Origin of the sequence: Mesorhizobium sp. LjRoot246 (genome assembly GCF_964254115.1) — a bacterium.
GTDB lineage: Bacteria > Pseudomonadota > Alphaproteobacteria > Rhizobiales > Rhizobiaceae > Mesorhizobium.
This window is the reverse complement of sequence record NZ_CAXUSN020000001.1, coordinates 735,853-846,277: the sequence shown is the minus strand read 5'-3', so window position 1 is coordinate 846,277 and position 110,425 is coordinate 735,853. Positions and strand designations below refer to the sequence as shown.

Below are 110,425 nucleotides of genomic sequence, written 5' to 3'. Positions count from 1 at the left end.
TGCCGTAGAGGGCAGAAGGCGGCGTCGGACCCAAATTAAGTCAGGGATCGGCGCACCCGATCCACTTCCGCGATTCAACGCAACATGCGATGGTCGCCCCGCGGCCGGATGGGCCGCTGCTTCAGGGGGTTACCATGTTTCATGCCTATGCGCGCCGCACGCTGGCCGCGCTGTCTCTCGTCATGCTGTTCGTGCCGGCGGCGCATGCCGACGATGTGACCTTTTCCATCAAGAACGGCCATCCCAATGCCATGCGCGTCGAGCTCTACAGCCAGGACCGCGACTATGTCTGGCCGGGTGACGACAAGGACTACTATCTCGACGACGGCGAGACCAAGCAGCTGCCTATATCCTGCAACGCGGGTGAATCGATCTGTTACGGCGCCTGGGTCGACGGCGACGAGGGCACCTATTGGGGCGTCGGCCCCGGCAATAAGGAAAAATGCGAGGATTGTTGCTACACCTGCAGCGGCGGCGAAACCGAGGAGATCAATCTGGTCCCCTGACCGGTTTGTCAGCTTGACGATCTTCGGGCCGGAGCCATAGCCTGTGTAAATACCCAAGGCACGTCTCGTCTGCTTCTCTGGACGCGAGGTGCTTCAGGCAAAAGGAGCATGGCGATGGCCGGTATGGTCGAAGGCGACAAGATCGACGTGGGGTTTTCCGGCAGGCGCTGCATCCATTCGCGCAACTGCGTGCTCGGCGACCCGCACGTCTTCGTGCCCAACGCACCGGGCCAGTGGATCCACCCGGAAGCGGCCAGCGTCGAGAAGATCGTCGCCATCGCCGAAAGCTGCCCCTCGGGCGCCATCACTTACGTCAGGAAGGATGGCGGGCCGCAGGAGCAGCCGCCGGCGATCAACACCGTACGGCTGCGGGAAAACGGCCCGCTGGCCGTGCACGCCGAGATCGTGCTCGACGGCGAAACGTTTTATCGCGCCACGCTCTGCCGCTGCGGCGCTTCGGAGAACAAGCCGTTCTGCGACGGCAGCCACAACAAATCCGGCTTTGCCGCCACCGGCGAGCCACCGCTGAAGGACACGCCGGCGCTCGAAGCCAGGAATGGCCCGCTGACGGTGACGCCGACCACCAACGGCCCGCTCAAGCTCGAAGGCAATCTTGAGATCGTCACCGGCACCGGCCACACGGTCGACCGCACGCAGCGCGCCTTCCTCTGCCGCTGCGGCCATTCCGCCAACAAGCCGTTTTGCGATGGGACGCATAAGAAGGTTGGGTTTGTGGGGTAGTTGGCGCTGCGGCCGACACCGCCAATCTCCCCCCTCGTGGGGGAGATGTCCGGCAGGACAGAGGGGGGCGCCGTAGAGCACTGACTTCAACAGCTACCGAGCATCGCAATGCCTCATACGCCATTGCCTCCAAGACATCGCGCAAACGCCAGATCGATGCGCAAGGTCATGACATCGGCCGAATTGAAGCTCTGGAACGAACTTCGCGCGCACCGGCTGATGGGGCTGGGCTTCCGGCGGCAATTTCCGGTAGCTGGTTACATTGTCGACTTCGCTTGCCCGGAGAAGAGACTCGTCGTCGAGGTCGACGGCTCCCAGCATGCGGAAGCCGACACAAGTGACGAAGCTAGGACATTGCGCTTGGAGCAAGACGGCTGGACCGTGCTGCGGTTCTGGAACGACGACATCATTCGCGACATCGACAATGTCTGCCAGCATATTGTGATTGCAGCCGGGCTCGGCGAACCGTCTTGAATAGACCGGCTGGAGGAGCTGTAGTCGCGGCGAGGCCGGCGGGACAGCGCCCCCCTCTGTCCTGCCGGACATCTCCCCCACGAGGGGGGAGATTGGCTCTCCTCCCTTGGCCCAGCGCTCGCGGCTTTATCGACCGCCCCGTATCGGCTAAGGGCAGTGACACATAAATTCGCCAGCCGGACCGCCATCAGAAATGACCGCCAAGACCAAGCCAAAACCGTTGTTCCTCGGCATCGACACTGGCGGCACCTACACCGATGCCGTGCTGTGGTCCGAGACGGAAGGCCCGCAACAGGGGCCGAACAAGGGCAAGGTGCTGGCCAAGGCCAAGGCGCTGACCACGCGGCATGACCTCGCCGTCGGCATTTCCGGCGCCGTCGACGCGGTGCTGCAGAAGGCGGGCACCGATCCGGCCGCCATCAAACTGGTTTCGATGTCGACGACGCTTGCCACCAACGCACTGGTCGAAGGCCAGGGCGGCCGCGTCGCGCTGGTTATGATCGGCTTTTCCGAAGGCGACCTCGCCCGCGACGGGCTGAAGGCGGCGCTGGGCACCGATCCGGTGGTTTTTTGTCCGGGCGGTCACGATGTGCACGGCAATGCCGCCAAGCTCGATCTGTCCGGGCTGGAGGCTGCATTGCCGGAGCTCGGCGCCTCGGTGTCCGGCTTTGCCGTCTGCGCCTATTTCGCTACCCGCAATCCCGCGCACGAGATCGCCGCCCGCGAGCTGATCCGCGAAAAGACCGGCCTGCCGGTCACATCGAGCCACGAACTGTCGGCCAAGCTCGGCGGCCCGCGCCGGGCGCTGACGACGCTGCTCAACGCCAGGCTGATCTCGATGATCGACCGGCTGGTCGCGGCAACCGAAGGCTTTCTCGGAGAGCGCAACATTGCAGCACCGCTGATGGTGGTGCGCGGCGATGGCGCGCTGGTTTCGGCGGCGTTTGCCCGCCAGCGGCCGATCGAGACCATCCTTTCCGGCCCGGCCGCCAGCCTGGTCGGCGCCCGCCACATGACCGGGCTCGACGATGCCATGGTGTCCGATATCGGAGGCACAACCACCGACGTCGCCGTGCTCGATGGCGGCCGTCCCAGGCTCGATCCGGAAGGCGCCACCGTCGGCGGTTTCCGCACCATGGTCGAGGCGGTCGCCATGCGCACCTTCGGCCTCGGCGGCGATTCCGAAGTGACGCTGGAGGACGGCGCGCTCAACCCGAAGATCCTACTCGGGCCGCGCCGCCTGGTGCCGCTGGCGCTGGCCGGCATGGCTCATGGCAACGCCGTCACATCGGAACTCGAACGGCAATTGCGCGCGCCCAATCCCGGCCGCATGGACGGCCGCTTCGCGGTGCGCACCGGCGTGCCGGATAGGCTTGCCGCCGGCCTGACCAGCGCCGAAGCTAGGCTCTACGAACTGATTGGCGCCGTGCCGCTAGCCATCGACAGGCTTTTGGCCTCGAACGCGCAGAACGCGACGCTGAACCGGCTGGTGTCGCGCGGGCTGGTGCATATCGCCGGCTTCACCCCGTCGGACGCCGCCCATGTGCTGGGCAAGCAGGCGAACTGGGATCCCATCGCCGCGCGCCTCGGCGCCGAACTGTTCGCCCGCAAGCGCGACGGCCGTGGCCAGAACATCGCCGCCTCGCCCGAAGCGATCTCGGAACGGGTGCTGGTGACGCTGACGCGCTGGTCGGCCGAGTATATCCTCGAAACCGCCTTTGCCGAGGACGGGCTCGATGGCGCGTCGACGGTGGCGCATGCGCTGGTGCAGCGCGCCGTCGACGCGCATCCCGGCATTGCCCGCCTCAGCGTCGCGCTCGACCGCCCGGTCATAGGCCTCGGCGCCTCGGCGCCGCTGCACTATGCCGGCCTGCCGCCGCTGATCGGCAATGACTGCGTGGTCCCGGAAGATACCGATGTCGCCAACGCGCTCGGCGCCGTCGTCGGCCAGGTCAGGGTTTCGGCCGAGGCGCGGGTCAGCCAGCCCAAGGAAGGGCTGTTTCGTCTTGCCTCGGGTGAAACCGTGCGCGATTTCGTCGACGAGGCGGCGGCGATCGCCGCCGCCGAAGCCGATGTCCGCGCCATCGTCGCGGAGCGCGCCAGGGACGCCGGCACAGACAGCGCCGAAATCGAAGTCGAGACAGAATTTCGCGTCTCGACAGTCGAAGCCCAGCGCATGTTCATCGAGGCGCATGTGGTAGCGGTGGCCTCGGGAAGGCCACGGATTGCAGTGTAGGCTTCTTCCTTCTCCAGTTCACGGATTGCAGGTGACCGGCAGGCGGATGAGGGGCAGCGCTTACGTTTGCGAAAGCGTTCAGAGTCCTAACTGAGCCCGCAATTCGTCGGCGCTGTTGATCACGATCGCACCGGGCGGTCCTTCCATCGGCTTTTCCGGCCAGAAGATCGTCTTCATGCCCGCGGCCAGCCCTGCCATGGCGCCCGGCCAGCTGTCGTCGATCGCTATCGCATGCGCGGGATCGACATCGGCCAGATAGGCGGCGCGCAGGAATGGCTCGGCGTGGGGCTTGCCTTCGCGTACGTCGTTGCGGCTGATCGTCTTCATGCCGGGATGGATGAGGCCGACCATGCTCAGATTGGCGTCGACGATCATCCGGTCGGAATTCGACACCACGGCCTGCTGGACGCCTCTTGCCCGCAACTCGTTGAAGATCTCGATCGCGCCGGGACGCGGCTTCAGGCCCTCGACCAGCGGCAGATAGTGCTCGTATTTGTGAACGATCCACTCATCGAAGGGCAAGGCCAGGCCGAACTCGTCGCGCATCATCTCGTAAACCGGCCAGGCGGCGACGCCAAGCACGCGCTCATGCAGATCGTCCGGCGGGATAAGGCCGACATTGCGCATCGCAGCCACCAGGGCGGCCTCGTGCAGCGGTTCGCTGTCGACCAGCGTGCCGTCCATGTCCCAGAAAACCGCTTTCGGCGTCATGCAAGGCTCCTTTTTGCCATCCCTTAAAGGGTTTGCGCCGGGAGATAAACCTTCGGGACCGAAGAACGTGCCGCGCCTGCCGGGACCGCGACCGCGCTCCTTTACCGACACAACATCGTGAAAGAGAGAAACGCGGTCGCGCTACGCCTATGGATAGCAAGCAATTGCTCTTGAGATTGACAATTGCGCATCAGGCCATTCCCTGCGAAAGTGGGCGTAGGCCGCTCTCATGACCGGCGGTCTCGGGAGGCAGCACGTGAATACCCGGCAGGATGGCGGCAGCAACAGGCTGGACGACGCGGCGCGCGCCGGCTGGCTTTATTATGTTGCCGGCAACACCCAGGACCAGATTGCCGCCACGCTCGGCATCTCACGGCAGACGGCGCAGCGGCTGGTGTCGCTGGCGGTGTCGGAAGGTCTGATCAAGGTTCGCGTCGACCATCCGATCGCCAACTGCCTCGATCTGGCGGCACGGCTGAGATCGCGCTTCGCGCTCGATCTGGTCGAAGTGGTGCCGAGCGATCCGAATTCATCCTCCACCACCATCGGCATCGCCGAGGCGGCCGCCGCCGAGATCGAGCGGCGGCTGCGGTCGCCGACGCCGATCGTCATGGCGATCGGCACCGGCCGCACGCTGAAGGCGGCGATCGAGCAGTTGCCGCCGATGGAATGTCCGCAGCACAAGGTGGTGTCGCTGACGGGCAACATCTCGCCGGACGGCTCGGCCGCCTTCTACAACGTCATCTTCACCATGGCCGACAGGGTCAAGGCGCGCTCCTTCCCGATGCCGCTGCCGGTCATCGCCTCGTCGCCGGAGGAGCGCGAGATGCTGCTCAAGCAGCCGATGATCCAGCCGACGCTGGCGCTGGCGGCGGAAGCCGACGTCACCTTCATCGGCATTGGCGATCTCGGCCCCAAGGCCCCGCTCTACGAGGACGGTTTCATTTCGGAAAGCGAGTTGAAGGCGCTGCAGAAAGCCGGCGGCATCGCCGAGATCGTCGGCTGGGTATACGATCGCGAAGGTCGCATGATCGAAGGCATCACCAACGATCGAGTGTCGTCGGCGTCGCTGCCGTCACGCGAAAAGTCGCTGGTCATCGCACTGGCAATGGGCGAGCGAAAACTGCCGGGCATCCTGGCGGCCGCCAACCGGCGGCTGATCAACGGCCTCATCACCGATGAACGGACCGCTGCCGCCCTGCTGGCCAGTCTGTGATTGGAGAGCGTCGCGCTCGATCTGCGATAAAGTGAGCCATACTACCTGTGCCGCCCGAGAGGGTCGTTGCCATCGAGGAAACCGAGATCGCGCTGCAGATGTGGCGACAGCTCCCTGATGTCGAGATGTGCCCTCTTTCTTGTCGCGAACCAGCCAAATCCGTCCGTGAGCCACGAAATCCAGCGGTGATCCGGAGCGGGAGTGCATTTTTGCTGCGCCATGGTCATAATCGTCAACCTTCGCTATCCTGAACCCGAATGACGGGTTGATCAGGAATGTCGGTCTTGCCGGCCGCCTTTGCCAATCGAACATCTGTTATGACCCATAAGGAGGCCTTATGCCGGACCTCGGCTCGCGACAGGTTTCGCAACTCCCGCCGCTGCAGGCGATCAGGGTGTTCGACGCGGTGGCACGGCATCTTTCCTTCACCAAGGCCGCCGGCGAACTCGCCATGACGCAGGCGGCGGTCAGCTATCAGATCAAGGTGCTGGAGGAGCGTGTCGGCGCGCCGCTGTTCCTGCGCCGGCCTCGGCAGATCGTGTTGACCGAGGCCGGGCAGCGCCTGGCACCCGCGGTCAGCGAGGCCTTCGCCATTCTCGGCCAGGCCTATGCGGCAGCGCGTGGCGGGGCCGACGGGTTGCTGTGCGTCACCACGGTGCTGACATTCGCCTCGAACTGGCTGGCGCACCGGCTGGGGTCGTTCCAGATCGCCCATCCGTCGCTGGCCGTGCGGCTCGAAACGTCGAGCCGCCTGACCGACTTTGCCCGCGAGGATACCGATATCGCCATCCGCTCGGGCGGTGGCAAATGGCCGGGCCTGGAAGCGCACAAGTTGCTCGATGCCGATTTCACGCCGATGCTGAGCCCGAAGCTGGCGGCAAGTATTGGCGGCGTCAAGGAACCGGCCGACCTCTTGCGGTTGCCGATCCTGGACCCCGGCGACATCTGGTGGACGGAATGGTTTTCGGCTGCCGGCGTGCACTCGCACGATCTTGCCAGACGACCCGGCAGCAGCATGGGCGCGCAAGCCTATGAGGCCAATGCGGCAATCGCCGGCCATGGCGTTGCGATCCTGACCAGGGCGCTGTTCAAGGCGGAACTCGCCGATGGGCGCCTGATCCAGCCTTTCGATCTAGTCGGCGATGACGGCCACGCCTATTGGCTGGTCTATCCGGAGTCGCGCCGCAACGTGCCGAAGATCCGCGCCTTCCGGGACTGGCTGCTGGCCGAAATCGCCTGCTGACCGGCAAGCCACCTGGCACCGCGCCTAAAGCGTGTCGCGTCTGAACGGATTCAGGCGACCCGCTTTAGGTCTTTGTTTTTTATGCATGTCGTTCTCCCAAAACCGAGATCACTTTTGGGCGACACGCACCTAGTGCCCGCAAACCCATCCGCTATTGCCACACCGATATCCGGCGAAGGGCTTTCCTCGCCCTGAAAATCTCCACTCGTTCCCACTCCGTGGCGTCGCCCAGTGCTGCGCTGCAACATCGAATCCGGCTTGACATAATTAACGTCAAGTGAGTAATTGCCCAAAGCCAAGGCAAATGCTCATTTTGGTTCAAGGGAGGAATTTGATGAAACTTCGCACGCTCACCCTGGGCTTGTTGTCGGCCAGCGCGCTTGCGTTCGCCGCACACGCCGAATCCATCACCATCGCCACCGTCAACAATGGCGATATGGTCCGCATGCAAAAGCTGACCGAGGACTTCACCAAGGCGAACCCCGACATCCAGCTCAATTGGGTTACGCTTGAAGAGAACGTGCTGCGCGAGCGCGTCACCACCGACATCGCCACCAAGGGCGGTCAATACGACGTGATGACCATCGGCACCTATGAAGTTCCGATCTGGGCCAAGCAGAGCTGGCTGCTGCCGCTCGACAAGCTCGGCGACGACTACGACGCCAAGGACATCATCCCGGCCATTGCAGGCGGCCTTTCGGTCGACGGCAAGCTCTATGCCGCGCCCTTCTACGGCGAAAGCTCCTTCGTCATGTATCGCAAGGACCTGATGGACAAGGCCGGGCTGAAAATGCCCGACGCGCCGACCTGGGACTTCATCAAGCAGGCCGCCGACAAGATGACCGATCGCGCCAATGGCGTGAACGGTGTGTGTCTGCGCGGCAAGGCCGGCTGGGGCGAAAACATGGCCTTCCTGACCGCCATGTCGAACTCCTTCGGCGCCCGCTGGTTCGACGAGAACTGGAAGCCGCAGTTCGACCAGCCGGAATGGAAGAACACGTTGCAATTCTACGTCGACCTGATGAAGGCCGACGGCCCCGAGGGCGCGTCGTCCAACGGCTTCAACGAAAACCTGGCGCTGTTCCAGCAGGGCAAATGCGGCATGTGGATCGACGCCACCGTCGCCGCGTCCTTCGTATCCGATCCCAAGGCATCGCAGGTCGCCGATAAGGTTGGGTATGCGCTGGCACCCGACAATGGCCTGGGCAAGCGCGGCAATTGGCTTTGGGCCTGGTCGCTGGCGATCCCCGCCGGCACGCAGAAGGCCGATGCCGCCCAGAAGTTCGTCTCCTGGGCAACCAGCAAGCACTATGCCGAACTGGTCGCTTCGAAGGAAGGCTGGGCCAACGTTCCTCCGGGCACGCGCTCCTCGCTCTATGCCAATGCCGAGTACCAGAAGGCAGCTCCGTTCGCCAAGATGACGCTGGACTCGATCAACGCCGCCGATCCGACGCATCCGACCGTCAAGCCGGTGCCCTATGTCGGCGTCCAGTTCGTCGCCATCCCTGAGTTCCAGGGCCTTGGCACCACTGTCGGCCAGCTCTTCTCGGCGGCTCTTGCCGGCCAGTCGAGCGTCGACGATGCCTTGAAGCAGGCCCAGGACGCTGCCACCGCGGCAATGACCGAAGGCGGATACATCAAGTAAGGCTCCTCCCGGTGCCGACTGCCGGTCGCCTCTTTGACCGGCACCGGCCGCCCGAGTTCCCAGTTCGGGCGGCCGCTTTTGACGCCTTTTGAAAATTCAGTCTGACCATTGAAGGGTGACCGTCATGGCTACTCAGCAGACCCGTTCGCTTGCCCGTTTCATGATGGCGCCTTCCGTGGTGCTGCTGTTCGTCTGGATGATCGTGCCGCTGGTCATCACCATCTGGTTCTCCTTCCAGCAGTACAACCCGCTCAATCCGATCCGCGACGGCTTCGTCGGCTTCTCGAACTACGCGCTGTTCTATTCCAACCCGGCCTTCCTGCAGTCGATCCTCAACACGCTCACCTTGGTGGTCAGTGTGCTTCTGATCACGGTGATCGGCGGCATCCTGCTAGCGCTTCTGATCGACCAGCCGATGTGGGGCCAGGGCATAGTCCGCATTCTCGTCATTTCGCCGTTCTTCGTCATGCCGCCGGTGGCCGCGTTGGTCTGGAAGAACATGATCATGCACCCGCAATACGGGGTGTTCGCCGACATAGCGCGGTTCTTCGGAGCGCAGCCGATCGACTGGTTCGGGCAGCATCCGATGACGGCGATCATCATCATCGTCGCCTGGCAATGGCTGCCTTTCGCAACGCTGATCCTGTTGACCGCGCTGCAGTCGCTCGACGGCGAGCAGAAGGAAGCCGCGGAGATGGACGGCGCCGGCTTCATCAGCCGCTTCATCTACCTGACGCTTCCGCACATGTCCCGCGCCATCACCGTCGTCATCCTGATCCAGACGATCTTCCTGTTGTCGGTCTATGCCGAGATCCTCGTCACCACCAATGGCGGCCCGGGATACGCCTCCACCAACCTGCCTTTCCTCGTCTACCAGAAGGCCTTGCTGGAGTTCAAAATCGGCCAGGCATCCGCCGGCGGTGTGATCGCCGTCATTCTCGCCAACATCGTTGCCTTCTTCGCCATGCGCGCCGTCGGCAAGAACCTGGACAAGTAAGGGAGGCTACGATGGCACGTGCAGTCACCACCCAGCACAAGACAATCGCGACAGTTGCCGCCTGGATCGTCGCCCTGCTGATCTTCTTCCCGATCCTCTACACGATCATCACCTCGTTCAAGTCGGAGCAGGAAGCCATTCAGGGTTTCAGCATCATCCCGTCGGGAACCTTCGAGAGCTATTCCGAGGTTCAGGCGCAGAGCGGCTACTTCAAGTTCTTCTTCAACTCGGTGCTGCTCTCGGTCGGCTCGACCATCCTTGCCCTGCTGGTCGCCATACCGGCGGCATGGTCGATGGCTTTCTCGCCGACCAAGCGGACCAAGGACATCCTGATGTGGATGCTGTCCACCAAGATGATGCCGGCGGTCGCCGTGCTGTTCCCGATCTACCTGATCTTCCGCGACACAGGACTGCTCGACAGCCGCGTCGGCCTGATGGTCATGCTGATGCTGATCAACCTGCCGATCGTGGTGTGGATGCTCTACACCTACTTCCGCGAAATCCCTGGCGAGATCCTGGAAGCGGCGCGCATGGACGGCGCCTCGCTGTGGAACGAGATCGTCTATGTGCTGACGCCGATGGCGGTGCCGGGCATCGCCTCGACTATGCTGCTCAACATCATCCTGGCCTGGAACGAGGCGTTCTGGACGATCCGGCTGACGACCACGGAGGCAGCCCCCTTGACCGCCTTCATCAGCTCATTCTCCAGCCCGCAAGGCCTGTTCTGGGCCAAGCTTTCGGCCGCCTCGACGCTGGCCATCGCGCCGATCCTGATCATGGGCTGGTTCAGCCAGAAGCAGCTCGTGCGCGGCCTGACATTTGGTGCGGTGAAGTAACGGAATTTGCCCGAAGCAATCGGCAGAAATAACCCCTCGGGGAGGAAACCATGGGAAACATCACGCTCAAGAACGTCTCCAAGTCCTTCGGGTCGACGTCCATCATCCCCGGCCTCGACCTGGTGATCGAAAATGGCGAGTTCGTCGTCTTCGTCGGCCCGTCGGGTTGTGGCAAGTCAACGCTGCTGCGCCTGATCGCCGGGCTGGAGGACACCAGCGGCGGCTCCATCAACATCGACGGCCGCGACGTCACCGGCGAGGCCCCGGCCAAGCGTAAGCTCGCCATGGTGTTCCAGTCCTACGCACTCTATCCGCACATGACGGTGGCCAAGAACATCGGCTTCCCGCTGAAGATGGCCGGCGAGGACAAGGCGACCATCGACAAGAAGGTGGGAGACGCCGCGCGCGTGCTCAACCTGACCAACTATCTCGAACGCCGGCCCGGCCAGCTTTCCGGCGGCCAGCGCCAGCGCGTCGCCATCGGCCGCGCCATCGTGCGTCAGCCGACCGCCTTCCTGTTCGACGAGCCGCTGTCCAACCTCGATGCGGCCCTGCGCGGCACCATGCGGCTGGAGATCAGCGAACTGCATCACCAGCTCAAGACGACCATGATCTACGTCACCCACGACCAGGTCGAAGCCATGACCATGGCCGACAAGATCGTCGTGCTGAACGCCGGCAACATCGAGCAGGTCGGCTCGCCGATGGAGCTCTACAAGACGCCGAAGAACCTGTTCGTCGCCGGCTTCATCGGCTCGCCGAAGATGAACCTGATCGAAGGCGCGCCGGCTGCCAAAAACGGCGCCAAGACCATCGGCATCCGTCCCGAGCACCTGGAGATCTCGACCACGGCGGGCGAATGGAAGGCTACCGTCGGCGTTGCCGAACATCTCGGCTCAGACACCTTCCTGCACGTCCAGGCCGATGGCGTCGGTCCGCTGACGGTGCGTGCCGACGGCGAACTCGCCGTGCATCATGGCGACACCATCTATCTGACGCCCGACAAGGCCAAGCTGCATCGCTTCGGCGCCGACGGAAAGGCAATCTGAACATGCGACTGGCCGGCAAATCCGCGCTGATCACGGGGTCGGCCCGCGGCATCGGCAGAGCCTTCGCCGAAGCCTATGCCGGCGAAGGCGCCACCGTTGCCATCGCCGACATCAATCTCGAGGCGGCGCAGAAGACCGCCGCCGAGATTGGCGGCAAGGCCTATGCGGTCAAGCTCGACGTCACCGACCTCGCCTCCATCGAGGCGGCGGTGAAAGCCGTCGAAACGAAGACCGGTGGCCTCGATATCCTGATCAACAACGCCGCTCTGTTCGATCTGGCACCGATCGTCGAGATCACCAAGGCAAGCTACGACAAATTGTTTTCCGTCAATGTCGCCGGCACGCTGTTCATGCTGCAGGCCGCCGCCCGCTCGATGATCGCACGCGGCAAGGGCGGCAGGATCATCAACATGGCGAGCCAGGCCGGGCGGCGCGGCGAAGCACTGGTCGGCGTCTATTGCGCCACCAAGGCCGCCGTCATCTCGTTGACCCAATCGGCGGGGCTCGACCTGATCAAGCACCGTATCAATGTCAACGCGATTGCGCCGGGCGTCGTCGACGGCGAGCACTGGGACCACGTCGATGCCCTGTTCGCCAAATATGAAAACCGGCCGAAGGGCGAGAAGAAGAAACTGGTCGGCGAAGCGGTGCCGTACGGCCGTATGGGCACGGCGCAGGATCTCACCGGGATGGCGGTGTTTCTCGCCAGCAGCGACGCCGAATACATTGTCGCCCAGACCTACAATGTCGATGGCGGCCAGTGGATGAGTTGAGGGCGGGGGACGGCCTCTGCTCCTCGTACCTCCGCGAGGAGCAGGGGCCGACAGGCAGATGAGGGGTGGCACCGACCTTGCAAGGTATGCGCCGTCCCTCACCCTTACCCTCTCTCCGTGAAGGACGGGGAGAGGGGGAATGACGAAGGCCGTAGCCTGGCCAAAAAGGGTAAGAAAATGACTGTGAAACTTTCTTCCTCCAATCTCGCGAAACTGCCCCCAAAGGTCTCCGGTCCGAAATATGACCGCGCCAAGCTCAAGGCCGGCATCTTGCATTTCGGCGTCGGCAATTTCCATCGCTCGCACCAGGCCGTCTATCTCGACGATTTGTTCAATTCGGGCATCGGCCATGATTGGGCGCTGGTCGGCGCCGGAGTGTTCGAGGGCGAGAAGATCGGCCGCGCCAAGCTGGAAGAGCAGGACTGGTTGACCACGGTGGTCGAGCAGGATAGCGGCCATATGAGCGCCCGCGTCACCGGCGCCATGATCGACTTCCTGATGCCCGGCGATGCAGCCGGCATCATCGAACGGCTCGCCGACCCGGCAATCAAGATTGTGTCGCTGACCATCACCGAAGGCGGCTACTTCATCGATCCGGCCTCCGGCGTCTTCAACCCGACCCACCCCGACATCGTCGCCGATGCCCAACCAGGCGCCACGCCGAAGACGGTGTTCGGCATCATCCTCGCCGGGCTGGTGCGGCGTCGCGACGAGGGCACCGTGCCGTTCACCGTGATGTCGTGTGACAACATTCCCCACAATGGCCATGTCACCTCCGACGGCGTCATTGGCCTGGCCCGTCTGATCGACGAAGATCTGGCGAACTGGGTCAGCGAGCATGTCGCCTTTCCGAACGGCATGGTCGATCGCATCACACCGGCCACCACCGACCGCGAACGCGGCATCCTCGCCAAGGACTTTGGCCTCGAGGACAACTGGCCGGTGTTCTGCGAGCCGTTCCGGCAATGGGTGCTGGAAGACCATTTTACCGACGGCCGTCCGCCGCTGGAAAAGGTCGGCGTGCAGTTCGTCAGGGATGTTGCGCCCTATGAATTGATGAAGATCCGCATCCTGAATGGCGGCCACGCCACCATCGCCTATCCGGCAGGCCTGATGGACATCCATTTCGTCCATGAGGCGATGCAGGAGCCGCTGGTAGCCGGCTTCCTTGCAAAACTCGAACGGGAAGAAATCATTCCGACCGTGCCGCCGGTGCCGGACACGGTTCTGGAAGACTATTACCAGCTCATCGAGAGCCGCTTTTCCAACCCCAAGATCGGCGACACGGTGCGCAGGCTCTGCCTTGACGGCTCCAACCGTCAGCCGAAATTCATCATCCCGACCATCGCCGACAGGCTGAAGGCCGGAAAAGGCGTCGCCGGCCTGGCGCTGGAATCGGCATTGTGGTGCCGCTATTGCTTCGGCACGACGGACAGCGGCGCCGTCATCGAGCCCAACGACCCGAGCTGGGACCGGCTGCAGGCGACGGCAAAGGCCGCAAAGGACGCGCCGGCCGCCTGGCTCGCCATGGAGGATATCTATGGCGATGTCGGCCGTGCGACGGCGTTTGTCGAGGCGTTCGCCCATGCGCTCAACGTGCTGTGGGCGAATGGCGCGCGCGCAACGCTGACGCGCTACCTCGCCGGTAAGCTCTGAGAGCCATTCGACGCCATGACGCCTGAACTGGTCATCTTCGACTGCGATGGCGTGCTGGTCGACAGCGAGGCGCTCTCCGTCTCGGCGCTGCTCGGCATGATCAAGCTTGCCGGCGGCAGCGTCAGTGAGAATGCCGCCTACGAGCATTTCCTCGGCAAGAGCATGAAAAGCGTGCGCGAGATCCTCGGCCGAGACTTCGGGCTTGATATCACTGACCTGCACCTGACCGAGATGCGCGTCGAATTGATGCGCAAATTCCGCGAAGAGCTGAAGCCAATAGCTGGCGTCAAGGAGATACTGCCCAAGCTTGGGCTGCCGTTCTGCGTCGCCTCCTCGGGCACGCTCGACCGCATCCGTTACGCGCTCGACGTCACAGGATTGCTCGGGCTGATGGAGCCGCATCTGTTCAGCGCCGCCATGGTGGCCAGGGGAAAGCCGGCGCCCGACCTGTTCCTGCATGCCGCCGCCACCATGCGAGCTCATCCGCGCAAATGCCTCGTCGTCGAGGACAGTCCGGCCGGCATCGCCGCTGCGCGGGCAGCGGGCATGCGCGTGCTTGCTTTCACCGGCGGCTCGCATGCTGATAATCCGACATTGAAAGCGCGGCTTGCGTCGAGTGAACCGGACTTTATATTCGCTGACATGCTGCAATTGCCCGATCTGATTGCAGGCCTGGGAGCGAGAGACAGAGCATCTTGACGAAACAGTTCGTTTGCGCGGTCGATGTCGGCACCGGGAGCGCTCGCGCGGGCATTCTCGACACCAGTGGCACCTTGCTCGGCCGCGCCGAGCGGCCGATCGCCATGAACCAGCCGAGGCCCGATCACGCCGAACATGATTCGCGCGATATCTGGTCTTCTGTCTGCACCGCCGTGCGCGCCGCGCGCGAAAAAGCGGACGTTGCCGCCGAGGCTGTCGTCGGCATCTCCTTCGACGCCACCTGTTCGCTGGTCGTGCGCGACCGGCAAGGCGGCCAGCTCAGCGTCTCGACCACTGGCGACCGGCGCTGGGACACCATCGTCTGGCTCGACCACCGCGCTATTGCCGAAGCCGACGAATGCACAGCAAGCGGCCACGCCGTGCTCGACTATATCGGCGGCGTCATGTCGCCGGAAATGGCAACGCCAAAGCTGATGTGGCTGAAGCGCAATTTGCCGGAGACGTGGGCGCAGGCCGGCACTCTATTCGACCTGGCGGATTTCCTCGCATGGCAAGCGACGGGCTCGCTGGCCCGCTCGCAATGCACGCTGACCGCCAAATGGACCTATCTGGCGCATGAAGAGACCGGCTGGCGGCGCGATTTCTTCGAGCTCGTCGGCCTCGGCGATCTTTTCGAGCACGGAAACCTGCCCGAGAGGGCCAGTCCGGTCGGCACCGATATTGGTCGGCTGACCGCGCAAGCGGCGGCAGAGCTTGGCCTGAGCGAGAATTGCCGGGTCGGCGCCGGCGTCATCGATGCCTATGCCGGCGCGCTCGGCGTTCTCGGCGGCTTTGCCGGCGACGAACCGAACATCGGCCGGCATCTGGCGCTGATCGCCGGCACGTCGAGCTGCGTCATGGCGATGTCACCCGATCCGCAGCCTTTCGCCGGCGTCTGGGGTCCCTACTACGGCGCGGCGCTGCCCAAGCTGTGGCTGTCGGAAGGCGGCCAGTCGGCAACCGGCGCCCTGCTCGACCACATCATCCGCTGGCACGGCGCCGGCGGCGAGCCAGATGCCGCCATGCATGCAAAAATCGCCAGGCGTGTCGCCGAACTGCGCGCCACGGAGGGTGAGAACCTTGCCGCGAGGCTGCATGTGCTGCCGGACTTCCACGGCAATCGGTCGCCGCTCGCCGATCCGCATGCCGTCGGCGTCGTCAGCGGGCTGACGCTGGATTCCTCCTTCGACAGCCTGTGCAAGCTCTACTGGCGCACCGCCGTCGGCATCGCGCTCGGCGTGCGCCACGTGCTGGAGGCGCTGAACGAGAACGGCTATTTGATCGATACGCTGCACGTCACCGGCGGCCACACCAAGAACCCGCTGTTGATGGAGCTCTACGCCGACGCCACCGGCTGCACGGTGATCGAGCCGCTGGCCGACGAGGCGGTGCTGCTCGGCACCGGCATGATCGCGGCAACCGCGGCCGGGCTGTTTCCCGACCTCAATGCGGCCTGTCTTGCCATGCAGCAAGGCGGCAGGACGCGCGCGTCGAACCCGAAATCATCAGAGCGTTTCGACCGCGATTACAGGATCTTCCTCGAGATGCACCGCCAGCGACAGATGCTGGACGCGATAAGGTAGCGGAACGCGGTAGCCTTGCGGTCGCGATGTTCGTAGAGATACTAGATTGTTGACGCTGTCGGCCACCTGAATGGCGACGGTCATACGACAAGGCGGACTTGACGAAGAAACGTTTCTAACGCCGCGTCACTATTTGCGACCCGGCGAACTCCGGCGATCGATATTTTCCGGGACACCTGCAGACTGGTCATAGGCTTTTTGTATTCGGGCCACACTTCCAGCAACGCAGCTCTTGCAAGGGGCGGAGTTGCTGGGCGGTGGTTATGGTATCCTTCGAAATGTCGCAACAGAAACGCTTCATGGCAGGGGCGCTGCCATACAATGGAGATGTTGTAAGCAGCGGCTAAAGCCTCGACCTGTTGGCGTCTCTGAGGATCATTTTCGATTTGATCCGCATCCATCAAAACCGTCTTGAATCTAAATTCGGCTCTGCGCGTACTGCGGCGCGCTACTTCCTGATCAGCGCGCTTGATGCGTGCAAGCGGATCGCCCGCACCAGGATTGAGATTCACTACCTCTATATGAAATGGCAGGCCTGACTCTCTAACGGCGTTGTTCAAGAATTGACCGTACGCTTGTTCGGATTCCCCTTCACAGCCGAGAAAAATCGGAGTGCGAGGCGGTATGATTATTCCACGCCGCCTCATCCGATTTGTGGAACCGCGCCGTATGTGCCGCTGAGGTACTTCTTGTAGAGATTGTCGCTCCTCCTGACGGCCTGAACGTCCATCAGGCTGTAGATTCGCGATATCCCCAAGCGGTCCTTTTCGCAAAAAACGATCTCTTCCTTAGTCAGGTCATCAAGCAGGGAAACCGAATGGCATGACGTCCATAGCTGAGCTATGCTTGGGTTCCTCTCCTTGTCATAGAACCAGCGCACAATCTCGGGCAAGATCAATGGATGGATTGAAAGATCAAGTTCATCGACGATAGCAATCCCACCTTTCTGTAACGCAAGCAGCAAGAGCGGAAAAATCTTTATGAAGGAGCGAGTGCCTTGGCTCTCCAACTGCCATGGCATATTCACATGCAAGCCTTCATGCTTGAACAAGGCGGTAGGGCCAGTCGCTGTTTGCACTATCTGCATCTGCTCGACGCCGACATCAATGCGTTGAAGCTCACGATTGAGAGCGTCAACTGCAGGCGGGTTCTGAGCAAGGAACTGGATTGTTCCCAGATCTGTAAAATCGATACGATCAGTCAAAATATTCCTGAAAACGGTCTCTGCCGCCTGCAAAAGCACCTTCGAAGGCTCGTGTTCAAAGAGCGCGAGTGTGGCAACAACGCTTGCATCAGCTCTTACTTTGTCGATCACTTGGCCGAAACCTGAAAGAGCAAATGTCCGTGATCCCTGGATAGGTTTATCACCCTCGCGTTCGAATACCTTCAACCACTTTCCTTGCCCTCTCCGCTTCTGGCGAAGTACCTCTCGTGTAACGGTCCGAATTTCACCATTCTTCGGCAACAACTCAAGCTCATAGCGATACGTTCCATAGGCGCTATCATCGTGCGTAGCCGCATTTTGCGCGGCAAACGACAAATCCATCAGTCCGCCGGCCTCGATCGCTAGCCGAATTGGCTTATTGGCAGATTCCTCATCGTTAAAACGCTCGCAGGGAAGAGTGCCTTTGTTTTGAAAGCTCTCTCGCAAAAACCAGGGAATGAACGCCAGGGCTTTCAGCACGGTTGATTTGCCTGAACCATTAGCCCCGAAAAGCGCCACTACTTTGGGTGCTCTCTCATCCGCTCCTGGAAAAATTGGAGCGAACCGCTCTGGGTAGTCAGGCACGTTCTTCGGTATCCGGAGATCGAGCACCTGTAGGTCCCGCACAGAATAGAAGTTTTCGATTTCGAGACGATAAAGCATACAGTACCAAATAAGAGGTTCAAAGCCTGATTTCAACAAAAAAATGTTGAATATGCCCGCAGAGATAGCAATTTGGCTTACTACAACGGTTCCCATGTCAAGGGGCACCGATTTGGCAGCGAACGTAGGTTTGGCCGTCAGTAATGGAAGCTTCCTGCCTCTGGCTCAATCCGTTCCCGCCGGTCCTCCCTTGCCTTCATGTCGCGTTTCGTACAAAAGCTGGCGCAAACGCCGCGAAACCGAAGGTTTTGCCGTTTGACATGCGGATTCCGGCTCTTTGCCGACGCGCCGCAACTGGAAAGAGCAGGAAAATGTCTGCGATCGAAGCCGGCGCTCGCGCGCCGGAAAATCTTTGGCGTCGGGAAATCAGGGCGACGCTGGCGCTCGCCTGGCCGATGGTGCTGACCAATCTCGGCCAGACCGCGATGACTGCCACCGACGTCATGATGATGGGCCGTCTGGGGCCGGATACGCTGGCCAGCGGCGCACTTGGCGCCAACCTTTATTTCATGCCGCTGATCTTCGGGCTCGGCCTGATGCTGGCGACCTCGCCGATGATCGCCACCGAGCTTGGCCGCCGCCGCTATTCGGTGCGCGACCTGCGCCGCACCGTGCGCCAGGGCCTGTGGCTGGCGATCCTGATCTCGATCCCGATCTGGCTCGTGCTTTGGCACGGTGAAGGCATTCTGCTGGCCATGGGCCAGGACCCGGTGCTGGCGCACCAGGCCGGCATCTATCTGCGCTGGCTCGAATGGGCGGTGCTGCCCTTCTACGGCTACATCGTGCTGCGCTCGTTCATCTCGGCGCTGGAGCGGCCGGGCTGGGCGCTGGTCATCGTCTTCGTCGCCGTCGCCTGCAATGCCTTCTTCAACTGGGTGTTCATGTTCGGCAATCTCGGCATCCCGTCGATGGGCATTGCCGGCTCGGGCCTTGCCACCTCGCTGTCCAGCACGCTGATGTTCATCGGCCTGGCTGTCGTGGTGATGCTGGAGAAGAAGTTCCGGCGCTACCGTCTGTTCGGACGGTTCTGGCGATCGGACTGGCCACGCTTCAAGGGCCTGTTGCGGCTCGGCTTGCCGATTGCCGGCATCCTCGCCTTCGAGGTGACGATCTTCAATGCGGCGGCGCTGCTGATGGGCCTGATCGACGCGGATTCGCTGGCCGCGCACGCGATCGCCATCCAGATCGCCTCGATCAGCTTCATGGTGCCGCTCGGCCTCAACCAGGCGGCGACGGTGCGCGTCGGGCTCGCGCACGGCGCCGGCAATCCGGAAGGCGTTTCGCGCGCCGGCTGGACCGCCTTCGTCATCGGCGTCTCGTTCATGGCGCTGATGGGGCTGGTGATGATCCTGTGGCCGCATCTGCTGATCAGCGCCTTCATCGATCTGAGCAATCCGGCCAATGCCAGGGTGATCGCGCTTGCCGTGTCGTTCCTGGCCTTCGCGGCGCTGTTCCAGGTGTTCGACGGCGCCCAGGCGGTTGCCGCCGGCATGCTGCGCGGCCTGCACGACACCAAGGTGCCGATGATCTACGCCGCGATCGGCTATTGGGGCGTTGGCCTGCCGCTCGGCGTGCTGCTCGCCTTCCATTTCGGCTTCCACGGTGTCGGCATCTGGATCGGCCTGTCGTCGGGACTGGCCGTGGTGGCTGCACTGCTGCTGGCGCGCTGGCTGCGGCGGGACCGATTGGCGCCGCCGCTGGTGTTCGGGGGTTGAAGGCAAAGCGGCTGTTCCAAGTGCTCATTAAGACGGCGACCTTCATATCGGCCGCGAAACGTCCCTTAGCGCGATGAGCCGACGCTTAGCCCCGAGGCAATGAACGTCTCATATGGGCCGCTGAACGAACCCGCTGCGCGGGATGGCAGCGTCGCTGCGGGACTGCACAGCTGGTACGGTTAAGCCATCGGTGCCGCGCCGCGCCGCTCGAGCGCGGTCTTGCGGATGATTTCCGCGATCTCCGGGCTGCTGCTGCATAGCATCTGGAAATCCGCCGCGTGCAGCGACAGGAGTGAGACCGCCGTTGCGGCGCTGACGGTCGCCGAACGCGGTTCGCCGCTGATCAGCGCCATCTCGCCGAAGAAGGCGCCAGGGCCAAGCTCCACCGGGTTCGGCGTCGCGACGCTGACGCGCCCCTCCACGACGAAGAACATCCGATCACCGGGCTCGCCATTGCGGCAGATCACGGCGCCCGCCGGCACCGTGCGAGGTCTTAACGCGCGCACGATCTCGACCAGCACGGCCGGGCCGAGCTTCTGAAACAACGGCACGGCCGCGACCAATTGCCAATTACGGACGAATTCCCCGCGACGGATTTCTTGATAGAAGCCTGTGGCAAGAATGCCGGCCCAGAGCGCGAAGATGCCGATGCCACACATCATGACCACCCCGGCAAGGATGCGGCCGGCGAAGCTTTGCGGAATGGCATCGCCATAGCCGGTGGTGGACAGCGTGACCACCGCCCACCACATTGCCTGGGGGATGCTGCCGAACTTTTCCGGTTGAATGTCGCGCTCGATGACATAGGCCGCGAGCGCGACACCGAACAGAACGACGCCGAAGAGCGTGGTGACGCCGATCAGGTTGCGCGCTTCGTTGGCCAGCACCCTGCCCAGCACCGGGAAGAAAGTCGAGTCGCGCAGCGGTTTCAGCAGCCAGACAGCACAGTAAAGGCTCCAGTCGGGCGTGCCGACGAGCAGAAATGCGGCGAGTGGAACCATGACCGCGAGCACATCGATGGCGATTGCCGGCGTCCTGTCCCGAACGTTCCCCGCCCGGCGCTTGAGCAGCGTCCCGGCCATCTGCAGGAGATAGGCGCCCCAAATGACCGCGAGCACTGCAGCCAGAGCCAGTCTGCTTCGCCCGGACATGTCCGGTGCCGTGAGCGCAGCCACCGCCAGAAGCCCAGGCGCAGCCAGCACCGCGTTGAGCGGCGCGTAAATTCTTAAGAAAGGCAGTACCGACATTCTATGCCCACGAGCGGCTACTACCCGCCAACATAGATGCCTTCAAGGCAAGCGCAAAGGTGCTTGCTGTCGCTGCGATCTGCATCACCAACGGTGAACTCAGATTGCTTCGTGACCGAACGTGAACAGACAGGCTACAACCGACGGGAGTGGCGGCGCAGAGAAGTGGATGCCGATCAACGCAATAGCGCGGCCAGCACAAATGTTGTTGAGATCGTCGCGATGTTTTCGCAAACCAGAGATCGCTGAGGGCTCACGCGGAAGACGCGTGGATACCCCGGGTAAATTCCTCGACCAGGAAATCTAGGAAAACACGGATTTTGGGGGCAAGGTGCTGGCGGGCGGGGTAGACCGCATACAGTGTGGTTTCGACCGTCTGCCAGTCATCAAGCACCTGTTGAAGCCGACCTGACTTCAGATCGCCCTCGATATAGGAATAGGGGATCAGGCTGACGCCGAAGCCTTCCCGCAGTGCATCGCGCACGGCAAGGCTCGACGACACCGAATATCGGCCATCGATGGCGATTTTCTCGACGCGGCCGTCCTTGCGGAACTCCCATGTGTCCGGGTGGCCAGAGAGACTGAACCGGATGCAATTGTGCAGTTTCAAATCGGAAGGCGCTTCAGGCCGGCCGTGCCGCTCGAAATAGGAAGGTGCTGCGCACAGGACGTGCGGCATGACATCCAGCTTTCGCGCGACCAGGCTGGAATCCTCAAGATTGTCGCTGGCGCGAATGGCAAGATCGAAGCCCTCGCGAACGATGTCGACGCGTCTGTCATCGAGATGCAGATCGAGTTTCAAATCGGGGTAGCGTGTCAGAAACGCTGGAATTTCGATTGAAAGCCGCGTCAAGGTGACTGTCATGGGTGCGGTGACCCGCAACGTGCCAGTCGGCGCCGTCCTGGTGGGGGACAGGACCTGATCGGCCCTTGCCAAGGCATCGAGCCCTTGCGTGACATGTTGGAGATAGATCCTGCCTTCTTCGGTCAGGGCCATACGCCGGGTCGTGCGGTTGATGAGCCGCGTCCCGAGATTGGCTTCAAGTTCGGCGACATTTTTGGTGACCGCGGAAGCAGAGAGACCAAGCCGTCGCCCGGCTTCGGCAAAACTATTCACTTCCGCCACCTGTCGAAACACCCGCAAGGCGGTGAGGCGATCCATGATATTATTCTGCCTTGGTGCATAATCTCTTTCAAAGATCGCATATTATCCTCTACTGGTAAACTGACTATTTCAGTGGTCGACACACCATCTGGAATGGAATGATGCTCAATCCCTCGATTGCACTTATCGAACAGCGCGTTTCAGCCAATCTTTTCGACGCTTCGCACGCCATGACGGACGCTGAGATCGCGGAGCTGGTTGGTTTGGCAACGCGCGCGCCGAGCGCCTACAACCTTCAGAACTGGCGCTTCATCGCGGTGCGAACGCCGGAAGCAAAGGCACGATTGCGTCGTCTCGCCCATGAGCAAGCGAAGGTGGAGGCTGCGGCGGTGACCTTCATCATATGTGGCGTGCTGCCTGACCACGCTTCCCTCGCAGCAAGGCTTCATCCTTTTGTCGAAGCCGGCTTCATGCCGCCAGGCATGGCCTCGGATTGGCTTCAAGGTGCCCGCACACAATATGACGATCCACAGACAGCCCGCGATGAAGCCGTGCGCTCGGCCGCCCTTGGCGCCGCGACTCTGATTTTTGCAGCCGAAGCACTGGGCCTTGTCTCCGGTCCAATGGGTGGTTTCGATAGCGACGGCGTTTCGCGGGAGTTTGGCCTCGGCTCGGATGAGGTGCCTGTGATGCTCGTTGCGATCGGCCGCGCCTTGCCCGGAAATTGGCCGCAAAAGCCCCGCCGCCCGCTTGCCGAGGTTCTGGAACTGTCATGAAAACGAGTGCTTCCGATCTGCTGCTGACGGCAATTTCGCCGGCGATTTGGGGCAGCACCTATATCGTCACCACCCACTTCCTGCCGGGCTTTTCCCCGATGACGGTGGCCATGCTGCGCGCCTTACCTGCCGGCCTGCTGTTGCTGGCGGTCGTGCGGCAACTGCCAACGGGCATCTGGTGGTTGCGCGGCTTCGCGCTAGGGGCGCTTAACATCTCGATCTTCCTGAGCATGCTGTTCGTCGCGGCCTATCGGCTTCCGGGTGGAGTAGCCGCGACGGTGCTGTCGCTTCAGCCGTTGATAGTGGTTTTCCTCGCTTCCATCTTTCTCGGCAGCCCGGTTCGCGCCTCCTCGATCCTTGCCGCTCTCGTAGGGATTGGAGGTGTTGCGCTGTTGGTGCTGACCCCTAATGCAGCTCTGGATGGGGTCGGCGTTTTGGCTGGTCTGGCGGGAGCGGCCTCAATGGCCTTCGGGACGGTGTTGAGCCGAAAATGGCAACCGCCCGTATCACCTCTCACGCTGACAGCATGGCAGCTGACTGCCGGCGGTCTCCTCCTTGTCCCGGTGGCGCTGGCTTTTGAACCGCCTATCCCACTCCCGACCGGGACCAATCTGCTTGGGTTGGCATGGCTCGGACTGATTGGTGCGGCCTTAACTTACGTCCTTTGGTTCCGGGGCGTAGCGAGACTGGAGTCGTCGGTGGTGTCATTCCTGCTTTTCCTCAGCCCGGTAACGGCCGTATTGCTTGGATGGGTGTTCCTCGACCAAACGCTGTCCTTGCCACAAATCGTCGGCTTCGGTTTTGTCATCTGCAGCATCTGGCTGGGGCAGCGCACGACCCGCAGTTCGGCTTAAAACGTGACGCGCATACCGCACCTAAGAAGGAGACGAGCAATGTCCAGAATGATTTTTGTGAACCTGCCGGTTGCTGACCTGGCGAAGTCGAGGGCGTTCTATGAAGCCATCGGTTTCACGAACAACCCGCAGTTCAGTGATGACACGGCCGCCTGCATGGTTGTCTCGGAGAGCATCAATGTGATGCTCCTGACCCATGCAAAATGGCAGACGTTCACGAACCGACCCATTGCGCTAGCGACGTCGAGCGAAGTCATGCTGGCGCTGTCGTGTGACAGCCGCGATGCGGTAGACGCGATGAACACGGCTGCATCTGCCAATGGCGGGATAGCGGACATCAACCCCAAACAGGACCTTGGCTTCATGTACAACCGCAACTTGGCCGATCCCGATGGTCATGTCTGGGAAGCAATGTGGATGGACATGTCGGGCGCGTCTGGCGCCGTATAAACACATTTGTCGAAGGGAACCATCGGATGGCAGCACTAAACCACAATCCCAAGGTCGATGCCTACGCAGGACAGGCTGAGGAGTTCGCCAAGCCAATCCTTGCGCACCTGCGCGGCCTTATCCACACGACCTGCCCGGAAGTCGTGGAGGAGGTCAAATGGGGAATCCCCCATTTTGACTACAGGGGCGAAATGATGTGCAACTTCGCGGCCTACAAGAAACACAGCTCTTTCAGCTTCTGGAAAGACTCGCTGATGGCCGATGCGCGGCTCAGGCGGAATGCAGAACTGGCCGCCGCGAAGCGCTTCATGGGCAACCTTACGAGCCTCGCCGACCTGCCCGCCGACGCCGAGCTGATTGCCTGGATAAAGGAAGCGATGTCGCTCAATGACCGTGGCGTGAAACTCCCGCCGCGAAAGGCTGAAGGCCCCAGGGAGGTGGAAATACCTGCCGCTTTTGCTGCCGCGCTCGCTGCCAGGCCCGAGATCAAAGCGATTTTCGACAGCAAGTCGGCTTCGTTTCGCAAGGAATATAATGTCTGGGTCGGCGAAGCTAAGACAGATGCAACGCGCGTCAAGCGGATCGAGGAGTCGCTGTCGTGGATAGTCGAAGGCAAAGGGCGCTTCTGGAAATATGCCAAATCTGGATGATGCTGCGTGAGTTGGCATCAAAGGAGTTGATTGCCACGTGCGCGCGATAAGGCGATGCGGCGCAAAGCCGCTGTCGGTCAGAGCCTCAGGAAGTTCACGTGGTCAGGATCTGCCATTCGCCAATGTCTAGCAGCGACCCAAAGGAAGCATTCGAGCGCTAGTCGTAGGGACCAGTTTGCAGTCGCCGTCGATGCTCGTGCAACAAGCTCGCACCTTAGCGCGCCGGCATCCGCTTCTCCAGCCTCCGCGCGTATTGCGTCAGCGGAAAGCACATGACGAAAAAGATCAGAGCCACCAGCCCGTAGACCTTGAACGGTTCGAAGGTGGCGTTGTTGATGGCGTTGGAGGTCCGCACCAGTTCTTCGAAGCCGATGATCGAGGTCAGCGCCGTTGACTTGATCAGCTGCACCAGGAAGCCGACGGTGGGCGCACGGGTGATCGAAAACGCCTGCGGCAGGATGATCAGTCGGAGCTCCTGCAGATAATGCAGGCCAAGGCTGGCGCCGGCGTCCCATTGGCCAAGTGGCAGCGCCGCGACGCCGGAGCGCCAGATTTCGGCGAGATAGGCGCTGGCGAAGAAGGTGAGACCGAGCACCGCCGCGGTCCACGGTTCGATGCGCAGGCCGAGCATCGGCAGGCCGAAGAACATCAGGAACAGCTGCATCAAGAGCGGCGTGCCCTGGAACAAGGCGATGTAGCCGGAGGCGATGCGCCGGCTCCACTTGTTCTTGGCGATCCTGAAGAACAGCACGATCAGGCCGACGATGCCGCCGCCGATGAAGGCGGCCAGCGACAGGAGCACCGTCCAGCGGGCGGCGAGCAGCAGGTTGCGCACAATGTCCCAGAAGGTGAATTCGATCATGACACGCCAGCTCCGAGCGCGCGGCGTCCGCCTATGACAAGAAGCCGTCGCAGGGCCATCGACATCAGGAGATACACCAGCGTCACGACGAAATACGTCTCGAAGGAGCGGAAGGTGCGCGCCTGCAGCATGTCTGCCTCGTAGGTCAGCTCGCGCACCGCGATCTGCGACACCACGGCCGATTCCAGCATCATGATGACGATCTGGCTGGTGAGCGCGGGGTAGATAACCTTGAGCGCCTGCGGCAGGACGATCTTGATGAACACCAAGCGAGGCCGCAGGCCAAGCGCGAGCGCTGCTTCCGTTTGCCCGCCGGGCACGGCGTCAAGCCCGGCGCCGACGATCTCGATGGTGTAGGCCGCCATATTGAGCGTCATCGCCAGCATGGCGGCCAGGATCGGGTCGAGCCGGATGCCGAGGCTGGGCAGCCCGAAGAAGATGAAGAACAGCTGCACCAGGAACGGTGTGTTGCGCATCACCTCGACATAACAGGCGATTGCCCGCTTGAGCAGCACCGGGCCGTTTCGCCGTCCCGCCGCCCCCAGGATGCTGAGCAGCGTTCCCGCCAGCGTGGTCACGGCGATCAACAGGATCGTCGTGGCCGCGCCGTGGGCGATGTCGCCCAAGGCACCTGGGAGCCAGGCAAAGGCCACGGAAACTCAATCCTTGAGATTGTCGGTATTGAGCGGCGTCTTCAGCCAGGTTTTGGAGCTTTCGTCCAGCTTGCCGTCGGCCAGCATCTTGGCGACGGCGTCGTTGACCGCCTTTTTCAGGCTGTCTTCATTCTTGTTGAGGCCGATATGCGAAGGCGAGGTCAGAAGCTGGAACTTCTGCTCCGGCTTCAGCGCGTCCTGCTTGGCCAGCACCTGCGCGCCGACATCGTTGCCGACGACCATCAGCTGCGTCTGGCCGGAGATGAAGGCCTGGATCACCGAATTGTAGTTGTCGAAGCGCTTGATGTCGGCCGACGCTGGTGCTGCCTCGGTGAGCGAGGTGTCTTCCAGCGTGCCGCGGTTGACGGCGATCGACTTGTCGGCGAGGTCTTCCTTGCCCTTGACCGCAAGTGCTGCCGGACCGATCACGGCGATGTAGTAGGGCGCGTAGGCAACCGCGAAATCGATGACCTGCTCGCGTTCCTTCGAATAGCCGACGCTCATCAGGAGGTCGACGCGCTTGTCGTTCAGATACGGGATGCGGTTCTGGCCGGTGACGGCGACGGGATTGAGCTTCACCTTGAGCGTGTCGGCAATGTATTGCGCGACGTCCATGTCATAGCCCTTGAGGCTCATGTCGGCGCTGGCCGAGGAGAAGGGCGGAAAATCGGCGAAGACGCCGACATTGATGGCGCCGGCCTTGGTGATGTCTGCCAGCGCATCGGCGTTGGCGGCCTGACTTGAGAGGCCGAAACCGGCCGTGCCAAGCGTCAGCACGGCGGCGATGGATGTGAATGTCTTGCGGATCGTCATTGTCATTCCCCTGTCTGGACGCTTTGTTTGTTTGGGTCGGCCGCCGGCTCCAGCGCGGCGGCCGCCTTCCTACTTGGATTCGTTTGGATTTCGGTGAGGTCAGGCTCCCTTGCCTGTTATCGCCGGGCTGAACACCATCAGGCTCAGTATCTCGAACAGCACCTGTGCGGCTGCATGCGCCGTGTTGGTGGTCGCGTCGTATTGCGGCGCCACTTCGACGACGTCGCCGCCGACGATGTTGAGGCCCTTCAGGCCGCGCAGCAGCTCGAGCACTTCGCGCGTCGTCAGACCGCCGACTTCCGGCGTGCCGGTGCCGGGCGCGAAGGCCGGATCGACGCTGTCGATGTCGAAGGAGACGTAGGTCGGGCCGTCGCCGACAACCTTGCGCGCCTTCTCGATGATGGCCGGAATGCCGAGACCCGTCACCTCCTCGGCATGGACCACGGTCATGCCGGACTCGTAGGTGAATTCCCACAGATATTCGGCCGAGCCGCGAATGCCGATCTGGATGGTGCGCGTCGGGTCGAGCACGCCGTCGAGCACGGCGTTGCGGAACGGCCCGCCATGGTGGAATTTGGTCATGTCGAACAGGCCGCTGGTGTCGCAGTGGGCGTCGATGTGGATCAAGCCGACCGGCGCCTTCTTGCCGACGGCCTTCAGGATCGGATGGCTGATCGAATGGTCGCCGCCGATCGAAAGCGGAATGACGCCTGCATCGACGATCTGGTTGGTGCGGCGCTCGATATCCTCATGGCTGATTTCCAGCCGGTAGCGGCTGCGGAACGGCGTATCGCCGATGTCGGCGACCCGAAGTTCATGCGTCGGCGCGCATTCCAGCACGTGATTGTAGGGGCCGATGCGCTCGATGGCGCGCAGTGCCCTTGGCCCGAAGCGCGAGCCTGGCCGGTTGGTGACGCCGAGATCCATTGGCACGCCAATCATCGCCACCTGCAGATCGCCGAAATCTGGATTGTCGGCCGATATTTCGCGATAGGGCGCGGCAAGGAAGGTCGGGATGCCGGAATAGGGCGCCAGCCGCGTGCCGCTCTTGGAAAATATCTTGTCGGCGACCTTGCGGAATTTCGGGTCGAACATTTCGCCGCCATGGCTTTCGCCATATTTGCGACGCAACGCGTCGAGCTTGCCGCGATCGTATCCCATGCCGGTTCTCCCTGCTTGACTGGAGCAGTCCGGTCTTCGGCGATGCTTGGCTCGATCGTTTCGAACCCCGCCGCGGTTACGGCGGTCGCCTGTTGACCTGACGTCTTGATGCTGTTCCCGGGACAAAGTGTCCGGCACCGGCATTGAAAAATCAATTGATATTGTTAGGATGTTTTCTGTGAGAAAATCTCACACTTAACTCTGAGCACGATCTCATCCGAAAACCGGCCTCCACTTTTCGGGATCGTGCTTCGATGGATGCTCATGACCAAGCGCCTGCCGCCCCTCAATCCGCTGCGCGCCTTCGAGGCAACGGCCCGGCATGGCTCGCTGACCAAGGCAGCCAGCGAGCTGAATGTCACCCATGGCGCCATCAGCCACCAGATCAAAGCGCTCGAGCAGTCGCTTGGCGTCAAGCTGTTCGAGCGGGCCGGCCAGCGGATCAAACTGACGCCGCATGGCGCGGAACTCTTGCCAGCGGTGTCGACGGCTTTTGACGGCATCGCCGCCGCCACCCAGCGGCTGACAAGACCGGCGAGCAGTGGCGCACTGTCGGTATCCTGCGTGCCGGCGCTGCTGCTGTTGTGGATGACGCCGCGGCTGGGCAGCTTCACCGCGCAATATCCCGACATCAGGCTGACGCTCATCCCCTCCAACGATCCAAAGGATTTGCGGGCGCCGAATGTCGACGTCTGCGTGCATTATGGCAATGGCAGCTGGACCGATTGCTGGATGCGCAAATGGTCGGGCCTCGAACTGTTTCCAGTGGTCAGCCCGACACTGATCAACAACCGCCCGATCCGCAGCGTCAGGGACCTTGCCGACCATGTTTTCCTGCATGGCGACGACGGCCGCGAATGGCACACCTGGCTGGCCGCCGCCGATGCGCTGGACCTGGAGCGGGGCCGCCGCCATCATCTCGGCGATGCGCGCATGGCGACCGAGGCGGCGGTGCATGGCCATGGCGTGGCGTTGGGCGACTCGGTGACGGCCAGCGCGCTGCTGGCCAGGGGCATGCTGGTGGCGCCGTTCAGCCTGTCGGTGCCGGCGGTCGACGATTTCTATGTCGTGTGCCGCAACGAGATGAGAACGACGCCGATCGTGCAGGTGTTCATCGACTGGCTGTTTGCCGAGAAGGAACAGGCCGACAGCCGCGCCGACGCCCCGGTGGCGGGCCGCATCGTCAGCCGCCGCAAACGTCCAGCGCTCAGGGTCATCGGCGCCAAGACCGACACCTGATGCCAGCCTGGGCTTGCAGGGCTTTCTTTTTGTCGGGCCAGCCTGAAACCGGGCAGCGTTTTGGCCAATTCGATGCTATGAGGCCTGTCGCGGTTGTGGATGGCAGGCAGCGAAGGCAGTGTTGAAACATGGCAAAGACCGATATTGCGCGGCGGGTCTACAACCACACTTGGAAGCTCGATCCGATCGTGCGCAGCCTGCTCGATACGGATTTCTACAAGCTTTTGATGCTGCAGATGATCTGGGGCATGTATCCCAAGGTCGACACGACTTTCTCGCTGATCAACCGCACAACCTCGGTGCGGCTGGCCGACGAGATCGACGAAGGCGAACTGCGCGAGCAGCTCGACCATGCCCGCACGCTGCGCTTCTCCAAGAAGGAGATGATCTGGCTCGGCGGTAACAATTTCTACGGTCGCAAGCAGATCTTCGAACCGGAATTCCTCGCCTGGCTGGAAGGCTTCCGGCTGCCCGAATACGAGCTGTCGAAGCGCGACGGCCAGTATGAACTGACCTTCAGCGGGCCGTGGATGTACACCACGCTGTGGGAAATCCCGGCGCTCGCCATCATCAATGAACTCCGATCTCGCGCGGCCATGCGGGCGTTCGGCCCCTTCGCGCTCGATGTGCTCTATGCCCGCGCCAAGGCCAAGATGTGGGCCAAGACCGAGAGGCTGAAGGCGCTGCCCGGCATCCGCATCTCGGACTTCGGCACGCGCCGGCGCCATTCCTTCCTGTGGCAGCGCTGGTGCGTCGAAGCGTTGAAGGAAGGCATCGGCGAAGCTTTCACCGGCACCTCCAATGTGCTTCTCGCCATGGACAACGACCTCGAAGCGCTCGGCACCAACGCGCATGAACTGCCGATGGTGTTCGCCGCCCTCGCCAATTCGGAAAAAGAGCTGAAGCAGTCGCCCTACAAGGTGCTGCAGGACTGGCAGCGCTACTATGGCGGCAATCTGCTGATCGTGCTGCCCGACGCCTTCGGCACCGCTTCCTTCCTGCGCGACGCGCCGGACTGGGTGGCCGACTGGACGGGCTTTCGCCCCGACAGCGCGCCGCCGATCGAAGGCGGCGAGAAAATCCTGTCCTGGTGGCGCGACAAGGGCAAGGATCCCAAGCAGAAGCTGCTGATCTTCTCCGATGGGCTCGAGGTCGAGACGATCGAGGAGACCTACCGCCACTTCAAAGGCAAGGTGCGCATGTCGTTCGGCTGGGGCACCAACCTCACCAATGATTTCGAGGGCTGCGCGCCGACCGAAACCAACAGCCTCGACGCCATATCACTGGTCTGCAAGGTCACCGAGGCCAATGGCAGGCCAGCGGTGAAGCTTTCCGACAACCCGGCCAAGGCGACGGGGGATGAGGAAGAGATCGAGCGTTATATCAGGATTTTTGGCGAGAAGGACCGCGTGGAGCAATTGGTCAAGGTGTGAGGGGTGGCGGGGCTCCTGGATAGTTCGCGTTCTACGGCGCCCCCCTCTGTCCTGCCGGACATCTCCCCCTCAAGGGGGGAGATCGGCAGTCACTTCGGCTTTCGCCAATCTTCCACGCAGCAAAAAAGGCACCGATCAAAGAAACTGCCAATCTCCCCCCTTGAGGGGGAGATGTCCGGCAGGACAGAGGGGGGCGCCGTAGAGTGCCGTCATCTATCGTTGGCTTTGTTGCTTACGGCCGCATCGCTCATATTGCCCACTCCCGCCTTCGCCCACGCCTCCGATCGTGGCCATGTCCTGCTCTTGCCGACCGGCTACTACCTTGTCGGCGGCGCCTTCGCCGTGGCCGTCAGCTTCCTCGTGCTGGCGCTGCTGCCGGCGGATTGGCTCGAGCGTTTCTGGCGCCGACGCCTGCCGCTGTTCACCTTCGGCGAAAGCGCTCGCACCGCCTTCAGTCTGATCTCCTTTGCCGGCTTTGCAATCCTCATTGCCGCCGGCTTCCTCGGCAGCCGCGACCCGCTCTCCAACCCGTTGCCCCTCGTGATCTGGACCCTGCTGTGGGCCGGCGTCACGCTGCTGCACGGTGTCTTTGGCGACCTCTGGTCATGGCTGAATCCCTGGTATGGGCCGTGGCGCCTCGTCTCGCGCCTGTTCGGAATCGGGGATGAAGGGGCATGGCGTCTCCCGCGATGGATCGGCTGCCGGCCGGCTGTCATCTTGTTTTTCGCATTCGCGTGGTTCGAACTCATCGATCCGGCGCCGGACGATCCGGCGCGGCTGGCCTTGGCCGCCGGCCTCTACTGGCTGTTCAGTTTTCTTGCCATGCTGGCGTTCGGCTATCGCGCCTGGAGCCGCAGCGGCGAATTCCTGTCCGTTTTCTTCCGGATGGTGGCGCGTTTCGCCGTCGTCGAACGCAGCCAAAAAGGCCGGCTTGACTTGTGCTGGCCAAGCGCCAAGCTGCTCGCCGCAGAGCCGCTGCCGACCAACGGCATCGCCTTCCTGCTGCTGGCTCTATCGTCGGTATCCTTCGACGGCTTGTCGAAAACCTTCTTCTGGCTCGGCCTGTTCGGCATCAATCCCCTCGAATTTCCCGGTCGCACCGCGGTGATCGGCAGCGGCACTCTCGGGCTCGTTCTCACTTTCGTGCTGCTGGCGGCGGTGTTCCTGCTTGCCGTCTGGCTCGGCCAGCGCCTCGCCGGCAGCGATCACACGCTCGGCCAGGCGGCCGGCCTGCTGGTGTGGTCGATCGTGCCGATCGCGCTTGCCTATCATGTTGCGCATTATCTGACGGCGCTGCTCGTCGACGGCCAGTATGCGCTTGCAGCACTTTCCGATCCGTTCGCACTGGGCTGGAATCTGTTCGGCACGGCCGACATGCAGATCGAAGCCGGCATCCTTGCCGGGGCGGACTCGGCGTGGTGGCTGTGGAACGTCCAGGCCGGCGCCATCATCCTTGGCCATTTGCTCGCCGTCCTCGTCGCCCACGATTTCGCCTGGCGCCTGCACCCGCAGCCTTCCCGAGCAGCCCTCAGCCAGTTCCCGCTTACCCTGCTGATGATCGCCTACACCGTCTTCGGCCTCTGGTTGCTTGCCACGCCGACGGTCGGATGAGAAAGCGACCAGCATGCCTTCGGGGAAAGCCCGCTTGCCACGTCGGGGCTTTGGTGATTTAGTTTGTACACATGCGATTTTTTGCCTTGTTACAGCCAGTCAAAACTCAGAAAACAGGGGAACTGCCGTGACCGACAAGAATGGGTTTTTCGATCTCTCCAAATCCACGCTCACCCGCCGTACGGCACTGAAGGGTCTGGTCGCCGTCGCCGGCCTCGCCGTCGCGCCCGGCTTCGTCCGCTATTCCCAGGCGCAGAGTTCGGCGCCGATCAAGATCGGCTTCCAGTCGCATCGCACCGGCATCGGCGCCGCCTATGGCCGCTGGTATGAGAAGACGACGGCCGCCGCGGTCAAGGCGATCAACGCCGCCGGCGGCATCAATGGCCGTCAGGTCGAGGTGATCATCGAGGATGACGGCACCGATCCCGGCCGTGGCGCCGAGGTGGTGGGCAAGTTCGCCACTCAGCACAAGACCGACATCGTCTTCGGCACGCTGTTCTCGCATGTCGTCATCGGCTCAGCGCCCGCCGCCGGCGAAAACAAGATGCCCTATTTCGTCGTCAGCGAGGGCCACCACGTCGCCTCGACCAAGCTGAACCGCTATGTCTTCCAGCCTGGGATCACCGACGTGAAGAGCCAGATCCAGTCGATGGCGCCGTGGATCGCGGCCAATGCCGGCAAGAAGGTGACGCAGATCTTCCCCGATTTCGCCTTCGGCTACGACCACCGCGACTACCTGCCGCCAGCACTGAAGGCGCAAGGCGCCGAGGTCATCGCGCAGATCGCCATCCCGCCGACGGAATCGTCCTTCACCAAGTATTTTCCGCAGATCCCGCCCGAGACGGAAGTGATCTACCACGTCATGGTCGGCCCGGCGGTGCTCACCTTCGTCAAGGAACTCGGTGAGTTCTACGGTTCCAACCGGCCGCAATTGTTCGGCTTCATCGATTCGCTCGAGGCGACCGACATCAACAGCCCCGGTCTTGAATTCCTCGACGGCAGCCATTTCTGGGAAGGCTCGCCGCGCTATGCGCAGCCAGATGATTCCGAGGCGCAGAAGGCCTATCGCGCCGCCGTCGGCATCGACGATAATGGCGCTGCCGTCGGCGACCCCAAGGATGTCTCCACCGCAGCCCACATGTTCGGCTGCTGGGAAACGCTGTACGTCGTCAAGAAGGCGATGGAAGACGCCGGCTACAAGGGACCGGAAGACCGCGCCAAGCTGGTCGAGGCGACGGAAGCGCTGACCGAATTCGCCGAAGGTCCCGAGCATCCGCAGGGACCAAAGACCTTCAACGGCAAGATCCACCAGTGTTTTGGCATCCAGAACATCTCCAAGGTCGAAGGCGGCAAGCTCAAGGTCGTGCACAAGACCAAGATCGAGGACGGACTTTACGAGGCCGAGGGGGATTATACGACGCAGGCGCTGTGAGCTTGGTTCTTTAAGCACAGTGCCCTTCGGCCCACCCCCCTCTGTCCTGCCGGACATCTCCCCCTCAAGGGGGGAGATTGGCAGTTCATGCGAAGGCGGGTCCCTACCAGCCTTGGTGATTTGCGAAAGCTATCACTGCAAGCAATCTCCCCCCTTGAGGGGGAGATGTCCGGCAGGACAGAGGGGGGTGCACCTGGCGCCTGCCTTGGGCGTGTAGCATGCACTTCGGTCCGCACCTCCTCCTCGCCGCTCTCGAAGGCCTCGTCACATCAGCCGTGCTGGCGCTGACGGCGCTTGGGTTGTCGCTGGTGTTCGGCGTCATGCGGGTGGTCAACGTCGCGCATGGCGAGTTCTTCATGCTGGGCGCCGTGCTCGCCTGGGCGATCACCACGGCGATCGGCGGCCACCCGGCGCTCGGCTTCCTGGCGGCGCTGGTGATTGCGCCGCTGATCGTCGGCGCCATTGCGCTGGTCGCCGAACGGCTGGTGCTGCGCCGGCTCAATTACAATCCGGAAGCCACCATCGTCGCCACCATCGGCATGCTCTACATCATCCAGCAGTTGGCATTGACCTTCTACGGTCCGGAGGCGCGGCCCGTCGAGCCGCCGTTCAGCTACCGCATCCTTTTGCCGTGGTTCGGCTACTCCGGCTACAAACTGTCTGTCATCGCCACTTCGGCGCTGCTGCTCATCGCGACCTGGCTGGTGCTGACGCGCACCAAGATCGGCCTGGTCATGCGCGCCACGCAGTATGACAGCGAAACGGCGCAGGCTTTCGGCATTCCCGTCGGCCGTGTCTATGGTGGCGTCTTCGCGCTCGGTGCCATGCTGGCGGCGATAGCCGCGGTGCTGATCGTGCCGATCAGCCAGGCGCATTATCTGATGGGACAGGATCCGCTGCTGCTCTCCTTCATCGTCGTCATCATCGGCGGCCTCGGCTCGCTGCGCGGCACCGTTGTCGCCGCCGTGCTGATCGGCCTGTCGGACGGCATCATATCGATGTTCTTCTCGCCGACTTTGGCCAAGATCATCGCCACACTGCTGGTCGCCATGGTGCTGGTGTTCCGGCCTCAAGGCTTGTTCGGGACGGCATCGCGATGAGCGAAGCTTCGCCGGCAAAGGCCTATGCCCTGCATCTCGGCGTCATTGCGCTGCTGTTCGTGCTGAGCTTCCTACTGCCGGAGTATTATCACGGCCTGCTTGCCCGCATCATGGTGCTGGCGGTCTTTGCCATGGGCTACAACATGCTGTTCGGCTATGTCGGCCTGCTCAGCCTCGGCCATGCGATGTTCTTCGCCGCCGGGCTCTACGGCGCTGGCCTAGCGGTCATCCAGCTCGGCTGGAGCGTGCCGTTGGCCTTCCTCGGCGGAATTGCCTGCGGCGCTGCCCTGGCGCTCCTGATAGGCCTGCTGGCGCTGCGCACCACGGGTGTCGCCTTCATGATCGTCACCATGATGTTCGCGCAAGTGTTCTACCTCCTCATCCTCTATTTCGCGTCGTGGACCGGCGGCGACCAGGGCAGGGTCGTGCCGCAGCCGGCGCGGGTGCTCAGCTTCGGCGCGACATCGCTCGAACTCACCAACCCGACCGTGCGCTACATGACGACGCTGGCGCTGTTTTCCATCGTGCTGCTCGTCACACTGGCGATCGTCCGCTCCAAATATGGCCGCGTGCTGGTCGCCATCCGCGAGAACGAGGAGCGGACGAAGATGCTCGGCTACGACACGTTTTCGAACAAGCTCGCCGCCGTCGTCATCTCCGGCACCATCTGCGCGGCCTCTGGTGCCGCCTATGCGCTGCTGTTCGGCTATGTCGGCTCAAGCTTCGCTTCGGTGCAGTATTCGATCCTGCCGCTGCTGTGGGTCCTGCTGGGGGGCGCTGCCACGACGCTTGGGCCGCTGCTCGGCACGCTGTTCATGTATTATGTCATCGACATCACCAGCGGCTACACCTCCGCCTATCTGCTGATCGTCGGCGTAGCCCTCATCCTGCTGGTTCTGTTTTTCCCGAAAGGCATTCTGGGCAGCATCCGCCAGCGCTGGCTCGGGTGGCTGCCATGATGCCGCTTTTGACCACCAAGGGCCTTTCCCGCAACTTCGGTGGCCTGCGCGCCGTCGACAATGTCGATTTCGCGCTGATGCCGGGCGAAATCCGCGCCGTTATCGGCCCCAACGGCGCCGGGAAGACCACCTTCGTCAGCCTGGTCAGCGGCCGCATCCAGCCGTCTTCAGGCATGATCGTCTTCGACGGCGCCGACATCACCAGCCAGCCGGCCTATGTCCGGGTGCGCCAGGGCATCGCCTACACGTTCCAGATTACCAGCGTGTTTGCCAATCTCTCGGCCTACGACAACGTCGCGCTGCCGGTGCAGCGGACCTTGAGCGACGGCCGTTCGAAGGGTGCGGTGCGGGCAGGCGTCATGTCGGCGCTCGAACGCACCGGCCTGGCCGACCGCGCCCACATGCCGGCCGGGCAATTGTCCTACGGCCATCAGCGCCTGCTGGAAGTGGCGATGGGCCTGGCGCTGAAGCCGCGCCTGCTGATCCTCGACGAGCCGACGCAAGGGCTGGCCGACTCTGAGATCGACAATTTCATCAGCCTGGTGCGCGAGATCGCCAAAAACGCCACCGTGCTGCTTATCGAGCACAACATGCCTGTGGTCATGCAGCTTGCCGACCGCATCACCGTCTTCAATGCCGGCAAGATCCTCGCCGAAGGCACGCCCGAAGCGATCCGCGACAACGCGTCGGTGCAGGAAGCGTATCTGGGGACGGCCCCATGACCGAGATGAATAGGGCCGAGGCGACGTCTCAAGCACTCACCATTTCGGGGCTCGACTGCTTCTATGGCGAGGTCCAAGTGCTTTATGGCCTCGACTTGGTGCTGAACAAGGGCGAAGTGCTGTGCCTATTCGGCCGCAACGGCGCCGGCAAGACGACGACGCTGAAAGCCATCATGGGGCTGGTTCCCTCAAGTGCTGGCTCGATCAGGCTCGATGGCAAGGAATTGACAGAACTGCCGGCGCACGAGGTGCCCAAGGCCGGCGTCGCCTATGTGCCGCAAGGCAGGCGGCTGTTCGCCGAGATGACGGTCGCCGAAAACATCGAGATCGGCCTGATGGCGCGCGGCAAGGGCAAGGCGACGCGTGAAAACGTGCTCGACCTGTTCCCGCTGCTGCGCCAACGGCTGCGGCAGCGCTCCGGTACGCTGTCCGGCGGCGAGCAGCAGATGCTGGCGATGGCGCGTGCGCTCTGCCTCGAACCGCAGGTGCTGCTGCTGGACGAGCCGACCGAAGGGCTGATGCCGTCGATGATCGCCAAGATCCGCGAGACGGTTTCGAAGCTGCGCGACATGAGCGTCTCGACCATCCTCGTCGAACAGCGTGTCGATGCGGTGCTCTCGGTCGCCGATCGCGTTGCCTTCATCGAAAACGGCCGCAACCGCGAGACGGTCGATGTCGAGGAACTGCGCGCCGACCCGTCGGCGGTGAGGCGCTATGTCGGGGTGGGTTGATCAGCCAAAGAACAGAAAACCCGCTACCAAAAATATCGGGATCAGCACCAGGCCCGACCACGCCATATAGCCGAAAAAGCCCGGCATCTTCACGTCGCGATGTCGAGCTATGGCGTAGACCATGAAGTTCGGTGCGTTGCCGATATAGGTGTTGGCGCCCATGAACACGGCGCCGGCCGAGATCGCGGCAAGCGTCGAGGCAAATTCCGTCATCAGGTGCTGGGGGTCGCCCCCGGCAAGTTCGAAGAACACCAGGTAGGTCGGCGCATTGTCGAGGAAGGACGACAACGCCCCGGTCAGCCAGAAATAGGCGAGATCGTTGGGCTGGCCGGAGGGAGAACTGACGAGTGACACCAGCGGCGCCAGCGCCCCCTCATGGCTTGCCCTGAGGATGGCGATGACCGGCACGATGCAGATGAAGATGCCGGCAAACAATTTGGCCACCTCTGCTATCGGACCCCAGTTGAAGCCGTTCGCTTCGCGGTGGCTCTTGTAGGAAAGGGGAAGCGATAGCAGGGCCATTGCCAGGATGATGGCGTCGCGTAGCAGATTCTGCAGCTCGAGACCGACGCCGAACACGGAAAAGCTGACGCCCGGTTTCCAGGTTGCCGACAGCAGGATCGCGCCAATCACGCCGGCCAGCAGCGGAAGGTTGGCCAGGCCGCGCAGACGCACCTTCGTGTCCGGCGTCGGATCCTTGATCTTCGGCGCGCCAGCCTCGCGCCGGTGCAGGATGGTGTCGATGCCCAGGAAGACAGCCAGCACGACACCACCGACGAACAGCGTCTCGCGGTAGAGATTGGCTGTCGTCCAGAAGAAGTCGACGCCGCGCAGGAAGCCGACGAACAGCGGCGGATCGCCAAGCGGCGTCAGCGAGCCGCCGATGTTGGACACCAGGAAAATGAAGAAGATCACGACATGGGCATTGAACGGCCTGTTATCGTTGGCGCGCAGGATCGGCCGGATCAGGATCATCGAGGCGCCGGTCGTGCCGATCACCGAGGCCAGCAGCGCGCCGACCAGCAGCAGCCCGGCATTGACCAGCGGCGTGCCATGGATGTTGCCGGCAAGCAGGATGCCGCCGGAAATCGTGTAGAGCGCAAACAGCAGGATGATGAACGACATGTATTCGGTGAGCAGCGTATGCAGCACCGCTTCGGTCGCCGAGGAGATGCCGAAGGCAAGCGCCAGCGGCACGATCACCAGCGCCGCCCACAGGGTCGTGATCTTGCCATAGTGGTGTTCCCAGACATGATGGAAGAGCAGCGGACCGGTGGCGATCGACAACAGCAGCCCGGCGAAAGGCAGCGCCCACCACAAGGACATCACGGTGCCTGGCAGACCGTGTTCCTCCGCCGCCAAGGCCCGTGCCGGAAACAGCATGGCGACAGCGATAGCGACGACTGCCGCACACAGAGAGCTCAGATGTGGGAAAGGCCCCCTCATCCGGCCGCTACGCGGCCACCTTCTCCCCGTCGGGGAGAAGAGACGAGCTTCGGCGCCGGCGGCCTCCTCTCCCCTCGGGGAGAGGTCGGATTGCCCCGAATTGCCCTTCGCAATTCGGTTGGCAATCCGGGTGAGGGGGTTCTTGCCCAAAGGCGATAACCCTGCCTTCGGGCATAGTATCTCTGTCTGACGCCCCACGATCCGTTCAGTCCGACAGATGGTCTTCGAGCGTTACGCCTGCGTCGCGCATGCGCTGCAGCATTGTATCGAGCGAACCGTTGAGATCGATGCCACGGCAGGCGTCGAGCCGGACGGTGGTTTTGAAACCCTGGCTGACGGCGTCCAGCGCCGAGAAGGCAACGCAGAAATCGGTCGCCAGGCCGACCAGGGTCAGCGTGTCGATACCGCGCTCCCGGAGATAGCCGGCTAGGCCGGTCTGCGTCGTGCGGTCGTTCTCGAAGAAGGCCGAGTAGCTGTCGATATCAGGCCGAAATCCCTTGCGGATGACGAGCTCGGCCTTGGTCCAGGCAAGGCCGGAATGGAAATCCGAGCCGAGGCTGCCCTGGATGCAATGGTCCGGCCAGAGCGTCTGCTGTCCGTACGGCATTTCGATCATTGTGAAAGGCTGCGCGCCGGGGTGGCTGGAGGCAAAGCTGGAATGGCTGGCGGGATGCCAGTCCTGCGTCAGCACGACATGATCGGCGTGCCGGATCAGGTCGTTGACCAGCGGCACGATCTCGTCGCCGCCGGCAACCGCCAACGCTCCGCCCGGACAAAAATCGTTCTGCAGGTCGATGACAACAAGCGCTTCGTCGGCCATGGGCTTTCCTCTTCCGTATGCAGGCTCCAGTGGAAAATGCCGCTGACGCGACCGGACGCAGAAACTTGACCAGATGGCCGGCCGCGTCAACCACTAGCGGCGTAACAAATGCGTGGCAGGCGAGTTCTGGCAAACTCCGGCTTTGACAAATCCTGCCGTCTTGATATCATTTGCATACGAATGAGTTTTCCCGGCGCCGATGCCGGCAGAGTCTTTCGAAACACCGGTTTCTGGAAGACCTCTTTTCTGGAAGGCAAGGCGTGATCCGTTACGCGAAACCCACCTCGGTCGACGAAGCGCTCGCTTTGCTTGGCGAGGGCGCCTGGCGCATCCTTGCCGGCGGCACCGATTTTTATCCGGCACAAGGCAGCAAGCCGTTCCGCGACAATGTTCTCGACATTAACGGCCTGGCGTCGTTGCGCGGCATTGCCGAGACAGACGATTATTTCGTCATCGGCGCGCGCACGACTTGGACCGACCTCATCCGCCATCCCTTGCCGCCGGCCTTCGACGCGCTGAAGCAGGCGGCGCGCGAGGTCGGCTCGGTGCAGATCCAGAACGTCGCCTCGATCGCCGGCAATCTCTGCAACGCCTCGCCGGCCGCCGACGGCGTGCCTGCGCTGCTCGTCCTCGATGCCGAGGTCGAATTACGTTCTGTCGGGGCGGCGCGGCATTTGCCACTGCAGGACTTCATTCTCGGCAACCGCCGCACGGCTCTGCTGCCCGGCGAGATGGTCACGGCCATCCGCGTGCCGAAACCCAGCGGCACGTCGGCTTTCGTCAAGCTCGGCGCGCGACGCTACCTCGTCATTTCCATCGCCATGGTGGCGGCGCGTCTGGTCGTCGACAACGGCACCGTCCGGCAAGCGGCCGTCGCCGCCGGCTCCTGCTCGGTGGTGGCCAAGCGGCTGGCCGGCGTCGAGGCCGCCTTGCGTGGGCTGCCAGTGGACGGCGGGCTTGCCTATGCGGTCCTGTCCGCGCCGATGAGCGAACTGTCGCCGATCGCCGATGTGCGCGGCAGTGCCGAATATCGGCTCGATGCGGTGCGCGAGATCGTTGCCCGCGCCGTGCTTGCGGCTCTGGGGCGAACGACTGACGACGAGGTGGCGGCGGCATGAGCCAAATTCAGTCTGACGTGCGTGAAGTCCTGCCTAATCTGGGCAATGCCCAGCCAGTTTTTGGCGCTGCGCGCGCCGATATCGCCTTCGAGGTCAACGGGACCGCCATCTCGGTCAATGTGCCGCCACTGCGCCGGCTGTCCTCTGTGCTGCGCGACGAACTGGGGCTGACCGGCACCAAGGTCGGCTGCGATGCCGGCGACTGTGGCGCCTGTACGGTGCTGGTCGACGGCGATGCCGTTTGCGCCTGCCTGATGTCGGCTGCATCCGCTGCGGGCACGTCGGTGACGTCAGTTGAGGGCCTCGCCAATGGCCGGCTGTCGGCGCTGCAGGCCTCGTTTCTTGCCCATGGCGCGGCGCAGTGCGGCATCTGCACGCCGGCACTGCTGGTCGCGGCAACCGCATTACTGGACAAGCAGCCCAACCCGACCGAGGCCGAGGTGCAGGACGCGCTGGGCGGAATTCTGTGCCGCTGCACCGGCTACCGAAAGATCATCGCGGCGGTGATGGATGCTTCCCTGCAGGCAGCAAGCCTCGATTTCCGCTTGCCCCCGTCAGGCCATGCGATCGGCTCCTCGCCCATCCGGCTGGACGGCGTGCCGAAGGTCACCGGTGGCGAGAAATTCGGCGGCGATTCCTTCCCAGCCGATGCGCTGGCCGTGCTGGTGGTCCGCTCGCCGCATTACCATGCCAGCTTCGCCTTCGGTGACCTCGCCGGCTGGGCGAAAGAGCACCCCGGCGTCGCCGGTGTCTTCACCGCAGCCGACATTCCCGGAAAAAACTGTTTCGGCGTCATCGGCCCGTTCGCTGACCAGCCGGCGCTGGCCGAAGGGTTTGCTCGCCTTCGCGGCGAGGCGGTGGCGCTGGTTGCCGGCGAGCGCGAGGCTATCCTCGATCTCGATTTGTCGGATTTTCCGATCCGCTGGATCGAATTGCCGCATGTTCTCCAATCCCGCGAAGCCAAGGCCAGCGGCGCCAAGATGATTCACGAGAACCGCCCCGCGAACTTGCTGACCTCCGGCTTCGTCGAACGCGGCGATCCGGAAGCGGCGCTTGCCGGCGCGGCGTTCATCGTGTCCGGCGCCATCGACACCTCCTATGTCGAGCACGCCTATATCGAGCCGGAGGCCGGCTATGCCTATCTGGACGGCGACGCGCTGGTCGTCGTCGCCTGTACCCAAGCGCCCTATATGGACCGCGACGAAACGGCGAAGGTGCTTGGCCTTGCCGTTGACAAGGTGCGCATCGTACCGACCGCGACCGGCGGCGGATTTGGCTCCAAGCTCGACGTTTCGCTGCAGCCGCTGATCGGCCTTGTTGCGCTGAAGACCGGGCGGCCGGCGGCATTGGCCTACACCCGCACCGAATCGATGATTTCGACCACCAAGCGCCATCCAGCCGAGATGAAGGCCACCATCGGCGCCGATGCCGATGGCCTTGTCACCGGGATGATCTTTGAAGGTGACTTCAACACCGGCGCCTATGCAAGCTGGGGGCCGACGGTGGCCAATCGTGTGCCGGTGCATGCCTCCGGTCCCTATGCGACGCCCAACTATCGTGCCGAGGGCCGCGCCATCCACACGCACGGGCCGATCTCCGGCGCCTTCCGTGGCTTCGGTGTGCCGCAGGCGACCATCATGCAGGAGACGCTCTACGACGAGCTGGCCGGCAAGCTCGGCATGGACCGGCTCGAGTTTCGGCTGAAGAACTGTCTTCGGAACGGATCCGAAACGGTTACCGGACAGCTTCTGGACTCTGGTGTCGGCATTGCCGAGTGCCTCGAATCGCTGCGGCCGCATTGGGCGCGCGCGAAGGCTGATGCGGATGCATTCAACAGTGCCAACAGGGATAGAAAGCGCGGCGTCGGCGTTGCGTCCTGCTGGTACGGCTGCGGCAACACCTCACTGCCCAATCCGTCGACCATCCGGGTCGGCGTAGCGGCCGACGGGACCGTCATCCTGCACCAGGGCGCCGTCGATATCGGCCAGGGTTCCAACACCGTCATCACCCAGATCTGCGCCGACGCGCTCGGCCTGCCGCTGGATAAATTCAGGCTCAGGAGCGCCGATACGGCGATCAGTCCGGATGCCGGCAAGACTTCGGCCTCGCGCCAGACTTTCGTCACCGGCAAGGCCGCCGAAAAGGCCGGCCGCGCCTTGCGCGAAACGATCCTGCGTTTTGCCAATGTTTCGGAAAAGGCAGCTCTGCAACTGGACAGTTCGGCGATCGTCATCCGCGAGGGCGAAGCCACGCGCCGCATCGATCTTGCCTCGCTCGACGTGGATGCCGACGGCTTCGTCTTCCGCGCCGAGGAAACCTACGATCCGCCGACGCTGCCTCTCGATACCAAGGGCCAGGGCAAACCCTACGCCGTCTACGGCTATGGCGCGCAGCTCGCCGAACTGGAGGTCGACCTCAAACTTGGTACGGTGAAGCTGCTGAAAATCACCGCAGCGCACGATGTCGGCAAGGCGATCAACCCGCTGCTGGTCGAGGGCCAGATCGAAGGCGGCATCGCGCAAGGCATCGGCATGGCGCTGATGGAAGAGTATATCCCCGGCCGCACCGAGAATTTGCACGATTATCTCATCCCCACAATTGGCGATGTGCCGCCGATCGAGACCATTCTTATAGAAGTTCCGGACCCGGAAGGACCCTTTGGTGCCAAGGGTCTGGGCGAGCATGTGCTGATCCCGACGGCGCCGGCGATCCTCAACGCCATCCGCCACGCCACCGGCGTGCTGGTCACCAAGGTTCCGGCCACGCCGACGCGTATCCGCGCTGGCATCCGCAAAAAAGATGGCATTCGCGAAAAGGAGGCACGCCGATGAGCGAGCTTGCCGAGCGTTTCGAAACCCATGATCCCGGCGAGAAGCTGGTGGCGGAGAAGATCCGCTGCGATGCCTGCCCGGTGATGTGCTACATCGCCGATGGGCGCACCGGCGCCTGCGACCGCTACGGCAATGTCGGCGGCAGGATCGTGCGGATGGACCCGTTGACCATCCTCGACCATGCGGCTGAGACCGGCCTGGCAATAGTGCCTTTCGTCGCCGAGGGCGAGGATTGGGACGGCGAACTGGTCAACACCGGACGGCGCTTCGTCACGGCAATTGGCGCCGGCACCACCTATCCTGACTACAAGCCGGCGCCGTTCATCGTCAGCCAGGAGGTCGAGGGCGTCGATCTCGTCACCGTCGTCACCGAAGGCATCTTCTCCTACTGCGGCGTCAAGGTGAAGATCGACACCGATCGTCATATCGGACCCGAAACGGCTATTGTGCGGTCGCAAGGCGAAGCGATCGGCCATGTCACGACGGGCGAATATGGCTCGCAGATGCTGTCGCTGGGCGGTGTGCACCATCTGACCGGCGGCTCCAAGGCCGAGGGCCGCGCCACCTGCGACGCGCTGCTCAATCTGTGCAACCGCAAGCCGGTGGAGCTCGCCATCGACGGCGGCGCCACCATAACAGTCGAAGCCGGCAAAGCGCCTGTTATCGACGGCAAGCAGGAACACCGCATGCGCGTCGGCTGCGGCTCGGCCACCATCGGCATGTTCGCCACGCAATGGCGCGGCCTGGTCGACGAGGTGGTGGTGGTCGACGACCACATCACCGGCGTCGTCTCCGAGCATCAGGCGGGCAAGGTGCTGGGCTGGCAGGATACGGGTATAAAAATCGTCGGCCGCCGTTCGACGCCGGGCCGCTATTTCAAGGTCTCCGAACCTGGCCTCGGCTGGGGCGGCACCAGCATTTCCGACCCACTGTCGATCCTCGGCGAATGGAACGCCAAGAAGGGCGCGCGGCCGGGCCTGTCGCTGCTGATGGTTTCGACCACCGGCGAACAGTTCGCCTACTACGAGCTGGATGACGAGCTGAAGCCGGTGCAAAAACCGTTCCCGGAGCGGCTGCAAAAGTCGGTTGGGCTGATTGAGGACAATTGCGAGCCGGCGTTGTGCACCGTGCTGTTCATCGGCGGTGCCGGTGGCTCGCTGCGCGCCGGCGTCACCGAAAACCCGGTCAACCTCACCCGCTCGGTTCAGGGCCTGACCACCTATGTGACGGTCGGCGGCGCGCCGGTCTATGTCTGGCCAGGCGGCGGCATCACGCTGATGGTCGATGTCACCAGGGTGCCGGAGGGCGCCTTCGGCTATGTGCCGACACCGGCGCTGGTGGCACCGATCGAATTCACCCTGCGCCGCGACGACTACATCAGGCTGGGCGGCTATGAGGCCGAGATCCGCAGCGTCGAGGACATCGTTGCCAAGGGTGGCGAATACCTTAATCCGCGACGCGGCACCGGTGCGCCGGCCAGCAACCCATGGCCCCCGCTGGCGCAACTGCGCCGCGCTGCATCGAACGAGACTGGGTGATGGACGGCCCGCAAACGCATTGGCTGCAGGACGGCAAGCGGCTGCATCTCAACCATGGGCCGATCGACCTGATCATCGAGGTTTTTGGCGAGGCACACGAATGCCGCCAGGCCTATGAGCAGGCCGTAGCGCGGTTCCAGAGCGTTTTGACCGAGCTGGTCGATGAACTTCCTGAACTGCGCCGTCCCGCGTCGGGGCACCCTCGCCTGTTCTCCGGTCCGACAGCGCGGCGCATGGAGGCGGCTGTCGTGCCGCTGGCGGAAAAATTCATCACTCCGATGGCCGCCGTTGCCGGATCGGTAGCCGACGAAATACTTGGCGCACTGCTGGCCGGCAGTCGGCTCGATCGCGCCTATGTCAACAATGGCGGCGACAGCGCTATCCATCTCGGCGCCGGCCAGTCGATGACGCTTGCCATCGCCGGCACCGGACACGGTCTCGCCGACCGCATCACCATCCGCGCCGGAGATGGCGTGCGTGGCGTTGCCACCAGCGGCTGGCGGGGCCGCTCGTTTTCGCTCGGCATTGCCGACGCCGTCACCGTGCTCGCGCGGACCGGCGCCGAAGCCGATGCCGCCGCGACATTGATCGCCAACGCCGTCGACGTGGCCCACCATCCGGCCATCCGGCGTGTGCCGGCGCGCGATCTGGCGCCGGACAGCGACCTTGGCGACCGGCTGGTGACGCAAGAGGTCGGCCGGCTTTCTCCGTCAGAGATCGCCAGGGCGCTGGACGGCGGGCTTGCCGTCGCCGAAGATTTCCGCCGCGGGGGATTGATCGCCGCATCGGCGCTGTTTCTTGCCGGCCAGACCCGCATCTGTGGTTCCATGGCGCTTGCCGCGCCCAACAAAATCCTAGGGAAGGAAGTTGCCCATGCCTGAGTTTCCGATCCGCAAGATCGCGGTGCTGACCGAAGAGATCTTTCACGAGGGCGGGCCGGTGGCCCAGGTGCCGCGCCGTCGCGCCGCCGCCATGGCGCTGGTGAAAAACCCGTTCGCCGGGCGCTATGTCGAAGATCTGCAGAGCGCCATGGACGATTTGAAGCCGCTCGGCCTGCTGCTCGCCGACCGGCTGATCGCGGCGCTCGGCGGCGACGTCAAGCAGATCGACGGCTATGGCAAGGGCGCCATTGTCGGCACCGCGGGCGAACTCGAACACGGTGCGCTTTGGCATGTGCCCGGCGGCTACGCCATGCGCGAGCGGCTCGGCGACGCCAAGGCGATCGTGCCATCGGCCAAGAAGGTCGGCGCTTTCGGTTCGAAGCTCGACGTACCGCTCGGCCATATCAACGCCGCCTATGTGCGCAGCCATTTCGACGCCATGGAGGTCGGCATGTCCGACGGCCCGCGACCCGACGAGATCCTGTTCTGCCTTGCCATGACCTGCGGCCCGCGCGTGCACGACCGCATGGGCGGGCTGGCGGCCGACGACATAAAAGCCTGGGACGGATTGCGGTGAGCGCCGAGGACAATCTGCTGAAGCTGGTTGAGGCCGAAGAGCCTGACGACCAGGATTACCTCCTGCAGGAGCAGGTCGGCTTCATCCTGCGCAAGGCGCATCAGCGCCATGTCGCGATCTTTGCCGCGCATATCGGCGATCTGACGCCGCCGCAATTCGCGGCGCTGGCCAAGCTTCGTGACGTCGGCGAGACCTCGCAGAACCAGCTAGGCACGCTGATCGCCATGGACGCGGCGACGGTCAAGGGCGTCATCGACCGGCTGAAGGCGCGCGGCCTGGTCGAGCTTTCCAAGCACGAGGTCGACAAAAGGCGGCTGCTGGTCAATCTGACCGCAGAAGGCCGCGACGCCATCGAGCGCCTGATCCCGCTGGCCCGCGAGATCACAAGGGAAACGCTGGCACCGCTCTCGGCCAAGGAGATCGCCACGTTCATGAGATTGCTGGCGAAGCTGGCGTAGGTGCGGCGGCGAGGTCCTTTCCTCTCCCTCCGGAGGGGGGAGAGGTGGCGCTGCGAAGCAGCGACGGAGTGGGGGAACCACCTGGCAACCGCCGCCAACGAATATTGAAGGGGGACCAGGGCGCAAGAATCTTCCTGCACCGCGCCAAGGGTCGACCCCCACTCCGTCGAGCTGCGCTCGACACCTCTCCCCCGATCGACGGGGGAGAGGAAGGGTGCCAAGCTGTCCCTGGGACGAAGAACCTGGACCTTGGGCCGGCACTTATCCCCGGGAAAACTCAGAGACCGTTGTCCTTCAGTACCTGGGCGGCGTTTTCCTTGGTGATCTTCTCGGTCGGCAAAGTGATGGTCTTTTCGACCTTCTCGCCGTTGAGGAACTTGATCGCCTGGCGCAGGCCTTCGGCGCCGGGGGTGACGTAGGTGAAGGTCGCCGTCAGCTCGCCCTTGTTCACCATCTGCACGCCTTCGTTGGGCAGGCCGTCGATGCCGATGAACTTGATGTCCTTCTCGCGGCCGACATCCTTGGCGGCGAGATAGGCGCCATAGGCCATCGGGTCGTTGTGGCCGTAGACGAGATCGATCTTCTCGTTGCTCTTCAGCGCGTTGGCCATCAAATTGTAAGCCTGGTCCTGCTTCCAGTCGCCCGATTGCTGGTCGAGCAGATATTTGATGCCCGGTTCCTTGTCGGTGAATTCATGGAAGCCGTCATGACGGTCATGCGCCGGCTGGGTACCCATGCCGCCCCAGATCTCGACGACATTACCTGATGCTTTGCCCTTGCCGCCAAGCAGCTCGACGGCGTATTCACCCGCCGCGCGACCGATCAGCGCGTTGTCGCCGCCGACGAACTGCGTGTAGTCCTTGGTGTCGACATTGCGGTCGAGCACGAAGACCGGGATCTTGGCGTCGATCGCCTGCTGCACGACGCCGGTGAGGCCGGCGGATTCCTTCGGCGACACCAGCAGCGCGTCGACCTCCTGACGGATCAGGTTCTCGACATCGGCGACCTGCTTTTCGGTCTTGTCCTCGCCGTCGGTGATGATCAGCTCAACCTCGGGATGCTTGGCGGCTTCGGCCAGGATGTCCTTGTTGAACTGCGCGCGCCAGGGTTCGATGGTCGTCACCTGGGAGAAGCCGATCTTCCACTTCTTGTCCTGCGCGAACGCATTGCCGGTGGTCAGCAGCGCGGTGGTGGTCAGCAGTGCAGCGGTCATGGCGGCAAGCTTCAGCATGTCACGTCGTTTCATTTTTTGTTTCCTCCGAGATTGAGAGACGGTGTCTCTTGCGACGGCCGCTTTGCCGCGGCCGTTTCCTTGTGCGCCGATTGCCCGCCGGGCAGGCGCAGATAGGCCAGGAGATCACCGGCATTGCGCTCCTGCACGAGCACGGTGCCGATGATGATCATCCCCTTCAGCACGAGCTGAAGGTTCGAATTGATGTTGTGGAGCTGTAATATGTTGGAGAGCAGCCCGAAGATCAGCACACCGCAGAATGTGCCTATGAGGCTGCCGCGCCCGCCCATCAGGCTGGTGCCGCCGATGACGACGGCGGCGATGGCGTCGAGTTCCAAACCGGCGCCGGCGTCCGGTTTGCCCTGCCGGTATTGCGCGACATAGAGCACGGCGGCGATGCCGGCGAGCAGGCCGGAGATGGCATAGGTTGCGATCTTGACACGGCCGGCGGCGATGCCCGAGAGCCGCGCCGCCTCCTCATTGCCGCCGATGGCATAGACATAGCGGCCGAACGGCGTGAAGCGCAGCACCGCGCCATAGATCAGGATGGCGCCGAGGAAGAACAGGCCGGGCATCGGGATGATGCCGAACACCAGCGACCGCAGGATCTCGAAATCGGCGGTGGCGTTGGAGCCGGTATAGACTGGCAGCACCGCATTGTTCTGGCCGGCGGTCAGCCGGGCGATGCCGAGCGCCGTCACCATCATCGCCAGGGTGACGATGAAAGGCTGCAGGCGTCCGGCAACGATGATGAAGCCGTTGAGCGCACCGAACAGCAGCCCCACGCATGGCGCCACCAAGAGCACGCCGAGCACGCCGAATTTCGGCTCGATCTGCGGCAGCAGAAACCACAGCGACAGGCAGCACAAGACCACGCCGACGACAGCCGGCGTGACCAGGCCACGAATACCGTCAAGCCTGATCTCGCGGACGAGATTGGCGCTGGCGCGGGATTTTGCGAGGTTCTGGAAGATGAAGCGGGTGACGACGAAACCGAGGCAAAGCGCCACCAGGGCGACGGTCGGCACGCCCAGCACGACGCCTGGCGTCACGCCTGGAACCGTCAGCAGCATGGCACAGACCACCGAGCAGATGGCCATCAGCGAGCCGACGGAGAGGTCGATGCCGCCGGTGATGATGACCGCCGTCATACCGGTGGCGATCAGGCCGGTGGTCGAGACCTGGCGCAGCACGTCGAGCAGATTGCCGTAAGAGAGGAAGATGTTGTTGCCCTTCGAGCTCATCGGCGAGCCCAGGACGCCGATCAGGAAGATGGCGATCAGGCCCCAATAGAGCTTGGTTCGGGACAGGAGTTTCAGGGCAGTCATGCGGCTGGTCTCGATATGGTCCGGCGCGGGGCGGCGAGGCGCATGATGGCCTCCTCGCTTGCCTCATCGCGGGAAAGAATGCCTGTCTGGCGGCCATCGGCCATCACCAGGATGCGGTCGGAGAGATGCAGAAGCTCCGGCAGTTCGGAACTGATGACGGCGATGGCAAGGCCGTCGCGCGCCAGTTGGAAGATCAGGTCGTAGATCTCGCGCTTGGCGCCGACATCGATGCCACGTGTCGGCTCGTCCAGCAACAGCACCCTTGGCTTGGTCGCCAGCCACTTGCCGATGACGACCTTCTGCTGGTTGCCGCCCGACAGCGTGCCGGCGGGCTGGTCGATATCCTGGCAGCGAATGCCGAGCGCCTTGACCGCCTGCCGCGCCAGCCCCTGCTCGCCGGCCAGCGAGCGGATGCCGAAGCGCGCCAACGAACCGACAAGCGGCAGCGCGACATTGTCCGTGATCGAGGCCTGCAGATGCAGCCCTTGCGTCTTGCGGTCCTCGGTCACCAGCGCGATGCCCAGCCGCCTTGCGTCGCGGGGCGAACGGATATCCACGGGTCGGCCGTCGACCTGGATTTCGCCGCCGGTGCGGCCGTCGCTCGAGCCGAAGATCGCCTCCAGGATCTCGGTGCGGCCCGAACCCAGCAGCCCGCCAATACCAAGGATTTCTCCGGCGGCAAGATCGAAGCCGACGCCGTCGATCACCGTGCGCCAGCCATGAGCATCGGGTTTCGATAGCGACAGCTTCTCGACCGAAAGCACGATCTTGCCACTGGTGTTGCGCTCTTCCTGCGAGGAAGCGAGCAGATTGCGGCCGACCATCGCCGAAATGATCGCATCTTCGTCGAGCCTGTCCATCGGCTTGGTCAGCACATGGCGGCCGTCGCGAAACACGGTAACGCGGCTGGCCAGATGCATCACCTCGTCGATACGGTGCGAGATGTAGACGATGGCGACGCCGCTTTCGGCAAGCTGGCGGATGATGCGGAACAGCCGCTGGCATTCGGCCGGCGACAGCGCCGAGGTCGGCTCATCCATGATCAGGATGCGTGCCGACATCGACAGTGCCTTGGCGATCTCGACCAGCTGCTGCTCGCCGACGCGCAAAGCACCGACACGGGCTTCTGGATCGAGTTCGATGCCGAGCCGCTGCAACAGAGCGGCGGCGGCGCGGCTGCTCGCCTTGCGGTCGACGATCAGCCCGGCGATCAGCTTCTCACGGCCGAGGAAGATGTTGTCGGCAACGCTGAGCTCGGGCACCAGGTTGAGCTCCTGGTGGATGATGGCGATGCCGGCATCCTCGGCGTCGCGCACGCCGGCGAAGCTGACCGGCCGGCCATCGACGCTGACCGTGCCTTCGTAACCGGTGTAGACGCCGGAGAGGATTTTCATCAGCGTCGACTTGCCGGCGCCGTTCTCGCCCATCAAGGCATGGACCTCGCCGCGCCGCAGGTCGAAACCGACATCGACCAAAGCGGCGATGCCGCCGAAGCTCTTGGAAATATGCTCGGCGCTCAGAACCGTGTCTGAACGATCGGCCGCACCGTGCTCCAGGGAAAGGGAACTGCTCTCTTGCATGACAATGGCGGCCTCCCTTCCGTCGTCGTCAACTTCCCGCAAACGCTAATCTAAACGTTTCGATCATGTCAAGCCGATATAAAGGTGCCAGAAGTTTGATGCATTTCGATTCTTGCTTAAAAGGACAGGATTCCGTAGGTATTGGCGGCAAGGGGCGGCGAAACGTTTCGAAAATGACAGCGTCAGGGCGAAAAAAACACCGCAAATCCACAGCACCCACCATGCTTCACGTGGCCGAAGCGGCGCGTGTCTCGGTCGCCACCGTGTCGGCGCTGATCAACGGCACGGCGACGGTCAGCCCGGAGCTCAGCCAGCGCATCGAACAGGCGATCCGCGATATCGGCTACAAGCGCAATGCCATCGCCCGCAGCCTGAAGATGGGCACGACCCGCACCATCGGGCTGACGGTGCCGCACATCACCAACCCGTTCTTCACCGATGTCGTCTCGGTGATCCAGCAGGCCTTCGACCGGGCCGGCTATGCCGTCATGCTGTGTTGCACGGATGAGGATCTAAACACCCAGGACGACCAGATCAGGCTGCTGCTCGACCGCATGGTCGACGGGCTGATCGTGGCGCGGGTCGGCGACGGTGCGATCCTCAAGCGGATCGTCGATGACGCCAATGTGCCGGTGGTGCTGCTCGACCGTATCTGCGAAGGCGTCGATACCGATGCCGTGGTGCTGGACAACCAGCGTGCGGTGTTCGACGCCATCACCTATCTGATCAATCTCGGCCACCGGCGCATCGGCTACATCACCGGCACGTCGGACATTTCACCGATGCATGACCGCATGGCGGGGTATCGCGAGGCCCTTCACACCGCCGGCCTGCCGATCGCCGAGGAGCTGATCCGATTCGGCAACTTCCACGAGATCGACGGCTACAACGCCACCATGCAGATGCTTTCCTCGCATGACCGGCCGAGCGCGATCTTCTCGGCCAACAATCCGATGGTCATCGGCACCATGAAGGCGATCCGCGACATCGGCCTGTCCTGCCCGGAAGACATTTCGGTCGCCTGTTTCGACGATTTTCCATGGTCCGACGTGTTCCAGCCGCAGCTCACCACGGTGGCGCAGCCGGTGCAGGCAATTGGCGAGCAGGCCGCCAATCTCCTGCTTGACCGTCTCGCCGGCAACAGAGACGCACCGCCGCGCAAGCTGCTGCTCAAGGGCCGGCTGATGATCCGCAATTCATGCCGCCCGCTAGGGGCGACGGTGCAGAGTGTGAGCGCTTAGTTTTCGCGCTTCAGCGGGTCAGAGCTTGAACGCTTCCAAACAAAGCTCATGCAGTTTCGGAAAGACGCCCTTGCCGCCCGTGATGACCAGCGTTCCCTGCTGCAGCACCGTCTTCGGATCGGGCTTCACGACCACCCCGCCGGCTTCCTCGACCAGAAGCATGCCGGCCAGGCAATCCCAGGCATTCATATGCTGTTCGACATAGCCGAGCAGCCGACCGGCGGCGACGTAGGCGAGCATCAGCGCGCCCGACGCATTGCGGAAGAAAACGCCGCCATCGGCCATAAGCGCGCGGATCAGCACGGCGATATTTTCGGTATCGGCGCGGTTCGAAAATCCGGTCCCGACAGAACCATCCTCGATGCTGGCGGCCGCACTGGTCCTGATCGGCCGGCCGTTGACGAAGGCGCCGCCGCCGAGCCTGCCGTGAAACGTCTCGCCGGTCGACGGCTCATGGATAACGCCAACCACGGCCTCTCCCTCCCTGGCGCAGGCGATCACCACGCACCAGGCCGGGATGCCGCGCACGAAATTGGCGGTGCCGTCGATGGGGTCGATGACCCAGACATAGCCGGTCTGGCCGGCAACCGAGGCATGCTCCTCGCCGACGATGCCGTCTTGCGGATAGTCGACGGCGATTGCCGCGCGGATGAACAGCTCGACCTCGCGGTCCGCTTGCGAGACCAAATCCTGATGGCCCTTGCTCTCGATGGTCAGGTTTTCCAGGTCGCGGAAATATCCCAGGCCGAGTTCGCCTGCCCGCTGCGCCAGATCGATGGCAAATTGCATGCGGGCGTCATGGTCATTATTCACGGGGGGCGCTCGATCTTGTGGAAGGGTGACTTGCCTTTAGCAGAGGCGGGCAGCACCTACCAAGCCAAGAGTGTCGCGTCCTGAGAAAGTCAGGCCGCCTGCGAGAGCGATTTGTGCGCCTCGGCCAGAATCTCGAACGACCGCACCCGCGCCGCATGGTCGAATATCTGCGCGGTGACCATCAGCTCGTCAGCGCCGGTACGGCGCACGAAGGCATCGATGCCTTGCTGGACAGTTTCCGGAGAGCCGACAACAGCGCAGGACAGCGCCTGGCCAAGCATGGTCTTGGCCATCGGATCGAGATCGCGGTCATAGTCCTCGACGGGCGGCGGCAGCCGACCGGGCCGGCCGGTGCGCAGATTGACGAAAGCCTGCTGCAGCGAAGTGAACAGCAGCCTGGCCTCTGCATCGGTGGGCGCGGCAATGACGTTGAGGCCGAGCATGACATGCGGCTTGTCGAGCTGCTCCGACGGCTGGAAGCGCGAGCGGTAGATGTCCAGCGCGTGGTCCAGCTCCGCCGGCGCGAAATGCGAGGCGAAGGCGTAGGGCAGCCCGAGCATGGCGGCGAGCTGCGCGCCATAGAGGCTGGAGCCGAGGATCCAGATCGGCACATTCTGGCCTTCGCCGGGCACGGCTCGGATGCGCTGGCCTTCCTCGGCCGGCTGGAAATAACCCATCAGCTCAACGACATCCTGCGGGAAATTGTCGACGCCGGCTTCGAGGTTGCGACGCAAGGCGCGGGCCGTGCCCATGTCAGTGCCGGGCGCGCGGCCAAGGCCGAGATCGATGCGGCCCGGATGCAACGCGGCCAGCGTTCCGAACTGCTCGGCAATCACCAGCGGCGAATGGTTGGGCAGCATGATGCCGCCGGCACCGACACGAATGGTCTTCGTGCCACCGGCGACATGAGCGATGACGACAGCGGTTGCCGCGCTGGCAATCCCCGGCATGTTGTGATGTTCGGCCAGCCAGTAGCGCTTGTAGCCCAATCGCTCGGCATGGCGGGCGAGATCGAGTGAGTTGGCCAGCGACTGCGAGGCATCGCTGCCTTCGACGATCGGCGACAGGTCGAGAACGGAGAGAGCGGTCATGGGTGGGATCCTGTGTCAGGACCGCATGTAGGAAGCGCCCGGCGGCGCCGCAAATTCAAAAATATTGATCAGCCTTTGACAGCTTCAGTGTCGGCGATGTCGTCCTCCTCGACGACGGCCGCGTGCTGCGCGGCGAGAAAATTGCCGACATGGCTGAGCCCGTCGAAATGATCGCAGAACACCTTGATGACGACCAGCAGCGGCACCGCCATCAAGGCGCCGACGAAGCCCCACAGCCATGACCAGAAGGCGATGGCGATGAAGATCGCCACGGCGTTGATCTCCAGACGCCGGCCGACAACCATCGGCGTCACGAACTGGCCTTCGACGGTGTCGCACAAGATCACGAAGGCCGGCGCCAGAAGCGCGTAGAAGATGGTGTCGAAGCTGATCAGCGCGATGATCGTGACAAGCACGATGGAGATCAGCGCTCCAACGTAAGGTAGGAAGTTGAGCAGCGCGGCAGCGACTCCCCAGACCAGCGGGTTGGGCATTCCGAGCGCCCACAGACCGAGAGCGATGACCGTGCCGAGGCCGGCATTGATGATGGTGACGGTGAGCAGATAGTGCGAGATTTCGCGCTCGACATCATAGACGACGCGCAGCGCCCGCTTCTTTTCGCTGAGACTGGCGAAGGACTGAATGATCTTTTCATAAAACATCGTGCCGGATGCAAGCAGAAACAGCGACAGCACGAAAATGATGGTGAGGCTTGTTCCCGCCGACAGGATATTGCTGGCGGCCGCCGACAGAACGCCGGACTGCGCCACGGCTACCTTCTGGATGCCCGGCTCCTGCGACGTCTCGGTCAACTGTTCGATCTGGTGCGAAATCTGCATGATCCTCTCAAGCGGGCGGCGCAATTGCGCCAGCCGTTCGGTGAGCTGCTGGCCGATCGACGAGGTGTTGTTGATGAGGTCGATGATCGGGCCGCTGAGCAAATAGCCGGCGGTGGCGAACACACAGATAGACAACAGCACCAGAAGGGTTGCCGAGACCACTTCGGGGATGCCGTGCTTGCGCAGCAGCCGGACGATCGGCGTCAGCGTCAGCGCCAGCAGGAAAGCCAGGAGCACGGGCATGAAGAAGGCGCGGGCGAAGTAGAGCGCATAGATGGCCATCAACAGGAAGATGCCGATGAGCAGCGAACGCATCAGATGCGTGTCGGCGCGAGCCGCGACGCGCGAATCCGACTCTTCGGCTGCGGCTTGGCCCAAGGCAGTGGGTTCGGTTTTCATGCTCGCCCCTCGGGCCGACGCCCCTCAGCGATCGGCAATTGCCTGCATGAAACGCAGAGTTACGGGCGCAGGTTCCATGAGCCGGCTTCCGGAATGAGGCCTGATCGAACGGGCTGCGGGCGAGCCGCCCGCCGCTCAGGCGACAGGCGCTGCCAGCGCCGACGCAGCCTTGGCCGTTTCCTTGCGCACGATCGGCGCCACCCTGGTGCCGTAGAGTTCGATCGCCTTCATGATCTTGGCATGCGGCATGGTGCCGATCGCCATCTGCAGCAGGAAGCGGTCGTTGTTGAAGATCTTGTGCTGGGCGACGATTTTTTCGGCGACCTGCTCGGGACTGCCGACGAACAAGGCGCCGTTGGGGCCGCGTGACTGGTCGAAATGCGCCCGCGACGTCGGACCCCAGCCGCGCTCGCGGCCGATGCGGTTCATCACCTCCGCCTGCGGGCCGTAAAAATCGTCGGCCGCCTGCTCGGTCGTTTCGGCGATGAAGCCGTGCACGTTGATGCTGGTGGCAAGGCCCGCCGGATTGCTGCCGGCGCGCTTGGCGGCCTCACGGTAGAGATCGAACAGCGGCGCGAAGCGCGCCGGCTCGCCGCCGATGATGGCGAGCGCCAGCGGCAGGCCGAGCGCGCCGGCGCGGGCGGCAGACTGCGGCGTGCCACCAATGGCGATCCAGACCGGCAGCCTGTCCTGGAACGGCCTGGGATAGACGCCGCGATCATTGATCGATGCGCGCAGATTGCCGGACCAGGTGACTTTCACGCTATCGCGGATGGCGAGTAGCAGGTCGAGCTTTTCGGCGAAGAGCTCGTCATAGTCCTCGAGGTTGTAGCCGAACAGCGGGAAGGATTCGATGAACGAGCCGCGCCCGGCCATGATCTCGGCGCGGCCGCCCGACAGAAGGTCAAGCGTGGCGAATTGCTGGAAGACGCGCACCGGGTCGTCGGAAGACAGAACGGTGACGGCGCTTGTCAGTTTGATGCGCTTCGAGCGCTCGGCGGCGGCGGCCAGGGCCACGACCGGTGCCGAGGCGGCATAATCAGGCCGATGATGCTCGCCAAGCCCGAAGACGTCCAGGCCAACCTGGTCGGCCAGTTCGACCTCCTCGATCAGGTTGCGCAGCCGCTCATGCGGGCCGATGGCGCCGGGACCCGGCTGTGGACTGACGTCGGCGAATGTGTAGAGACCGAGTTCCATCTGATGTCATCCTGGTGTTGGGTTTTGTCGCTAGACGTAGCGATGCGTTTGTCACCCCGCCAGTGGGGCGGACGGTGAACAGTGCATGTCGGATTTCGGCCGAAAAGGCGTCTCCCGGCTGCAACAGCCGACAATTTCATGGCTGCCATGCCGTTTTGGCGCTTGAACTCTCGGTTTTCGCGCGTATGTAAGCGTCGCGAATTGACTTCAGGGAAGTGGACTTGGCTATCTACAGGGAAAAAGACGTTTTCGAGCGGCGCAACGCCGCAAACGAGGCAAAGAAGGCGCTCCTCGAGCGCTTCAAGGCAAAGCCGGCGGCGGATGATCCCGCAGTGCTGGCACGGCAGGCCGAACGCAAGGCGATCCTCGCGGCTCGCGAAATTCGTGAGGCCGAAAAGGCCCGGCTGAAGCAGGAAAAGCTGGCACGCGAAGCGGTCGAGAAGGCCGAGCGCGAGGCAGCAGCCGAGGCGGCACGTATCGCCGCGGAGGAAGCTGCGCAGGCTGAGGCCAAGATTCGGGAATCCGAAGAGAACGAGCGCATCGCTCGTTTTCTGGCCGACGAAGCCGAACGCAAGGCCAAGCGTGACGCGCGTTATGCGGCACGCAAGCAGCGCACCGGCAGGACGCCTCCGGGCTTTTCCGCCCGCTAGCCTCCAAGCTACCGAAGCAATCTGCTTCGAGATCAGGGTCGCCTCGCAGCGGCCCTGATTGTGTTTGTCCCATGCATGTCGCCCAAAAGTGGTCCCGGTTTTGGGAGGACGACATGCATAAAAACAAGAACCTAAAGCGCTATGATCAGGCGGCGAACTTCAGCCCCATGATGCCGCAGACGATGAGCGCGATGCAGACCAGCCTGATCGCGGTGGCTGGCTCGCCGAGCAGCCAGATTCCGAGCAGTGCCGTCCCGACGGTGCCGATACCGGTCCATACCGCATAGGCGGTACCGACGGGCAACGCCTTCAGCGCCAGGCCGAGCAGAGCAAGGCTGACGACCATCGAGGCAACGGTCAGCACCGTCGGCACCAGCTTCGAGAAGCCATCGGTGTATTTGAGGCCGATTGCCCAGCCGATCTCGAACAGGCCGGCAAAAAACAGAAGAATCCACGACATCGACAACGCTCCATCAGAGCATCGGACCGAAAGTGAAAATCGGAGGCCGATGCTCAATCAAACAATGGCGGGTCGTCCCGTCGGGAATTTTGGGGAAGCGCGAGGTCGTCCCCGCCACGCCAATATAGGAATTTCGGGCGCTCGATCAACAGCGGCCGGCAACAGTGTTGCCGGCCGTAATCCTATTCCGAAGTGGATGGCCGGACCTACTTGTCCTTGAGCTTCATCGCCTTGACCGGCGGCGCCTTCAGCGCGGGAGCCGGGGCGGGCTTCTTGGCATCCTTCTTCGGCTTGCGGGCCTCCTTGCCTGCCTTCATCGCACCTTTAGCCATGATTCGTTCCTCCGATTGCGGGAAGCCAAGTGAAACAAGAGAAACGCCCGACTGCAAGGGGCTAGCGACTGCCGCCGCCGCCAGCGGATCGCTTTCAACCGGTTTCTAGAGCAATTCACCGTTTCGTGGAAACAGTGAATTGCTCTAACTCTTTGTTTTGACGCAATTCCGGACGGAAAACCGCTTCACACTTTTTCTGGAATTGCTCTAATTTGCTCGTAAACCCTGGCGGTCCGTGCCATGGTCATTTTCGCACTGCAGCATCAACCCGTGCCTTCGCCGGGTGATCGTCAGGCAGGGCCGGTCAGGACGACAATGCGAATCCACATCGGCTGCGAGATGAGCTTCGATTTTCCGCAGGAAACGCCGCTCATCGCGATGCTGAATGTTCACTATTCCCGTGCCTCCGATCTCGAGCGGCCGGATTTCCTGATCTCCAACCCGCCGGTGCCGATCGAAAGCTATCGCGACAGCTTCGGCAATTGGTGCAATCGGTTCGTCGCGCCGCCCGGGCGGTTCACCTTCGGCACGGACGCCGTGATCCGCGACTCTGGCACCTTCGAGATGGGCGACCTGATGGCCTGGCAGCACGAGGTGCGCGACTTGCCGGCGGACACGCTGCTGTTCCTGCTGCCCAGCCGTTTTTGCGAGAGCGACCTTCTCGCTGATGAGGCGTGGCGGCTATTTGGGCATACACCGCTGGGCATTCCGCGCGTGCAGGCGGTGTGCGACTTCGTCCACAACCACATCGTCTTCAACTACGGCAATGCGCGGCCGACGCGGACCGCCGCGGAGGCCTACCGGGAACAGAGCGGCGTGTGCCGTGACTACGCGCATCTCGCCGTCGCCTTCTGCCGGGCGCTCAACATCCCGACGCGCTATTGCACCGGCTACATCAGCGACATCGGCATGCCTAAGCCGTGGGCAAGTATGGATTTCTGCGCCTGGATCGAGGTCTATCTCGGCGGCCGCTGGCACGCATTCGACCCGCGCAACAATGCGCCGCGCATCGGCCGCATCCTGATCGCCTCCGGCCGCGACGCGGCTGATGTGCCGCTGACCCATATTTTCGGACCGGGCACGCTTGCTGGCTTCAAGGTTTGGACCAGCGAGATGGTCGACTAGCCGCCGTCCTCTGCCCGCCGGCTTTTGACAAGCAACCTGTTTAACGACCGCCGTCTTGAACGCCCGGGCGGTTCGCGCGTTGTCATGCCCGTAGAGCCCGCTAGACTGCCTGCCTTGAAGGGAACACAGCATGGCCGGGCACGGCGGCTCAAAGAAAGTCATCTACGCGGCACTCGCCGGCAATCTAGCCATCGCGCTGACAAAATTCGCCGCCGCCTTCTTCACCGGCAGTTCGGCGATGCTGTCGGAAGGCGTGCACTCGCTGGTCGATACCGGCAATGGCGGCCTGCTGCTCTACGGCATGCGCCGTGCAGCGCGCCCTCCCGATCGGACGCATCCGCTCGGTTACGGCCGCGAACTCTATTTCTGGAGCTTCATCGTCGCACTTCTGGTCTTCGCCGTGGGCGCCGGAGTATCATTCTACGAAGGTGTGATTCACATCATGGCGCCGGAACCGGTCGCCAACGCTGAGGTGACCTACATCGTTCTGGCCCTTTCCTTCCTGTTCGAAGGCAGCTCCTGGCTGGTGGCGCTGAAGGAGTTCCGCCGTGAGAAGGGAAAGCAGGGCTGGCTGCGGGCCGTGCAATCGAGCAAGGATCCGAGTGTCTACACCGTGCTGTTCGAGGATAGTGCGGCTCTGCTCGGCCTGATCGTCGCCTTTGCCGGCATCCTGGCGTCGGAACTGCTGGAGATGCCGGAGCTCGACGGCGCAGCCTCGATCGGCATCGGGCTGATCCTTGGTGCGACGGCGGCCTTCCTGGCCCGCGAAAGCAAGGGCCTGCTGATCGGCGAGCCGGCGTCGCCCGAGGTTCAAAGACAGGTGCTGGCGATCGCCCAGCACGATCCGGCGGTGCAGCGCGCGAACGGTGTCCTGACCGTCCATATGGGGCCGACGGAAATCGTCGCCGGCCTGAGCATCGAGTTCGAGGATCATCTGACGGCGCCGGAGATCGAGGCTTGCGTCGAGCGCCTGGAGGCGAAGCTGAAAGAGGAGATGCCGGAGATCACACGGCTGTTCGTCAAGCCGCAGACGTCAGGCACCTGGGAGAAGCGGCGCAAGCTGATCGAGACCGCATCCGATCCGGCTCTGGACTAGCGCTGCGCCATTGCCCCACGGCCTTGCGGAGCTAAGATTAAGGCGACTTTGGAGGAACGAAGATGAAAATCGACGGCGGCTGCCATTGTGGCGCCATCACCTACGAGGCGGAGGTCGAGCCTGAAAAGACCTCGATCTGCCACTGCACCGACTGCCAGAAACTGACCGGCACGGCTTTTCGTGTGTCGGTGCGGGTGCCTGAGGAAAAGTACAAGATCACCAGGGGCACGCCAAAAGTCTACGTCAAGACCGGGTCCAGCGGCGCCAAGCGCGCGCAGGGCTTTTGCGGCGAGTGCGGCTCGCATCTGTACGCCACATCGGTTGACGACGGGCCGAAGGTCTATGGCATCCGGGTCGGCACGGCGCGGCAACGCGACGAGCTGGTTCCCCGGACGCAATACTGGCACCGCTCGGCGCTGCCCTGGCTGCCGGAGTTTCAGGGCATGACGACCGTGGAGGAGCAGTAGCGCTGCTGCTGCGGCTCAGTCGTCGCCTTCGACAACCCTCAGCCTGAGCTGCCCGGTTTTCGAATCGGCGGCGCGCGGGCCAGCGGGAGGCCGTGACGCGGCGTCCGCGCCGGCATCGCCATCAGGCTGCGCACCGAACTCCAGCGCCTCGATCTTCTGGCCGCGCTTGGTTACCTTCGACGTCGAAACCAGGATATCGTCGATGTCCTTGGCCGATTGGCCGAAATGGACCTGCAGCTTGCGCACCCGCTCGTCGACACGCGCGACATCCTCCATCAGCCGGATGACCTCGCCCTGGATCAGGTGTGCCTGTTCGCGCATGCGGGCGTCCTTGAGGATCGCCTGGATAACCTGGATCGACAGCATCAGCAGCGACGGCGAGACGATGACGACGCGTGCGCGATGTGCCTTGTGGACGATCGCCTCGAAATTCTCGTGGATCTCGGCGAACACCGATTCCGACGGCACGAACATGAACGCGGTGTCCTGGGTCTCGCCCTGGATCAGGTATTTTTCCGAGATATCGCGGACGTGGATCTCGATGTCGCGGCGGAAGGCCTGCGAGGCTGCCTTCTGCAGGTCGGCGCCATCGGCGGCACGGATGGCATTCCAGGCTTCCAGCGGGAATTTGGCATCGATGGCAAGTGACGGTGCGCCGTTCGGCATCTTCACCAGGCAGTCGGGCCGGCTGCCGTTCGACAGCGTCGCCTGAAATTCGTAGGCGCCGTGCGGCAGGCCGTCGGCGACGATCGCCTCCATGCGCGATTGGCCGAAGGCACCGCGCGTCTGCTTGTTGGAGAGGATCGCCTGCAGCTGCACGACCTGGCCGGCGAGCGACTGGATGTTGCCCTGAGCGACATCGATGATGGCCAGCCGCTCCTGCAATTTGGCCAGGCTTTCATGCGTGGATTTCGTCTGCTCGGTCATGGTCTGGCCGAGGCGGCCGGTCATGGCGTCGAGGCGCAGGCCGATCGACTGCGTTAGCTCGGCCTGCCGTGCGCCGAACACCTCGGCGATGGCACCCATGCGGCCCTGCATCTCGGCCTGCGATTGCAAAATGCCGGCCATCCGGGCCTCGGCATCGCGAGCATGGTCGGCGGCTTCGGCTGCGGCGACAGCGCGCGCTTTTGCCGACCGCCACAGCGCGATGACCAGCGCCCCGAACAGGCCGAGAAACAGCAAGGCACCGAAGGCCAGCGCATGGCCGAGCGTGATCGTGGTGGCGCCAAGCCGGGCGACGGGTTCGGAAAGGATAGTGCTCAGATCATTCATGTGCACAGCATAGACGATTCGCCCTGATAGCACAGATCAAAACGTGAACGAGGCTTAAGCCCACCGGTTGACGCGTTTCGCTGGAGGTCTTAGGTGGAACGCCATGTCGATCAAGCCGCTCATCATCCTTCCCGATCCCATCTTGCGCCAGGTTTCGAAGCCCGTGGAGCGTGTCGACGCGCCTTTGCGCAGATTAGCCGACGACATGCTGGCGACCATGTATGACGCGCCCGGCATCGGGCTGGCGGCAATCCAGATCGGCGAGCCGCTGCGTATGCTGGTGATCGACCTGGCCAAGGAAGACGAGGAGCCGGCGCCACATGTCTTCATCAACCCGGAAATCCTGGAGAGCGCCGATGCGCGCTCCGTCTACGAGGAAGGCTGCCTGTCGATCCCGGACTATTACGCCGAGGTCGAACGTCCGGCCGCCGTGCGGGTCAAATATCTCGACCGTGACGGCAAGTTGCAGGAACTGGAGGCCGAGGGCCTGATGGCGACCTGCCTGCAGCATGAAATCGACCACCTTAATGGCGTGCTGTTCATCGACCACATCTCGAAGCTGAAGCGCGACATGGTGGTGAAGAAATTCAAGAAACTCGCCAAAGACAAGGCGCCGGGCAAGCTGGTGGGATAGGCATTGTTCTGCCGGTGCTGCACGGCTCTCCGTCACAATAGGAATTTTTTCTTGACTTCGTGACCTTACCTAAGGTACATATTCGGCCATGGTGCTGATTTGCGCCAGCGACCCGCCGTACAGGCGGGTTTTTCGTTTGGTGCTCCATCAGCCTACGCACTGGCGAAGGCTCCGAAGGAACCCGTTAACCCGAGTTCATAGCCCTGGTTAACAAACCTCCGATTGACGATACTGGCTTATTTTGATATCAATGATATCATGCAGGAGATGCCAATGGGTGACATGCTGATCCGTGGGATCAATCCGGAATTGAAACGGCGTCTCGAGGAAAGCGCGCGGCTGAACAGGCGCAGCCTTTCCGAGGAAGCGGTCGTCTTGATACAGAAGGGTTTTGCAACGCAACGTGCCGGCCTTGAAAAGACCGGGGATCGCCTTTGTTCGCTCATTGGCGATAATAGTTTCACAGACGACGAGATTCAGGAAATAGCGAGGTCGCGAAGCGAAGCCGATCGTGGACCGCCTGATTTCCGTCGACCGGAATGATCATACTGGACACAAACGTCATATCGGACGTGCTATCGCGGCAACGAAGCCAAAACGTTCTCAACTGGTTGAATGGCCAGGAGCCTGCGACCCTTTTTCTTTCCACCATTGTTTTTGCAGAGCTCTATTTCGGAGCGTACCTCGTCCAGGATGCCATACGGCGGGATGGCCTTCTCCAAACCATATCGAGGATCCAGGGTGAATTTTCGGGTCGAATCCTGGTTTTTGGGGATCTGCCTGCAGAACACTATGGCCGCATTGCCGCCGCAAGACGACTCGCTGGCAGACCTGTCGAAACGAAGGACGCCATGATCGCCGCAATCTGCCAGGTGCACGACGCCACGCTTGCCACCCGCAATGTCCGAGACTTCGACGGACTTGACCTGAAGCTGGTAAACCCGTTTGAAGCCTGAGCTGACTTACCGGCTCAGGTAGAGAATAGGATATCGAGAGAAAAATGCCCCTTCGCGTCATCTTCATGGGCACGCCGGAGTTTTCGGTGCCGACGCTGCGCGCGATTGCCGAGGCCGGGCATGAAATAGCAGCCGTCTATACGCAGCCGCCGCGCGCCGCCGGACGGCGCGGGCTGGAGCTGACGCCGTCGCCGGTGCAGCGCGAGGCAGAGCGGCTGGGCATCGAGACACGCACGCCGACTTCGCTCAAAAGCGAGGCCGAGCAGGCCGCCTTCAGCGCCTTGCAGGCCGATGTCGCCGTGGTCGTCGCCTATGGCTTGCTGCTGCCGAAGGCGGTTCTGGAGGCGACCCGGCTCGGCTGCATCAACGGCCATGCCTCGCTTTTGCCGCGCTGGCGCGGTGCCGCGCCCATCCAGCGCGCCATCATGGCCGGTGACCTGGAAAGCGGCATGACGGTGATGCGCATGGAGGAGGGGCTGGACACCGGTCCGGTGGGACTGGTTGAAAAATGCGCCATCGAACCCGATATGACAGCCGGCGATCTGAATGATCGGTTGATGAGTGTCTGTGCTTCTCTGATGGTGGAAGCGCTGGCGCGACTGGAAAGGAACACCCTGGCATTTGCCACACAAGCTGTGGACGGGGTGACCTATGCCAAGAAAATCGATAAATCCGAGACTCGCGTGGACTGGACTCGCTCGGCGAGCGAGGTCCACAATAGAATTCGCGGCCTGTCGCCCTTTCCCGGCGCCTGGTCCGAGATAGGAATTGGCGGCCGCCCGGAGCGGCTGAAACTGCTTCGCTCGACGCTATCGCAAGGCCTGTCGCTTTGGGAAGAGTTGGGCGAGTCGGGAGGAATTCTCGATGACCGGCTGACGGTTGCCTGCGGGGCAGGTGCGATCAGGCTGGTCGAAGTTCAACGGGCGGGCGGAAGGCCTGCTGCCGCGTCGGAATTCCTGCGCGGGGCCAAGATCGAAAAAGGAATGAAATTCTCATGAGCATGATGTCGATACGCGCGGCGACGCCGCGGGATCGCGAGGCCATCCGCCTCGTCGAGGAACACGCTTTCGGCCAGCAGACAGAGGCCGGGTTGGTCGACGCGCTGGTGACCGGCGGCGATGCCGTTGCCGAACTGGTGGCGGAAGAAGACGGCCAGGTGGTCGGCCACATCCTGTTTTCGCGGCTTTTCGTCCAGAATGGCGGCAAGACCTTCGCGGCCGTGGCGCTAGCGCCGCTGGCGGTGGAGCCCTCGTTCCATGGTAGCGGCATCGGCGGCGCGCTGATCCGCGAGGCGCATATCCGCCTCAGGGATGCCGGCGAAACGCTGGCCGTGGTGCTCGGCGATCCCACCTATTACGGGCGTTTCGGCTATAGCCACACGCGTGCCCAGAACTTCGAAAGCGAGTACCAGGGCGAAGCGCTGCAGGCGCTGGCCTGGGGCGACGCACCAGAGGCAGGCAGGCTGGTCTACGCCTCTGCCTTCACCGCTCTCGCCGCCTAGGCGAGAGCGTATAGCCGCCCGGCATGCCGCGTTTTCGCCTCGACATCGAATATGACGGCAGCCTGTTTGCCGGCTGGCAGCACCAGGCGGATCAGCCTTCGGTGCAGCAGGCGATCGAGCAGGCGATCGAAAAATTCTGCGGCGAAGCGGTCAGGCTGCGCGCCGCCGGCCGCACCGATGCCGGCGTGCATGCGACTGCACAGGTGGCGCATGTCGACCTCGCCAGGGCGTGGCCGGGCGACAAGGTGCGCGATGCCGTCAACGCTCATCTGCAGGCGGCCGGCGCGCGCGTCGCTATCGTCGCGGCAACGGTTGTCGCCGACGATTTCGACGCCCGTTTCTCGGCCACCGGTCGCCACTATCTCTACCGCATACTCAACCGCCGCGCGCCGGCCGCGCTCGACAAGGGCAAGGTGTGGTGGGTACCGAAGCGGCTCGACGCCGCCGCCATGCACGAAGCGGCAAAGGTCCTGCTCGGCCGGCATGACTTCACCACCTTCCGCTCGACCCAGTGCCAGGCCAACAGCCCAATCAGGACGCTGGAGCGGCTCGATGTGAGCCGTCAGGGTGACCTCATCGAGGTCAGGGCTTCGGCGCGCTCGTTCCTGCACAACCAGGTGCGTTCGATGGTCGGCTCGCTCAAGCGCGTCGGCGACGGCGGCTGGACCACGGCCGATCTGAAAGCAGCACTCGAGGCGCAGGACCGCGCCGCCTGCGGCCAGGTGGCGCCGCCCGACGGGCTGTTTCTCACTGATGTCGATTATCCGGACGTCGACCATCCAGGATAGAGGCCGGAAGGCTCTATCCAGGATAGAGGCCGGAAGGCTCTACCCGGAGACGAGCCCGGAAAGGCTCTGAGGTCCGATATCGTCCGGCACGGTTATGCCGAGCAGCGTCTGCAGGCCGAATAACACCAGCAGCGAAGCGATGAACATGCCGACGAAAACGGCGGTGCCGACGGCTGCGCCCTTGCCGATGGTGGCATTGGTCATGCGCCAGGTCAGCACCATCGACAGGGCAAACAGAAGCAGCGACACAAGGCTCGAAACTTGGCTCGCGGACGACAGGAAAAGCCGGATCAGTGCCGAGGGCAACATCAGCCAAGCGGTGATGGCCGAAGCCCAGTTGCTGGCAACGACGTAGTGGACAAAGCGGCCGCCGATGCCGGCACGCGGCGCGATCAAAGCGAGCGCAATCAGCGGCAGCACCCAGGAGCCGATGTCGACCGTCGCCAGCCGCATCAACATGCTAAAGCGCCCCGCGAAAGCGTCGGGATCGCCGATCTCGTTGGCGATGCCGACCCAGCCTACGATTAGCGCCGGTGCGGCAACGACAATTGCGAAAAAGGAATTCCAGAACCCGTCGGCCGACAGGTCGAGCAGCCGCAGGCCGTCGGCCTTGCCGAGCATCAGCCGCCAGGCGCCTGTCAGCGAAGCTTGGGTTTCGTCCGCCGAAAGCATGCTGCTCAGCCCTGTCCGAACCAGTCTTCGATGAAGCGCTGGTAGATTTGTGTCAGCGTTTCCAGATCGGCAATGGCGACGCGCTCGTCGACCATATGCATGGTCTTGCCGACCAGCCCGAATTCGACCACCGGGCAGTAGTCCTTGATGAAGCGCGCGTCAGACGTGCCCCCGGAGGTTGACAGTGTCGGCTCCCTGCCGACCGCCGACTTGATCGAGCCGCGCAGCGTTTCGATCAGCTTTTCGTCGCGGGTCAGGAAGACATGGCTCGGCCGGTCGCGCCAGACGAGGTCGTAGTCGACCGGCGTCTTCTTGCCCTGCCGGTACTTTTTGCGCCTAGCCGCCTGGTCGAGGCGATTGTGGATTTCCGCCTGGACCGTCTCGGCCGTCCAGGTGTCGTTGAAACGGATGTTGAAGGTGGCGGTCGCCTTGGCGGGGATGACATTGGTGGCCGGGTTGCCGACATCGATGGAGGTGATTTCCAGATTGGTCGGCTGGAAATCCCTGGTTCCCTTGTCGAAGACAGGATGCAGCAAGGCGTCGACGAGGCTCATCAGCCCGCGCACCGGATTGTCGGCAAGCAAGGGATAGGCAACGTGGCCCTGGCGGCCATTGACGGTGATGGCGCCGGACATCGAGCCGCGGCGGCCGATCTTGATCATGTCGCCGAGCGCATCCGGGTTGGTTGGCTCGCCGACGATCGAGGCATCCCATTTCTCGCCCCTGGAAGCCGCCCATTCGAGCAGCTTGACCGTGCCGTTGATGGCCGGTCCTTCCTCGTCGCCGGTGATCAGCAGCGAGACCGACCCTTTCGGGCCGCCATTGGTCTCGACATGACGCGCCACGGCGGCGATGAAACAGGCGATGCCGCCTTTCATGTCGACCGCGCCACGGCCATACATCTCGCCATTGGCGATCTCGGCGGCGAAGGGCGGATGCGTCCAAGCGGCTTCGTCGCCGACCGGCACCACGTCGGTGTGGCCGGCGAACATCAGATGCGGACCGTTGCCGGACCGTCGCGCATAGAGATTTTCGATGTCGGGCGTGCCGTCTTCGGAAAACATCGGCCGATCGACGAGGAAGCCGAGCGGTTTCAGCATCGTCTCCAGCGCGGTCAGCGCGCCGCCTTCGGCGGGCGTCACCGAAGCACAACGGATAAGGGCGGCAAGGTTTTCGGCGGGATCGGTCGGCAGAGTCATGGCAAAAGCGATAGTCGAAAGCGGAGGGCCTGTCACGGCCAGACATAGGACCCAGTGATACCGCCGACATTATGGTTTTCATGTCGTATAGTTGCGAGCGGTGCGGAGCGACAGGATGGCAAACGGGGATAGAAGGATCGTCATTGCCGGCGCCGGCAGCATCGGCTGCTATGCCGGCGGCTGCCTGGCGCTCGCCGGGCGCGAGGTTATCCTGCTGGCCCGGCCGCGCATCGAGGCGGCGTTGCGGCAGGGCGGATTGCAGGTCAGCGATCTAGAAGGCCGCACTCACTCGATCAGACCGGAGGCGCTTGTCGTCACCGCCGATCCCGCCGCTGCCCTGTCGCAGGCGGACGTGATCCTGGTAACGGTCAAGAGCGGCGCGACGCAGGATATGGCGGCCCTCATCAAGGCCCATGCCCGTCCGGACGCTGTGGTGGTCAGCCTGCAGAACGGCGTCGATAATGCCGACAGGCTGCGTAACGAACTTCCCGGGCACATGGTGCTGGCCGGCATGGTGCCATTCAATGTCGTGCAGTCCCTGGACGGCGAACTGCCGCTGCGTGTGCACCGCGCCAGCGACGGCACGGTGATGGTCGAAGACGGCGACGCCGGCCTGGTCGGCCTCCTCGATGTCGAAGGGTTTGCGATCGAAGCCCATGGCGACATGAAGGCCGTGCTGTGGGGCAAGCTGCTGGTGAATTTGAACAACGCGCTGGTCGCGCTTTCCGGCCTGCCGCTGGCGACCGAATTGGCTGACCGTCGCTGGCGGCTGATCCTGGCCGATCAGATCGACGAGGCGCTCAGTGCGATGAAAGCGTCAGGCATCGAGCCGGCGCGGATCGCTGGCTTGCGGCCCGCGCTGCTGCCAAAGGTGCTCAGGCTGCCGGACTGGCTGTTCAAACTGCTGGCGCAGCGGATGCTGGCGATAGATCCGCGGGCGCGCTCATCGATGTGGGACGATCTTCAGCGCGGCCGGCCGACCGAGATCGACGACCTGCAGGGTGCTGTTTTGCGGCTGGCTGAAAAAGCCGGCACGCAGGCGCCGATGGTCAAACGGATCACCGCTTTGGTGCGCGCGGCGGAAGCGGAGCGGCTTGGCTCGCCGGGCCTGGCGCCGGAGCAGATTGTCGCGCCGGCCGGCCGTCGATCAACGTGATCTTCTGCCAGATTTTCCGCGACAGGTTGGACGCCAGGTTCTCGATGTCGTTGACGCCGTCGATGACCACTGCGTCGTTGACCGACTGCGCGAAGAGAGCGGCAATCTTGCCGGTGATCGAGAGCATTTCGGAGCAATAGTCGAGATAGCGGGCAAGGTCGGCTGCGTTGGTGATGCGGGCCGGCGAGTGCGAGGTCGGCTTGAAGCTGGCCGAGAGGACTGCCGGATCCTTGGTCAGCTGATGCATGTCGATGACATGGATCAGCGAGCGCAAGCCATGCAGCTGGCGAAAGACCCTTTTTCGCTTGATGCGCTCCTCGGTGCGGATCAGGGCAAGCAGGCCCAGCACGGCCAGTATGACGGTGTTGATCGAGGCTTCGATGCCTTGCACCGACTGCAGGGCATCGTGGGTTCCCGAGAGGCGGTCGATCGGCAGGATGGTACCGACGAACACGAACACCAGCACGCCGGCGACGAAGGCGGCGACGATGAGTCCGCGCAACCACCAGATCGGTTCCTCGAGTGCTTTTGCGGCCTTCGCCAGATCGCGCGACAGCGAGACCAGTTCGGCGGCGACGCCACGCAATCCCGCATTTGGGAAACGGTCGGCGATCCGCTCTTCCAGCCGTTCGGCGGTCTCGATGATCAGCTTCGGATCAAGCGTGCGGTAGCGCATGGCACCGATCTGGCCTCAGGGTTGTGCCGGCTCGTTGGTGCGCCGGCCATAGCGGTTGGGTCCAGGCTGCCCTGGAAAGAGGCACAACACAAGGAAGGCGACGATCGAGACCACCGGCACGAACAGGATCAGCGCGGCAATGCCCGGCTTGTCCAGATCGTGCAGCCGCTTTACCGCCAGCGCGATGTTCGACCACAGCGAGGCGATGAAGGCGACGAAGAAGATGAACGACCACATGTTGCTCTCGGCCGATCCTTCCGGCACCAGCGTGAAGCGGTAGAGCGGAAAGGCCTGGATGATGGCGACGAGCAACCCGCCAAGAAAATAGGCCGCGCGACTGACGCGGCCCGAGGTTTTGAAGAAAAGCCAGGTGAGATCTGATTTGTCAGGCAAGCGGGTCCGGTCCGTATTGGTTGGCGCCCCTGGCGCCTTCGAGAATGCCGCATTCCACCAGAAACCAGATCGGGCCGATGAACGGCACCAGCATGATCAGGCTCCACCAGCCCGACTTGCCGCGATCATGCCAGCGCTTGGCGTAGACTGCGAGTGCGAAATAGATCGAGGCCAGAGCGATGAGAATGCCGATGATGCCGATCTGGGCGCCACTGGCCGTGGTGATGCGTGTGCCGAGGATCGCATCGAGAATAAAGGCAACGATGCCAATGACGATGAAAACCCCAATCGCGGCCCAGAACTTGCCACGGTTGATGCGACCATCAAAACTTGTGAGCAGATACTTCCAGTCCATGTCACCCCTCCATATTGAACCAGCGCGACCGATTGTCGCGCCGGCGGAAGGTGCGCTCGCTTTGCGCAAAGATCAATCGCGCAGCAATTCGTTGATCGAGGTCTTGGAGCGGGTCCTGGCGTCGACGCGCTTGACGATGACGGCGCAGTAGAGGCTTGGACCAGGCTCGTTGTTGGGAAACGGCTTGCCAGGCAGCGAACCGGCGACGACGACGGAATTCGGCGGCACTTCGCCATAGAAAATCTCGCCGGTGGCGCGGTCGACGATCTTGGTCGACTGGCCGATGAAGACGCCCATGCCGAGCACCGAGCCTTCGCGCACGATGCAGCCTTCGACCACTTCCGAGCGCGCGCCGATGAAGCAATTGTCTTCGATGATGGTGGGGCCGGCCTGCATCGGCTCCAGCACGCCGCCAATGCCGACGCCGCCGGACAGATGCACGTTCTTGCCGATCTGGGCGCAGGAGCCGACCGAGGCCCAGGTGTCGACCATGGTACCTGTGTCGACATAGGCACCGACATTGACGAAGGACGGCATCAGCACGGCGCCCGGCGCGACATAGGCCGAACGGCGCACGATTGACGACGGCACGGCGCGGAAACCCGCCTTCTCGAAGTCGACGGCACTCCAGCCGTCGAACTTCGACGGCACCTTGTCCCACCACACAGCCTCTCCGGGGCCGCCCTTGATGATCTCCATCGGGTTGAGCCGGAAGGACAACAGCACGGCCTTCTTCAGCCACTGGTTGACATGCCACTTGCCGTCGGTCTGCCGCTCGGCGACACGGGCGACGCCGCGGTCGAGCAGGTCGAGCGCCGACTGGATAGCTTCGCGCGTTTCGCCGCGCGTTGCCGTCGAAATCGTGTCGCGTTCCTCGAAAGCCTTCTCAATGGTCTTTTCGAGGCTCGCCAGATCGGGCTTCGACATGAATTCGCTCCATTACCAAGCTGTTAAGGGGCTGCGCCTTAACCTGTTTTGAAAGTCGCGCGGACCCCCGGCATGCTTCGCATGCTTGGGTCTTTGCATGTAGCAGGTTCTTGTCGCAAAACCGCCGGACACTTTTGCGGAACCTGCTTATGTTAAGGCTCTATGGGGGTCAATCGCGGCTGCGCCATGGGACGGCGCAACTGAAGAATTTGGACGGGTAAGGCAGTTATGACTCCTATGGAAAAGGCGGGGTGGACCCCGCTGCCGCATTCGGACGAGGATCTGGAGCGGTCGAAAAGCGTGCCGGACACGCCGCAGACGCGTGCCGAGACCTATCGGCTCGCCTGGAACGATCCCGACTTCATGACGCGCCGCGAACTGCGCGCGGTCCGGCTGCAGCTCGAACTCTTGAAGCCGGAAATGATCCTGGCCGAACGCGGTATCCATTCGACGGTGATCCTGTTCGGCGGCGCACGCCTGCCGGAACCGGGCGGCGAGGCCTGGGCGGCCAAGAACGAGACGCAAAAGAAGAACCTCGAGAAGAACAGCAAATACTACGAGGAAGCGCGCAAATTCGCCCGCCTCTGCTCGCAGCAGTCGGCCACCTCGTACTACCGCGAATATGTCGTGGTGACCGGCGGCGGACCCGGCGTGATGGAAGCCGGAAACCGCGGCGCCGACGATGTCGGCGCGCCGTCGATCGGCCTCAACATCGTCCTGCCGCACGAGCAGGCACCGAACATCTATGTGACGCCGGAGCTCTGCTTCAACTTCCACTATTTCGCCATCCGCAAGATGCATTTCGTCATGCGCGCCAAGGCGGTCGCAGTGTTTCCCGGCGGCTTCGGCACGATGGACGAGTTCTTCGAGACGCTGACCCTGATCCAGACCGGGCGCATGGAACGCGTGCCGGTGATCCTGTTCGGCAAATCCTTCTGGAAACGGGCGATCGATCTCGATTTCCTCGCCGAGCAAGGCACGATCAGCCCCGGCGACCAGGACATCATCGACTTCGTCGACACCGCCGACGAGGCCTGGGGGATCATCAGCCGGTTCTATAAGTTAGGGGAGTAGGGAGTAGGGGAATTGAAGAACTGACGAATTGACGAATGAAATGAAGAGGGATTGCAGTCTCCGGTTCGGATCTGTTCCCCAATTCTTCAATTTCCCCCTACTCCCTCACAACTATCGCCGTCAGAAACTCCGCAAGATCGTCGGTGACGAAATCGACGTCATCCTCATTGGCAGGGTCGCGCTCCCAGATCTCGGAAAAGGTCGGTTCGAAATTGCGCGGCACGACCAGCACCGTGGTCATGCCTAGCGATTTCGGCACGGCCAGGTTGCGGGCAAGATCCTCGAACATCACCGCATTGTGGCCGGTGACGGCGTGGAGTTCGGCGAACTTCTCATAGGTCTGGCGCGCCGGTTTGGGATTGAGCCCGGCGGCGACGATGTCGAAGATACCGTCGAAGTGGTCGAGAATGCCGAGCTGGCGCGCGGTACGTTCGGCGTGTCTGCGGTCGCCGTTGGTGAAGATGAACTTGCGGCCTGGAAGCTGGCGGATGGCGGTGCCGAGCACGGGATCGGGCACCAGCCATGAATAATCGATGTCATGCACCTTCTCGAGGAAATCGTCGGGGTCGATACCGTGGCGCGCCATCAGCCCATTCAACGTGGTGCCATATTCCAGATAAAGCTCCTTCTGCAGCTTGCGCGCTTCCTCGCGCGGCAGTGCCAGCAGTTCGCCGACATAGGCGGTCATCTTGACGTCGATCTGCGAGAACAGATTCGAATGGTGCGGATAGAGCGTGTTGTCGAGATCGAACACCCAGTCGGTGACGTGGGCGAAGCGCGTGGGGTCGGGGAGCGTGGTCATGCGCTCTTATGGCATGAAACGGGCATTCCGAAAGCGACTTTATCCACAACTTCTACTCGTTGAGGTTGCGTAAATCGCCTCACGATTCAAATTTTAGGCATCCGGGAAAGGTGGCCTTCAGGGCTTGCTGGCAGAGAGACAGACCTGTGGGAGCTAGCGATGAACAGCATAATTCTGAGATCCGCCGCCGTTGCTTTCGGCTCTGTCGCGGCCTCTCTCCTGCTGACGCTGATCATCGTTCCGGCCATGGGATTTCCGGTCAACCGCACGATCTGGCTGTCCTCGACACTCTGTCCACTGGTGCTGGCATGGGCCGCCAGCGCCAGCACCTTCTGGCAAAGCGACAGACTGAAAACCGCACATCGCGAGCTTGCCCGGGCTCATGCCCAGCTCGCCGCCGCGCATCGCCGCCTGGCGGAAAAGGCGAGTCGCGACGACATGACCGGCATGCTCAACCGGGAAAGCTTCTTTGCCGCGCTCGACGGTTCGCGCCGCAAGTCCGATCGCGGTGCGCTGCTGATCGTCGACGCCGACCACTTCAAGGCGATCAACGACAGCTTTGGCCACCTCACCGGCGATGACGCGCTGCTTTTGATCGCCAGCGCGATCCAGCGCGGCGTGCGCAGCGGCGATGTGCTCGGTCGTATCGGCGGCGAGGAGTTCGGCGCCTTCCTGGTCGGCGCCACCGAGCAGGAGGCCAAGCGCGTCGCCGAGCGCATTCGCCGCGAAGTCGAGCTGATCCGCTTCCGGCCGGTCGACGAGCGGACCATTCCGCTCACGGTCAGCATCGGCGGCACCGTATGCGGCGAGGATGTCGGCGTATCGGAGCTGATGCGCGCCGCCGACCGGCGCCTCTACCAGGCCAAGCACCAGGGCCGTAACCTGACGATCATCGACACGGACATTTCGGAGGCGGCGTGATCCGGTCTGCTGCAACCGGCCCGTTAACAAAATTCTAACCCTGTTTGCACTCGGTTGTACCCGTCCACTCGGCTTTTCACTGCTTGTGGTGAAGCTTGGCACGATACTGGCTTCTGCGGCGGTGCATGTGTCGTTCCGGGAGCTGTCGTCCTGGGAAGGCTATGCGCAGTCGAGGCCCGCATCGAGAGACCGACCATGAGTTTCTTCATCGGAAAAATATCACGCCGCGCGCTCGTGCAGGCGCTGATCGCACTGCCTGCCCTGTCGCTGTTCCGCAAGCTGCCTGATGCCGATGCTTCCCACGCCGATCGATCCCTGGCCGACCCGAACGAGATCGTCGAAGTCAATGGCTGGATTCTGAAGCGGAGCGACCTGGCATGATCTTCGACAGCTACGAGGCGTATCGCGCCGCGAACTTCTCACCGAAGGTCTGCATCCTCGGCTCCGGCCCGGCTGGCACCACCATTGCCCGCAAGCTCGGCGCCGCCGGTATTCCGGTGGTGGTGCTTGAGGCCGGCTCGCGGGAATTCGGCGACGAATCGCAGGATTTCTACCGGGGCACCACGGTCGGCGATTTCTATTTCGATCTCGACATCACCCGGCTGCGGTTCATGGGTGGCAGTTCCAACCACTGGGCAGGCTGGTGCCGCGTGCTCGACAAACAGGATTTCGAACCGAAGGCCTGGGTGCCCGACACGGGTTGGCCGATCCGCCGCACAGACATCGAGCCCTATCTGCCGGAAGTGCGCGATATTCTCGAGCTTCCGGCCTTCCGCCCGGACATGCCGATTTCGGACGACATTCGCTGGGTGCAGCTGATCAAGAGCCCGGCTGTGCGCTTCGCCGAAAAATTCGGCGACGAACTCGACAAAGCCAGGAACATCGCCGTGGTGCTCAACACCTGCGCCACTGAACTTGTCGGGGACGGCAGACGCGTGACGGGCGCCAGACTGTGGTCGAATGGGCAGGACGCCGGCTCCTTCAGCGCCGACTATTTCATTGTCTGCACCGGCGGACTGGAGAATTCGCGGCTGCTTTTGTGGTCGAACCAGCGCTCAAACGGCGGCGTCGTGCCGAATGCGACGGCGCTTGGCCGCTACTGGATGGAGCATCCGACCTTCCAGGGCGGCAACGCCATCCTGGCCGACTATGGAGAGTTCGAGGTCGATGCCGTCAACGAGGCCTTTTTCTCGCCAACGGCTGCCGCCATGGAACGCCTGCAGATCATGAACTTCGGCATCAGGCTGATCGAAACGCCGTATCCCGGCGTCAAGAACCTCATCGCCGACCTCGCCTGTACGGCGCCCAACATGGCCGAGTGGATGTCCTCCAAGCTCAGCCAGAGGCTGCGCTGCGCGGCGCAGCTCTATGTTGCCTGGGAACAGGCGCCGCTGGCCTCCAACCAGATCGAGCTGTCGAAGACCGATGTCGACCGTGCCGGCGTGCCGCGCATCGAGCTGCACTGGAAGAAATCCGAGCTGGAACGCCGCACCCTGCTTGAAGGGCTCAGACTGTTCGGCACGACCCTGATCGAGAAGAATCTCGGCCGGGTGCGTATTGCCGACTGGATCAGCAACGGTCAGGACTATCCGACCAACGACGAGACGGCGGGCCATCACCACATGGGCGGCACGCGCATGGGCACGGACGTCACCAGGAGCGTCGTCGACGCCAACTGCAAGGTGCACGGCATGGACAATCTCTATGTCGGCGGTTCCTCGGTGTTCTGCACGTCGGGCCAATGCAACCCGACGACGACGATCACCGCGCTGGCCTGCCGGCTGGGCGACCATCTGAGCAAGGTGGTCACCGCCTGACGGTTCCACGGCAACGTGCTTGCTAAACCGTCGCCGGGTCGAGCGCCGGCTGGTCCTTGCGGCGGGCGACGATCGCCTCGAAATCGGCGGTCTGGAAGGCATCGCGCAGGGCGTCGAACGACGGCAGCACAAAATAGGCGCGCTGGAACTTGTCGATCTCGTAGCCGGTGCGCATCACCGTTTCCAGGTCGAAGGGCACGTGGTGGGCGTCCTTGCCTTCGACCGCGAACTGCAATTCGGTGAATGACGACATCAGGCCGGCGCCAAAGGCTTTCAGAGGCTGGCCGGCTTCCTGCATCAAGCCATATTCTGCCGTGTACCAGTAGAGTCGGGAAATCATCTCGTCGCCACCCAGCGCAATGATATCGCCGGCCTTCTCGCCATACATCTGCATGAAGTCGGCGAACACCGGTTGCGACAACGCCGGCACATGGCCGAAGAAATCATGAAACATATCGGGCTCGACGATGTAGTCGAGCTCCTGTCTCGTCCGCAGCCAGTTGGTGACCGGGAAGCGGCGATCGGCGAGATGATCGAAGAAGGGGGCTGCAGGAATGAGACCCGGCACGGCGACGATCTCCCAGCCGGTCAGTTTGCGCAGTTTGATGCTGACCTCCTCGAAGTCTGGGATGCGGTCGAGCAGGCCGAGTTTTTCGACCCCGTCGAGATAGGAATGGTGGGCCAGCTTGCGCGTCAGCTTGGTCTGGCGGTCGCACAGCGTGCGCCACACCGCCTGCTCTTCGGTGCTGTAGTCGTAACCCTGCGCCACGGTGAAATCGGCACGGCAGACCGAATAGTCGCCACGCAAGCCCTGCGCCGCGCAGTCGCGGGCGTATTCGGCAACGCTCATCGTCGTCATGGTTTTTCTCCTCGCAAATCATGAATGGCTGACGTGCCGAAAGCCTAACCGAATTTCCCGAGGCAAATCGGTTTTGATGATGGCTCAAAGGTGCAAATCTGGATAGTATTCACTTCGAAAAACTACCAAAGGAGTGAAAATGCCTCAATTTGATGATTTCGAGATCAAGATGCTCGACCTCCTGCAAAGCGACGGGCGCAAGCCGGTGTCCGAACTGGCACAAGAAATCGGGCTGTCGACGACGCCGTGCGCGCGGCGCTTCGAGGCGCTGCAGGAGGCCGGCATCATCAAGGGTTTTGCCGCGGTGATCAGCCGCCGGGCGGTCGGCCTGATGGTCGAGGTGTTTATCCAGGTGCGCCTCGTCAGCCACAGCGACGGCTCGCCGGAAAGCTTCATCGCCGCCGTGCAGCGCATGGACGAGGTGTCCTCATGCTGGACGATGACTGGCGACCACGATTTCCTGTTGCATGTCATGGTGCCTTCGGTCGACGAGCTCAACGCCTTCGTCATGCACCGGCTGATGCGGCTCGATGGCGTGCGCGACGTCCACACCCAGCTCGTGCTGCAGAACATCAAGGGACCCGGCCACGTGCCGCTCGCCCATCTCAGGAAGTGACGGTGCTCCGCATTCCCTGCGGCAAAGCTGCACGCAAACTGCTGAAATGGGCCAAGTGCCTGTCTACATCGCCGGCCAGCTTGCGCGGACCAAATCCCCAGGAGGTCCGCCGTGAAAATCGTCCTGATCAATCCACCGCATACCGCCATCGGCAGTCGCGTGCCGGACGATCACCTGCCGCCGCTCGGCCTGCTGGCGCTCGGCGGCCCGCTGATCGATGCCGGCCATGAGGTGCGGCTCGTCGATGCCGAATTCGGGCCGATGCCGCTCGACAGGTTGATACGCAACGCACTGGACGATCGCCCCGACTTCGTCCTGATCGGCCATTCCGGCTCGACCTCGGCGCACCCGACCGCCCTGCTGATCGCCAAGATGGTCAAGCAGCGCGAGCCGGCGACCATCATCATCTATGGCGGCGTCTTCCCGACCTATCACTGGCGCGATATCCTGGCCGCTACCGATGTCTTCGACTTCATCGTGCGCGGCGAAGGCGAGGCGACCGTCGTGGCGCTGGTCGAGGCGTTGGAAATGCGCCAGCCGCCGGCGAGCGTGGCCGGCATCGCCTTTCGCGACGATCTGCACCGTCCCTTCGCCACGCAGCCGGCCATGACGATTGCTGATCTCGATGCCTACCGGGTCGGCTGGGAGCTGATCGACCATACCAGTTACAGCTATTGGGGCGGCAAGCGGGCCGTGGTCATGCAGTTTTCGCGCGGCTGCCCGCATCTGTGCAACTATTGCGGCCAGCGCGGCTTCTGGACCCGCTGGCGGCATCGCAATCCCGTGAAATTCGCGCAAGAAATCGCCTGGCTGCATCGCGAGCACGGCGTCGAGCTGATCAACCTCGCCGACGAGAACCCGACGGTTTCGAAGAAGGCCTGGCGCACCTTTCTCGACGCCCTCATTGCCGAGAACGTGCCGGTGCTGATCGTCGGTTCGACTCGCGCCGACGATATCGTGCGCGATGCCGATATCCTGCACCTTTACCGCAAGGCCGGCATCATCCGCTGGCTGCTCGGCATGGAAAACACCGATGAACAGACGCTTCAATTGATCCGCAAGGGCGGCAGCACCTCATCCGACCGCGAGGCGATCAGGCTGTTGCGCCTGCACGGCATCCTGTCGATGGCGACCTGGGTCACCGGCTTCGAGGACGAAGGTTTTCGCGACCTGTGGCGCGGCTTTCGCCAGCTCATCGCCTACGATCCGGACCAGATCCAGGCGCTCTATGTGACGCCGCATCGCTGGACACCGTTCTTCCGCATCGCCCGGGACCGCAAGGTGATCCAAAAGGACGCGCGCCTGTGGGACTACAAGCACCAGGTGCTGCGGATGACGCGGCTGAAACCCTGGATGCTGTTCTTCAGCGTCAAGCTGATCGAGCTGGCGGTGCAATCGCGGCCGAAGGCGCTGGCCCGCATCCTGTTCCACAGGGATCCCGAACAGCGCCATTCGATGCGCTGGTATACGCAAATGGGCCGCCGCGTCTGGTTTCGCGAGGTCTGGGGATTTCTGGCCCGCGACATCAGGGTGAAAGACGGTCCGACGCTCGCCGAATTCTGGGGTGCGCCGCAGGACGTCGAGGAGGAATCGATGACGGTTTTACGCCCGGCGCGCAGACCGATCATTCCCATCACCGGCAATCTTCAAGATCCCGGGGCGAAAAAGTTAGCCGGCTGACAAGCCGTTACGGCACGATCAGCGTGCCGGCGCCGTGTTCGGTGAACAATTCGAGCAGCACCGAATGCGGCGTCTTGCCGTTGAGGATGACGACGCCTTCGACGCCGCGCTCGATCGCTTCGATGCAGGTTTCGACCTTGGGGATCATGCCGCCCGACACCGTGCCGTCCTTGATCAGGGCCTTGGCCTCGGCCACGGTCAATTCGTCGATCAACTTCTTGTCCTTGTCCAGCACGCCCGGCACATCGGTGAGGAACAAAAGGCGCGAGGCCTTGCAGGCGCCGGCGATGGCGCCGGCGAATGTGTCGGCGTTGATGTTGTAGGTGTGGCCGTCGCGGCCGGGCGCCACCGGTGCCAGCACCGGGATCATCTCTGAGCGGGCCAGAAGGTCGAGCAAGGTGCGATCGACCTCGACCGGCTCGCCGACGAAACCGAGATCGAGCACGCGCTCGATGTTGGAATCCGGATCGATCATGGTCTTGCGGGCCTTTTCGGCGAACACCATGTTGCCGTCCTTGCCGCACAGGCCGATCGCCCATTCGCCCTCGGCGTTGATCAACGCGACGATCTCCTTGTTGATCGAACCGGCCAGCACCATCTCAACGATCTCGACGGTTTTCTGGTCGGTGACGCGCAAGCCACCTTCGAATTTGGATTCGATACCCATCTTGGCCAACATGGCGCCGATCTGCGGCCCGCCGCCATGGACGACGATCGGGTTGACGCCGGATTGCTTGAGCAGCGCGATATCGCGCGCAAACGCCTTGCCGAGCTCGCTGTCGCCCATGGCGTGGCCGCCATATTTCACCACGACCGTCTTGTTCTCGTAGCGCTGCATGTAGGGCAGCGCCCGCGACAGCAGGGCGGCCTGCATTTCGGCGGTGGCGGTTATTTCCGTCATCGGCTTGGTTCCCTGGGGATCGGTAAGGACGGCGGCGTCTTAGCGGGAATTGGCGCCGCCCGCAAATGGCTTTGCTGTCATATTCGAGCGCCTCACGACCTCGTCATCAAGACGGCACCATCAGCGGCGCCCTCCGGCCCAGCCAACCGGAGATCTTCTCCATCTGCGCGGCGAGCGACAAAAGCGTCTCCTCGTCGCCCGGGCGGCCGGCTGCCTGGATGCCGATCGGCAGGCCGGTGTCGGTGACATGGATCGGCAGAGCGATCGACGGCTGGCCGCTGACATTCTGGATCGCCGGCCAATGGGTGAACCAAAGGCTCTTGTCCATCAGCTGGCCGAAGAATGGCTTCAGCTTCAGCAAGGGCGTCAGGTGAAGCTTATCGAGCAGGTTCTCGATGAGCTCATCGGCACCTTTCGGATCCATGGCGCTGCAGGCGAGTGGCGGGTGGGCAATGATCGGCATCAGCACGGCATCGTACCGCGCGGTCTCGGCGATCAACTGCCGCGAAGTGGCATGCAGCCGCTGCAGGTCGGCATAGGTCTCGCCGGCCGACACCATCTCGCCCAATCTGCCGAGCACGCGCGTCGCCCGCTCGATGTCACCCGTAACGGAACGGCCGACACGCAGCGCTTCCGCCCGCATCGTGCCGGCGACGGCGGAGGCAACCGTCCTGCAGAAGTCGGCGAAGAAATCGCGCCCGATAAAGGGCAGATCGATCTCCTCGACCGTATGGCCGCCCTCGCGGGCAAGCGCCACCGCCATGTCGAGCGCTTTGAGCGTCTCAGCCGAGATCGGCAGGCCAAGCGGCGATTTGCGATAAACAGCCAGGCTGAGCTTGCCGGGATCGCGCGCGGCGGCCGCCGTGAACGTGCCTTTCGGCGACGGCGCCGCATAGGGGGACAAAGGATCGGGACCGTGGGTGAGGTCGAGCAGCAACGCGCAATCGCGCACCGAACGGGTGAGCGCATGGTCTACCACCATGCCGTACCAGCTTTCGCTCACCAAGGGCGTCAGCGGGGTGCGGCCGCGCGACGTCTTAAGGCCGACAAGTCCGGTGCAGGCGGCAGGGACGCGGATCGAGCCGCCGCCATCCGAGGCATGCGCCACCGGCACGACGCCGGCGGCAACCAATGCCGCCGCACCGCCCGACGAGCCGCCGCTGGTGTGGCCGGTGTCCCAGGGATTGCGGGTGATGCCGAAGGCCTTGGATTCGGTCATCAGCCGAAGCCCGTGTTCCGGCGACGTCGAGGTGACGATCGGAATGAGCCCGGCGGCGAGAAAACGGTCGGTCAGCACCGAATTGACATCGGCCAGCCATGCCGGAATGCGGCTGCCGCCATGCGTCGGCACGCCCTTGATGGCGATGCCGAGATCCTTGATGGTGAACGGGACGCCAGCCAGCGGCAGCGAGCGGTCGACGGTCTTGGCGCGGGCGCGGGCGGCATCATAGAGCGGCTCTGCCGTAGCGTTGATGTCGGGACGGGTGGCTTCGGCGCGGGCGATGGCGGCTTCGGTCAGCTCGGTCGCGGACAGTTCGCCCTTGCGAACCAGGTCGGCGAGGCCGGTGGCGTCTTCTTCCCAAAGGATCCGTTCAACCGACATGCGTGCTCCCCCGTCACTGCAGGCAAGCTAGCCAGTGGCGATTTCATTGGCAATCGGCAGGGCTGGCGGCACGCAAAAGCTTAGGCGTGCACAAGGTTATTTCCGCCGTTGCAAATACATTGCAATCGCCTAATTTGCCTGAGATGACGCCGCAGGACATCACCAAGCTGATCGTCCGAACTTCCATGAAGGATCGGGCTGCGTTCGACCTGCTCTACCGGCAGACCAGCGCGAAACTTTTTGGCGTCTGTCTTCGTGTATTGAACGACCGGGGAGATGCGGAAGAAGCGCTACAGGAAGTCTTCGTCAAGATATGGACGAAGGCGGATCGTTTTGCCGTCTCCGATCTAAGCCCGATCTCCTGGCTGGTGGCGATAGCGCGCAACCACGCGATCGATCGCGTCAGGGCGCGACGCAAGCCTGCCGCCGATATCGACGCTGTGCTCGACGTGGCCGATCCGGCGCCAGGGCCTGAAGCGATGGTGGTGGCGGGCGACGAATCCGAACGCATCCATCATTGTCTCGACGAGTTGGAGAGGGACCGGGCGGCGGCCGTCCGGGGCGCCTATCTCAAGGGCGAAAGCTATGCCGAACTGGCGGAGCGCCACGGCGTGCCGCTGAACACGATGCGTACCTGGCTGCGCCGCAGCCTGTTGAAACTCAGAGAATGTCTGGAAAGATGACGCTGGCAGAAGACACAGGACCGGAACGTGGAGGCGACGACCTGCTCGCCGCCGAATACGTTCTCGGCGTGCTGGATGCCGACGAACGCCAGATCGCCGCCCGCCGCACCGACGTCGAGACGGATTTCGCCCGCCTTGTCGACGGCTGGGCGGTCAGTTTCTCGCCGCTGGCCGCCGCCTACCCGGAAATCGAGCCGCCGGCTTCAGTGAAGACTGCGGTCGATCGCAGGTTGTTTGCGTCCGCCGCGGCGGTGACCGCACCCACACAACCTCGCAGCCTGTGGTCCAGCCTGGCCTTCTGGCGCGGCCTTGCCGCGGCGGCGGTTGCGGCACTCGCAATCTACATCGCCGTGCCCATCCTCAATCCGCCGGTCGAGCAGCCGCAGGCACGCCTCGTCGCTTCACTGGCCGCCGAGGGCAGCGACGTCAAATATCTCGCCGTCTACGACGCCGCGCATCACGAAGTCGGCCTGTCGCACGTCTCCGGTGAGCGTGCAGCCGGCAAGGACTTCGAACTGTGGATGATCGAGGGCAAGAACCCGCCGGTCTCGATGGGCGTCATTCCGGCCGGTGCCACGGCGCATATCGTCGTCTCGCCGGCGGCCCAGCAGAAGCTCGCCCAGGGCGCGGTGCTCGCTGTTAGCCTCGAGCCCTCGGGCGGCTCGCCGACCGGCCAGCCGACCGGACCGGTGGTCGCCGCTGGCGATCTGAAGAGCATCTGATCGGCTCTTGGCGCAAAGCCAGCTCAAACAGACTACCTGAAGTCTATCCCTCGCTACTCATGCAAAAAGGCAGCATGTTGGCCGGCAAGCGGTTGCGTTGCCAAATCTCTCCAGCAGCGCAGATAAAAATAAAAAATCAAAATATTTCTGAAACTCGCACAATTTTGTCCCGTATCTGCTCGCGTTCCCAAAGGTGGGAAGAGAAAACCCGAGGAGTTTGATATCATGCGTAAATTCGCCACCCTTTTGCTCGCCGGTACAATCGCCGTTTCCGCCCTTGCCACCGCCGCCTATGCCGAAAACCCGACGGTCGGCGGCGCCGCCATGTACGCCAACAAGAACATCGTCGAGAACGCCGTCAACTCGAAGGATCACACCACGCTGGTCGCCGCGGTCAAGGCCGCCGGCCTGGTCGAGACGCTGCAGGGCGCCGGTCCGTTCACCGTGTTCGCGCCGACCAACGACGCCTTCGCGGCCCTTCCGGCCGGCACCGTCGAGACACTGCTCAAGCCCGAAAACAAGGACCAGCTCACCAAGATCCTGACCTGCCATGTCATCGGCGCCAAGGCGATGGGGGCGGACGTCGCCTCGATGGCCAAGGCTGATGGCGGCGCCCACAAGGTCAAGACGGTCGGCGGCTGCGAGCTGTCGCTCAAAGCCGACGGCGGCAAGGTCACCGTCACCGACGAGAACGGCAATGTCGCCAATGTAACGATCGCCGATGTCGAACAGTCCAACGGCGTCATCCATGTCATCGACAAGGTTCTTTTGCCGAAGATGTAACAAGGGGCTTGCTGCCGGCGAACTGGCAGCGAGGACCCTCCGTCGATTGCATGATCCCGCTCCCGTGATCCGCAATCGACCTGTGCACTCCGCGCCGCCCACGAGATGTGGGACGGCGCGGAGTGTTGGTTCGAGGGCCACCGTCACCGGCTTTTGATTTCCGCGCGGCGGTATAGTTTGGCAAAATGACAGCAGGAGGAATTGGTCATGAACCGTCGCGACTTTCTTTTGAGCGGTGCCGCGGCCATAGGCGTCGTCGGGGCTGTGGCAACGATGCTGCGCATGGGCGATCCGCAGGCTGCGCGGGCGGCCGAGACGTTCGAGATCACCAAGACCGACGCCGAATGGAAAGCCATTCTGTCGCCGGCCGCCTTCGACGTGCTGCGCAAGGAAGGCACGGAATATCCCGGCACCAGCCCGCTGCTCAACGAACACCGCAAGGGCATTTTTGCCTGTGCCGGCTGCGACCTGCCGGTCTATTCGTCCGAGACGAAATTCGATTCCGGCACCGGCTGGCCGAGCTTCTGGCAGGAGATCCCCAAGGCCATCGGCACGACCGTCGACCGGTCACTCGCCATGACCCGCACCGAGGTGCATTGTCGCCGTTGCGGCGGCCATCTCGGCCATGTCTTCGACGACGGCCCGGCGCCGACCGGCCTGCGCCATTGCATCAACGGCGTGGCGCTGACCTTCAAGCCCGCCACGGCCTGACAAGATCCAACTCCGATATGAAAAAACTCCGGGCTTATGCGGCCCGGAGTTTTTTGCGCTGTCAGAGCCTTTCGGGCGTGGACTGGAGGAGCTTCCCGAAACCGCTGCCCACGTTACACTTTTCCTGGAATTGCTCCGGTATCAGTGACCCCCACCGCCGCCACCCGCCGCGGCCGGCTTGCGGATCAGCATGGTGAACAGGCCAAGCGTCGCAAACAGCACCGTCAGCATGAAGAACACGTCCATGAAGGACAGCAACGCCGCCTGCTGCTGGACCATGCCAGACAGCTTGGAGATCGCCGCACTTGTCGCGTCCAGGCCGGGCGTCTGCTCGAAATTGCGCGTCATGTTCTGCAGCTTGGCCTGCGCCGCCTCACTGCCCCATTGCACATGTTCGGAGAGCCTTGCGTAGTGGAAGGCATTGCGGTCGATCAGCACGGTGTTGATCAGCGCGAGGCCAACCGCACCGCCGAGGTTGCGGGTGAGGTTGAACAGGCCTGACGCATTCTTCAGCCGCTCGGGCGGCAACGTGCCGAGCGCGATGTTGTTGATCGGCACCATGCACAGCATCATCGAACAGCCGCGCAATATCTGCGGGATGAGCAGCTCATAGAAATCCCAATCGGCAGTCAGATGCGTCATCCACCAGGTGCCGGTGGCGAAGCCGAAGAAGCCGACCATCATCATCAGGCGCGGGTCCATCTTGTTCGACAGGATGCCCGATATCGGCGCGGTGAAGAACATGGCTAGGCCGCTGACGAACAGCGCCTCGCCGATCATCATCGAATCGTAACCGCGGATGCGGCCGAGGAAAACCGGGTAGAGATAGGTCAGGCCGTAGAGGCCTATGCCGATGACGAAGGAGAACAGCGAGCCGAAGGCGAAGTTGATGTTGGTGAACGCCTTCAGGTCGACGATCGGCTCCTCGGCGGTGAACACGCGCCAGAAGAACAGCACCCCGCCAATGGTCATGACAATGGCGCAGATGAACACGCCCTGGTCCTGCAGCCAGTCATTGTTGGGGCCTTCCTCGAGCACATACTCCATGCAGCCCAGGAAGGCCGCCATGCCGGCGAGGCCCCACCAGTCGAACTTGCTGAACAGCTTGAGGTTGGGCTTGTCGAAGTCGATCAGCGTCCAGGCAGCCGTCGTCACCAGGATGCCGGGCACGACGTTGACCAGGAACAGCCAATGCCAGGACATGGCATGGCTGATATAGCCGCCGACGGTCGGGCCAATGGTTGGCGCAAGCGTGGCCACAAGGCCGATCATCGGCGACACGACGGCGCGGCGCGAGGGCGGGAAGATGGTGAAGGCGGCGGCAAAGACACTCGGGATCATGCCGCCGCCGATGAAGCCCTGGACGGCGCGGTAGACAATCATCTGGTCGATGTTGGTGGCGGTCGCCGCCAGCGCACTGGCCGCGGTGAAGCCCGCCGCCGAAATCGTGAACAGCACGCGCGTCGACAGCATCCGGCTGAGGAAGCCCGACAGCGGGATCATCACCACCTCTGCGATCAGATAGGCGGTCTGCACCCACGGGATCTCGTCGGAGCTGGCGCTCAGGCCGGCCTGGATCTCGGCCAGCGAGGCGGAGACGATCTGGATGTCCAGGATGGCCATGAACATGCCGAACACCATCGCCAGGAAGGCGATGACGCGCCGCGTCGAAATGGTGTCGGGCACCGCCGGCCTCGCCGGTGGCGCTCCTGCTGTCAGGGTTGCGGTTGCCATGGCATTGCTCCCCGGCCGCCGCTCAGTTCGACGCGGCCGCTGACGCCGACCCGGATGGGGCGGTGCGGCTGTCGACAGCGACGACGACGCTCAGGCCGGCACGCAGCTTGCCGCTCTTCAGAGAGTCGGCAGGCACGTCGATGCGAACGGGGACGCGCTGCACGACCTTGGTGAAGTTGCCGGTGGCGTTTTCGGGCGGCAGCAGCGAGAACACGGCGCCCGAGGCCGGTGCCAGCGACGAGACGGTTCCCTCGAAATCCTGACCGTCGGTCGCATCGACCGAGATCTTGACCTTCTCGCCAGGCACCAGCCGGGCAAGCTGCGTCTCCTTGAAGTTGGCGACGATGTAGAGCTTGTCCATCGGCACGATGACGGCGAGCTTCTGGCCGGGGCTGACGAGATCGCCCTGCTCGACCGAGCGGTTGCCGACGACGCCGTCATAAGGCGCCTTGAGCACGGTGAAGGAAAGATCGCGCAGGGCCTTGTCGTGGCTGAGCTGCAAGGACGCCAGCGTGCTCGCAGATTCCGCGCGCTGCGCCTGCAGCACGCCGATATTGGCTTGCGCGGCGGCGACCTGCGCGTCGGCGCCGACAAGGGCGGCATCGGCCTGCTGGACCGCCGTCTGGGCGTCGTCCAGCTGCGCCTGCGTGCCGACATGCGTCTTGAGCAGTTGCGAGGCGCGCGCCGCGATCTTGACCGCATTGTCGGCGGCAGCCTGGTCGGCGACCTTCTGCGCCTGCGCCTGCTGCAGCGAGGCGCGCGCTGCTTCGGTCTGGGCATCGATGCGATCGAGCGTCTTGCTCAAGGTGGCGATCTGCGCCTCGGCCTGGGCGACGGCGATCTTATAGTCACCGTCATCGACGACGAGCAGCGGATCGCCGGCCTTGACCAGCTGGTTCTCGCTTACCTTGACCTGATCGACATAGCCGGAAATCTTTGGCGAGATGAACGCCATGTCGGCCTGGACATAGGCATCGTCCGTCGAGATCATGAAGCGGCCCGTGGTCCAGTAGTCGTAGCCGTACCAGGCGCCGGCGCTCAGCAAGGCAACGCCGATGATCGGCAGCAGCAAGGAGCGTACCGAGCGCTTCTTCTTGGCCGGAGCCTCCACCGGCGGCGGCGAGACGGGCTGCACAGGCACTTCCGGTGCTTCCGTTGCGGGCGCGACCTTGGCGTTGGGGAAAGGACGGACTTCTGCTGATGTTGGCGCGTTCGAGGACATGACATCTCTCTAAAGTAATAATACTGAACCGTTCGGTTCGATCCGGCCGTTGACATAGCGCGTAAAGAGGACCATATCAAGGGTAATCGAACCGGTTGGTTCGAATTATTTTCGAGGTGTGACCTTTATGGCCGAGACTCCGCCCAACGTCGAAAACGAGTCGTGCGACGACCTGTTGGAAAGCTTGCGTCGTGGCCGCCCGGCTGCGGGGCAGGATCCGGTCAAGCGCAGCCAGATCATCGACGGCGCCCGTCGTGTCTTCATCGACAAGGGCTTCGAGGCCGCCTCGATGAACGACATCACCCGCGAGGCCGGCGTCTCCAAGGGCACGATCTATGTCTACTTCGCCAACAAGGAAGAGCTGTTCGAGGCGCTGATCGAGGAAGAGCGCGGCACCATCTTCAAGAACATGTATGATGTGCTCGACCGCGCCGACCACCTGCGCGAGACGCTGGTCAAGTTCGGCAAGGTGCTGTCCCTCAAGATCACGTCGGCCAAGGTCATCCAGGCGCAGCGCACGGTGATAGGCGCATCCGACCGGATACCCGATATGGGCGCGCGTTTTTACGAACGCGGTCCCAAACGCGGCCACGACAAGATGGTGGCCTTCCTGAACGCCGCCATCGATCGCGGCCTGCTGCGCATCGACGATGTCGACCTCGCTGCCTATCAGTTCACCGATCTTTGCCTTGCCGGTCTTTTCCGCCAGTGCATCTTTGCCTACCGCACCAAGGCCCCGAGCCAGGACGAGATCGACCACATCGTCCGATCGGGGGTCAGAATGTTCCTGTTGGCCTACGGCACCGAAAGGCTTGCCGAGGAAGAAAGCCACCAATTGATAGCAATCGAGGCGAAGCGTTAGCCAGCGCCTTCTTACCCGCCATTCGCCGCTAGCACGATCGCGGCCTGCAATTCCTGCAGGCCCTCGGCCTTCTCCGAGGACGTGGCCAGAACGAATGGGAACGCCGCCGGCCGCTTCTTGATCTTTGCCAGCGTTTCCTCGATCAGCTGCGGCACGCCGGCAGCCTTGATCTTGTCGGTCTTGGTCAGCACGATCTGGTAGGATACCGCCGCCTTGTCGAGCAGCGACAGCACTTCGTCGTCCTTGGCCTTGATGCCGTGGCGGGCGTCGATCAGCACATAGACGCGCTTCAGCGTCACGCGGCCCTTGAGATAGTCGAAGACCAGCTTGGTCCACTCGTCGACCTTCTCCTTCGGCGCGGTGGCGTAGCCGTAGCCCGGCATGTCGACCAGCGCCAAGGGCGGCAGGTCGGCGCCCTCACCCGAAAATCCGTCCGGCACGAAATAGTTGAGCTCCTGCGTGCGCCCCGGCGTGTTGGAGGTGCGGGCCAGCCCCTTCTGGTTGACCAGCGCGTTGATTAGCGACGATTTGCCGACATTCGAGCGGCCGGCAAAGGCGATTTCCGGCGGTCCTTCCGGCGGCAGGAACTTCATCGCCGGCACGCCGCGGATGAAGATCCACCCCCGCGTGAACAGTTCGGGGCCGATCGTGCTGCTGTTCAGAGCGTTCAAGCTGCTGCCTCCAGAAGAGAAATATTGGCACCCCGGATAGCATCGAGGTTGCGGCTGACCTTGTCCACCGGCCAGTCCCACCATGCCACCGCCAGCAGCCGCCGGACCGTGCGGTCGTCGAAACGCGCCTTCACCAGCTTGGCGGGGTTGCCGGCGACGATCGCATAGGGCGGCACGTCGTGCGTCACCACCGATTTCGCGGCAATGATGGCGCCGTGGCCGATTTCCACCCCGGGCAGGATCACCGCCTCCATGCCGATCCAGACGTCGTTGCCGACCACCGTGTCGCCGCGCACTTCCTTCGACCATGTCGCCGGGTCAAAACCCTTTTCCCAGCCATGGCCGAAAATATTGAACGGATAGGTCGAAAAGCCGGACATGGCATGGTTGGCGCCGTTCATGATGAAGCGCGCGCCCTCGGCGATGGCGCAGAACCGGCCGATGATCAGTTTGTCGCCGATGAATGGATAGTGGTGCAGCACGCATTTTTCGGCGAATTTGTCCGGCCCGTCCGGGTCGTCATAGTAGGTGAAGTCGCCGATCTCGATGTTCGGTGCGTTCACCAGTGCCTTGAGGAAGCCGACGCGGGTATGCATCGCAATCGGGTGCTTGATGTCTGGGTTGGGTCCGTCCATGTCGAAATCCGTCAGAGAAATGGCCGCCAGGCGTATCCGAAACCCGCATGCGCCTGCTCAAAAATAGCGTGATCCGCCCTATAGCACCAATCGGCTGACGAGCGAGCTTTCCTTGGCGGCTTTGCTCATTTGCTGCCGCGGGACCTTCCATGAGCAAGAGAACCGGGGTCCCATGGAGGCCTACAGGACCCCGGTCTGCCGTTACGGCCTCCCAAACACCGGCGCCTTTGCGCCGGAAGCCGTCTTGGCATGGGCATTTTGCCCGCGTCGCGAAAACGCGTGATCCGCAACGATACAAGATCCAGGCCTCCGCAGGGCATGCCGCGGGATGGCAACGTGCAATTACGGGGCGCGGCGAGCCAAGGTTTCGCCGAGGAGCGGAAATGGATCGAATGGGATGTCCTGCCAACGAAAAAGCCCCACGCGAGGTGGGGCTTTGACGGCTGGAGAAAGCTCAGGGCCTTCTATTCCGCCGGCGACGGCTTTTTTCGGAACAGCGCGACCAGATTGTCCCACAGCTCGATCTTGGCGCCCTGGCGCTTCATGATCACCCCCTGCTGGAGGATAGACAGCGTGTTGTTCCAGGCCCAGTAGATGACCAGGCCGGCCGGGAAACCCGCCATCATGAAGGTGAAGATGACAGGCATCCAGGTGAAGATCGCCGCCTGCGTCGGGTCCGGCGGCGTCGGGTTCATGCGCATCTGCAGGAACATGGTGACGCCCATGATCAGCGGCCAGACACCGATCATCAGCATGTGCGGCAGGGTGACCGGGATAAGGCCGAACAGATTGAACAGCGATGTCGGATCGGGTGCGGCCAGATCCTGGATCCAGCCGAAGAACGGCGCGTGCCGCATCTCGATGGTGATGTAGAGCACCTTGTAGAGCGAGAAGAAGACCGGAATCTGCAGCGCCACCGGCCAGCAGCCGGCAAGCGGGTTGATCTTCTCGGTCTTGTACAGCTCCATCATCGCCTGCTGCTGCTTCATCTTGTCGTCCGCGTATTTCTCGCGGATCTCGAGCATCTTGGGCTGCACTTTCTTCATGTTCGCCATCGACGCGTAGGACTTGTTGGCGAGCGGGAAGAAGATGGCCTTGACGATGACGGTGGTGGCAAGGATCGCCAGGCCGAAATTGCCGAAGAATTTGTAGAGCGTGTCGATCAGCCAGAACATCGGCTTGGTGATGAAGTGGAACCAGCCCCAATCGATCAGGAGATCGAACCGCTTGATGTGACGGTCTTCCGCATAGGCGTTGATCTTGGCGACTTCCTTGGCGCCCGCAAAGATTTCGCTCTCCACCGTCGCCGACTGGCCGGCATCGACGGTGATCGGGTCGGTCAGGAAGTCGGACTGGTAGCGATGGCGGCCGTCCTCGAAATAGGCGTAGCGCGGCTGGAACGGCTGCTTCTCGGTCGGCACCAGCGTCACCGCCCAGTATTTGTCGGTGATGCCGAGCCAGCCGTCGGTCGACTTGCCTGGCGTGAACTGCTTGTCCTTCTCGATGGACGCGTATTTGTGCTCCTGCAGGCCTTCGGTGCCGGTGAAGCCGATCAGGCCCTCATGCAGCACATAGGTGCTGGCGACGGCCGGCTTGTCGAAACGGGTGACGCGGCCGTAATTGGACAGCGAGACGGCGGCCGTGCCCGCATTCTGCACCGTGTCTGACACCGTGAACATGTAGTTGGTGTCGACGGAAAAGGTGCGCTTGAAGGTCAGGCCCTTGTCGTTCGAATAGGTCAGCGTGACCGGGGTTGTCGGCGTCAGCGTCGCATTGCCGTCGACGGCCCACACGGTCTCCGGACCGGGCACCGCGCCGGTCTTGTCGTTACCGACGAAGCCGATCTCGGCATAGTAGCCATTGGGCAGTGCCGCCGGGTTGAGCAGGCTGATCTCGGGCGAGTTCTTGTCGACCGTCTCGGTGTAGTGCTTGAGCTTGAGGTCGTCGAGGCGGGCGCCAGTCAGGTTGATCGAACCTTCCAGGCTTGGCGTATCGATCTTGGCGCGGGTCGTGGTGGCGAGCGCCTGTTCGCGGCCGGCCGGCGTGACGGCATCGGTGCCCGGTGCATTCGGAATGGCGCCAGGTGCGGCAGGCGTTCCGGTGTCGGTGCCGGGATTTGTGCCGGCGGCCTTCTTCTGCTCCTCGACGCGCTGCTGTTCGATGCGGGCCGCCTCGCGTTGCTGCTCGCTGCGCGGCAAGACATAAAAATATTGCCATACCGCCAGGATCAGCACCGACAGCGCGATGGTGATGAAGAAGTTCCGGTTGTTTTCCATCGAAAGCCCTTGGCCTATCGTGTTCCGCGCAGTCGGCGGGAGAGTTCGGCCTTCAACTGGCCGAACGGAATGGTCAGCACGTCTTCGCGCCCGACGATGACATAGTCATTGCCAGGCGCCATGTCACTTGCCGCATGTGTACGAACGGCTTCTCGCAGCCGCCGCCGGACGCGGTTGCGGACAACCGCATTGCCGACCTTCTTGGTGACGGTGTAGCCGACGCGCGGCGACAGGCCGTCGCCGCGGTCGAGAACTTCGACGAGAAAAAGCCGCCCGCGTCGCTTTTCACCACGACGGACGGCCAGGAATTCCGCGCGCTTCAGAAGCCGCTTGGGATTTGGTCCCACTGGCTTGCCGGTTGCGGGCAACGATCTCGTCTTCCGTTCAGGCGCTGAGCCGCTTGCGACCGCGGTTGCGGCGAGCTGCGACGACGCCGCGACCACCCTTGGTGGCCATGCGGGCACGAAAGCCGTGCCGACGTTTGCGGACGAGTTTAGACGGTTGGTAGGTACGCTTCATTTGTTTTAATACCGCGGGGTGCGGCCCTTCTTGATTCTGTCACTGTGTAACAGGAGCTTTGCCGGGCCGGCTTTGGCGCGATCGAAACCGCGCCGGGACGAATGGCCCGAGCGTGTGCGGGCTTATAGAAAGAAGGCTTTTGGAAGTCAATCCGGCGTCGTCGGGCCGAAATCCTTCGCCGTCAGGCCGGTCTATGTTTCCGACCAAAGGGTGAAATTGGCAAAAAGGCCGTAATCGCCTAATCTGCGTTGATCAAGTGATTGTGAAGACAGTAGCCGCATGAGCGAAACCATACAGGCACAGGAAGGGATCAGCACGGCGGGGTCCACCGAGGCGCCAGCCGCCGTGCGCACGGTGCCGCTGTCGCGCGGCCTGTCGACCAAGCTGCTGCTGCTCACCATCGTCTTCGTGCTTTTGGCCGAAGTGCTGATCTTCCTGCCCTGGATCGCCAGCTACCGGTTGAACTGGCTGAAGGAGCGGCTGAGCACAGCGGCGGCGGTGTCGATCGTGCTGGTGCAGGGTGAATCCACCTCTTTGTCGCGCACGGCCCAGAACGACGTGCTGATGGCGATCGGCGCCAAGGCGATCGCGGTGCGCGACGGCGGCGTCTCGCGGCTGCTGGTGGTGGCCGAAATGCCGCCGAAGGTCGACGAACACATCGATATCGCCTCGATCGGCATGATCAAGGGCATGACCGGCGCGCTCGACACGCTATTTTTCGGCGGCGACCGGATGCTGCGCGTCTTCGGCCCGGTCGGCGAGTCAGACAAGGAGTTCGAGCTGATCATGCCGGACAACAGCCTGCGCAACGCGATGCTGCGCTATTCGCGCAACGTCGCCTTCGTCTCGCTGCTGATCTCGCTGTTCACCGCAATGCTGGTCTATGCCGCGATCGACCTGATCATGATCGGGCCGATCCGAACGATGACGCGCTCGATGCTGTCCTTCTCCGAAGCGCCCGACGATCCCGGGCGCATCATCCATCCGGCCGCCCGCGCCGACGAGATCGGCGTTGCCGAGCGCGAGCTGTCGCAGATGCAGGAGCGGCTGCAAAAAATGCTCACCGAACAGAAGCACCTTGCCGATCTCGGGCTTGCGGTCTCCAAGATCAACCATGACATGCGCAATATCCTGGCCTCGGCGCAGCTGATGTCGGACCGTCTGCGCCAGGTCAAGGATCCGACCGTGCAGGCCTTCGCGCCGAAACTGCTGCGTGCGCTCGACCGTGCAGTGTCCTATTCCGAAGGCGTGCTGGCCTACGGCCGCACGCAGGAGCCGCCGCCCTCGCGCCGCCGGCTCCGGCTGCGCCAGCTGGTCGAGGACGTGCAGGGGCTGCTCGACATCGAGCAGGGCATCGAGTTCGTCAATTCCGTCGAGCCGAGCTTCGAGGTGGACGCCGATTCGGACCAGCTGTTCCGCGTGCTCACCAATCTGTGCCGGAATTCCGTGCAGGCGATGGCGGCAGACAGTGAAAGCGCCCTGGTGCGCCGGCTGGCGGTGTCGGCCGTGCGCCTGGGCAGCGTCAGCCGCATCGCAGTCAGCGACACCGGCCCCGGCCTACCACCCAAGGCGCGGGAAAACCTGTTCGCGGCGTTTCGCGGCTCGGCCCGCAGCGGCGGCACCGGCCTTGGCCTGGCGATCGCGCACGAACTGATCCGCGCGCATGGCGGCGCGGTGGAACTGGTCGAGAGCATTGGCGGGCGCACCACATTCGCGGTCACCATCCCCGACCAGCCGGTGCGGCTCGACCAGGCCCGCAACGGCCTGCGCCGCCCGGCGTGATGGTTCGTGCGCTGTTTTGCCCGGTGCTTTTCCGTTTCCAGATCGATGCTTCTTCCCTGGAGGAAACCGACCTCGGCTCGGAGCCGTTTCGAAGCGCCGGGATCCGAGCCGTTTTCGTCGGCCAAGGCACTTGAGACAAAACTTTTGCCGGATCGACTTGCTTTTCGGAAATTCAGTCGCTAGGGAACACGTCTCGTCGCGACCGGTCGTTCACGATCGGATCGCGGGGTCATGGAAAGCATGGCCTGTTGCGCGCCCGTAGCTCAGCTGGATAGAGCACCAGACTACGAATCTGGGGGTCAGGAGTTCGAATCTCTTCGGGCGCGCCATTACAAATCATTGAAATCGTTATCATTGTTCGCGATCGGCTGACTGCGGCACCGGCTGAATGTTGGGAATTCAGCCGGTTTTGGAAGAACGGACATTCCTTCGAGTGATATCGCAGCTTGGCGTATACGCGGCCGGGAGGAAGAGAAGCATGCCGTCGTGATTCCCTAGAGAGGTCGCGTTCGCATGACCGTGATGCCGAGCTCGCCCTGAATGCGTTTCAATTCTTGCTGCATCTGGTCGCGGAGCCTTCGATCGAGGGCGCCAAGCGGTTCGTCCATGAGCAGGAGGTCGGGGCCGAAGACGAGAGCGCGGGCAGGCGTTCCAGGTCGACCGACTTCACCTCGCTGCCGTCCTGTTCACGCTGGCCACGGCGCTGCGCCTGCTCGTTATCGTCCAACTCGCGCTCGATCCGGCCGGTGGCGCGGTGAACGAGATTGACGGTCGACCACAGCAGGTCGTCGAGGTCGGGCTCGAGGCGCGTGTCGCTCATGCTCACGATCAGGGCGTCGAAGATGTCGGCGATGGCGCCGGCGACGATGTTGCCTTCGGGGGGTGGTCGCGGGTCGGCTTCGTCCTGGACACGCCGCACCCGCACGTTTTGCTTCGACAAGGCCGCCATGTCGATGTGCCGCCCCCTGCGATACAACGAAAGCAAGATTGGGCAAGGCTTCGGCGATCTCGAGACTGCATCCGCGCGTCGCGCTTGTCATTAGAACACGCACCTCGGCGCGGTCGGGTTCTGGCAAGGTCGGAATTTCCTCAGGACCTGCCACGACGCGCAACAGGCCCAAGCCCTCCAGCCTCGGATAGGACATGCCTGCTAGCGCAGGTAAGGCAATGACTGGATGCATTCGTCCGGTGCCCGGCCGCGTTGTTTAGGATTGGAAGCGCACGCTATCGATCCCCCATTTCAACGGCAACCGACGACCGGGAACGGTCATAGCTTTTTGCTATATCGCCAGGCCTATAGTCGTTTACCTCTGAGGGATTCATGAGCCCATGCTAGGGACAAAGGCGAACACAGTCGACGATCGTTCCATTCGCTTTTTAGTAACTGCTAACTGAACCGAAACGACGATGCGATATTGATTCAAATTCGCGTTGTTGGGGCGTTCCATGCGTAAGCGTGCCGGCGGGGTCCGGCTGGAGTTTATCGAGCCGTCGATGCCGACCCTGGTGGAGAAGCCACCTGAGCCGGACGGATGATTCATGAGGTGAAGTTCTGCCTGCCCTTGGCACCAATGTTTAAGGAGCGCCCAACAGCCGGCCCATGAATATGCAGTCCCAATACATGCTGTCTTCCCAGGGTTTGGTTGACATTTCTCGTTCCCATGACCACTGAAATTTAGTTCGGGAGGGCTTGGCGCTCGATGGACATTCGTCCATCACCAACTTGGTAGTTTTTGTGGTATCCGCACCGGCAAGGTACTGAAAGAATGGGTTCAGAGGCTCTCGCGCCGCTAAGATAGCGCCTCCCGCTCTTACCACGTCGGCGCTGTAGCCCAGCCGCTCAAGTATGAACAGGTCGACGGCCGCAAGGTGGAGCGGATATCCCAGGTCATTCACTACGGCGGATCCGCTGGCATAGGCTGCGACTTTCCCCTCCAGCTGCGACGTCGTGAAGAAAAAGTCAGGGACGTCGAGCTTCAGCAGTTTGAGCGCGGCGCCGCACACGTCCGCGTTTGCGACAGAAAGCCTTTTTCCGGCGAGTTGAAAGGTGACGCACGTCCACGGTCTGAAGGTGCATCTGAGATCGCTCGCGTCATCCGTGCATAGTCTCGGCCACCCGTATATTCTGCAGCCTCCGAAATCGACCAGGCATGGTCTATGTTGCATGATCCAGTTTGCATATGCCGCCAGTCGGCTTGGATCGGTTTTGGCCAGCGCGTAGAGCAGGGCGCCACGACTTTGATCCGCCGAAAATGAGACATCTACCCGCCCCGAGACGTATTCCATTCCAATCCGCCGGGGTGAACGCCACCATCGCCCGTCGCCGTCCTGCGAATTGAGAACCGCGTCGCAGCCAGCCTGCTCTCCAACCGAACACAACAAGCCGTTGAAGAGAGTCATATCCCCATCGTCACAAGTCGTTGGCGGGTATCCCATCAATGACTGTTCTTTGGATGGGAAGGCCTTGCCCGATACGTCTTTGCAGACGAACGCTTCCTTGCGCCAAAATGCCATGCGCTCAACTAGCGTATCAGCCAACGTCGGACTGGTCAGGCCAAGATACAAGATCGCTCCAAGAATGGCCATCAACCTCTGCATGATCGAACCCTCCAGCGACAAAATTAGGAATTGCTAATTGAGCATAAATAAGAACTATTGTATATCAGTCCGACCAAGAATTGCTTGATCGAGGTCCCGCTCCACGGTGCGGGCTACAGGGTTTGGAGCAAAGCATGGGACCCCTTGCAAGGAATCTGAGAACTCCCTTGGTCATCCTTCTCTCGTTAGCTACAATTCTGACTTTTCTTTTGTCAGGAGAGCCGGCTTTCAGTCAGCAATTCAAGTATCCAAAGGATGACCTGATCGTTCTTGTGCGCGCAGGTGGTCTTCTTGGATTGCTGGATGAGTTGGCCGGAACGCGCTACGAGGCATTATACCATAATAATGGGACATTATGTTCCACACCGCATGTGACAGCAAGCTTACCTGATTTCTCTATTCCACGGCATACCAGATTTGATCTGAGGCGAGGCACAACGAACACGACAATCTCGATGGCCACCGGTGTTAATATTGAAGCAGCACATTGCACTTTCAAAACGATCAAAGTCGGCGCTGGTTGCGTGACGTCAGACATAAATTTGGTGGGACCCGTAGGGCAACCTATATTCTTTTTCGCCATCTGCTACTTGAATGTTGACAACTGGTTCTTCGTCGAATTCCCCGTTCCGGTCACAATTCCGCAGCTCGTGAGCGTGCCCAAAGATTTCTCTGTCAAATTGCCGAACGTCCTGACACGAGGGAACCTCAGCATCAACATATCATTCGGAGAATATGATGGGTCCAAGTGGGTAAAGTTGAAACCCCCTTACGACAAGAATAAAATATGGCCTGTTTCAGGAGACATTGGATTTACTAATTACATAACGGGTGGAAATCCGGCCAGTGGGATCGTCGACGAGACACGAGGCAGTATATTAGTCGCCAAAGCATCCGCTACTCATCCGAGATTCTTCAACACGACCGCAGATCCAAAGGAGGCGTATAGCGGAATAAGGGGACTTAACAGCATATTTTTTGACGATCCTTACGCTATCGCCGGGATCAGAATATTCGAGACATTAATAGCTCCCCCATCCATATCATCTCCCAGCGACCCGCGTTATGGTCTGATTGGGGGCCTTTTTCCTCTGATCGTGGACGGCAAGTTCAAAGTCCCTGGAGGAGACACGCTGACGTTCAACGTTGTCTTCGGCTCGTTTACCTTCTCAATTCCCGGCTCGCCCGCAAATCCCCGTGCGGCCCTTTCGATCGAGAGCTTTTCGGTCGAGGATAGCAGCGGAAAGCCATTGGCTGCGTCTTGGGCAGGAACTCCAAGCGCGTCCATAAATCTGCCAAGAGTGAAAGCAACCGGAGACGTTAGCGTCAAGCTAGGTGGCCTTAAGGCCGCACTTAATGTGAAGTTGTCGGACGGAAGCTCAGTTCGTCTTTCGCTGGGCTCGGCTCTCCGATCTGCGATCAATGTCGCTCTGCCGAAGATTGCAAATGTGGCTCCTGGCCTGACGCTGGGTTTGCCGAACTGCATGGAAATGGGCGACGACAGGTTCGAGGCACTCATGCCCTGTGCCGGCGGCAAGACCAGGGGGTTGATGGCAAAGACCGGTGGCCCAGGGCCAATCAACCTTTCAGTTGATTTCTCCAAAACCTCGATTTCCATGCCTCCCGGAGAATTCCGATTGGACTTTGAGGAAAAATGCGTTCCCACGACTAATCCACGGACGGAGTGCTAGCGGCGAGCCACCTAGCTTGCCTCGACCTTGGCGTTTTCCTTTTGCGTAATGTTGTCGGCTGCGATTAGGCATGCGCGCCAGCGACGGTGAAGGACGGATCGTAGCGTCCACACGCCACCAGCATCGGCGGCCGGTGCACACGCAGCCGGGCCTGCCAGACCGGATAGGCGGCGACATTGCTTGGATAGTCGTAGAACAGGTCCCACTGGATGCGGCCCTGTCCCGGACACGAGAGCATCGCGGCCTCGCCGGTCCAGATGTCCGGATTGTATCGTTCAGGCCTGGGGCTGCAGCCGACATGGCGTTGCCGCGCGCCCTTGATCGAGGTGAAAGTGGATATCACTTTTTCCTCGTGCGCAGCCCGGTCCAGCCAGAAGGCCTTGCGCGCCTCCCATAATGGTCCGAGGCCTTCTTCATACGACACGGCATTCTGGATGATGATCGCTAGCACGCGTTCGGGATGGCGCATAGCCAGCCGCATCCCGATCGGGCCGCCATAATCCTGCTGGAGGAGGACGTAACGCTCAAGGCCAAGCGCCTCGACGAATCCCTCGATTACCTCGGCCAGATGGTCGAAGGTGTAAGCGAAACTGTCCTGCGAGGGCGCATCGCTATGGCCAAAACCAGGATAGTCGGGCGCAACGAGGTGATAGCGGTCGGCAAGCAGCGGCAGCAGCGTATCGTACATGCGCGATGACGACGGAAAGCCGTGGAACAGCAGGATGGTCGGCGCAGCGCGCGGGCCTGCCTGTCATTTATGTCACGCATGACCAGTCGGAAGCCATGGCTATGGCGAACCGGATCGGCGTCATATCCGGGGGCCGGCTTCTTCAGGTTGCCGACCCGGAAACCATCTACGCCGCACCATCCAATCACTTCGTCGCACGTTTCATCGGAGAGTGCTCCATCCTGCGCGTCGCTGAGACGGATGGGGGCAAGGGATACGAGATCGCCGGCGCGCGACAGTCGCTGCCGTCTCGCGCGAAGGAGCCTTTCGACATCGTGGTGAGGCCCGAGAATGTCTCCATCCGTGCTGCGAGTGAAGCAGCATCAGACGGCGCTTTCGGCGTTCACGCGATAGTCCGCGATGTCACCTATCTTGGTGCCGGCTGGCGCGTGGCGCTCGAACTTTCCGACGTGCAGTCTCTGCTCGCCAGCATCATGCGTGGAGATGACGTGACCGGACGCTTAGCGCCGGGGCTTCCTGTCGTCGCGCGATGGGCGCCGGCATCCGTCGCCGTTCTTCCGACTGAAGGATCGTCCTGAAGCGGGTCTAAGGGAGAGTAAACTCATGACGTCAAATAGGTGGGTCCGGTTAACAGAGGGCGCATCCACGCGGATAACCTGGACGAAGGCAACACATCCCCTCTCGCGGGAGACGTCTGACAATTGGTTTGCACAATCTATCGGCCGCGGGCGTTGTCCGAGCGTCGCCCGGCTTATAGGTTGGGTGACAATCTATTCCCAGCGGGAATGAAATCGTACAGGTCCAGCCAAGTTCGCTGCAGTAAGATCGGCATACGCCCCGATCTTTTAGATATTGGGGATTAGAAATTCCGGTCGGCATGCCGGAACTATCACGTGTTACACACCTGCAGGCTACGCAGGCGCCTGCCGTGTCTAGAAAACCTAAAGTCAGCGTGACAGTCAGAATCAACAACGGCGCCGTTCTCATGAGAGCCTCATGGAGAATGGAACTTCCCAATTTTTAGAAGATCATTAAATTAGCAAAGTTGCAAGTAACCGTCTGGATTTCTAATCTCTGAAACTGGAGCGCTACGAACGCACTGCCGGTATCGCGTTGACGCGCAAACCTGACTGAAAGCCGGTTCTCAGTGGAAATGGCGATACAGCTTTACGGAAATGCGGCGGCGCTCACGCGCCGCCCTTCTTGCGGAAGTCGTAGGGCTTGATGCCGAGCTTGGGGTGACACCTTTCGGGGCAACATCAGGTTGCGCTGCTTCATCCCCGTTGACCTGTGAGGTATCGTTTGCATGCGCTGGCATGTCGGCAGTTTTGGGGTTGGGATGCTCACCTTTGGAAATCTGCGCGAGGTATGTCTTTGCGGTTGCACGAGCCTCGCGTGTAGACATCGTCTCCGCGTCACCAATCCGTACTGAGATCGACGCAACGCGCTTGCCATCCTTCCGCAGGTCTCCTTGAACGGCGAATGTCTTGCTTCGCCTGCCGACGATGACATGGAACCCTTTTAGCTGGGTGTCGCGAGCGCGATATTGTCCCGAACTGGGTGCCTTAAGGTCGCTGGTCGACTTATCGTTGATGAGGATACGGATGTCGGCCATAGCGCGGTTCCTACAAGTCTAGTGGATGTCGGCTAGAAAATTCAGCCGGTTTTTCAGCCGGTTTTAGACTCGCATGGGATCAAGTGGTGTGTCCACGCCAAAATACGAGGTTTCTCCAAATAACTGAAATAAAAGATAAACTTACAATCATGGCGAATAATTGGATACGGTCGGCGTGCCACAAAAATAAACTACGAATCTGGGGGTCAGGAGTTCGAATCTCTTCGGGCGCGCCATTATTTCAAGGACTTAGCAGGACTTAGCAGGACGTCGCAGACTAAGGAGAAGAATTAGTCTGCGGAAACGCGAAGCCGTTCCTTGGCATCCGAGGCATCATCACCAAACGTCGAGGCGGTCGCATTCGAATCGCCACTTGATGAACAACCGCAATGCGCCGCATGTGGGACGTTGAGACCAGCTATATCGGTTCCTGAAAGCGGGCAGCCGGTGCGAACGGCAGCCGTTTAACCTGGAAAGATCGTGAAACCGCCATCGACGCGGATGACCTGCCCGTTTATGAAGCGCGCGCGCGGACCGGCGAGAAAGGCCACCGCCTCGGCGATCTCTTCCGGCTCCGCATACCGGTTCAGCGATTTCCTGCTCGAATCCATGCGCTCCGGATCGACCACGCGGGTCGCCTGGAACCGTGCCGTCTTGGTGGCGCCGGGGCTGACCGCATTGATGCGCACGCCGTCGTCGATCAGTTCCTTGGCGAGGCAGCGCGTGTAATGCACGACCGCGGCCTTCAACGTCGAGTAGACGACCTCGGGCGAGCAGCCGAGGTGTGCCGCCGCCGACGCGATGTTGATGACGGAGCCGCTGCCGCGCTGCTTCATCGGCGGCACGAAGGCCTGGCAGACCAGCATCGTGCCGATCAGATTGTTCTCGGTGAGCACGCGGATGTCCTCGAGTTCGATGTCGAGGGCGTTGTTCGGGTTCGGCTTGCCGCCCTTGGCGCCGATATCGCCGCCGGCGCAATTGACCAGCACATGCACGTCGCCGAGATCGGCCTCGATCTTGCGCTTCATCTCGGCCACTGCCTTCTGGTCGCCAATGTTGCCGGTCACCGACGTGACCTTCGTTCCATGCCGCTTCAGGCGCTCGACCACCTCGCCGAGATTGGCGAACTCGCCGTATTTGGCCGGTGCTGTTTCGTCCATGTCATGGACCGCGACATTGGCGCCGAGTTCCGCCAGGCGCTCGGCCATCACGCGACCGAGGCCACGGCCGGAGCCGGTTACGAAGGCGGTCAATCCATCGAGTTCACGTGTCGTCATCAGGTCTTCTCCACTTTCATCAAACCAGGTTGCGCATGTTGGCGGCGCTGCGCCGGATCATGTCGAGCTCATAGGAAACCAGGGAACCGTCGTCTTCGCGCTCCCAAGGGGTGCGGTAGTCGGCATCGTCGGGTAGCCGATTGCGCTGCGCGGCCCGCAGGCAGGCGGCAAATTCGCGCGCCGTCTTCGGCGGATAGCCGTGCCACCAGTCGTCGCGCAGAAAGCGGACATGCCGCGCCTCCAATGCACCCGGTTCGAGAACGGCGGTCATGCGATCGTGGTGTTCGGCAAGCATTGCAAACAGCTCGGCAAACGGCACGGCGCCATCGCCGATGGCACAACGGATCAGCCGGTAGCCTTCGGTCGTGAACTGCACGCGGTAGTCCTTGAGATGGACATGGCGGACATGCGGTGCGATCCGCCGTGTAAAATCGAGCGGCGCTTCGCCGACCGGGAATGTGTTGCCGGTGTCGAAGGTGATGCCGACGCCTTCGCCGCCGAGTGCGCAGAAATCGACCAGTTCCTGACTGGTGAAGTCCTGGTGGTTTTCGATCGCAAGGACATAGCCTTCGGCAATCGCGCGCGGACCCCATACCTTCAATCTCTCTCGAATGATGCCGGCGAACTCCGTCCATTTCTCGCCGGCAGCGTTGCGGTCGCCACATAGAACCGGCGTCAGCGCCGTTCGGATGGTTTTGACCCTCAGCAGGCGTGCGGCCCGAAATGCCTCGTCGAGCGGTTCGCCCACCAGAAGGCCGCCGCTGACGATCGGTATGATCCCAAGGCCGGCGAGCCGTTCGCGCAGCGCGATCACCGCGTCGTCGGAAAGCTCCGTCAGCCATGGCACCCAGATCTCCAGCACCCGAGCGCCGAGTTCGGTCGCGAGCGCGATGAACCCTTCCAGGCCTGCCGGCTCGGGATTGGCACGTGGCGTGCCGCGGGCCTGGAGGCCGAGATAGTAGGTCAGACCGTAGGGGTTTAGGCCGACCTGGAGCATGGAGCGATCCTTTGATTCGGGTTTTGCGGTCATCGCAGGCCGGCATCCACGGTGAGCGACTGCTTGGTGATCATGCGGCTGTCGTCGGCGGCCAGGAACAGCACCGCGCGCGCGATCTCCGCGCCGAGCAGAACCCGGCGGATCATCTGACGCTGCACGACCTGGTCGACCGACGCCTCCGTCTTGAACCAAAGCTGCCGTTGCCGGTCGGTGATGACGGCACCTGGCTCGATGGCGTTGACGCGGATGTTGTCGGGGCCAAACGCCCGCGCCAGTGCGAATGTCAACCCGACCACTGCAGCCTTGGCCGTCGCATAGGGCGCCATCTCCGCCGCGCCGAAACGCCAGGCGATCGAGGAAAAATTGACGATCGAACCAAAGCCCAACTCCTTCATGTGCGGATGCACGGCTTGGGCAGCGAAGAAGTGGTGCCTGAGGTTCACGTCCTGGGCGTGGTCCCAGTACTCCGGCGTCACGTCGGCGACTGGGTGGCGATTGTCGTCGGCGGCGTTGTTGACCAGCACCGCGACAGGTCCGAGGCGGTCGCGCACCGTGCCGATCGCAGCCTGGAGGGCGGGAATATCGGTCACGTCGCAGCGCATGAATAGTGGCGCGTGCGGTGCCGTGGCGGCGAGCTCCCGCGCGAGCTCCTCGCCGGCCTCCTGCTGCAGATCGAGAAACGCGACACGTGCGCCATTGGCGGCGAAGGCGCGGACCGTGTCGGCGCCGATGCCCGATGCGCCGCCGGTGATCAGCACGACACGGTCGGCCAGGCTCGGATAGGTGGCAAAGGACAAAGGCGGAACTCTTTTCAGATCAGGCGTTGGGTCGTCGGGTCGAACAAGCACGCGCGCGCCATGTCGATGCCGAGCGTCACCGTCTCGCCCATCCGTGGCGTGCCGTCGGGGTCGAAACGACCGGTGATCTCCTTGGCGCCCAGGCGCAGAACGGCCATGGTCTCCGCTCCTGTCGGTTCGACCAGTTCGACCACGGCGTCGATTTGCGCGATGCTTGGCTTGCGACGTTGAAGATCGGGATCAAACCGGTAGATGTGCTCCGGCCGGATGCCGAGCACGAGCTGTCGCGGCGTATCGGACGGAAGCGTCTGGACGATCGACAGGCTGGCCGTCCTGCCGTCGGCGGTCTGCAAGGCAACAGTGGGGCGACCGCCTTCTTCGCTCAGTTCGGCCGGCAGGAAGTTCATTGCCGGCGAACCCATGAAGCCAGCGACGAACATGTTGGCCGGACGGTTGTAGATCGTGGCCGGCTCATCGAATTGCTGGACCGAGCCCTGATGCATCACGGCGATGCGCGAGGCGAGCGTCATCGCCTCGACCTGATCGTGGGTGACGTAGACCGTCGTCTTGCCGACGCGGTGATGCAGCTTCTTGATTTCGGTACGCATGTCGACGCGCAGCTTGGCGTCGAGATTGGAGAGCGGCTCGTCGAACAGGAACAGTTTCGGATCACGCACCAGCGCCCGGCCCATCGCGACACGCTGGCGCTGGCCGCCCGAAAGCTGTCCGGGCTTGCGCCCAAGCAGCGGTTCGATCTGCAGGAAAGCTGCAACCCGCTTGACGGCCTCGTCCTGCTGCGGCTTCGGGACGCGGCGGCTTTCCATGCCGAAGGTGATGTTCTCGCGCACCGTCATCGTCGGGTAAAGCGCGTAGGACTGGAACACCATAGCGATGTCGCGGTCCTTCGGCGCGACCGAATTGACCAGCCGGCCGTCGATACGGATCTCGCCGGAAGTTACGGTTTCCAGCCCGGCGATCATCGCAAGCAGGGTGGACTTGCCGCAGCCGGACGGTCCGACCAGCGCGATGAACTCGCCGTTCTGCGCCTCGAGATCGATGCCCTTCAGCACCTCGACCGCGCCGTAGTTCTTGCGTAAGGACCGGATGGTCAATGTCGACATGCGATGCCCTTCTTCCGTGACGGGGCGATCGGCGACATGAGATCGGCTCCGCTCACTTGATCGCGCCTCACTTGATCGCGCCTTGGGTCAGGCCGCGGACGAAATACTTGCCGCCGAAGAGATAGATCAGCAGCGGCGGCAGCGCGCCGATCAGCACGGCGGCGCTCATGACATCGTAGGCGCGAACATTCGTGCCGCTTGCCGTCAGCGCGACGAGCGCGGCCGTGATCGGCTGTTGCTGCCCGGAGGTGAAGACGACACCGAACAGATATTCATTCCAGATGCCGGTGAACTGCCAGATCACCGTGACGATCAGAATCGGTGAGGAGAGCGGGAGAATGATCTTGCGGAAGATGCGCCAGAAGCCTGCGCCGTCGATGCGCGCCGCTTTGATTAGATCGTCGGGGATGCTGACGTAGTAGTTGCGGCAGAACAGGGTGGTGAATGAAATGCCCTGGATGACGTGAATGACGATGAGCCCGTAAATCGAATTGCTGAGGCCCAAATTGCCGAGGATGAACGCCCAGGGCATCAACGAAATCTGACCCGGAATGAAGACACCAAGCAACATACAGGTGAACAGTGCTTCCGAACCCTTGAAGCGCCATTTCGACAAGATGTAACCGTTCATCGCCCCGACCACCGTCGAGATGATCGTCGCCGGGATCGTCATTTTCAGGGAGTTGTAGAAGTTGCGCTGCATGCCCTCGCAGGTGCCGCCGATACAATAGGTGCTCCAGGCCTGGCCCCAGGCTTCGAGGCGGAAGCTGCGTGGCAGCGAGATCAGCCCGTTGCGCGCGATCTCTTGCTGATCGCGGAATGAATTCAGCACCACGACCAGCAACGGAACCAAGTAGATCGCCGCGAAGACAACCAGCAGCCCATAGATGACGAAGCGGGTGAGGAAATGCCTGCGCGTCGCGACTGTGGTAGCGCGATGATCGTGCGACGGGTCCAGCGCTGCTTCAACCATGACCGGCTTCCTTGCGCCGGCGCCAAACCACCCAGAACGAATAGGGCACCAGCACCACGGCAAGAGCGGCAAGCATCATGATGGCCGCCGCCGCACCCTCGCCGATCTGGCCGCGTTGGAACATCAGGTCATAGACGTAGATGGCGGGGAACGTGGTCGAGATCCCTGGACCCCCTTTCGTGAGGGCCGCCACGAGGTCGAAGGTCTTGATGGCGAACTGGATCTGGATGACGGCGACCGCCAGGAATATCGGTGCAATCGTTGGCAGAAGCACTTTGCGATAGATGCGGAAGGTCGATGCGCCGTCGATCTGCGCGGCCTTGACGAGGTCCGAATCCACTGAGCGGAGACCAGCCAGGAAGAGCGCCATGGCAAAGCCCGAAGACTGCCAGACACCAGTGATGATCACCGCGTAGATCGCATAGTGCCGGTCGCTGGCGAGGGCGAAACTGAAATTCGTCCAGCCCAATCCGCGCACCATCGCCTGGATACCGTCGGTCGGGTTGTAGAGCCAACTCCAGACCGTGCCGGTGACGATGAAGGAGACGGCCAGCGGATAGAGGAAGATTGTCCGCCAGACCGCTTCGCCGCGCACGCGCTGGTCGATCAGGATCGCCAGCAGCAGTCCCACGGCCATCGAGCCGACGATGTAGAAACCGCTGAAGAAAAAGAGGTTGTTGTAGGCGATGTTCCAGCGCCGGTTCGCCCAGAGTGACGCGTAGTTGTCCAGGCCGACGAAGCCGTAGGTCGGGAGCAGCGAGGAGTTCGAGAGCGAGATGTAGAGCGTCCAGCCGGTGAACACGAAGACGTAGACGAAGCTCGCCACAAGGGAGGGGCCGAGCACCAGCAAGGGGATCGCCGAGCCCAGCCGTTCCCGCCAGGGGCGGGCGGGCACCGGGACCGATAGGATCAAGTCGTGATTTGACATCTAGAGCGCGGGACTGGGATGGAGGATGGCCGGGTGCGGATAGCCATTGCGCCCGGCCATTCCTGTCTACTTCTGTGCTTCTGCCGCGTCGGCCATCGCGTTGGCGCCGTCCTGCGGTGACATGTCGGGCGTCGCCACGAACTCGGTAATGGAGTCCATGATCGCGCCGCGCATCTTCTGCGGGATGGTCATGTTGTGCGCCATCGAGCGGACCAGCGTGCCGTCCTTGATCGAAGCCTGCAAATCCTTCTGCGAGAGCTGCTGGCACGGATTGAAGCCCTTCGACAGATCGATATCCAGGCGTGCGGGGATCGAGCCCTTGGCCTGGTTGAAGACCGTCTGGAAGTCGGGCGACAGGATCAGGCTGGCAAGCAGCTTCTGGCCGTCGATGTAATCCTGGTCCTTCTGCTTGAAGAACACGACCGAGTCCGAGTTGAGGATGAAGCCGGGTTTGCCCCAATCGGTCGGCGCCTGGGCGCAGACATAGTCTGTGCCTTCCTTGAAGCCGGCGGCGGTCAGCAGGCCGATCGTCCAGTCGCCCATGATGTGGAACGCCGCGTCGCCCTTGCCGACGAGCGCCGACATCGAATCCCAGTCGCGGCCAACCATGCCCGGATCCATGTACTTGGTCGTCATCAGGCGCATCTGCTCGAAAGCCTTGACCATCCCCGGGCTACGCATGGATTCGATATCGCCTTCGACGAAGGCCTTGCGATAGAGATCGATGTCCTGGCCGTAGAGGACGACCTCGAACACCGTCGAATCCGTCCAGTCGGCGGTCGAATGCGAGATGCAGATCTTGCCTGACGCGACGATCTTGTCGCAGGCTGCATTGAACTCGGCCCAGGTCTTTGGCATTTCCGCCACGCCAGCGGCCTGCATGACCTTCGGCGAGGCCCAGAGCCAATTGATGCGGTGGATGTTCATGGGAGCTGCGACCCATTTGCCGGTCGGCTTCATCACCGGAAGCAATTCCGGAGCCACCACTTTCTCCCATCCTTCCGAGGCCGCCAACTCGTCGAGATCGGCGGTCATGCCGGTCTCGTTCCACTCGGCGATTTCCGGGCCTTTGAGCTGCACGGCAGGCGGCGCATTGCCGGCGATAACGTCGGCACGCAGCTTGGCCAGCGTATTGGCCGTGTGACCGGCGATCGACGTCTGTTCCCATTTGCCGCCTTTGGCGGTGAACATCTCGCCGAGCTTGGCGATCGCCTGGGCGTCCGATCCAGTCGCCCATTGGTGGAGCAGGTTCGTCTTGGGCTCGGCTAAGGCTGCCCCCGCGAAAAAGGTGCATGCGGTAGCGGCCGCGAGGGCGGTCATGACGGATTTCATTGTTTCACTCCCATATGGTGTTGCACGGTTCGTATCGACCGCTTATGGCCGCGGTTTGAAGCCGCCGCCGGCGAGATGCGTTAATCTCAGTTATTTCCAAGATGACATATTGGAGCTATCAGTCAACGATGTTTATGTTGATCCATGACAAAACCTTCGCTTAGAACCTGGCTGATCGGCAGACCGTCCGCGTCGCCGGAGAGCATGATCGTGCGGTGCTTGAGTGAGCGCGGCGTACTTTCCGCGTCGCAGATCACACGCGTCACCGGTCTGGCGCGCTCGACTGTCTCAACTGCGCTCAATGGCTTGAGAAAGTCAGGGATGGTGATCGAAGCTCCGACCAGCCGCGATGGGATCAGAGGTATCGGCAGGCCAGCTGCGGCCTTGACGCTCAATCCGACAGCAGGCACCTGCGTCGGAATTCACCTGGGTCTTCAGGAGATGCGGTTCATCGTCGCCGACGTCTCGCATTCCGTCATTGCCGAACAAACTATCCCCATGCCTCTGGACTACCAGCCGCAACAGGCGGCCCAGGTGGCCAAATCGGCAATTGCCCAATCTTACGAGGAGAACGGTCTGCCGGTGGCGGGGCTCCTGGGGGTTGGAGTTTCCGTCTCCGGCCCTGTCAGCCGTGACGGAGTGGTGCTGCGCGCGAGCATCGTTCCAACATGGGCCGGCGTCAACATACGAGATGTGTTCGGACCCGTCCTGGAGCGGCCGATCTTCGCCGACAACGAGAGCAACTGCTCGGCCATTGCGGAGCTGATGTGGGGTGCGGCCATCGGCCAGGACGATTTCGTGCTGTTCAAGATCGATCTGGGTGTCGGCGGGGCCATTGTCCAGCATGGCCGGCTGGTGACGGGCATCGCCGGCGGCGCCGGCGAATTCGGGCACATCAGCATCGATCCCAGCGGCGATCTTTGCCGGTGCGGCAATCGCGGATGCCTGGAGCTCTATGCGAGTTTTGCCCGGCCACTAGAACAGATTTCACGTATCGTGCGGCGGCAAGTCACCATGGACGATGTCATAACGATGGCCGAGGAGGGCGACGTTAGGGCGTTGCGGATGATCGAGGATACCGCCGAGATCGCCGGCCGGGGTCTCGGCTTGATCGGCTCGGTGCTCAATCCGCCGCTTATCATCATCGGCGGCCACATGGCTTTGGCAGGCGACATTCTGTTGACACCGCTGATCGCGTCCTATGAACGCCACACGCTCATCAAGTCCCGCGATATCGCTCCGGCCCTGCGCACGCGGATAACTATTGGCAAGCATACCGAGAACGATGCATTGCTGGGAGCGGTCGGCCTCGTGCTGAGACATCAGACGAAGGAACTGTCGCCCGGCTGATCGTACGAGTCAGTCACTTGTGCCAGGCCCCATTTACTGCGGCGGATCTACTGCTCCCGGCCCCAAACGCGATGTCCGAGTGGTGGCTTGGGTTTCGGATGCCGGCCCAAGCGAAAGCCTCTCCTCCGGCATGGGGCCGGCGTCGGAAAGCCTCCAGGGAAGGAAACCGCGGGACATCGCTCCGGCGATGTACCGCGGTTTGGTTCTCTGGAGCATCTTGGGCGCGGAATGGAAGCGAAAGCCGCTAGCCGCTCATCCAAGGCATCTCGATCGCCCCGAACGATACAACGATCCCGAGGGCTATTAGCGCAATGCCCAAAGCACCTTCGAAGCGTTGGCCACGCTGCATCAGCTTCTCGACGAATACGACCAGCGTCAAAAGCAGCATCCAGG

At 62.6% G+C, this 110,425-nt stretch carries 111 protein-coding genes, 1 tRNA gene and 2 pseudogenes (2 of these 114 running past the window's edge); 62 read left to right on the top strand and 52 right to left on the bottom strand.

Going from position 1 to position 110,425, the window contains the following annotated elements:
- From ACSQ3L_RS03895 to ACSQ3L_RS03875, 5 genes are all read left to right on the top strand, one after another.
- Nucleotides 1–8, top strand: partial view of a hypothetical protein gene (locus ACSQ3L_RS03895; protein ID WP_436158741.1) — the end only. The gene continues 346 nt to the left of window position 1, outside the view; only the last 8 of its 354 coding nucleotides appear in the window; its start codon lies beyond the left edge, outside the window; its stop codon occupies nt 6–8.
- A 126-nt stretch (nt 9–134) separates the two neighbouring features.
- Nucleotides 135–506, top strand: a complete 372-nt coding sequence (locus ACSQ3L_RS03890) for a hypothetical protein (protein WP_436158740.1) — start codon at nt 135–137, stop codon at nt 504–506.
- 114 nt (nt 507–620) lie between these two features.
- A complete protein-coding gene (locus ACSQ3L_RS03885) occupies nt 621–1,247 on the top strand; it encodes a CDGSH iron-sulfur domain-containing protein (RefSeq protein ID WP_436158739.1) in 627 nt (208 codons plus the stop codon).
- A gap of 108 nt (nt 1,248–1,355) precedes the next feature.
- Entirely contained in the window at nt 1,356–1,721 is a 366-nt protein-coding gene (locus ACSQ3L_RS03880; RefSeq protein ID WP_436158738.1) for an endonuclease domain-containing protein, read from the top strand.
- A 193-nt stretch (nt 1,722–1,914) separates the two neighbouring features.
- Nucleotides 1,915–3,957 (top strand): hydantoinase/oxoprolinase N-terminal domain-containing protein, encoded by a 2,043-nt coding sequence (locus tag ACSQ3L_RS03875; RefSeq protein WP_436158737.1) that lies wholly within the window; start codon nt 1,915–1,917, stop codon nt 3,955–3,957.
- A 78-nt stretch (nt 3,958–4,035) separates the two neighbouring features.
- On the opposite strand, the gene ACSQ3L_RS03870 is transcribed toward ACSQ3L_RS03875, so the two are convergent.
- Nucleotides 4,036–4,668 (bottom strand): HAD family hydrolase, encoded by a 633-nt coding sequence (locus ACSQ3L_RS03870; RefSeq protein WP_436158736.1) that lies wholly within the window; start codon nt 4,666–4,668, stop codon nt 4,036–4,038.
- 256 nt (nt 4,669–4,924) lie between these two features.
- On the opposite strand from ACSQ3L_RS03870, the gene ACSQ3L_RS03865 reads away from it, so the two are divergent.
- Nucleotides 4,925–5,884, top strand: coding sequence for a sugar-binding transcriptional regulator (locus tag ACSQ3L_RS03865; protein WP_436158735.1), 960 nt, complete (start codon nt 4,925–4,927; stop codon nt 5,882–5,884).
- A 41-nt stretch (nt 5,885–5,925) separates the two neighbouring features.
- Here ACSQ3L_RS03865 and ACSQ3L_RS03860 read toward each other — a convergent pair whose 3' ends face one another.
- Nucleotides 5,926–6,111, bottom strand: coding sequence for a hypothetical protein (locus ACSQ3L_RS03860; protein ID WP_436163377.1), 186 nt, complete (start codon nt 6,109–6,111; stop codon nt 5,926–5,928).
- Between the two features lie 110 nt (nt 6,112–6,221).
- On the opposite strand from ACSQ3L_RS03860, the gene gcvA (ACSQ3L_RS03855) reads away from it, so the two are divergent.
- The 9 genes from gcvA (ACSQ3L_RS03855) (at nt 6,222) to ACSQ3L_RS03815 (ending at nt 16,365) form a co-directional block, all read left to right on the top strand.
- On the top strand, nt 6,222–7,127 hold the full coding sequence (gene gcvA, locus ACSQ3L_RS03855; protein ID WP_436158734.1) for a transcriptional regulator GcvA: 906 nt from the start codon (nt 6,222–6,224) through the stop codon (nt 7,125–7,127).
- Nucleotides 7,128–7,461: 334 nt separating this feature from the next.
- Nucleotides 7,462–8,772 (top strand): ABC transporter substrate-binding protein, encoded by a 1,311-nt coding sequence (locus tag ACSQ3L_RS03850; protein ID WP_436158733.1) that lies wholly within the window; start codon nt 7,462–7,464, stop codon nt 8,770–8,772.
- A 124-nt stretch (nt 8,773–8,896) separates the two neighbouring features.
- Nucleotides 8,897–9,769 carry a carbohydrate ABC transporter permease gene (locus tag ACSQ3L_RS03845; protein WP_352658794.1) on the top strand — a complete coding sequence of 291 codons (873 nt, stop codon included), beginning with the start codon at nt 8,897–8,899 and terminating at the stop codon, nt 9,767–9,769.
- 11 nt (nt 9,770–9,780) lie between these two features.
- A complete protein-coding gene (locus ACSQ3L_RS03840) occupies nt 9,781–10,605 on the top strand; it encodes a carbohydrate ABC transporter permease (RefSeq protein WP_436158732.1) in 825 nt (274 codons plus the stop codon).
- A 50-nt stretch (nt 10,606–10,655) separates the two neighbouring features.
- On the top strand, nt 10,656–11,654 hold the full coding sequence (locus ACSQ3L_RS03835; protein ID WP_436158731.1) for an ABC transporter ATP-binding protein: 999 nt from the start codon (nt 10,656–10,658) through the stop codon (nt 11,652–11,654).
- Between the two features lie 2 nt (nt 11,655–11,656).
- A complete protein-coding gene (locus ACSQ3L_RS03830) occupies nt 11,657–12,427 on the top strand; it encodes an L-iditol 2-dehydrogenase (protein WP_436158730.1) in 771 nt (256 codons plus the stop codon).
- Nucleotides 12,428–12,604: 177 nt separating this feature from the next.
- The gene (locus ACSQ3L_RS03825) at nt 12,605–14,083 is read left to right on the top strand and encodes a mannitol dehydrogenase family protein (RefSeq protein WP_436158729.1); all 1,479 of its coding nucleotides are present in this window, start codon (nt 12,605–12,607) and stop codon (nt 14,081–14,083) included.
- Between the two features lie 15 nt (nt 14,084–14,098).
- The gene (locus tag ACSQ3L_RS03820; RefSeq protein ID WP_436158728.1) at nt 14,099–14,782 is read left to right on the top strand and encodes an HAD family hydrolase; all 684 of its coding nucleotides are present in this window, start codon (nt 14,099–14,101) and stop codon (nt 14,780–14,782) included.
- A complete protein-coding gene (locus tag ACSQ3L_RS03815; RefSeq protein WP_436158727.1) occupies nt 14,779–16,365 on the top strand; it encodes an FGGY-family carbohydrate kinase in 1,587 nt (528 codons plus the stop codon). The genes ACSQ3L_RS03820 and ACSQ3L_RS03815 overlap by 4 nt, the downstream gene beginning before the upstream one ends.
- Nucleotides 16,366–16,445: 80 nt before the next feature.
- Here the strand turns inward: ACSQ3L_RS03815 and ACSQ3L_RS03810 are convergent, their stop codons facing one another.
- Nucleotides 16,446–17,012: an RloB domain-containing protein gene (locus tag ACSQ3L_RS03810; RefSeq protein ID WP_436158726.1), complete on the bottom strand. Its 567-nt coding sequence runs from the start codon at nt 17,010–17,012 to the stop codon at nt 16,446–16,448.
- A complete protein-coding gene (locus tag ACSQ3L_RS03805) occupies nt 17,009–18,328 on the bottom strand; it encodes an AAA family ATPase (RefSeq protein WP_436158725.1) in 1,320 nt (439 codons plus the stop codon). The genes ACSQ3L_RS03810 and ACSQ3L_RS03805 overlap by 4 nt, the downstream gene beginning before the upstream one ends.
- 215 nt (nt 18,329–18,543) lie before the next feature.
- Here ACSQ3L_RS03805 and ACSQ3L_RS03800 point away from each other — a divergent pair, with 215 nt between their 5' ends.
- The gene (locus tag ACSQ3L_RS03800; protein ID WP_436158724.1) at nt 18,544–19,947 is read left to right on the top strand and encodes an MATE family efflux transporter; all 1,404 of its coding nucleotides are present in this window, start codon (nt 18,544–18,546) and stop codon (nt 19,945–19,947) included.
- A 179-nt stretch (nt 19,948–20,126) separates the two neighbouring features.
- Here ACSQ3L_RS03800 and ACSQ3L_RS03795 read toward each other — a convergent pair whose 3' ends face one another.
- Both ACSQ3L_RS03795 and ACSQ3L_RS03790 read right to left on the bottom strand, forming a co-directional pair.
- A complete protein-coding gene (locus tag ACSQ3L_RS03795; RefSeq protein WP_436158723.1) occupies nt 20,127–21,194 on the bottom strand; it encodes a cyclic nucleotide-gated potassium channel in 1,068 nt (355 codons plus the stop codon).
- Nucleotides 21,195–21,447: 253 nt separating this feature from the next.
- A complete protein-coding gene (locus tag ACSQ3L_RS03790; RefSeq protein WP_436158722.1) occupies nt 21,448–22,356 on the bottom strand; it encodes a LysR family transcriptional regulator in 909 nt (302 codons plus the stop codon).
- A gap of 104 nt (nt 22,357–22,460) precedes the next feature.
- On the opposite strand from ACSQ3L_RS03790, the gene ACSQ3L_RS03785 reads away from it, so the two are divergent.
- The 4 genes from ACSQ3L_RS03785 to ACSQ3L_RS03770 are packed head-to-tail and all read left to right on the top strand — an operon-like array spanning nt 22,461 to nt 25,029.
- On the top strand, nt 22,461–23,075 hold the full coding sequence (locus ACSQ3L_RS03785) for a nitroreductase family protein (protein ID WP_436158721.1): 615 nt from the start codon (nt 22,461–22,463) through the stop codon (nt 23,073–23,075).
- Entirely contained in the window at nt 23,072–23,929 is an 858-nt protein-coding gene (locus tag ACSQ3L_RS03780; RefSeq protein WP_436158720.1) for an EamA family transporter, read from the top strand. The genes ACSQ3L_RS03785 and ACSQ3L_RS03780 overlap by 4 nt, the downstream gene beginning before the upstream one ends.
- Nucleotides 23,930–23,968: 39 nt before the next feature.
- The gene (locus tag ACSQ3L_RS03775) at nt 23,969–24,379 is read left to right on the top strand and encodes a VOC family protein (RefSeq protein ID WP_436158719.1); all 411 of its coding nucleotides are present in this window, start codon (nt 23,969–23,971) and stop codon (nt 24,377–24,379) included.
- A 26-nt stretch (nt 24,380–24,405) separates the two neighbouring features.
- Nucleotides 24,406–25,029 (top strand): YdeI/OmpD-associated family protein, encoded by a 624-nt coding sequence (locus ACSQ3L_RS03770; RefSeq protein WP_436158718.1) that lies wholly within the window; start codon nt 24,406–24,408, stop codon nt 25,027–25,029.
- 214 nt (nt 25,030–25,243) lie between these two features.
- On the opposite strand, the gene ACSQ3L_RS03765 is transcribed toward ACSQ3L_RS03770, so the two are convergent.
- From ACSQ3L_RS03765 to speB, 4 genes are all read right to left on the bottom strand, one after another.
- Nucleotides 25,244–25,891 (bottom strand): amino acid ABC transporter permease, encoded by a 648-nt coding sequence (locus tag ACSQ3L_RS03765; protein WP_436158717.1) that lies wholly within the window; start codon nt 25,889–25,891, stop codon nt 25,244–25,246.
- Nucleotides 25,888–26,544: an amino acid ABC transporter permease gene (locus ACSQ3L_RS03760; protein WP_436158716.1), complete on the bottom strand. Its 657-nt coding sequence runs from the start codon at nt 26,542–26,544 to the stop codon at nt 25,888–25,890. The genes ACSQ3L_RS03765 and ACSQ3L_RS03760 overlap by 4 nt, the downstream gene beginning before the upstream one ends.
- Before the next feature lie 6 nt (nt 26,545–26,550).
- Nucleotides 26,551–27,357, bottom strand: coding sequence for a transporter substrate-binding domain-containing protein (locus ACSQ3L_RS03755; RefSeq protein ID WP_436158715.1), 807 nt, complete (start codon nt 27,355–27,357; stop codon nt 26,551–26,553).
- Between the two features lie 99 nt (nt 27,358–27,456).
- Complete coding sequence (gene speB, locus ACSQ3L_RS03750) at nt 27,457–28,518, bottom strand: agmatinase (protein ID WP_436158714.1); 1,062 nt, start codon at nt 28,516–28,518, stop codon at nt 27,457–27,459.
- A gap of 264 nt (nt 28,519–28,782) precedes the next feature.
- Between speB and gcvA (ACSQ3L_RS03745) the strand changes: the two genes are divergently transcribed.
- From gcvA (ACSQ3L_RS03745) to ACSQ3L_RS03710, 8 genes are all read left to right on the top strand, one after another.
- On the top strand, nt 28,783–29,757 hold the full coding sequence (gene gcvA, locus ACSQ3L_RS03745) for a transcriptional regulator GcvA (RefSeq protein ID WP_436158713.1): 975 nt from the start codon (nt 28,783–28,785) through the stop codon (nt 29,755–29,757).
- Nucleotides 29,758–29,885: 128 nt separating this feature from the next.
- A complete protein-coding gene (pncB, locus tag ACSQ3L_RS03740; protein ID WP_436158712.1) occupies nt 29,886–31,190 on the top strand; it encodes a nicotinate phosphoribosyltransferase in 1,305 nt (434 codons plus the stop codon).
- Nucleotides 31,191–31,361: 171 nt separating this feature from the next.
- Nucleotides 31,362–32,801, top strand: a complete 1,440-nt coding sequence (locus tag ACSQ3L_RS03735) for a hypothetical protein (RefSeq protein ID WP_436158711.1) — start codon at nt 31,362–31,364, stop codon at nt 32,799–32,801.
- Between the two features lie 127 nt (nt 32,802–32,928).
- Nucleotides 32,929–34,233 (top strand): ABC transporter substrate-binding protein, encoded by a 1,305-nt coding sequence (locus tag ACSQ3L_RS03730; RefSeq protein WP_436158710.1) that lies wholly within the window; start codon nt 32,929–32,931, stop codon nt 34,231–34,233.
- A gap of 218 nt (nt 34,234–34,451) precedes the next feature.
- Nucleotides 34,452–35,333 carry a branched-chain amino acid ABC transporter permease gene (locus ACSQ3L_RS03725; protein WP_436158709.1) on the top strand — a complete coding sequence of 294 codons (882 nt, stop codon included), beginning with the start codon at nt 34,452–34,454 and terminating at the stop codon, nt 35,331–35,333.
- Complete coding sequence (locus ACSQ3L_RS03720) at nt 35,330–36,292, top strand: branched-chain amino acid ABC transporter permease (RefSeq protein WP_436158708.1); 963 nt, start codon at nt 35,330–35,332, stop codon at nt 36,290–36,292. The genes ACSQ3L_RS03725 and ACSQ3L_RS03720 overlap by 4 nt, the downstream gene beginning before the upstream one ends.
- Nucleotides 36,289–37,014, top strand: a complete 726-nt coding sequence (locus tag ACSQ3L_RS03715; RefSeq protein ID WP_436158707.1) for an ABC transporter ATP-binding protein — start codon at nt 36,289–36,291, stop codon at nt 37,012–37,014. Before ACSQ3L_RS03720 ends, ACSQ3L_RS03715 begins: the two co-directional genes overlap by 4 nt.
- The gene (locus ACSQ3L_RS03710; RefSeq protein WP_436158706.1) at nt 37,011–37,745 is read left to right on the top strand and encodes an ABC transporter ATP-binding protein; all 735 of its coding nucleotides are present in this window, start codon (nt 37,011–37,013) and stop codon (nt 37,743–37,745) included. Before ACSQ3L_RS03715 ends, ACSQ3L_RS03710 begins: the two co-directional genes overlap by 4 nt.
- Here ACSQ3L_RS03710 and ACSQ3L_RS03705 read toward each other — a convergent pair whose 3' ends face one another.
- Together ACSQ3L_RS03705 and pncA are read right to left on the bottom strand one after the other, a co-directional pair.
- The gene (locus tag ACSQ3L_RS03705; RefSeq protein ID WP_436158705.1) at nt 37,746–39,191 is read right to left on the bottom strand and encodes a sodium:proton antiporter; all 1,446 of its coding nucleotides are present in this window, start codon (nt 39,189–39,191) and stop codon (nt 37,746–37,748) included.
- Between the two features lie 205 nt (nt 39,192–39,396).
- Nucleotides 39,397–40,011 (bottom strand): bifunctional nicotinamidase/pyrazinamidase, encoded by a 615-nt coding sequence (pncA, locus tag ACSQ3L_RS03700; RefSeq protein WP_436158704.1) that lies wholly within the window; start codon nt 40,009–40,011, stop codon nt 39,397–39,399.
- Between the two features lie 260 nt (nt 40,012–40,271).
- Here pncA and ACSQ3L_RS03695 point away from each other — a divergent pair, with 260 nt between their 5' ends.
- Genes ACSQ3L_RS03695 through ACSQ3L_RS03670 form a run of 6 tightly spaced genes read left to right on the top strand, consistent with a single transcriptional unit; the run spans nt 40,272 to nt 47,414 of the window.
- The gene (locus tag ACSQ3L_RS03695; protein ID WP_436158703.1) at nt 40,272–41,129 is read left to right on the top strand and encodes an FAD binding domain-containing protein; all 858 of its coding nucleotides are present in this window, start codon (nt 40,272–40,274) and stop codon (nt 41,127–41,129) included.
- Nucleotides 41,126–43,960, top strand: coding sequence for a molybdopterin-dependent oxidoreductase (locus ACSQ3L_RS03690; protein WP_436158702.1), 2,835 nt, complete (start codon nt 41,126–41,128; stop codon nt 43,958–43,960). The genes ACSQ3L_RS03695 and ACSQ3L_RS03690 overlap by 4 nt, the downstream gene beginning before the upstream one ends.
- Nucleotides 43,957–45,498 carry a 6-hydroxynicotinate reductase gene (locus ACSQ3L_RS03685; protein ID WP_436158701.1) on the top strand — a complete coding sequence of 514 codons (1,542 nt, stop codon included), beginning with the start codon at nt 43,957–43,959 and terminating at the stop codon, nt 45,496–45,498. The genes ACSQ3L_RS03690 and ACSQ3L_RS03685 overlap by 4 nt, the downstream gene beginning before the upstream one ends.
- Nucleotides 45,498–46,379 (top strand): UPF0280 family protein, encoded by an 882-nt coding sequence (locus ACSQ3L_RS03680; RefSeq protein ID WP_436158700.1) that lies wholly within the window; start codon nt 45,498–45,500, stop codon nt 46,377–46,379. The genes ACSQ3L_RS03685 and ACSQ3L_RS03680 overlap by 1 nt, the downstream gene beginning before the upstream one ends.
- On the top strand, nt 46,372–46,956 hold the full coding sequence (locus ACSQ3L_RS03675; RefSeq protein WP_436158699.1) for an amino acid synthesis family protein: 585 nt from the start codon (nt 46,372–46,374) through the stop codon (nt 46,954–46,956). Before ACSQ3L_RS03680 ends, ACSQ3L_RS03675 begins: the two co-directional genes overlap by 8 nt.
- Entirely contained in the window at nt 46,953–47,414 is a 462-nt protein-coding gene (locus tag ACSQ3L_RS03670) for a MarR family winged helix-turn-helix transcriptional regulator (protein ID WP_436158698.1), read from the top strand. Before ACSQ3L_RS03675 ends, ACSQ3L_RS03670 begins: the two co-directional genes overlap by 4 nt.
- Before the next feature lie 277 nt (nt 47,415–47,691).
- Here ACSQ3L_RS03670 and ACSQ3L_RS03665 read toward each other — a convergent pair whose 3' ends face one another.
- The 3 genes from ACSQ3L_RS03665 to ACSQ3L_RS03655 are packed head-to-tail and all read right to left on the bottom strand — an operon-like array spanning nt 47,692 to nt 51,553.
- A complete protein-coding gene (locus tag ACSQ3L_RS03665; protein ID WP_436158697.1) occupies nt 47,692–48,660 on the bottom strand; it encodes a substrate-binding domain-containing protein in 969 nt (322 codons plus the stop codon).
- A complete protein-coding gene (locus ACSQ3L_RS03660; protein ID WP_436158696.1) occupies nt 48,657–49,973 on the bottom strand; it encodes an ABC transporter permease in 1,317 nt (438 codons plus the stop codon). Before ACSQ3L_RS03660 ends, ACSQ3L_RS03665 begins: the two co-directional genes overlap by 4 nt.
- Nucleotides 49,970–51,553 carry a sugar ABC transporter ATP-binding protein gene (locus ACSQ3L_RS03655; RefSeq protein ID WP_436158695.1) on the bottom strand — a complete coding sequence of 528 codons (1,584 nt, stop codon included), beginning with the start codon at nt 51,551–51,553 and terminating at the stop codon, nt 49,970–49,972. Before ACSQ3L_RS03655 ends, ACSQ3L_RS03660 begins: the two co-directional genes overlap by 4 nt.
- Before the next feature lie 221 nt (nt 51,554–51,774).
- Here ACSQ3L_RS03655 and ACSQ3L_RS03650 point away from each other — a divergent pair, with 221 nt between their 5' ends.
- On the top strand, nt 51,775–52,794 hold the full coding sequence (locus tag ACSQ3L_RS03650) for a LacI family DNA-binding transcriptional regulator (protein ID WP_436158694.1): 1,020 nt from the start codon (nt 51,775–51,777) through the stop codon (nt 52,792–52,794).
- A gap of 18 nt (nt 52,795–52,812) precedes the next feature.
- Here the strand turns inward: ACSQ3L_RS03650 and ACSQ3L_RS03645 are convergent, their stop codons facing one another.
- The 4 genes from ACSQ3L_RS03645 to ACSQ3L_RS03630 all read right to left on the bottom strand — a co-directional run bounded on the left by ACSQ3L_RS03645 (nt 52,813) and on the right by ACSQ3L_RS03630 (nt 57,133).
- Complete coding sequence (locus tag ACSQ3L_RS03645) at nt 52,813–53,583, bottom strand: inositol monophosphatase family protein (protein WP_436158693.1); 771 nt, start codon at nt 53,581–53,583, stop codon at nt 52,813–52,815.
- Between the two features lie 113 nt (nt 53,584–53,696).
- Entirely contained in the window at nt 53,697–54,698 is a 1,002-nt protein-coding gene (locus tag ACSQ3L_RS03640; protein ID WP_436158692.1) for an LLM class flavin-dependent oxidoreductase, read from the bottom strand.
- Between the two features lie 68 nt (nt 54,699–54,766).
- Nucleotides 54,767–55,936, bottom strand: coding sequence for an AI-2E family transporter (locus ACSQ3L_RS03635; protein WP_436158691.1), 1,170 nt, complete (start codon nt 55,934–55,936; stop codon nt 54,767–54,769).
- 135 nt (nt 55,937–56,071) lie between these two features.
- Nucleotides 56,072–57,133 carry an LLM class flavin-dependent oxidoreductase gene (locus ACSQ3L_RS03630; protein WP_436158690.1) on the bottom strand — a complete coding sequence of 354 codons (1,062 nt, stop codon included), beginning with the start codon at nt 57,131–57,133 and terminating at the stop codon, nt 56,072–56,074.
- A 221-nt stretch (nt 57,134–57,354) separates the two neighbouring features.
- Between ACSQ3L_RS03630 and ACSQ3L_RS03625 the strand changes: the two genes are divergently transcribed.
- Entirely contained in the window at nt 57,355–57,783 is a 429-nt protein-coding gene (locus tag ACSQ3L_RS03625) for a DUF6481 family protein (protein WP_023761392.1), read from the top strand.
- A 145-nt stretch (nt 57,784–57,928) separates the two neighbouring features.
- On the opposite strand, the gene sugE is transcribed toward ACSQ3L_RS03625, so the two are convergent.
- Together sugE and ACSQ3L_RS03615 are read right to left on the bottom strand one after the other, a co-directional pair.
- A complete protein-coding gene (gene sugE / locus ACSQ3L_RS03620) occupies nt 57,929–58,243 on the bottom strand; it encodes a quaternary ammonium compound efflux SMR transporter SugE (RefSeq protein ID WP_436158689.1) in 315 nt (104 codons plus the stop codon).
- Nucleotides 58,244–58,449: 206 nt separating this feature from the next.
- Complete coding sequence (locus tag ACSQ3L_RS03615; RefSeq protein WP_013528464.1) at nt 58,450–58,575, bottom strand: hypothetical protein; 126 nt, start codon at nt 58,573–58,575, stop codon at nt 58,450–58,452.
- Nucleotides 58,576–58,890: 315 nt separating this feature from the next.
- Here ACSQ3L_RS03615 and ACSQ3L_RS03610 point away from each other — a divergent pair, with 315 nt between their 5' ends.
- The 3 genes from ACSQ3L_RS03610 to ACSQ3L_RS03600 all read left to right on the top strand — a co-directional run bounded on the left by ACSQ3L_RS03610 (nt 58,891) and on the right by ACSQ3L_RS03600 (nt 61,263).
- Nucleotides 58,891–59,700, top strand: coding sequence for a transglutaminase-like domain-containing protein (locus ACSQ3L_RS03610; protein WP_436158688.1), 810 nt, complete (start codon nt 58,891–58,893; stop codon nt 59,698–59,700).
- A gap of 130 nt (nt 59,701–59,830) precedes the next feature.
- Nucleotides 59,831–60,796, top strand: a complete 966-nt coding sequence (locus ACSQ3L_RS03605; protein ID WP_436158687.1) for a cation diffusion facilitator family transporter — start codon at nt 59,831–59,833, stop codon at nt 60,794–60,796.
- 62 nt (nt 60,797–60,858) lie between these two features.
- Nucleotides 60,859–61,263 carry a GFA family protein gene (locus ACSQ3L_RS03600; protein ID WP_436158686.1) on the top strand — a complete coding sequence of 135 codons (405 nt, stop codon included), beginning with the start codon at nt 60,859–60,861 and terminating at the stop codon, nt 61,261–61,263.
- A 15-nt stretch (nt 61,264–61,278) separates the two neighbouring features.
- On the opposite strand, the gene ACSQ3L_RS03595 is transcribed toward ACSQ3L_RS03600, so the two are convergent.
- A complete protein-coding gene (locus ACSQ3L_RS03595; protein WP_436158685.1) occupies nt 61,279–62,535 on the bottom strand; it encodes a DNA recombination protein RmuC in 1,257 nt (418 codons plus the stop codon).
- Between the two features lie 103 nt (nt 62,536–62,638).
- Here ACSQ3L_RS03595 and def point away from each other — a divergent pair, with 103 nt between their 5' ends.
- From def to truA, 6 genes are all read left to right on the top strand, one after another.
- Nucleotides 62,639–63,169, top strand: coding sequence for a peptide deformylase (gene def / locus ACSQ3L_RS03590; RefSeq protein ID WP_436158684.1), 531 nt, complete (start codon nt 62,639–62,641; stop codon nt 63,167–63,169).
- Nucleotides 63,170–63,442: 273 nt separating this feature from the next.
- Entirely contained in the window at nt 63,443–63,712 is a 270-nt protein-coding gene (locus ACSQ3L_RS03585; RefSeq protein WP_436158683.1) for a FitA-like ribbon-helix-helix domain-containing protein, read from the top strand.
- Nucleotides 63,709–64,125: a type II toxin-antitoxin system VapC family toxin gene (locus tag ACSQ3L_RS03580; protein WP_436158682.1), complete on the top strand. Its 417-nt coding sequence runs from the start codon at nt 63,709–63,711 to the stop codon at nt 64,123–64,125. The genes ACSQ3L_RS03585 and ACSQ3L_RS03580 overlap by 4 nt, the downstream gene beginning before the upstream one ends.
- 44 nt (nt 64,126–64,169) lie before the next feature.
- A complete protein-coding gene (fmt, locus tag ACSQ3L_RS03575) occupies nt 64,170–65,123 on the top strand; it encodes a methionyl-tRNA formyltransferase (RefSeq protein WP_436158681.1) in 954 nt (317 codons plus the stop codon).
- Entirely contained in the window at nt 65,120–65,626 is a 507-nt protein-coding gene (locus tag ACSQ3L_RS03570; protein WP_436158680.1) for a GNAT family N-acetyltransferase, read from the top strand. The genes fmt and ACSQ3L_RS03570 overlap by 4 nt, the downstream gene beginning before the upstream one ends.
- Before the next feature lie 23 nt (nt 65,627–65,649).
- Complete coding sequence (truA, locus tag ACSQ3L_RS03565; protein ID WP_436158679.1) at nt 65,650–66,414, top strand: tRNA pseudouridine(38-40) synthase TruA; 765 nt, start codon at nt 65,650–65,652, stop codon at nt 66,412–66,414.
- 39 nt (nt 66,415–66,453) lie between these two features.
- Here truA and ACSQ3L_RS03560 read toward each other — a convergent pair whose 3' ends face one another.
- Both ACSQ3L_RS03560 and dapE read right to left on the bottom strand, forming a co-directional pair.
- Nucleotides 66,454–67,086, bottom strand: a complete 633-nt coding sequence (locus ACSQ3L_RS03560; RefSeq protein ID WP_436158678.1) for a transporter — start codon at nt 67,084–67,086, stop codon at nt 66,454–66,456.
- Nucleotides 67,087–67,091: 5 nt separating this feature from the next.
- Complete coding sequence (gene dapE / locus ACSQ3L_RS03555) at nt 67,092–68,285, bottom strand: succinyl-diaminopimelate desuccinylase (RefSeq protein ID WP_436158677.1); 1,194 nt, start codon at nt 68,283–68,285, stop codon at nt 67,092–67,094.
- A 115-nt stretch (nt 68,286–68,400) separates the two neighbouring features.
- On the opposite strand from dapE, the gene ACSQ3L_RS03550 reads away from it, so the two are divergent.
- On the top strand, nt 68,401–69,441 hold the full coding sequence (locus tag ACSQ3L_RS03550; RefSeq protein ID WP_436158676.1) for a 2-dehydropantoate 2-reductase: 1,041 nt from the start codon (nt 68,401–68,403) through the stop codon (nt 69,439–69,441).
- On the opposite strand, the gene ACSQ3L_RS03545 is transcribed toward ACSQ3L_RS03550, so the two are convergent.
- The 4 genes from ACSQ3L_RS03545 to dapD all read right to left on the bottom strand — a co-directional run bounded on the left by ACSQ3L_RS03545 (nt 69,344) and on the right by dapD (nt 71,792).
- Complete coding sequence (locus tag ACSQ3L_RS03545) at nt 69,344–70,117, bottom strand: hypothetical protein (RefSeq protein WP_436158675.1); 774 nt, start codon at nt 70,115–70,117, stop codon at nt 69,344–69,346. The two genes, ACSQ3L_RS03550 and ACSQ3L_RS03545, sit on opposite strands and share 98 nt — an antisense overlap.
- A 15-nt stretch (nt 70,118–70,132) precedes the next feature.
- Nucleotides 70,133–70,510, bottom strand: coding sequence for a DUF805 domain-containing protein (locus tag ACSQ3L_RS03540; RefSeq protein ID WP_292179415.1), 378 nt, complete (start codon nt 70,508–70,510; stop codon nt 70,133–70,135).
- Entirely contained in the window at nt 70,503–70,865 is a 363-nt protein-coding gene (locus tag ACSQ3L_RS03535; RefSeq protein ID WP_292179417.1) for a DUF805 domain-containing protein, read from the bottom strand. Before ACSQ3L_RS03535 ends, ACSQ3L_RS03540 begins: the two co-directional genes overlap by 8 nt.
- 72 nt (nt 70,866–70,937) lie before the next feature.
- Nucleotides 70,938–71,792: a 2,3,4,5-tetrahydropyridine-2,6-dicarboxylate N-succinyltransferase gene (gene dapD, locus ACSQ3L_RS03530; RefSeq protein WP_436158674.1), complete on the bottom strand. Its 855-nt coding sequence runs from the start codon at nt 71,790–71,792 to the stop codon at nt 70,938–70,940.
- A 228-nt stretch (nt 71,793–72,020) separates the two neighbouring features.
- On the opposite strand from dapD, the gene ACSQ3L_RS03525 reads away from it, so the two are divergent.
- Nucleotides 72,021–72,866 (top strand): LOG family protein, encoded by an 846-nt coding sequence (locus ACSQ3L_RS03525; protein WP_436158673.1) that lies wholly within the window; start codon nt 72,021–72,023, stop codon nt 72,864–72,866.
- A 97-nt stretch (nt 72,867–72,963) separates the two neighbouring features.
- Here ACSQ3L_RS03525 and ACSQ3L_RS03520 read toward each other — a convergent pair whose 3' ends face one another.
- Nucleotides 72,964–73,668 (bottom strand): pyrimidine 5'-nucleotidase, encoded by a 705-nt coding sequence (locus tag ACSQ3L_RS03520; RefSeq protein ID WP_436158672.1) that lies wholly within the window; start codon nt 73,666–73,668, stop codon nt 72,964–72,966.
- 159 nt (nt 73,669–73,827) lie between these two features.
- Here ACSQ3L_RS03520 and ACSQ3L_RS03515 point away from each other — a divergent pair, with 159 nt between their 5' ends.
- The 3 genes from ACSQ3L_RS03515 (at nt 73,828) to ACSQ3L_RS03505 (ending at nt 76,406) form a co-directional block, all read left to right on the top strand.
- A complete protein-coding gene (locus tag ACSQ3L_RS03515) occupies nt 73,828–74,589 on the top strand; it encodes a GGDEF domain-containing protein (protein ID WP_436158671.1) in 762 nt (253 codons plus the stop codon).
- Nucleotides 74,590–74,784: 195 nt separating this feature from the next.
- Nucleotides 74,785–74,970: a hypothetical protein gene (locus tag ACSQ3L_RS03510; protein WP_436158670.1), complete on the top strand. Its 186-nt coding sequence runs from the start codon at nt 74,785–74,787 to the stop codon at nt 74,968–74,970.
- Complete coding sequence (locus ACSQ3L_RS03505) at nt 74,967–76,406, top strand: GMC oxidoreductase (RefSeq protein ID WP_436158669.1); 1,440 nt, start codon at nt 74,967–74,969, stop codon at nt 76,404–76,406. The genes ACSQ3L_RS03510 and ACSQ3L_RS03505 overlap by 4 nt, the downstream gene beginning before the upstream one ends.
- Nucleotides 76,407–76,428: 22 nt before the next feature.
- Here the strand turns inward: ACSQ3L_RS03505 and phhA are convergent, their stop codons facing one another.
- Nucleotides 76,429–77,265, bottom strand: coding sequence for a phenylalanine 4-monooxygenase (gene phhA / locus ACSQ3L_RS03500; protein ID WP_436158668.1), 837 nt, complete (start codon nt 77,263–77,265; stop codon nt 76,429–76,431).
- Nucleotides 77,266–77,404: 139 nt separating this feature from the next.
- On the opposite strand from phhA, the gene ACSQ3L_RS03495 reads away from it, so the two are divergent.
- On the top strand, nt 77,405–77,881 hold the full coding sequence (locus tag ACSQ3L_RS03495; RefSeq protein ID WP_436158667.1) for an Lrp/AsnC family transcriptional regulator: 477 nt from the start codon (nt 77,405–77,407) through the stop codon (nt 77,879–77,881).
- Nucleotides 77,882–77,992: 111 nt separating this feature from the next.
- Nucleotides 77,993–79,561 carry a magnesium-protoporphyrin IX monomethyl ester anaerobic oxidative cyclase gene (gene bchE / locus ACSQ3L_RS03490; protein WP_436158666.1) on the top strand — a complete coding sequence of 523 codons (1,569 nt, stop codon included), beginning with the start codon at nt 77,993–77,995 and terminating at the stop codon, nt 79,559–79,561.
- 7 nt (nt 79,562–79,568) lie between these two features.
- Here the strand turns inward: bchE and argB are convergent, their stop codons facing one another.
- Nucleotides 79,569–80,462 carry an acetylglutamate kinase gene (gene argB, locus ACSQ3L_RS03485; RefSeq protein ID WP_436158665.1) on the bottom strand — a complete coding sequence of 298 codons (894 nt, stop codon included), beginning with the start codon at nt 80,460–80,462 and terminating at the stop codon, nt 79,569–79,571.
- A gap of 106 nt (nt 80,463–80,568) precedes the next feature.
- Nucleotides 80,569–82,065 (bottom strand): amidase, encoded by a 1,497-nt coding sequence (locus ACSQ3L_RS03480; protein WP_436158664.1) that lies wholly within the window; start codon nt 82,063–82,065, stop codon nt 80,569–80,571.
- 143 nt (nt 82,066–82,208) lie between these two features.
- Here ACSQ3L_RS03480 and ACSQ3L_RS03475 point away from each other — a divergent pair, with 143 nt between their 5' ends.
- From ACSQ3L_RS03475 to msrB, 4 genes are all read left to right on the top strand, one after another.
- Nucleotides 82,209–82,748, top strand: a complete 540-nt coding sequence (locus ACSQ3L_RS03475) for a sigma-70 family RNA polymerase sigma factor (protein ID WP_436163376.1) — start codon at nt 82,209–82,211, stop codon at nt 82,746–82,748.
- Nucleotides 82,745–83,470 (top strand): anti-sigma factor, encoded by a 726-nt coding sequence (locus ACSQ3L_RS03470; RefSeq protein WP_436158663.1) that lies wholly within the window; start codon nt 82,745–82,747, stop codon nt 83,468–83,470. The genes ACSQ3L_RS03475 and ACSQ3L_RS03470 overlap by 4 nt, the downstream gene beginning before the upstream one ends.
- 225 nt (nt 83,471–83,695) lie before the next feature.
- Complete coding sequence (locus ACSQ3L_RS03465; RefSeq protein ID WP_436158662.1) at nt 83,696–84,253, top strand: fasciclin domain-containing protein; 558 nt, start codon at nt 83,696–83,698, stop codon at nt 84,251–84,253.
- A gap of 207 nt (nt 84,254–84,460) precedes the next feature.
- Nucleotides 84,461–84,964 (top strand): peptide-methionine (R)-S-oxide reductase MsrB, encoded by a 504-nt coding sequence (gene msrB / locus ACSQ3L_RS03460; RefSeq protein ID WP_436158661.1) that lies wholly within the window; start codon nt 84,461–84,463, stop codon nt 84,962–84,964.
- A gap of 141 nt (nt 84,965–85,105) precedes the next feature.
- Here msrB and ACSQ3L_RS03455 read toward each other — a convergent pair whose 3' ends face one another.
- Both ACSQ3L_RS03455 and ACSQ3L_RS03450 read right to left on the bottom strand, forming a co-directional pair.
- Complete coding sequence (locus ACSQ3L_RS03455) at nt 85,106–86,698, bottom strand: DHA2 family efflux MFS transporter permease subunit (RefSeq protein WP_436158660.1); 1,593 nt, start codon at nt 86,696–86,698, stop codon at nt 85,106–85,108.
- A gap of 22 nt (nt 86,699–86,720) precedes the next feature.
- Nucleotides 86,721–87,920, bottom strand: a complete 1,200-nt coding sequence (locus tag ACSQ3L_RS03450; RefSeq protein WP_436158659.1) for an HlyD family secretion protein — start codon at nt 87,918–87,920, stop codon at nt 86,721–86,723.
- Nucleotides 87,921–88,047: 127 nt separating this feature from the next.
- Here ACSQ3L_RS03450 and ACSQ3L_RS03445 point away from each other — a divergent pair, with 127 nt between their 5' ends.
- Nucleotides 88,048–88,782, top strand: coding sequence for a TetR/AcrR family transcriptional regulator (locus ACSQ3L_RS03445; protein ID WP_436158658.1), 735 nt, complete (start codon nt 88,048–88,050; stop codon nt 88,780–88,782).
- 11 nt (nt 88,783–88,793) lie between these two features.
- Here the strand turns inward: ACSQ3L_RS03445 and yihA are convergent, their stop codons facing one another.
- The 5 genes from yihA to rpmH form a co-directional block, all read right to left on the bottom strand.
- A complete protein-coding gene (gene yihA / locus ACSQ3L_RS03440; RefSeq protein ID WP_436158657.1) occupies nt 88,794–89,453 on the bottom strand; it encodes a ribosome biogenesis GTP-binding protein YihA/YsxC in 660 nt (219 codons plus the stop codon).
- Nucleotides 89,450–90,088: a CatB-related O-acetyltransferase gene (locus ACSQ3L_RS03435; protein WP_436158656.1), complete on the bottom strand. Its 639-nt coding sequence runs from the start codon at nt 90,086–90,088 to the stop codon at nt 89,450–89,452. Before ACSQ3L_RS03435 ends, yihA begins: the two co-directional genes overlap by 4 nt.
- 464 nt (nt 90,089–90,552) lie before the next feature.
- Nucleotides 90,553–92,364, bottom strand: coding sequence for a membrane protein insertase YidC (gene yidC, locus ACSQ3L_RS03430; RefSeq protein ID WP_436158655.1), 1,812 nt, complete (start codon nt 92,362–92,364; stop codon nt 90,553–90,555).
- Between the two features lie 14 nt (nt 92,365–92,378).
- Complete coding sequence (gene rnpA, locus ACSQ3L_RS03425) at nt 92,379–92,732, bottom strand: ribonuclease P protein component (RefSeq protein ID WP_091575737.1); 354 nt, start codon at nt 92,730–92,732, stop codon at nt 92,379–92,381.
- Between the two features lie 16 nt (nt 92,733–92,748).
- The gene (rpmH, locus tag ACSQ3L_RS03420; RefSeq protein WP_008833937.1) at nt 92,749–92,883 is read right to left on the bottom strand and encodes a 50S ribosomal protein L34; all 135 of its coding nucleotides are present in this window, start codon (nt 92,881–92,883) and stop codon (nt 92,749–92,751) included.
- A 279-nt stretch (nt 92,884–93,162) separates the two neighbouring features.
- Here rpmH and ACSQ3L_RS03415 point away from each other — a divergent pair, with 279 nt between their 5' ends.
- Entirely contained in the window at nt 93,163–94,665 is a 1,503-nt protein-coding gene (locus tag ACSQ3L_RS03415; protein WP_436158654.1) for an ATP-binding protein, read from the top strand.
- Between the two features lie 252 nt (nt 94,666–94,917).
- Nucleotides 94,918–94,994 (top strand) — tRNA-Arg (locus ACSQ3L_RS03410).
- A 183-nt stretch (nt 94,995–95,177) separates the two neighbouring features.
- Here ACSQ3L_RS03410 and ACSQ3L_RS03405 read toward each other — a convergent pair.
- The 3 genes and pseudogenes from ACSQ3L_RS03405 to ACSQ3L_RS03395 all read right to left on the bottom strand — a co-directional run.
- Nucleotides 95,178–95,309, bottom strand: a pseudogene (locus ACSQ3L_RS03405) (polyamine ABC transporter ATP-binding protein); the annotation flags it as partial.
- Nucleotides 95,303–95,581: pseudogene (locus ACSQ3L_RS03400) on the bottom strand (hypothetical protein); the annotation flags it as partial. The pseudogenes ACSQ3L_RS03400 and ACSQ3L_RS03405, both read right to left, overlap by 7 nt.
- 659 nt (nt 95,582–96,240) lie before the next feature.
- Nucleotides 96,241–97,263 carry a hypothetical protein gene (locus ACSQ3L_RS03395; protein WP_436158653.1) on the bottom strand — a complete coding sequence of 341 codons (1,023 nt, stop codon included), beginning with the start codon at nt 97,261–97,263 and terminating at the stop codon, nt 96,241–96,243.
- A 134-nt stretch (nt 97,264–97,397) separates the two neighbouring features.
- Between ACSQ3L_RS03395 and ACSQ3L_RS03390 the strand changes: the two genes are divergently transcribed.
- A complete protein-coding gene (locus ACSQ3L_RS03390; RefSeq protein WP_436158652.1) occupies nt 97,398–98,954 on the top strand; it encodes a hypothetical protein in 1,557 nt (518 codons plus the stop codon).
- 64 nt (nt 98,955–99,018) lie between these two features.
- Here ACSQ3L_RS03390 and ACSQ3L_RS03385 read toward each other — a convergent pair whose 3' ends face one another.
- Nucleotides 99,019–99,642 (bottom strand): alpha/beta hydrolase, encoded by a 624-nt coding sequence (locus ACSQ3L_RS03385; RefSeq protein WP_436158651.1) that lies wholly within the window; start codon nt 99,640–99,642, stop codon nt 99,019–99,021.
- Between the two features lie 5 nt (nt 99,643–99,647).
- Between ACSQ3L_RS03385 and ACSQ3L_RS03380 the strand changes: the two genes are divergently transcribed.
- The gene (locus tag ACSQ3L_RS03380) at nt 99,648–100,220 is read left to right on the top strand and encodes a TOBE domain-containing protein (protein WP_436158650.1); all 573 of its coding nucleotides are present in this window, start codon (nt 99,648–99,650) and stop codon (nt 100,218–100,220) included.
- Between the two features lie 566 nt (nt 100,221–100,786).
- Here ACSQ3L_RS03380 and ACSQ3L_RS03375 read toward each other — a convergent pair.
- The 8 genes from ACSQ3L_RS03375 to ACSQ3L_RS03340 all read right to left on the bottom strand — a co-directional run bounded on the left by ACSQ3L_RS03375 (nt 100,787) and on the right by ACSQ3L_RS03340 (nt 108,682).
- Nucleotides 100,787–101,257 carry an integrase arm-type DNA-binding domain-containing protein gene (locus ACSQ3L_RS03375; RefSeq protein ID WP_436158649.1) on the bottom strand — a complete coding sequence of 157 codons (471 nt, stop codon included), beginning with the start codon at nt 101,255–101,257 and terminating at the stop codon, nt 100,787–100,789.
- 464 nt (nt 101,258–101,721) lie between these two features.
- Nucleotides 101,722–102,534 (bottom strand): SDR family NAD(P)-dependent oxidoreductase, encoded by an 813-nt coding sequence (locus ACSQ3L_RS03370; protein WP_436158648.1) that lies wholly within the window; start codon nt 102,532–102,534, stop codon nt 101,722–101,724.
- A 19-nt stretch (nt 102,535–102,553) separates the two neighbouring features.
- Nucleotides 102,554–103,531, bottom strand: a complete 978-nt coding sequence (locus tag ACSQ3L_RS03365) for a sugar phosphate isomerase/epimerase family protein (RefSeq protein ID WP_436158647.1) — start codon at nt 103,529–103,531, stop codon at nt 102,554–102,556.
- Nucleotides 103,532–103,560: 29 nt separating this feature from the next.
- Nucleotides 103,561–104,328, bottom strand: a complete 768-nt coding sequence (locus tag ACSQ3L_RS03360) for an SDR family NAD(P)-dependent oxidoreductase (protein WP_436158646.1) — start codon at nt 104,326–104,328, stop codon at nt 103,561–103,563.
- A gap of 14 nt (nt 104,329–104,342) precedes the next feature.
- On the bottom strand, nt 104,343–105,449 hold the full coding sequence (locus ACSQ3L_RS03355; protein WP_436158645.1) for an ABC transporter ATP-binding protein: 1,107 nt from the start codon (nt 105,447–105,449) through the stop codon (nt 104,343–104,345).
- Between the two features lie 67 nt (nt 105,450–105,516).
- On the bottom strand, nt 105,517–106,422 hold the full coding sequence (locus ACSQ3L_RS03350) for a carbohydrate ABC transporter permease (RefSeq protein ID WP_436158644.1): 906 nt from the start codon (nt 106,420–106,422) through the stop codon (nt 105,517–105,519).
- A complete protein-coding gene (locus ACSQ3L_RS03345; RefSeq protein WP_436158643.1) occupies nt 106,415–107,350 on the bottom strand; it encodes a carbohydrate ABC transporter permease in 936 nt (311 codons plus the stop codon). Before ACSQ3L_RS03345 ends, ACSQ3L_RS03350 begins: the two co-directional genes overlap by 8 nt.
- A 66-nt stretch (nt 107,351–107,416) precedes the next feature.
- Complete coding sequence (locus ACSQ3L_RS03340; RefSeq protein ID WP_436158642.1) at nt 107,417–108,682, bottom strand: ABC transporter substrate-binding protein; 1,266 nt, start codon at nt 108,680–108,682, stop codon at nt 107,417–107,419.
- Between the two features lie 144 nt (nt 108,683–108,826).
- Here ACSQ3L_RS03340 and ACSQ3L_RS03335 point away from each other — a divergent pair, with 144 nt between their 5' ends.
- A complete protein-coding gene (locus ACSQ3L_RS03335; protein WP_436158641.1) occupies nt 108,827–110,032 on the top strand; it encodes an ROK family transcriptional regulator in 1,206 nt (401 codons plus the stop codon).
- 244 nt (nt 110,033–110,276) lie between these two features.
- Here ACSQ3L_RS03335 and ACSQ3L_RS03330 read toward each other — a convergent pair whose 3' ends face one another.
- Nucleotides 110,277–110,425 carry the 3' portion of a DUF2182 domain-containing protein gene (locus tag ACSQ3L_RS03330; RefSeq protein WP_436158640.1) on the bottom strand. It continues 712 nt past the right edge of the window, so 149 of the gene's 861 nt are visible here — the last part of the coding sequence; its start codon lies off the right edge, out of view; its stop codon occupies nt 110,277–110,279.

Coding starts and splice junctions, on each gene's coding strand:
- ACSQ3L_RS03890 (WP_436158740.1), top strand. CDS start 135: ATGTTTCATGCCTATGCGCGCCGCACGCTGGCCGCGCTGTCTCTCGTC.
- ACSQ3L_RS03885 (WP_436158739.1), top strand. CDS start 621: ATGGCCGGTATGGTCGAAGGCGACAAGATCGACGTGGGGTTTTCCGGC.
- ACSQ3L_RS03880 (WP_436158738.1), top strand. CDS start 1,356: ATGCCTCATACGCCATTGCCTCCAAGACATCGCGCAAACGCCAGATCG.
- ACSQ3L_RS03875 (WP_436158737.1), top strand. CDS start 1,915: ATGACCGCCAAGACCAAGCCAAAACCGTTGTTCCTCGGCATCGACACT.
- ACSQ3L_RS03870 (WP_436158736.1), bottom strand. CDS start 4,668: ATGACGCCGAAAGCGGTTTTCTGGGACATGGACGGCACGCTGGTCGAC.
- ACSQ3L_RS03860 (WP_436163377.1), bottom strand. CDS start 6,111: ATGACCATGGCGCAGCAAAAATGCACTCCCGCTCCGGATCACCGCTGG.
- gcvA (WP_436158734.1), top strand. CDS start 6,222: ATGCCGGACCTCGGCTCGCGACAGGTTTCGCAACTCCCGCCGCTGCAG.
- ACSQ3L_RS03850 (WP_436158733.1), top strand. CDS start 7,462: ATGAAACTTCGCACGCTCACCCTGGGCTTGTTGTCGGCCAGCGCGCTT.
- ACSQ3L_RS03845 (WP_352658794.1), top strand. CDS start 8,897: ATGGCTACTCAGCAGACCCGTTCGCTTGCCCGTTTCATGATGGCGCCT.
- ACSQ3L_RS03840 (WP_436158732.1), top strand. CDS start 9,781: ATGGCACGTGCAGTCACCACCCAGCACAAGACAATCGCGACAGTTGCC.
- ACSQ3L_RS03835 (WP_436158731.1), top strand. CDS start 10,656: ATGGGAAACATCACGCTCAAGAACGTCTCCAAGTCCTTCGGGTCGACG.
- ACSQ3L_RS03830 (WP_436158730.1), top strand. CDS start 11,657: ATGCGACTGGCCGGCAAATCCGCGCTGATCACGGGGTCGGCCCGCGGC.
- ACSQ3L_RS03825 (WP_436158729.1), top strand. CDS start 12,605: ATGACTGTGAAACTTTCTTCCTCCAATCTCGCGAAACTGCCCCCAAAG.
- ACSQ3L_RS03820 (WP_436158728.1), top strand. CDS start 14,099: ATGACGCCTGAACTGGTCATCTTCGACTGCGATGGCGTGCTGGTCGAC.
- ACSQ3L_RS03810 (WP_436158726.1), bottom strand. CDS start 17,012: ATGAGGCGGCGTGGAATAATCATACCGCCTCGCACTCCGATTTTTCTC.
- ACSQ3L_RS03805 (WP_436158725.1), bottom strand. CDS start 18,328: ATGGGAACCGTTGTAGTAAGCCAAATTGCTATCTCTGCGGGCATATTC.
- ACSQ3L_RS03800 (WP_436158724.1), top strand. CDS start 18,544: ATGTCTGCGATCGAAGCCGGCGCTCGCGCGCCGGAAAATCTTTGGCGT.
- ACSQ3L_RS03795 (WP_436158723.1), bottom strand. CDS start 21,194: ATGTCGGTACTGCCTTTCTTAAGAATTTACGCGCCGCTCAACGCGGTG.
- ACSQ3L_RS03790 (WP_436158722.1), bottom strand. CDS start 22,356: ATGGATCGCCTCACCGCCTTGCGGGTGTTTCGACAGGTGGCGGAAGTG.
- ACSQ3L_RS03785 (WP_436158721.1), top strand. CDS start 22,461: ATGCTCAATCCCTCGATTGCACTTATCGAACAGCGCGTTTCAGCCAAT.
- ACSQ3L_RS03780 (WP_436158720.1), top strand. CDS start 23,072: ATGAAAACGAGTGCTTCCGATCTGCTGCTGACGGCAATTTCGCCGGCG.
- ACSQ3L_RS03775 (WP_436158719.1), top strand. CDS start 23,969: ATGTCCAGAATGATTTTTGTGAACCTGCCGGTTGCTGACCTGGCGAAG.
- ACSQ3L_RS03770 (WP_436158718.1), top strand. CDS start 24,406: ATGGCAGCACTAAACCACAATCCCAAGGTCGATGCCTACGCAGGACAG.
- ACSQ3L_RS03765 (WP_436158717.1), bottom strand. CDS start 25,891: ATGATCGAATTCACCTTCTGGGACATTGTGCGCAACCTGCTGCTCGCC.
- ACSQ3L_RS03755 (WP_436158715.1), bottom strand. CDS start 27,357: ATGACGATCCGCAAGACATTCACATCCATCGCCGCCGTGCTGACGCTT.
- speB (WP_436158714.1), bottom strand. CDS start 28,518: ATGGGATACGATCGCGGCAAGCTCGACGCGTTGCGTCGCAAATATGGC.
- gcvA (WP_436158713.1), top strand. CDS start 28,783: ATGACCAAGCGCCTGCCGCCCCTCAATCCGCTGCGCGCCTTCGAGGCA.
- pncB (WP_436158712.1), top strand. CDS start 29,886: ATGGCAAAGACCGATATTGCGCGGCGGGTCTACAACCACACTTGGAAG.
- ACSQ3L_RS03735 (WP_436158711.1), top strand. CDS start 31,362: ATGTCCGGCAGGACAGAGGGGGGCGCCGTAGAGTGCCGTCATCTATCG.
- ACSQ3L_RS03725 (WP_436158709.1), top strand. CDS start 34,452: ATGCACTTCGGTCCGCACCTCCTCCTCGCCGCTCTCGAAGGCCTCGTC.
- ACSQ3L_RS03720 (WP_436158708.1), top strand. CDS start 35,330: ATGAGCGAAGCTTCGCCGGCAAAGGCCTATGCCCTGCATCTCGGCGTC.
- ACSQ3L_RS03715 (WP_436158707.1), top strand. CDS start 36,289: ATGATGCCGCTTTTGACCACCAAGGGCCTTTCCCGCAACTTCGGTGGC.
- ACSQ3L_RS03710 (WP_436158706.1), top strand. CDS start 37,011: ATGACCGAGATGAATAGGGCCGAGGCGACGTCTCAAGCACTCACCATT.
- ACSQ3L_RS03705 (WP_436158705.1), bottom strand. CDS start 39,191: ATGAGGGGGCCTTTCCCACATCTGAGCTCTCTGTGTGCGGCAGTCGTC.
- pncA (WP_436158704.1), bottom strand. CDS start 40,011: ATGGCCGACGAAGCGCTTGTTGTCATCGACCTGCAGAACGATTTTTGT.
- ACSQ3L_RS03690 (WP_436158702.1), top strand. CDS start 41,126: ATGAGCCAAATTCAGTCTGACGTGCGTGAAGTCCTGCCTAATCTGGGC.
- ACSQ3L_RS03685 (WP_436158701.1), top strand. CDS start 43,957: ATGAGCGAGCTTGCCGAGCGTTTCGAAACCCATGATCCCGGCGAGAAG.
- ACSQ3L_RS03680 (WP_436158700.1), top strand. CDS start 45,498: ATGGACGGCCCGCAAACGCATTGGCTGCAGGACGGCAAGCGGCTGCAT.
- ACSQ3L_RS03675 (WP_436158699.1), top strand. CDS start 46,372: ATGCCTGAGTTTCCGATCCGCAAGATCGCGGTGCTGACCGAAGAGATC.
- ACSQ3L_RS03665 (WP_436158697.1), bottom strand. CDS start 48,660: ATGAAACGACGTGACATGCTGAAGCTTGCCGCCATGACCGCTGCACTG.
- ACSQ3L_RS03660 (WP_436158696.1), bottom strand. CDS start 49,973: ATGACTGCCCTGAAACTCCTGTCCCGAACCAAGCTCTATTGGGGCCTG.
- ACSQ3L_RS03655 (WP_436158695.1), bottom strand. CDS start 51,553: ATGCAAGAGAGCAGTTCCCTTTCCCTGGAGCACGGTGCGGCCGATCGT.
- ACSQ3L_RS03650 (WP_436158694.1), top strand. CDS start 51,775: ATGCTTCACGTGGCCGAAGCGGCGCGTGTCTCGGTCGCCACCGTGTCG.
- ACSQ3L_RS03645 (WP_436158693.1), bottom strand. CDS start 53,583: ATGCAATTTGCCATCGATCTGGCGCAGCGGGCAGGCGAACTCGGCCTG.
- ACSQ3L_RS03640 (WP_436158692.1), bottom strand. CDS start 54,698: ATGACCGCTCTCTCCGTTCTCGACCTGTCGCCGATCGTCGAAGGCAGC.
- ACSQ3L_RS03635 (WP_436158691.1), bottom strand. CDS start 55,936: ATGAAAACCGAACCCACTGCCTTGGGCCAAGCCGCAGCCGAAGAGTCG.
- ACSQ3L_RS03630 (WP_436158690.1), bottom strand. CDS start 57,133: ATGGAACTCGGTCTCTACACATTCGCCGACGTCAGTCCACAGCCGGGT.
- sugE (WP_436158689.1), bottom strand. CDS start 58,243: ATGTCGTGGATTCTTCTGTTTTTTGCCGGCCTGTTCGAGATCGGCTGG.
- ACSQ3L_RS03615 (WP_013528464.1), bottom strand. CDS start 58,575: ATGGCTAAAGGTGCGATGAAGGCAGGCAAGGAGGCCCGCAAGCCGAAG.
- ACSQ3L_RS03610 (WP_436158688.1), top strand. CDS start 58,891: ATGCGAATCCACATCGGCTGCGAGATGAGCTTCGATTTTCCGCAGGAA.
- ACSQ3L_RS03605 (WP_436158687.1), top strand. CDS start 59,831: ATGGCCGGGCACGGCGGCTCAAAGAAAGTCATCTACGCGGCACTCGCC.
- ACSQ3L_RS03600 (WP_436158686.1), top strand. CDS start 60,859: ATGAAAATCGACGGCGGCTGCCATTGTGGCGCCATCACCTACGAGGCG.
- ACSQ3L_RS03595 (WP_436158685.1), bottom strand. CDS start 62,535: ATGAATGATCTGAGCACTATCCTTTCCGAACCCGTCGCCCGGCTTGGC.
- def (WP_436158684.1), top strand. CDS start 62,639: ATGTCGATCAAGCCGCTCATCATCCTTCCCGATCCCATCTTGCGCCAG.
- ACSQ3L_RS03585 (WP_436158683.1), top strand. CDS start 63,443: ATGGGTGACATGCTGATCCGTGGGATCAATCCGGAATTGAAACGGCGT.
- ACSQ3L_RS03580 (WP_436158682.1), top strand. CDS start 63,709: ATGATCATACTGGACACAAACGTCATATCGGACGTGCTATCGCGGCAA.
- fmt (WP_436158681.1), top strand. CDS start 64,170: ATGCCCCTTCGCGTCATCTTCATGGGCACGCCGGAGTTTTCGGTGCCG.
- ACSQ3L_RS03570 (WP_436158680.1), top strand. CDS start 65,120: ATGAGCATGATGTCGATACGCGCGGCGACGCCGCGGGATCGCGAGGCC.
- truA (WP_436158679.1), top strand. CDS start 65,650: ATGCCGCGTTTTCGCCTCGACATCGAATATGACGGCAGCCTGTTTGCC.
- ACSQ3L_RS03560 (WP_436158678.1), bottom strand. CDS start 67,086: ATGCTTTCGGCGGACGAAACCCAAGCTTCGCTGACAGGCGCCTGGCGG.
- dapE (WP_436158677.1), bottom strand. CDS start 68,285: ATGACTCTGCCGACCGATCCCGCCGAAAACCTTGCCGCCCTTATCCGT.
- ACSQ3L_RS03550 (WP_436158676.1), top strand. CDS start 68,401: ATGGCAAACGGGGATAGAAGGATCGTCATTGCCGGCGCCGGCAGCATC.
- ACSQ3L_RS03545 (WP_436158675.1), bottom strand. CDS start 70,117: ATGCGCTACCGCACGCTTGATCCGAAGCTGATCATCGAGACCGCCGAA.
- ACSQ3L_RS03535 (WP_292179417.1), bottom strand. CDS start 70,865: ATGGACTGGAAGTATCTGCTCACAAGTTTTGATGGTCGCATCAACCGT.
- dapD (WP_436158674.1), bottom strand. CDS start 71,792: ATGTCGAAGCCCGATCTGGCGAGCCTCGAAAAGACCATTGAGAAGGCT.
- ACSQ3L_RS03525 (WP_436158673.1), top strand. CDS start 72,021: ATGACTCCTATGGAAAAGGCGGGGTGGACCCCGCTGCCGCATTCGGAC.
- ACSQ3L_RS03520 (WP_436158672.1), bottom strand. CDS start 73,668: ATGACCACGCTCCCCGACCCCACGCGCTTCGCCCACGTCACCGACTGG.
- ACSQ3L_RS03515 (WP_436158671.1), top strand. CDS start 73,828: ATGAACAGCATAATTCTGAGATCCGCCGCCGTTGCTTTCGGCTCTGTC.
- ACSQ3L_RS03510 (WP_436158670.1), top strand. CDS start 74,785: ATGAGTTTCTTCATCGGAAAAATATCACGCCGCGCGCTCGTGCAGGCG.
- ACSQ3L_RS03505 (WP_436158669.1), top strand. CDS start 74,967: ATGATCTTCGACAGCTACGAGGCGTATCGCGCCGCGAACTTCTCACCG.
- phhA (WP_436158668.1), bottom strand. CDS start 77,265: ATGACGACGATGAGCGTTGCCGAATACGCCCGCGACTGCGCGGCGCAG.
- ACSQ3L_RS03495 (WP_436158667.1), top strand. CDS start 77,405: ATGCCTCAATTTGATGATTTCGAGATCAAGATGCTCGACCTCCTGCAA.
- argB (WP_436158665.1), bottom strand. CDS start 80,462: ATGACGGAAATAACCGCCACCGCCGAAATGCAGGCCGCCCTGCTGTCG.
- ACSQ3L_RS03480 (WP_436158664.1), bottom strand. CDS start 82,065: ATGTCGGTTGAACGGATCCTTTGGGAAGAAGACGCCACCGGCCTCGCC.
- ACSQ3L_RS03475 (WP_436163376.1), top strand. CDS start 82,209: ATGACGCCGCAGGACATCACCAAGCTGATCGTCCGAACTTCCATGAAG.
- ACSQ3L_RS03470 (WP_436158663.1), top strand. CDS start 82,745: ATGACGCTGGCAGAAGACACAGGACCGGAACGTGGAGGCGACGACCTG.
- ACSQ3L_RS03465 (WP_436158662.1), top strand. CDS start 83,696: ATGCGTAAATTCGCCACCCTTTTGCTCGCCGGTACAATCGCCGTTTCC.
- msrB (WP_436158661.1), top strand. CDS start 84,461: ATGAACCGTCGCGACTTTCTTTTGAGCGGTGCCGCGGCCATAGGCGTC.
- ACSQ3L_RS03455 (WP_436158660.1), bottom strand. CDS start 86,698: ATGGCAACCGCAACCCTGACAGCAGGAGCGCCACCGGCGAGGCCGGCG.
- ACSQ3L_RS03450 (WP_436158659.1), bottom strand. CDS start 87,920: ATGTCCTCGAACGCGCCAACATCAGCAGAAGTCCGTCCTTTCCCCAAC.
- ACSQ3L_RS03445 (WP_436158658.1), top strand. CDS start 88,048: ATGGCCGAGACTCCGCCCAACGTCGAAAACGAGTCGTGCGACGACCTG.
- ACSQ3L_RS03435 (WP_436158656.1), bottom strand. CDS start 90,088: ATGGACGGACCCAACCCAGACATCAAGCACCCGATTGCGATGCATACC.
- yidC (WP_436158655.1), bottom strand. CDS start 92,364: ATGGAAAACAACCGGAACTTCTTCATCACCATCGCGCTGTCGGTGCTG.
- rpmH (WP_008833937.1), bottom strand. CDS start 92,883: ATGAAGCGTACCTACCAACCGTCTAAACTCGTCCGCAAACGTCGGCAC.
- ACSQ3L_RS03415 (WP_436158654.1), top strand. CDS start 93,163: ATGAGCGAAACCATACAGGCACAGGAAGGGATCAGCACGGCGGGGTCC.
- ACSQ3L_RS03395 (WP_436158653.1), bottom strand. CDS start 97,263: ATGCAGAGGTTGATGGCCATTCTTGGAGCGATCTTGTATCTTGGCCTG.
- ACSQ3L_RS03390 (WP_436158652.1), top strand. CDS start 97,398: ATGGGACCCCTTGCAAGGAATCTGAGAACTCCCTTGGTCATCCTTCTC.
- ACSQ3L_RS03385 (WP_436158651.1), bottom strand. CDS start 99,642: ATGTACGATACGCTGCTGCCGCTGCTTGCCGACCGCTATCACCTCGTT.
- ACSQ3L_RS03380 (WP_436158650.1), top strand. CDS start 99,648: ATGACGACGGAAAGCCGTGGAACAGCAGGATGGTCGGCGCAGCGCGCG.
- ACSQ3L_RS03375 (WP_436158649.1), bottom strand. CDS start 101,257: ATGGCCGACATCCGTATCCTCATCAACGATAAGTCGACCAGCGACCTT.
- ACSQ3L_RS03370 (WP_436158648.1), bottom strand. CDS start 102,534: ATGACGACACGTGAACTCGATGGATTGACCGCCTTCGTAACCGGCTCC.
- ACSQ3L_RS03365 (WP_436158647.1), bottom strand. CDS start 103,531: ATGCTCCAGGTCGGCCTAAACCCCTACGGTCTGACCTACTATCTCGGC.
- ACSQ3L_RS03355 (WP_436158645.1), bottom strand. CDS start 105,449: ATGTCGACATTGACCATCCGGTCCTTACGCAAGAACTACGGCGCGGTC.
- ACSQ3L_RS03350 (WP_436158644.1), bottom strand. CDS start 106,422: ATGGTTGAAGCAGCGCTGGACCCGTCGCACGATCATCGCGCTACCACA.
- ACSQ3L_RS03345 (WP_436158643.1), bottom strand. CDS start 107,350: ATGTCAAATCACGACTTGATCCTATCGGTCCCGGTGCCCGCCCGCCCC.
- ACSQ3L_RS03340 (WP_436158642.1), bottom strand. CDS start 108,682: ATGAAATCCGTCATGACCGCCCTCGCGGCCGCTACCGCATGCACCTTT.
- ACSQ3L_RS03335 (WP_436158641.1), top strand. CDS start 108,827: ATGACAAAACCTTCGCTTAGAACCTGGCTGATCGGCAGACCGTCCGCG.